Below are 111,370 nucleotides of genomic sequence, written 5' to 3' on the forward strand. Positions count from 1 at the left end.
TGCAGAAGCTGGCGCGCGACATGCACGCCGCCTTGGCCATGTTCTCGATCGACCAGTCATCGGCGGGCGCATCGAGCATGCGTTCGAGCAGCGGTGAAAATGCGGGCTGGTGCAGCAGCGACAGCAGGCCGGCCGCCACCTGCTCGCCCTGCGCCACGTGGCGTATCAGGTAAAAGAACAGCAGTTCGACCAGCCGCGAGGTCAAAGGCGACGGCTGTTCCGGATCGCCGCCGGCCTCCGCCAGGATCAGGTCGAACAGTCCGGTGGCGGCGCTGAAGGCGGGCGCGTCGCCGCGTATCAGCAGATACGGCGGGAAGGAATCGACGATCAGCGCGGCGAGGGCGCCGCGAAATTGAAAGAAGCCGCAGGCCAGCGCCGTTGCCGGGCTGTCCGTGGCTGGCTGCAACGGCTGCATGGCTTGCGCGCTCACGGCCTGCAGCGGGTCGCTGTAAGGGCTGAGAAAATGTGGCAGGTCGCGCAGCAGGAAGACGCCATCGCGCGGACCGAGGGCGATCGGCGCCGCGCCATCGAGATGCAGATAGCAATGGCCGTCGAGCACCAGGTGAAAGCTGCCCAGTTCCCGGCCCGCCGTGGAGGCGCGCCAGCGGCCGCAGTACTGGCCTACGTGCAGTACGGCGGTGTCGAGCTGCAGGCTGCCCAGCAGCCAGCGCGCCAGCCTGTCGGTATCAGGATGCATGGAGTGGAAAAGGCAAAAGCTGCATCATACGGTCCGCGCGCGCCAGGGCCAACGACCGATTTCGACTAAGCATATGCCGGCACTGCGGCAGCTTACTGCTTGCCACTGTGCTGCTGGAACGTGGGGCAGTCCACCTGCAGCAGCGAGCGGTCTTCCAGGCAGACGGCGGACAGCTTGCCACCCCAGACGCAGCCGCTATCGAGGCCGATCAGCTGCGGGCGCAATTGCAGTCCCAGCGCCGACCAGTGGCCGAAGACGACGGTGTCGCCGGCGCTGTGCCGGCCGGGCACCTCGAACCATGGCAGCAGGCCGGAGCCGGGCGGCGCGCTGCCGCTTTCCTTCATCTTGAAGTCCATCACGCCGTCGGCCGTGCAAAAGCGCAGCCGCGTCATGGCATTGATGATGCAGCGTAGGCGGTCGGCGCCCTGCAGCTCATCGCGCCAGGCGGCCGGCTCGTTGCCGTACATGGTGCGCAGGAACGCGACCCAGTCGTCGCTGCACAGCATGGCCGAGACCTCGCCGCTCAGGGCCAGTGCCTGCCGCGCGCTCCATTGCGGCAGCAGGCCCGCGTGCACGAGCAAATGGCCCTGGTGCTGCAGGGCCAGGGGGCGGCAGCGCAGCCAGGCGATGAGTTCTTCGCGGTCGGGCGCATCGAGGATCTCGGCCAGAGTGTCCGATGCATGCTGCGGGCGGATGCCATTGGCCACGGCCAGCAAGTGCAGGTCATGGTTGCCCAGCACGCTGTCAGCCAGGCCTTGCCGCGCCAGCGCGTGCACGTAGCGCAGGGTGGCCAGCGAGGCGGGGCCACGGTTGATCAGGTCGCCCGCGAACAGCAGGCGGTACGGACCGTTCGCCGTGGCCTGGATCTGTTCCACCAGTTCGACGGTTTGTGCATGGCAGCCTTGCAGATCGCCGATAAAGTAGGTTTTCATGAGCGGTATGGTTTTTTTTTTTGCAGAGGATCGGGCTGGACGGCAAACGTACCCGGATGGCGCCAGACTTTCAGTAGAATCAGAATCATGCCTGAAGTTGCACGCTTGCGTGTCGAATGGCGTGCCCGCCATGTCAAACCGCCTGCTGCATGTAGTGTTGTCAAAGTGGCTATTGTTAATGTATCAAATGGTAAAAGCTGTTAGCAAGCATGGATTTCCTTGCTAGCATTTGCGACGCTGGAACGCATTCGTGCAAGCAGGATGGAGAATATTTCCTATAAATTAATATTTTTCCCGCGCCAAAAATGCCGCAAAGTGGCAGGCAGCGCATGTGTATCATTTTGGCCAAAAACAGGGTTTTTTATTGGCGATACCTGATATATGGCATTTTTTGAGATAGTTGCAGCCGTGGCGGCGGAGACGGGCGGCTTGAAAATAGGGATTTATTCGCAAAGTCGGTACAATGTCATTTAAAGGCTGTATGGCGTAATTTCTCGTATTTTTTTACCTTATCGATGGCTTTTTAGTGGCGAGCCCGATTTTTTGTTGATAATAAAAATGTTTTCTTTTATCGTGAGCTTTGTCGCATCCGCGTTGTTGACCCTGTTGATTATTAAACAGGTGCGATTGCACAGGTCGGCACTCGATTCTGATTTTCATGGCGTGCAAAAAGTGCACTCCCATTCGGTGGCACGCATTGGCGGGCTGGCGATCTTCCTGGCAGTGGTGTTCAGCGCGCTCGTGTCGATCTGGCGCCTGCCGGTCATGACGCAATGGATGCTGTCCTTGCTGTTATGCTCAGGCATCGCGTTTGCTGGCGGCATCATTGAAGACTTTACGGGCAAAGTCAGCCCCGTGGGGCGCTTGCTGCTGACCATGGCAGGTGCGCTGCTGGCCTATTTCCTGATCGATGCGCGCATTGACCGCATCGATTTCCCCTTCTCCAGCTTGGCGATACCCTTCATCTGGCTGAGCTTGCCCATCACGGTGCTGGCCGTGGCGGGTATTGCCAATGCCATCAATATTATCGATGGCTTCAATGGCCTGGCCAGCGTGGTTTCCATCTGCATGTTCCTGTCGCTCGCCTATGTTGGCTTGCAAGTCAACGATTCCTTCATCCTGGTCTCGGCCCTGCTGGTGGCCGGTGCCGTTACTGGTTTTTTGATCTGGAATTATCCGGTCGGCTTGATTTTTCTCGGTGATGGCGGCGCCTATTTTATTGGCTTCATGCTCGGTGAGTTGACCCTGCTGCTGGTGATGCGCAATCCAGATGTATCGACCTGGTACGCCGTGCTGCTGCTGATTTATCCCGCATTTGAAACCCTTTTCTCGGCCTATCGACGCGCATTTATTCAAGGGAAGTCACCGGTGATGCCGGACGGCATACATCTGCACAGCCTGATTTTCCGCCGCATTGTGCAGTGGACCGTAGGCCGCAAGGAAGCGCGTGCGCTGATGCGCCGCAATTCGATGACATCACCTTATCTGTGGCTGTTTTCGCTGACGGCCGTGATTCCAGCGACCTTGCTTTGGCGGCATACCGGCTTATTGATTTTCTGTTCCGTTTTATTCATGGTGTCGTACGTCTGGTTATATTTCCGCATCATCCGATTCAAGTCGCCACGCTGGATGATTATGAATAAGAAGAAATAACGTGAATAGTGTATATTCATGCATTTTTTAATTCATATTAATGTTAAAGGTGGCATATGAATTTATCAATATTGACAATGCCGGAGCTGCGCAAATTGCAAGACCAGGTGCAGCACGAATTAAACAGCCGCGAACGTGAAGATTTGAACAAGGCGCGCGAACAGATCATGGCGATCGCGCAGCACGCTGGCATACCGCTGAAACAGCTGATACTCGATGGCTTGCACCCGCGCACGGGTAAAGTCGCGGTGCGTTACCGTCATCCGGACAATGCTACTGAGCAATGGACAGGCCGTGGACGCCAGCCTCTGTGGGTCAAGCGATGGGTGGAATCGGGCAAGTCGATTGATCTGCTGCGCGTATAATTCGGTATACTCTTGGCGCAGTAGCAGGCTCCCCAAAGCACGCTTTACCTGCCAGGCCCTATCCCTACTTTTATACCGTCCAAACCATGCTTCCATTGTCCCAAACGATCTTCAAAGCCTATGATATTCGCGGCATCATCGCTAAAACCCTCGATGCCAGCGTGGCCCACAAGATTGGACAGGCGTTTGGCGCGGCAGCCCTGGCAAAGGGCGAAAAGCGGGTAGTGATCGGCCGCGACGGCCGCCTGTCGGGCCCCGAATTGACGGCGGCGCTGGCACAGGGCCTGCAGGCCGCCGGCATCAACGTGATCGATTTGGGCGTGGTGGCCACGCCGATGGTGTACTTCGGCACGAACGTGCTCGACACGCGTTCCGGCATCATGGTCACGGGTAGCCACAATCCGCCCGACTATAACGGCTTCAAGATGGTGCTGGCCGGTGAAGCGATTCACGGTGAAGCGATCCAGGCGCTGTACCACAGCATCGTCGCGCACGACGGCAGCGCCAGCGCCAACCCGGGCAGCTATGCCACGCACGATATCCGCGCCGCCTACCTCGAGCGCATCCTGGGCGACGTCAAGCTGGCGCGCCCGATCAAGATCGCCGTCGATTGCGGCAATGGCGTGGCCGGCGCCTTCGCGGGCGACCTGTTCCGTGGCATGGGCTGCGAAGTCATCGAACTGTTCTGCGAAGTCGATGGCAACTTCCCGAACCACCATCCCGACCCGGCGCATCCGGAAAACCTGCAGGACCTGATCCGCTGCCTGGCCGAGACGGACGCCGAAATCGGCATCGCCTTCGACGGCGACGGCGACCGCCTGGGCGTGGTGACCAAGGATGGCCAGATCATCTACCCTGACCGCCAGATGATGCTGTTTGCCGCCGACGTGCTGACCCGACACCCTGGCGCGCAAATCCTGTACGACGTGAAATGCACGCGCCACCTGGCGCCGTGGATCAGCAAGCATGGCGGCGTACCGCTGATGTACAAGACCGGCCACTCGCTGGTGAAAGCCAAGCTGCGCGAAACGGGGGCGCCGCTGGGTGGCGAAATGAGCGGCCATATCTTCTTCAAGGACCGCTGGTACGGTTTCGATGACGGCCTGTATTCGGCCGCGCGCCTGCTGGAAATCCTCACGCGTGAAGCCGATCCATCTGCCTTGCTCAATTCCCTGCCGCAGTCCGACAGCACGCCCGAACTACACCTGGAACTGAAGGAAGGCGAGAATGTCGCGCTGATGGACGTGCTGCGCCGCGACGCCGTTTTCCCCGGCAATGAACAGATCATCACCATCGACGGCCTGCGCGTGGAATATGCGGACGGCTTCGGCCTGGCCCGCTCATCGAACACCACGCCGGTGATCGTCATGCGCTTCGAAGCGGAAACGCCAGCCGCCCTGGCGCGCATCCAAGGCCAGTTCAAGCGCGTGATCCTGGCCGCCAAGCCAGACGCCGTCCTGCCGTTCTGACAGCATGGCCGGTCAAGCTGGCGCGCAGGCGCCCCTGAAAATCCTGCTGGTGCGGGTATCCTCGCTGGGTGACGTGCTGCATAACCTGCCCATGGTGGCTGACATCGCCCGCCATTTTCCTGATGCGACCATCGACTGGGTGGTCGAGGAGGGCTATACCAGCCTGGTGCGCCTGAACCCGCGCGTGGGTACCATCTTCCCGTTTGCGCTGCGGCGCTGGCGCAAGAGCCTGGGCAAGAAAGAGACGCGCGCGGAAATCGCCGCCTTCTTCCGCCGCCTGCGCCAGACCCGCTACGATTATGTATTCGATACCCAGGGCTTGCTGAAGACGGGCATCATCATGGGCGCCGCGCGTCTGGCGCCGGGCGGGCAGAAAGTCGGCCTGGCCAATGGCAGCGAAGGCTCCGGCTACGAGGGCATCTCGCGCCTGTTCCACACGAAAAGCATACCCCTCGATCCGCGCACGCATGCGGTAGCGCGTGGCCGCCTGGTGGCCGCCGCCGCACTGGGCTACACGGTCGATACGCCGGCCGATTTCGGCTTGCCGGAAGTATCAGGCAGCGAACCGCGCCCGGACTGGATGGGCGAAGCACCCTACTGCGTGTATTTCCACGGCACCGCGCGCGACGCCAAGAAATGGGCGCCGCAGAACTGGATCGCGCTGGGCCAGGCGCTGGCGCCCATGCCGATACTGCTGCCGTGGGGTTCGCCCAAGGAAAAGGCGGAAGCGGAACAACTGGCGGCCGGCCTGCCGAACGCGCGCGTGCTGCCGAAACTGTCGATGAGCGACGCTACCTTGCTGGCGCGCCACGCGGCGCTGGTGGTAGGCGTCGATACGGGCCTCACGCATATCGCCGCCGCATTCGTGCGTCCGACGGTTGAAATCTACGCCGATTCGCCGCTGTGGAAGACGGAAGGCAACTGGTCGCCGAAGATCATCAACCTTGGCGATAAAGGCGCGCCGCCCGGCGTGCCGGAAGTGCTGGCCGCGGCGCAGCGGCTGCTGGCCGACTATCCTCCAGCCTGACCTCAACATTCAATAATCATGCGACTTCTTTATACCCTCGCCTGGTGGCTGGCCTTGCCCCTGGTGCTGGCGCGCCTGTGGCTGCGCGGACGCCAGGAACCCGGCTACCGCCAGCACTGGGGCGAGCGCCTGGGCTTTTACGCCCGCCAGTCCAGGTCCCCGATGCCGACGCTGTGGCTGCACGCCGTCTCCGTTGGCGAGACGCGCGCGGCCGAACCACTGGTCGATGCGCTGCTGGCGCAATGGCCCGATTGCCGCATCGTCCTCACGCACATGACGCCGACGGGGCGCGCCACCGGCAAGGCGCTGTTCGCCAAACACGGCGCACGCCTGGTGCAAAGCTACCTGCCTTACGACACGGGTGCCATGCCGGCCAGTTTCCTTCGCCATTTCGCGCCGCGCATCTGCATCCTGATGGAGACGGAAGTGTGGCCTAACCTGGTCCACCAGTGCAATCGCTACAAAGTGCCCGTGGTGCTGGCCAATGCGCGCCTGTCGCAGCGTTCGCTGGGCAAGGCGCAGCGCCTGGGCAAGCTGATTGCCGATGCGGCGCGCGGCATCACCCTGGTGGCGGCGCAGACGCAGGACGACGCCGATCGCGTGCGCCAGCTGGGCGTGCAGGACGTGGTGGTCACGGGCAGCATCAAGTTCGACGTCGTCGTGCCCGGGGCGGCGCTGGCGACGGGCGCCTTGCTGCGCAGCGCGATAGGCTCCCGTCCCGTGCTGCTGTGCGCCAGCACGCGCGAAGGGGAAGAGCCGCTGATCCTCGACGCCTGGCTGCGCGCCAGCCTGCCGGCCAATGCCTTGCTGCTGATCGTGCCGCGCCATCCGCAGCGTTTCGACGAGGTGGAAAAAGTGATCGCGGCGCATGGCCTGGCCGTGCAGCGCAGGTCGGGTTTAGGCCAGGATGGCGTCGTGGCGGCGGGCACGCAAGTGCTGCTGGGCGACTCGATGGGCGAGATGTTTGCGTATTACGCGGCCTGCGATTGCGCTTTTGTGGGCGGCAGCCTGCTGCCGCTGGGCGGACAGAACCTGATCGAGCCGGCCGCCCTGGGCAAACCCGTGCTGATCGGCCCGCACACCTTCAATTTCGCGCTGGTGACGGAACAGGCAATTGCCGCCGGCGGCGCCGCGCTGGTAGCGGACGCCGATGCCCTGATGGCGCAGGGGGCGGCATTGCTGCAGGATCCTGCGGAGCTGGCGTCGATGGGCCAAAAGGCGCTGGCGTTTGCCAACCAGCACCGGGGCGCCACGCCGCGCACCGTCGCGGCCATCAAGCCTTTGCTGGCGTGATGGCGCGCGGCCAACAATGGCGTCGGATTACGCGCGCTGCGCTAATCCGATCTACGTGACTGTAGGTCGGATTAGCTCGTAGAGCGTAATCCGACAAGCGCCTACGTGAACAGCACAGGCAACTCCTGCGAGCGCTTTCTGAGCGCCTGCTTGGCGCCATCGTAATCGGGATAGATCGATTCCACGGTGGCCCAGAAACGGGGGCTGTGGTTCATTTCCAGCAGGTGCGACAGCTCATGCGCCACCACGTAGTCGACCAGCGGCAGGGCGAAGTGGATCAAACGCCAGTTCAGGCGGATCTTGCGCTCGATGGTGCAGCTGCCCCAGCGCGTGCCGGCTGACGACAGCGACAGCGAATCGTAGCGCACGCCCAGCTTGTCCGCATACAGGTCCAGCCGCGCCTCGAACAGCTGGCGCGCCTCGTGTTGGAACCAGGCCTTTACTTTTTCCTTCAGCTGCTGTTCCGTGCCCGCTGGCGTGACCCACACATGCAGTTCATTCGTCTCGCGCTGGAAGCTGGCGCGATGGCGCGGCGCCTGGTGCAATCGCAAGGTGATCTCGCCTCCGAGGTAGGGCAGCATGGCGCCGTCGACCCAGGCCACGGGCGGACGCTGCTGGCGCTGCACCTTGCGCTCGCCCCGCTCCAGCAGTTTCGAGACGATCCAGCCCTGCTTGGCGCGGATGGCGTTGTCGATTTCAGCCAGGGTGACGCGCTTGGGCGCCGTCACGCGCAAGCCGTTATCGTCGATCATGAAGCCGATGGAGCGGCGCGTGGAGCGGCGCAGGGCGAATTCGACCAGGTGGCTGCCCAGCTGCAGCTGGCGCAGCGGCGGGCCATCGGCGCTGCGTGGCGGAGAGGGAAGGACAGGGGGGGCGCGAGGCGTGACAGGCGCCGGAGGCGGCGCCAGGGGAACTACAGGCTTCGCCTCCACGGGCGGCGCTGGCGGTGCCGTGGGGCGCACCGCCGGGGGCGTGCTGGTCGAGACGTCATGCGCGAACAAATCCAGTTGCTGGTCGCCGACCTTGATGGTCTTCATCTGCTGGCGCAGGGTCGGCTCCTGGATGACCGCGCTGATGCCGTCTAGCCAGCGTTGTAGGCGTGAGGCGAAATGACGCGCATTTCTGATTCTATCCAATTTTCCACCTGTTGCATCATGCTGTCCGGGGTTTGCCCTTCCGGCGAAATCGGTTTGCCGATCGAGACGGTGATCAGTCCGGGGCGTTTGAGGAATGATTGCTTGGGCCAGCACTCGCCTGAATTATGCGCGATCGGCACCACCACGGCGCCGGTAGCGATGGCCAGGCGCGTGCCGCCGCTCTTGTACTTGCCCGCCTGGCCCACGGGAATGCGGGTACCTTCAGGGAACATGATAATCCATTGGCCATCGGCCAGGCGGCGCTTGCCATGCGCCACCACGCTCTTGAACGCATGCTTGCCCTGCTTGCGGTCGATGGGGATCATGCGCAGCAGCGCCATGGCCCAGCCGAAGAACGGGATGTACAGGATCTCCTTCTTGAACACATACACGAGCGGGCGTGGCAGGCTGGGAAGCAAAAAGATGGTTTCCCATGCCGACTGGTGTTTCGATAGCACGATGGCCGGCGCATCGGGGAAGTTCTCCGCGCCCTTGACTTCATAGCGGATGCCGCAAATGACCTTGGCACACCACAGGATAAACACGTTCCAGCGGGAGGTGACCCAATAGCGCTTGTTGTAGCTCAATGGCGCGGCAAAAAAGCACACGCAGGCCCAGACGATGGTGGCCACGATCATGATGGTCATGAACAGCAGGGATCGCAGGAACAGGGAAATATTACGCAATGCGGTTCTCCGAATATTAAATACTCAATGCCACGCTGGGCGCCGGTACCGCCGGCGCCTTGAGCAGGTGGCTGACCACGGCGGCCAGGTCGGGGAAGACCTGGGTGCCGGGCGGCAGGCCGCCCGTCTCGTTGGTCTTTTCGCCCTTGCCCGTCAGGACTAGGTAGGGCACGCAGCCGCTGATGAAGCCTGCCTGCAGGTCGCGCAGCGAATCGCCGACCGTGGGCACGCCTTTCAGGCTGGTGTTGTAGCGCTGCGAAATTTCATGGAACATGCCCGGTTTCGGCTTGCGGCAGTCGCAGTTATCCGCGCCCGCGTGCGGGCAAAAGAAAATGGCATCGATGTCGGCGCCGACCTGCTGCGCCAAGGTATGCATCTTCTGGTGGATCGCGTTCAAGACCGTCATGTCGAAGTATTCGCGCGCGATGCCCGACTGGTTCGAGGCGATGACGACGCGATAGCCTGCCTGGTTCAGACGGGCGATCGCTTCGAGCGAACCGGGAATCGGCAGCCATTCCGCAGGCGACTTGATGAAATCCGGCGAGTCATGATTGATGACGCCGTCGCGGTCAAGAATTATCAGTTTCAGCGCCGGAATACCCATTACGCCGCCAGCTTGGAAATATCGGCCACGCGGTTCATCATGCCGTGCAAGGACGACAGCAAGGCCAGGCGGTTGTTGCGCAAGGCGACATCCTCGGCCATCACCATCACGTCGTTGAAGAAGCCGTCGACATCGTCGCGCAGCTGCGCCAGGGTTTGCAGCGTGCTGGTGAAGTCGCCCTTGGCAAAGGCGGCGTCGACTTCCGGCTGCACGCGCGAGACGGCGGCGGCGAGTTTTTTCTCCGCCTCGTCCTGCAGCAGCGCCACGTTGACGCCGCCGGCGGCGACCTGGCTCACGGCTTCCTCGTTCTTTTTCAGGATATTCGTGATGCGCTTGTTGGCCGCGGCCAGCGATGCGCTTTCCGGCAGGGCGGCAAACGCCTGCACGGCTTCCAGGCGCTGCACGATGTCGTCCAGGCGGTCGGGATTCTGTGCCACGACGGCTTCGATTTCATTCGGCGAGAAACCGCGCTCGCGCAGGATGCCGCGCAGGCGGTCGAGCATGAAGGTGGTCACGTCCGCCACCGGGTCCTTGAAGCCGGGCACGGCTGCGAACTGCGCGGCGGCATCCGCCAGCAAGCCCTGGATCGACAGGGGCAAGCGTTTCTCCAGCAGCATGCGCAGCACGCCTAGCGCGTGGCGGCGCAGCGCAAACGGGTCCTTGTCGCCCGTCGGCGCCAGGCCGATGGCCCAGATGCCAACCAGGGTTTCGAGCTTGTCGGCCAGCGCCACAGCGGTGCCGGTGGCGGTCGATGGCAGGCTGTCGCCGGCAAAGCGCGGCTGGTAATGTTCGGAGGCGGCCAGCGCCACTTCTTCCGCTTCGCCGTCATGGCGCGCGTAATACGTGCCCATGATGCCTTGCAGTTCTGGGAATTCACCCACCATGTCGGTCAGCAGGTCGGCCTTGGCCAGCAGGGCGCCGCGTTCGGCCAGCGCCACGTCGTACTGCAGCTTGGCGGCGATGGCGCCGGCCAGCGACTTGACGCGCTCTGTGCGGGCAGCTTGCGTGCCCAGCTTGTTGTGGTAGACCACATTGGCCAGCAGCGGCAGACGCGATGCCAGGGTTTTCTTCTTGTCTTGTTCAAAGAAGAACTTGGCGTCGGACAGGCGCGGGCGCACGACGCGCTCGTTGCCGCCGATGATGTGCTCTGGCGTGTCCGTCTCGATGTTCGAGACGATCAAAAAGCGCGAGCGCAGCTTGCCTTCGCTGTCCGTCAGCGCAAAGTATTTCTGGTTCGTCTGCATGGTCAGGATCAGGCACTCCTGCGGCACGGCCAGGAATTCTTCCTCGAAGTGGCATTCGTACACCACCGGCCATTCGACCAGGGCGGTCACTTCATCGAGCAGCGCTTCAGGCATCAGCACCTGGTCGGCACCGGCCTTGTCCAGCAGCTGGGCGCGGATGCGTTCCTTGCGTTCCTCGTTGCTGGCGATGACGCTGGCGTTGAGGATCAGCGAGGGCGCATAGTTTTCCGCGTGCGCGATGACGATCGGTTCGCCGTCCGTCAGGAAGCGGTGGCCCAGGGTGCTGCGGCCGGCCGTGAGGCCCAGCAGGGTCAAAGGCAGGATATTGATGCCGTGCAGGGCGATCAGGCTGTGGGCCGGGCGCACGAATTGCACGGTGGTGCCGTCCGGGCGCTGATAGCTCATCAGCTTTGGAATCGGCAACTTGGCGCAAGATTCCGTCAATGCGGCCTGCGCGCCGACGGCCAGCTGGCTGCCTGGCGCCGTGTAGGTGTAGAAGAAGCTTTCGGCCTTGCCGTCGGCGGTGCGTTCCAGCTCGGCCACCGTCAGGTCGGGGAAGCCCAGCGCGGCCAGTTTCTTGGCCAGCGGCGGCGTGCCGTTGCCGTTCGCGTCCAGCGCCACGGAGACGGGCAGGACTTTTTCGCGGATCGATTTGTCGGGCGAGACTTCGCGCACGTTGGTGATGGAGACGGCCAGGCGGCGCGGCGAGGCGTAGCTGGTGGCGACGCTGTCGGCTTCGAGGAAGTCGCGCGCTTTCAGGCCGTTGACGATGCCGGCCGTGAAGGCGGCGCCCAGTTTTGCCAGCGCTTTCGGCGGCAGTTCTTCGGTCAGCAGTTCGATGAGCAGTGTTTGGTTCATGGTGTTCTTGTCAGGTACGGCGGTATGGAGGCTCGAATTAGGCGGCGGTTTGCTCTGCGGCGGGCAGCATCGGGAAGCCGAGGCGCTCGCGCGAGTCGTAATACGCTTGCGCCACCAGGCGCGACAGGGTGCGTACGCGGCCGATATAGGCGGCACGTTCCGTCACCGAGATGGCGCCGCGCGCATCCAACATATTGAAGCTGTGCGACGCCTTCATGATCTTCTCGTAGGCGGGCAGGGTCAGCTGCAGTTCGATCAGGCGCTTGGCTTCCGCTTCGTAGTTGCCGAACTGTTCGAACAGCAGGTCCGTATTCGCGTGCTCGAAGTTGTAGGTCGACTGCTCCACCTCGTTCTGGTGGAAGACGTCGCCGTAGGTCAGTTTCTTCGTGGTGCCGTTCTCTTCCCACTCGGTCCACACCAGGTCATACACGTTTTCCACGCCTTGCAGATACATGGCCAGACGTTCGATGCCGTAGGTGATCTCGCCCAGCACGGGCTTGCAATCGAGGCCGCCCACTTGCTGGAAATAGGTGAACTGCGTCACTTCCATGCCGTTCAGCCAGACTTCCCAGCCCAGGCCCCAGGCGCCCAGGGTCGGGCTTTCCCAGTCGTCTTCGACGAAGCGCACGTCATTCTGTTTCAAGTCCAGGCCCAGCGCGGCCAGCGAACCCAGATACAGGTCGAGGATGTTTTCCGGCGCTGGCTTCAAGACCACCTGGTACTGGTAGTAGTGCTGCATGCGGTTCGGGTTTTCGCCATAGCGGCCATCTTTCGGGCGGCGCGACGGCTGCACATACGCGGCGCGCCAGGGTTCCGGGCCGATCGCGCGCAGGAAGGTGCCGGTGTGGAAGGTGCCGGCGCCGACTTCCATGTCGTAAGGCTGGAGCAGGGCGCAACCTTGCTTGTCCCAATAGGTTTGCAAGGTCAGGATAATTTGTTGAAATGTGAGCATCGTATGAGTTCGCCGCGCGGACAGGCTGCGCTTTGTTAAGGTTTGCTTGAAGCCCGGACGCATGCTTGGCAGCGCGTCCGGGCCGGGGTTTTGCTAATTTTAGCGGTTTTTACGGGCCCACTGTGACTCTTCGGGCAATATCGGCCGCTTATTGCTGCGCGGCGCGGCCACGGCGGGCGGCGCGCGACAGCAGGAAGGCTGTCAGCAGGGCCAGCGCGGCCAGGGCCAGCATCAGTTTGTTGCCATACAGAATGTATGGCGTCATGCCGCCCATGCCCTGCACCTTGGCCGCCAGGGTGGCTTGCTGTTCCGGCGGCAGCAGGCTTTGCACCACGCCCTTGCCGTCGATGATGGCGGTGGCGCCCGTGTTCGTCGAGCGCAGCATCGGGCGGCCCGTTTCCAGGCTGCGCATCTGCGAAATCTGCAGGTGCTGCGGGATGGCGATGGAATCGCCAAACCAGGCCAGGTTCGAGATATTCAGCAGCACCGATGCCGACTGCTTGCCATGGCGGTGGGCGCTGGCCAGCTGGCCGGCGATTTCCTCGCCAAACAAGTCTTCATAGCAGATATTCGGCAGCACCAGCTGGTCGCGCACCTGCAGCGGCGCCTGCACCGCAGCGCCACGGCCCATGTCGCCCAGCGGGATGGCCATCATGGCGACAAACCAGTGCAGGCCGGGCGGCACGAATTCGCCGAACGGCACCAGGTGCTGCTTGCGGTACTGGTAGTACGGCCCCGGCGTGCTGCCTGGCGTGATGCCCACGGCCGCATTGTAGAAGCGCTGCTGTTCGTCGAGCACGGGCATGCCGACCAGGATCGTGCTGCCCGTCTGCTGCGCATACGTCGCCAGGCTATCCAGATAGCCGGGCGGCAGCTGGTGCGGCAGCACGGTGACGGCCGTTTCCGGCGTGGCGATCAAATCGGCCGGTGCGCTGGTGATGGCGCTCTGGTACATCTGCAGGGCGCCCAGCACGAAGCCGGGATCGAATTTCTGCTGCTGCGGCACGTTCCCCTGCAGCAGGCGCACCGTGATCGGGCGGCCCACCGGGTGGGTCCAGGCCACGTACTGCAAGCCGATGCCGGCCGCGTACAGGGCGATGACGCCGCCCAGCGCGAACCAGCGCGTGCGATGTGTGAGCAGCAGCAGGGCGCCCGCCGACAGCGCCGCCAGCCAGCCCAGGCCATACGATCCGACGATGGGCGCATAGCCGGCCAGCGGGCTGGCATTGTGGGCGTAGCCGGTGGCCAGCCACGGGAAGCCCGTAAACAGCCAGCCGCGCGTCCATTCGAACAGCGTCCAGGTGGCGGGCAGCACCAGCAGGGTCATGGCAGGCAGCGAAAGTACCCAGCGCTGGCGCAGCCAGGCGGCCAGGCCCATGGCCAGGGCCACATAGATGGCCATCAGGAGGGCCAGCAAGGCCACGGCGATGGCGGCGAGCGGGGCAGCCATGTCGCCATACCGGTGCATGGAGATGTACAGCCAGTGCGTGCCGGCCGCGCACCAGCCAAAGCCATAGGCCCAGCCGATCAGCGCGCCGCCCTTGACGCTGGACGAACGCAGCACCTGGTAGAACAGCACGCCCAGGCTGAGGATTTGCAGCGGCCAGTAGCCGAAAGGGGCGAACGCCAGCACCGCGACGGCGCCGGCGATGGCGGCAGTCAGCATGCGCGCCCACGTGCTGCGGGGCGGTCTGGCGGGGGCGTTGGGGTCGGCGCGTCTGAAACGCATCTACAGCACGCGCATGTCAGAGTTCCAGTTCCGGCACGTTGGGCAGGCGCTCGACGAGCAGCACGTGCACCTGGCGCGCATCGGCGCGCAGTACCTCGAAACGCAGATTGCCCAGGTCGAAAATATCGCCCTTGTGCGCCATGCGGCCCAGGTACTTCGAAACCAGGCCGCCGATGGTGTCGACGTCGTCGTCCACCAGATGGCTGCCCACTTCTTCGTTGAACTGTTCGATCTCGGTCAGCGCCTTGACCCGCCAGCGGGGGCCGAACTGGCCTTCCTTGAGCGAGAGGATATTGTCTTCGGCTTCGTCGAAGTCGTATTCGTCCTCGATATCGCCGACGATCTGTTCCAGCACGTCTTCAATGGTGATCAGGCCGGCGACACCGCTGTATTCATCGACAACGATGGCCATGTGATTGTGGTTGGCGCGGAAATCGCGCAGCAGCACATTCAGGCGTTTCGATTCGGGGATGAAGATGGCGGGGCGCAGCATGTCGCGCACGTCGAAAGTTTCTTCGGCGTAATAACGCAGCAAGTCTTTCGCCAGCAGGATGCCGATAACCTTGTCGCGCTCGCCTTCGATCGCGGGGAAGCGCGAGTGGGCGGTGGACAGGACTTCCGGCATCCATTCCTCGATCGGCTTGCTGATGTCGATGACATCCATCTGCGAACGGGGAATCATGATGTCGCGCGCGCAGAGATCCGATACCTGGAACACGCCTTCGATCATCGACAGGGCGTCGGCGTCGATCAGCTTGCGTTCGTGCGCATCGTGTAGAACATCGAGCAATTCTGCACGGTTCTCTGGCTCGGGGGAAATGAGTGCGGTCAGGCGTTCAAACAGTGACCGGTGGGGCTTGACGTCAGTTCTGACGCCACTAGGGTGCTCGGGCATAGGAGGCGTGAGCCGTTGTTGCGAAGGCTTATAGGATACACCAAAAGTGGGGGCGCACCCGATTTCCCCGCTTTTGATGCAAATTTAATACGTTGAAGTGCGCCGTTGCACGATGTTTCAGCTGTCCTTGCCCAGCACGCGCGCGCGCAAGGCTGCCACATCGGCCTGCCAGTCGGCGAAATGCTCGCTGTCCTGCCACAGCTGGCGCAGTTCCGACGTTTCGGCCGTGATGCGCTCGAAGGCCAGGCGGGCTTTTTCCAGCAGCGGCGGCGTGACTTTCTTCTTGCAGGCGGCCACCCATTCGTCCACTTCGGCCGTGGCCGGGTCGTCTTCGCCCGGCTGGCCCTGCAGGCGCGCGATCACGTCCAGCGCAGCCAGCGCTTCGGCGGCGAACGGCGCTTCGAGTTCCGCCTCCGTGCTGTCGATGACGTTGTCGAGGGTGGTCTCGACCAGTTCCAGGGTTTTATATTCGTGCAGATCCTGCGCCCAATCCATGGCGTAGTCGTTGCCGAAGGCGTCGGTGGCCCAAGTGCCCATTGTGTGTCCTTGTTGCGATGTGTGGAATGGCAGACATTTTGGCATGCCTGCCATGGCCATGCGGATTTAATTGCGTAGCATCGGTTCGTCCAGCAGGGCTTGCTGCATCTTGAGCATTGCGTCCGTCAGCGCCCGCTTGCCCGTGATGGCGTGGTCTTTCTTGAATTCGCTGAATTCGCCTTCGCCCACGCCCACCACTTTCTTCGACACGATTTCCTTGCCGCTGGCATCGCTGATATTGCAGGTCAGGTCGACGCTGAACTGGGTGGGCGGCCAGGTGAAGGCGCTGCTTGAGGAGGAGCTGGTCGACAGCTGCGGCGTCACGATATACACGATCTGGTGACGCGCCATCGCGTCCTTGTCCGCCGGGCTTTTCAGCGTGGTGACTTCGCCAAAGACATTCGACAGCATTTTATACAGCGACAGCTCCATGTCGCGGTAGGGGAAATAGCTGACCTTGTCGCCACCGCCGCCACCGGTGGTGACTTCGGTTTGGCGCAGCGTGTCGCTGATGTAGTAGGCGACATTTTTCTTCACCGGGCGCGCGGTATCGGGGCGCTCAATGCTGGCGAGGTTGGGCGTGATGACCATGGGATGGGCGCAGCCCACCAGGGTGATGGCAACGGCGAGCGTTGCCAGGAGTTTGGAAATAGCCATGTGATGAGGACTTTTCGTAGAAAGGGGCCGGCTTATTGCAGGCTGTTGTTGAAGGCCTTGTCCTGATACAGCTGGGCGAGCAGTTTCTGCACGACGACCGTGTATTCCTGCATGGCGCGCGGCAGGGCGATGGCTCCGGCAAACGACGACGGCCATTCATGGCTGGCGGTCTTGACCTGGTCATAGCGTACCTCGCCGGCTTTCTTGACGATGAAGCGCGCTTCCAGCATGGCGGTGCCGGTGCTGAAGCCCGATGCGTCGAATTCATTTTGCAGCAGTGTGCCGGAAATTTCGATGTCGGCGTCCGGCGCCAGCTTGTTCGCCATGCTCAATTCCTGTTTCAGCGCCTCGGCCACATAGACGGAATAGGACTTCGCATAGGGTGAAGCCATGGACGAGCCACGCATGGACAGCGGGGCGTCGGCGTTCTTCTGTGCGACGAAAACGCCGACTTTAGCCTGGCTGGCGGCGCTGTTCTTGAGTGTCTGGATATTGTCCATCGACGGGGTATAGGGCGGCGCGACCGTGGAGCAGGCGGAAAGGGCGATGGCGGATAAAAAGGCAAACACAATCTTGGCGTGACGCATGCTGAAATGACTCCCTGGGTTCGAATGATGGTCGTTGATCCATTCCTCTTGCGTGAATGGCGGGTCTTTGCCTGGTGCTATCGCCGGCACTTTTTTTAAAAATATGGCGAATATGGCAAGGCCACATTATATCGTTGCGTTTTGGCAATTGAATCAAGCCGCGAAGATATATTTCAGGGGAGGGGCGTGGGTGAGGCGGGGGCAGGTGGCCAGCGTGGCAATGGCGGCAGTGGCATGGCGCGCACTGCCGCGCGGGGGCGGCGATCGCGGTGGACTCTGGCCAGGCTCAGGCCTGGTATGGATCGGCAATCCCCAACTTGGCCAGGATTTCCGTCTCCAGGCCTTCCATCTCGGCCGCTTCCTCGTCGTCCATGTGGTCGTAGCCTTGCGCATGCAGCACGCCGTGCACGATCAGATGGGCCGTGTGTTCTTCCACGCTTTTCTTTTGTTCGGCCGCTTCCTTTTCCAGCACGTCCGTGCACAGGATGATGTCGGCGCGCGTCGGCTCGTCTTCCGCCAGCTCTTCGCCTTCGTTGTAGGCAAACGTCAGCACGTTGGTGGCGTAGTCCTTTTCGCGGTAGTCGCGGTTCAGGCTGCGGCCTTCTTCCGCGTCGACGAAGCGGATGGTGAATTCTGCGGGGGCGAACAGGGCCGCCTTGACCCAGCGGCGCACTTTCGGGCGCGGGATGACGGTTTCCAGGCGGGTGTCCGGGTATTGCACGGACAGCGATAATTTATTTTTTTCGGACATTTTTGGCGGCAGCTGGTTTCAATAAGGAGGGTAACTGGGCGGCGTCGGCATTGGCCGCCTGCGCCGTTTCGTACGCGTCGACGATGCGCGCCACCAGCGGATGGCGCACCACGTCGGTGCTGTTAAATTGCGTGAAGCCGATGCCGCGCACATCTTTCAATACGTGCACGGCGTCGATCAGGCCACTCGTCTGGCTCTTGTGCAGGTCGACCTGCGTGACGTCGCCTGTCACCACGGCCTTGCTGCCGAAGCCGATGCGCGTCAAGAACATCTTCATCTGTTCGACGGTGGTGTTTTGCGCCTCGTCGAGGATGACGAACGCGTGGTTCAGGGTGCGCCCGCGCATGTAGGCCAGCGGGGCGATCTCGATCACCTGCTTTTCAAACAGCTTCTGCGTGCGGTCAAAGCCGAGTAAATCGTACAGCGCGTCGTACAGGGGACGCAGGTACGGGTCGACCTTTTGCGCCAGATCGCCAGGCAGAAAACCCAGGCGCTCGCCCGCTTCGACGGCGGGGCGCGTGAGGATGATGCGCTTGACGGCGTCCCTTTCGAGCGCGTCGACGGCGCAGGCGACGGCCAGGTAGGTTTTGCCCGTGCCGGCAGGACCGACGCCGAAGCTGATGTCGTGTTCCAGGATGTCGCGCAAATAGGCGATCTGGTGCGGCGTGCGGCCGCGCAGGTCGGAGCGCCGGGTTTTCAGCACCGGGCTGGCGATGTCCGGCTCGACGAACGTGCTGGCCGGCGTATTGGCATGGTGTTCCGAGGCGGCGGACAGGCCCGCGCGCTGTTCCACCAGCGCCAACTGGACTTCTTCCAGCGGCACGACCTTGTTGGCGATGGCGTAGAACTGTTCGAGGATTTCCACGGCGCGTTCGGCATTGCTGCCGCCGACGATGAATTTCTCGCCGCGGCGGAAAATCGTCACATCGAGGGCGGCGGAAATCTGGCGCAGGTTTTCATCGAGCGGTCCGCACAAATGCGCCAGGCGCGTGTTGTCGAGCGGCTCGGGGATGAAGTAGTGCGGCTGTATCGGGGCTTTGGTTTTCAACTGGCTCTTTTCAATGCGGGGGCGCTGGCGACCAATTCGCCGCGCAGGGTGTAGGAATGGCTTTCGGTGATGCGCACGTCGACCAGCTGGCCGACCAGGTGCAGCGCGTCCGGGCCGGCGTCGAAATTGACCACGCGGTTGTTCTCGGTGCGGCCTTGCAGTTCACGATCAATGGTGTCCTTCTTCGAGCGGCCTTCGACGAGGATGGTCTGCACCGTGCCGACCATGGCCAGGCTGTATTTGCGCGTGTTGGCGTCGATGGCCGCCTGCAGCTGCTGCAAGCGCGCCAGTTTCACTTCATGCGGCGTGTCGTCTTCCAGGCTGGCGGCCGGCGTGCCGGGGCGCTTGCTGAAGATGAAGCTGTAGCTGTTGTCGAAGCCGACGTCGGCGATTAATTTCATCATGGCGTCAAAGTCCGCCTGCGTCTCGCCAGGAAAACCGACGATGAAGTCCGAGGAAATGGCCATGTTCGGGCGCACGGCGCGGATGCGGCGGATGATGGACTTGTATTCGAGGCCCGTGTAGCCGCGTTTCATGGCGCCCAGCACCTTGTCGGAACCATGCTGCGCCGGCAGATATAAATGGTCGACCAGTTGCGGGATCTTCGCGTAGGCGTCGATCAGGCGCTGCGTGAATTCCTTCGGGTGGCTGGTGACGAAGCGCATGCGTTCGATGCCGGGAATGTCGGCCACGTACTCGAGCAGCAGGGCGAAGTCGGCGATCTCTCCGCCTTCCATCGCGCCCCGGTAGGCGTTGACGTTCTGTCCCAGCAGGGTGATTTCCCTGACGCCCTGGGCAGCCAGTCCGGCCACTTCCGTCAGCACGTCCTCGAAGCGGCGCGAGACTTCCTCGCCGCGCGTGTAGGGCACCACGCAGTAGCTGCAGTATTTGCTGCAGCCTTCCATGATGGAGACAAACGCCGAGGCGCCCTCCACCTTGGCCGGCGGCAGATGGTCGAACTTTTCGATTTCCGGGAAGCTGATGTCCACTTGCGCGTCGCCGCTGGCGCGCCGCAGCTCGATCATTTGCGGCAGGCGGTGCAGCGTCTGCGGGCCGAAGACCATGTCGACATACGGCGCGCGCTTGACGATGGCGTCGCCTTCCTGCGAGGCCACGCAGCCACCCACGCCGATCAGCAGGTGCGGCTTGGCCAGTTTCAGTTCGCGCAGGCGGCCCAGGTCGGAAAACACTTTTTCCTGCGCCTTTTCGCGCACGGAGCAGGTATTGAGCAGGATGACGTCGGCGTCTTCCGGCGAGTCGGTGCGCACCAGGCCATCGGAGGCGCCCAGCACATCGGCCATCTTGTCCGAATCGTACTCGTTCATCTGGCAGCCGAAGGTTTTAATGAATACTTTTTTCTGCATGGAGTCGGGCGCTTTAGCGGTAGTGGATGCTGGGTGGATGCTGCGATACCTGGCCGGCGGCGTCGGGCGTCGTTTGCGCGTCATGCTGGCGAAGCAGGCGCTGCGCACTCCGCGGCAGCTTGGCCATGCGGGCCTGGCTGCCTGGTGACAGGCGCGCTGCAAGTTCAAGCCATAGTTTAGCGTAAATCGCCCGGGCGGGCCACGCCGTACTTACCTTGCCGACAAGGTTGCAGCGGGCTCATGCGGCGCAGGCTGGCAATGCTGAAAAGCATTTATTGCCGTGCAGCAGCATTGATTTGTAACAAGTTGCTGCAAAGCCTTGTGCGCGCCCGCTGACGTCCTAATGTGTTGAAATGGCATCGTTGCCAAGCCAACCAGCACCTTGATTGATATTTAACAATCAGGAAGGTTGCGCCAGGCGGGGATGCTGCCTGATTGGACTAGTATATTGCCTTATATGCAATGCATTTCAGTGGATTGCAATGCTTTTTACTCACGCGGCAAGCTGCGCACGTTGGCTGGACGTGGCTGTGCGAGTCCTGTGCAGGCAGCGCGATAGGAGGGAGAGGGGCTGACGGTTTTTGAAATACTTTTAAACACTCTAAGCCAGCCTTAAGTTCGTATCGGCATTATTTTCAACATTCACTAGACGAGGAAAAATCATGGCACATCATGCATTAGCATCGCAAGAGAGTTACAACCCTAACCACCTGCTGGATATTCTGCTGAGCAAGATGCAGCTGAAAAACGATGCAGCCCTGTCGCGCCTGCTCGAAGTGGCGCCACCCGTCATCAGCAAGATTCGCCACCACCGCTTGCCGGTCGGCGCGTCCCTGCTGATCCGCATGCACGAAGTGACGGGCATGAGCATCCGCGACCTGCGCGACCTGATGGGCGACCGCCGCACCAAGTATCGTTTGTCCGACGCCCAGGGCCGTCCAAAAGCGGAAGACCGCGGCGATGCGCAAGAATCGAATTACGCGCACTGATGTGGTGGTCTCGCGCTGACTGTGCCGCTTGCGTCATTGCTGGCGGTAACAGGCTGGCGTCGACCGGGCAGGATGGCAGTAAGGCAGTACCCATAACGGCTTTCGCCTCGCGGCGAGAGCCGTTTGCGTTTGCAGCTTTAAATGTAGAGTCCGCCTAAGAGTTAGCTCAACAACGCCGAAGTGATTTCGTCGTAGCGCAGTTCCGTTTCGCGGAACAGCTGCAGATACGTCTCTTCGCCCAGGCCCAGCGCGTCCCACGCCACCGGCGAGACGAGCGGCACCATGTCATCGCCCGCCTGCGCCAGGTCGAGCGCGCAGACGATGGCATTGGCCACGTGGATCAGCGCGGCGAGAAAACCGGCGCCCGCAGCGTCCGGCTGCACATAGTTGCCGATGGCCAGACGCATGGTGTCGGAAAAATTCCAGTGTTCGGCCAGCGCCACGCCCGCCTGCACGTGGTCCACGCCCAGCACCGTTTGCTCCGCCTCGAGCAGGCTGCAGTCGTGCGCCGCCTGGTGGGCGATGGCTTGCGCGTACTGCGCGGGAAAGCTGCTGACCAGCACCAGGCGGCCGATGTTGTGCAGCAAGCCTGCCGTGAAGGCGTAATCCTGGTTGAAGCGTATCTGCCGCGCCAGTACCTTGGCGCAGCCGGCCGTGGCCACCGAATGGCGCCAGAAGGCCTTGTCGTCGAAGCCGGGACAGCGCCCTTCCGGGAAGGCGCCGGTGATGGCGGCCGAGGTGATCAGGCTGCGCGTGGTCTGGAAACCCAGGTACGTGATCGCCTGCTGGATGGTGGTGGCCTTCACTTGCAGGCCGTATTGCGACGAATTGGCCAGGCGCAAAGTTTTCGCCGTCAAGGCCTGGTCATACGAGACTTTTTTCGCCAGCACGGAAATATCCACGTCTTCCTGGTCGATGCTGTTGAGCAGTTCCATCACCACGGCGGGCAGCGAGGGCAGGTCGTCGAGGTGGGCGACGATGTCGGCTAGGGTCAGCAGGGCGCTCATGCCGCCTCTCCCGTGCCCAGGCGGTAGGCTGTCACGTAGCTGCGCAGCAAGGTGGTGGCGGCCTGCGCCGGGTCGTCGGGATCATGCTTGCGGAACAGGTAAGCGAGCCGTTCGCGGTCGGCCGCCTGCTGCGCCGCCACTTCCTCGGGCGACGGCGGCGGCGCCTGGATCGGCAGCATGTCGATGCCATGGCGCGGCATCAGGGCCAGCATGTTTTCCGTCAGCACCGCGCCTTGCGGCAACAGCACTTGTCCATGCGCATCGAGCAAGACATCCGACAGGACCATGCCAGGACGAACTTGTTCCAGGGGTAGATGTTGATGCATGACCGCCATGACGACTCCTTAGATGATTGCGGGATATTACCATTGCCATGTCGCAATGTCTCGACCTGCATCAAACCCTTGCTGACAGCGGGGCTGCTGTAAATCTTGCCAATAAGCATGTCATACCGTACATTTCATTCAGGCGAGTGTCCGCTGACAGCTGTGCGCCCGCGCCGCGGGCCGGCAACGGGCCTGGCACGGGGAGTGTTGATTGATGGTAAGTATCCAAGTCCGGCTGACTTTGCTTTTTGTCGTGATCGTCACCCTGGTGCTGGGCATTTCCGGCAGCTATACCCAATATACCCTGAGCAAGGAACTCGAATCGGGCAGCGCGCGCCTGCGCAGCGGCGTGCTCACGCGCTTGCAGACCAGCCTGCCTTCGGCCCTGTGGGACCTGGATAAATCCAAGGTCGACAGCATCGTGGCGGCCGAAATGCTGCCGCCGGAACTGGTCGGCATCCGTGTCTATGACGCCTCGGTGGGCCTGTTCGCTGGCGAGGTGCGCGATGCTTCCGGCACCCTGGTGCCGCTCGATACCGACGTGGCCATCGGCGGCACGCCCGTCGAGGCGCCGCTGGTATTCCGCGACGCCGTGGCCGCGGCCAGCGGCGGCAAGCCGGTGATCGTCGGCAAGGTCATCGTCAATTTCAGCCGCGAGCAGATCGACGCGGCCCTGCGCAGCGAAGTGCGGCGCAAGGTGGTGGAAGTGTTGCTGCTGGACATCATTCTCGTGGGCGCGCTGGCCTTGAGCCTGCGCATCGTCTTCGGTCCCCTGAAACAGTTGCGCGACGGCTTGTTCGACCTGGCCACGCGCGGCAGCGATGAGGTCGAAGAACTGCCGGAAAACCGGCGCGACGAGCTGGGCGACGTGATCCGCGGCTTCAACGCCGTGCAGCGCAAGCTCAAGTCCATCATCGAAGGCAGCCGCCAGGCCGAAGAGATGGCGCGCCGTTCGCAGCAGGAGACGGCGCAGGCCATGGACGAGCTGCGCCGCGCGCAGGAATCGCTGCTGCAGTCTGAACGGCTGGCTTCGCTGGGCAGCCTGGTGGCGGGCGTGGCGCATGAAATCAATACGCCGGTCGGCATCGCGCTGACCAGCGCCTCCGTGCTGAAGGAAGCCACGGACAGCATCAGCGCCGCGGTGGCCGGCGGCGGCGTCAAGAAGACCGATATCGTGCGCTACCTGGAGACGGCCGGCGAAAGCGCGCGCCTGATCATGAACAATGCCTACCGCGCCGCGCACCTGATCCACAGCTTCAAGCAGATCGCCGTCGACCAGGTCAGTGAGGCGCGCCGCCTGTTCGAGTTGCGCGACTACATCGGCGAGGTGATTTCCAGCCTGCAGCCAACCCTGAAGAAGACGCGCATCAGCATCGATATCGATTGCCCGCCAGACATCATCCTTGACAGCTATCCGGGCGCGCTGGCGCAGGTGCTGACCAATCTGGTGCTCAACTGCGTCGAGCACGCGTTCGACGCGGATACGGCCGGCAGCATCCACATCGGCGTGCGCGGCGAGCCGGACTGGATAGACATGCAGGTGCGCGACAATGGCCGCGGCATCGCGCCCGACATGCTCGACCGCGTGTTCGACCCGTTTGTCACCACGCGCCGGGGACAGGGCGGCACGGGACTGGGCTTGAATATCGTGTTCAACTTGATTGCCAAGCAATTTGGCGGCACTATCACGGTCAGCAGCACCCTGGGGCAAGGCGCGACGTTCCTGCTGCGCCTGCCCAAGGTGACGCCGTTGCCGGAAGGCACAGCCGGCCAGGCTTAGGCAAGGAGAAACACATGGCAGATGGTCAAGATAATCAGCAGGTGGCATTCTTGCGCGGCATCAACGTGGGCCGCGCCAAGCGCGTGGCCATGGCCGACCTGCGCAAGCTGCTGGGCGACCTGGGTTTTACGCAGGTGCGCACGGTGCTCAACAGTGGCAACGTGGTGTTCGGCGCGGGCACCGTGGCACCGGCCGAGGCGGCGGCCCGCATCGAGGAAGCGCTGGTACTCAAGCTGGGCGTGGCGGCGCGCGTGACGGTGCTGTCGGCCAGCCAGTTCGACGAACTGATCGCGCAAAACACGCTGGCGCCGCCGGCCGATGCTTCCCGTCTGCTGGCGCTGGTGCTGAATAATCCGGCCGACGTCCAGCGCCTGGCGCCGCTGCTGCAGCAGCCTTGGCAGCCGGAAGCGCTGGCGCTGGGGCAGTGGGCCGCGTATGCGTGGTGCCCTGACGGCGTGCTGGCCAGCAGGCTGGTGGCCGCGCTGGGCGTGCTGCTCGGCGATGGCGTCACGTCGCGCAACTGGGCGACCATGCAGAAATTACATGTCTTGCTGGGCGGGGCCGATGGCGCCGCCACGGCGTAACGAACACAGGAGAGCAGGGATGCCGTATATCACAGGGCAGTTTGACGTCACCATCACGCCGGAAAACTTGTCGGACACGGTGGCCCAGTCCGGACTGGGGCGCATGTCGCTGAACAAGCGCTACCACGGCGCGCTCGATGCCAGCGCGCAAGGCGAGATGCTCAGCGTGCGCGCCAGCGTGCCGGGCTCGGCCGGCTACGTGGCGCTGGAGCGGGTCGAAGGCGCGCTGGACGGGCGCCACGGCAGTTTTTACCTGCAGCACAGCGGCAGCATGACGCGCGGCGCGCCCAGCTTGTCAGTGACGGTGGTGCCCGATACGGGTACGGGCCAGTTGCTGGGGCTGACGGGCAGCCTGGCCATCCGCATCGAGGAGGGCAGGCATTATTATGATTTTACGTATGACATTGCTGAGCCGCAATGAACTGGGATATCGTCAAGGGGGTCTTGATCGTGCTCGTCGCCATCAGCGTGGTGGTGACGGCCTTCGTGCTGATTTCCGCCTCGGGACCGGACAAGGCGGGCTGCATCGCGCGGGCCCTGAAGTCGGGCATTCCGGTAGGTAATATCGAACGGGTGTGCCGCCTGCTGGACAAATGATGGCAGCATAAAAAACATTCCGCACCAGGCGGAATGTTTTGCGGCGGCGCCTTGCCAATGCTGGCGCCGTCAGTTGTCGAATTTTTCCTGTTTTTCGCCGTGCAGGCTCAAGGCCACCAGGCCCAGTCCCACCAGCAGCATCGAGTACATGCTCGCTTCTGGCACGGGGGCTGGCACGTTGGCTTGCTGTGCGGGCGCGGCCGTCACGGGCCTGGGCGGCGCCAGCGCCACCTGGCGCGCGCCGCTGGTGCTCCAGTGCGTTGCCGCGCTTGCGCTGCTGCTGGACAGCAGGCGTGCATACGGCAAGTCCGGCGTTTCCCAGCCGGGATGATTATTCAAGCTGATGCTTTCATCGATCGTCACGCGTTCAGCGGCTTCCTGCTGCTTGCCGGCCGTGGTGTCGCTGACTGCCGCCATGCTCCATGTGCTGGCCGAGAGCGCCAGCAAGGCCACGCATAGCGGCTGATTGATTCCCATCTTGATCTCCCTGTTGTTCACCGCCTGGCGCCGCCGAAACCGGCTTGCGCATGGGCGGACAATTCGCCTGTACGGGGGCGTATCATGGTTTTTCTGCTGACCTCTCATTACAGCACAGATCGTGACAATTTTGATACGCTTATTTCCTCTTTATTACGAATATTTGTCATTTTGATAGCGTAAGCATGATCGCTGCCGCACACTTCGCATGGCCACGCTATCGCTGAAAAAACACTGTTGTTTTTTTGTGCGAATCGCCAGCAGGAAAACAATATATTGATTAGTATATTGTTTATCGCACGATGTTCAACACGACCGCCTGTGGGAGGGCACGATGGAAACGCCAGCAATACAAGAGACCGATTACAACCTCGACGCCATGCGCGGCGCGGCCTATAAAGCCAGTTCGCTGCTGAAAGCCATGGGCAATGCCGACCGCCTGATGCTGCTGTGCCAGCTGTCGCAGGGCGAACATTGTGTCAGCGACCTGGAGCAGAAAGTGGGCATCGGCCAGCCGACCCTGTCGCAGCAGCTGGGCGTGCTGCGCGAAGAAATGCTGGTGGCCACGCGCCGCGACGGCAAGCAGATTTACTACCGCGTCGCCAGCGCTCCCGTGCTGGCCGTGCTGCAAGTGCTGTACGCCCAGTTCTGCGCGCCGCGCCCACTGTTCAACGACGAAGCGGACTGAACTCTGCCATGAACATAGCCTGGCAACACTTCACGCCATGGTCCGCGCTTGCCGGCGGCATGCTGATCGGCCTGGCGGCGGCGCTCTTGATCCTGTTTAACGGCCGCATCGCCGGCATCAGCGGCATCGTTGGCGGGCTGCTGCGTCCACGCCAGGGCGACCTGGGCTGGCGCATCGCCTTTCTTGCCGGCCTCATCGGCACCCCCTTGCTGTGGCAGCTGTGGCTGGCTCTGCCTGCGGTGCGTATCGATGCGGGCGCGCCCGCCCTGGTCGCCGCCGGCTTGCTGGTCGGCGTGGGCGTGCGCTACGGCGCCGGCTGCACCAGCGGCCACGGCGTATGCGGCCTGTCGCGCTGGTCGCCCCGCTCGCTGGCTGCCACCTGCGTCTTCATGGCGGCCGGTTTCCTCACCGTGTATCTGCTGCGCCACCTATGAGCAAGCTGATCCTTTCCCTGTTGAGCGGCCTCGTCTTTGGCCTGGGCCTCATCGTTTCCGGCATGAGCAATCCGGCCAAGGTGCTGGGTTTCCTCGACCTGGCCGGCGCATGGGACCCGTCGCTGGCGCTGGTGATGGGCGGCGCCATCGCCGTCGCCATGCCCGCCTTCTGGCTGGCGCGACGGCGCAGCACGGCGCTGCTGGGCGAGCCCATGCAATTGCCCGTGTCGCGGCGTATCGACCGGCGTTTGCTGCTGGGTAGCCTGGCCTTTGGCGCAGGCTGGGGCATCGCCGGTTTCTGTCCCGGCCCGGCCCTCGTTTCCCTGCTGGCGGGGCAGGGCAAGGCGTGGATTTTCGTCGCCGCCATGCTAGCCGGCATGGTCATCTTCGAATGGCTGGAATGGCAAAAGGCGCGCCGCACAGCGATGGCATCCGCCTGAGACGGTACAATCTGGCGCATTGCCAACGAGGATGCCCGACCGACCATGAAGACCGTGATTCAAGTAGCAACGGCGCGCGCAACTGCACGCGCAACTGCAGGAACAACTGCGCCAGTCATTGCACGCGCCGCCGCGCGCGCCGCCTTGCTGTGCGGCGTGCTGGCGCTGACCGCCTGTGGCAGCTGGCTGAAGAAAACGCCGCCACCGCCGCCCGCGCCCGTGGCCGACAGCTTGCCCAATCCGCAAGTGCTGCTGCTGGGCGAAGTGCATGACAATGCGCAAGGCCACCGGCTGCGCATGGCGGAACTGCAGCGCCGCGTGGCCGCCGGCTGGCGCCCCGTGATTGTCATGGAGCAGTTTGACCGCGAGAACCAGGATTTGCTGACGCGCGCGGCGCGCGACTGCGCCGACCCCGACTGCATCATCCGCGTGATGGAACAGCCGCGCTGGGACTGGAGCTTGTACCGGCCCGTGCTGGACCTGGCCATCAGCTACCAGCTGCCCCTGGTGGCCGCCGGCCTGTCGCCCGCCGACGCTTCGCGCATCGTGCGCGATGGCATCAAATGGTCGATGCCGCCGGCCATGGCCGCGACCTACCTGGCCGCGCCCGTGCCGAACGACATCCTGGAAGGGCAAAGGAAGGAAGTGCAGGCGGCGCGCTGCAACATGCTGCCCGACATGATGATCGGCGGCGTCGTCAACGCGCAAGTGGCGCGCGACATCTGGATGGCCAAGCTGATCCGCGACCAGGCGCCGCGTGCCGTGGTGCTGTTGGCCGGCAACGACCACGTGCGCAAGGATCTCGGCGTGCCGCGCTGGCTGAAGCTGGCCGACCCGCAGCTGAGCGTGCGCAGCATCGGCTACATCGAACAGGGCGGCAAAGCCTATCCGGGCGAATTCGACCTGACGCAAAGCATGCCGGCGCAGGCGCGTGCCGACGCCTGCGCCAAGTTCAAGAAATAATCACTGCTGCACCCGCACCAGGGCGCTGACCCGGCTTGCCGTCTCCAACAGTTTCGGCAAGCTGTGCTCGAGCAGCTGCGCCACCGACGGCCCCGCCGTCTGGCCGCTGACATTGATGGCCGCCACCACCTTGCCGGCCCGGTCGAACACGGGCGCGGCCAGGGCCACCAGGCCCTGTTCCAGCTCTTCCTGTACCAGGCTCCAGCCCTGGCGGCGCACTTGCGCAATTTCTTCCATCAGTGCATCGATATCGACTTTGGTGGCCGGCGTCAGCTTGAGCAGCGCCATCTGCGACAGGCGCGCGCGCAGCGCATCCGGCTCCAGGCCTGACAGCAGCACCCGGCCCATCGAGGTGCAATATGCGGGCAGGCGGCTGCCAATGCCCAGGTTGATCGACATGGTGCGGTGCGCGGACAGGCGCACCACATACACGATGTCGTCGCCGTCGAGCACGGTGGCCGAGCACGACTGGCGCAAGGTCGCCATCAATTCTTCCAGCAGCGGCTGCGCCTGCGTCCACACGGGCAGCGACGACAGATAGGCGTAGCCCAGGTCCAGCACCTTGGGCGTCAGGCGGAACAGCCGCCCATCCGCTTCCACATAACCGAGATGCAGCAAGGTGTGCAGGATGCGCCGCGCGCCCGCGCGCGTGAGCTGCGCCCGCTCCGCCACTTCGCTCAGGGTTTGCCGCGGCGCTTCGGCGCCAAAGCTGCGCAGCACGGCCAGGCCGCGCGCGAACGATTGCACATAGCTGTCGCCGGGACGCGGCGCGCCATCGTGCGCGGCAGTGGCGGCATCGGCATCGGTGGCGTCGGCGTCGGCGTCGGCGGAAAGTGGGGCGGTGCGGCGTTCGGTCATGGGGTGTCCAATGGATCAAGGTGGCAATTATAGCCATGCGGGCGGGCAAAACGGCAAATTGACAAGCGGGGCAATCAGGCCTATTCTCCTGAATATGTTCTAAATACGAATATATGTTCGTATGTAGAACAAATCAACCGGATTTTTGTGGGAGACACACAGATGATCAATAAACTCCGCTCCAGCGTCAGTGATGCGCTGGCCGATATCCACGATGGCGCCACCATCATGATTGGCGGCTTCGGCGGCGCGGGCCAGCCGGCCGAGCTGATCGACGGCCTGATCGCTCACGGCGCGCGCGACCTCGTCATCGTCAACAACAATGCGGGCAATGGCGACACGGGCCTGGCCGCCCTGCTGCACAACGGGCAAGTACGCAAGATCATCTGCTCGTTCCCGCGCCAGGCCGATTCCCACGTCTTCGACGCCCTCTACCGCGCAGGCAAGCTGGAGCTGGAGCTGGTGCCGCAGGGGAACCTGGCCGAGCGCATCCGCGCCGCCGGCGCCGGCATCGGCGGCTTTTTCACGCCCACCGGCTACGGCACGGAATTGGCCAAGGGCAAGGAAACGCGCGAGATCGACGGCCGCATGTATGTGTTCGAGTCGCCCATCCATGCCGACTTCGCCCTCATCAAGGCGGAACAGGGTGACCGCTGGGGTAACCTGACGTACCGCAAGACGGCGCGCAATTTCGGCCCGATCATGGCCATGGCCGCGAAAGTCAGCATTGCATCCGTGCATGAAGTTGCCGAACTGGGCAGCATCGATCCGGAACACGTCATCACGCCGGGCCTGTTCGTGCAGCGCATCGTGCAAGTGCCGCGCACGGCCACCGGCCCTGCCGGCTTCAAAGCCGCCTGAGGAGTATCAAATGAACAAATGGAATCGAGACCAGATGGCGGCGCGCGTGGCGGCCGACATCCATGAAGGCAGCGTCGTCAACCTGGGCATCGGCTTGCCGACCCTGGTGGCAAACCACTTGCCGGCCGGCGCGGATATCATCCTGCACAGCGAAAACGGGGTGATCGGCATGGGACCGGCCCCGGCGCCGGGCGAGGAAGACTACGACCTGATCAACGCGGGCAAGCAGCCCGTCACCCTGCTGGCCGGCGGCAGCTATTTTCACCATGCCGACAGCTTCGCCATGATGCGCGGCGGCCACCTGGACATCTGCGTGCTGGGCGCCTTTCAAGTATCAAGCACGGGCGACCTGGCCAACTGGCACACGGGCGCACCCGACGCCATTCCCGCCGTGGGCGGTGCCATGGACCTGGCCATCGGCGCGAAAAAAACCTGGGTCATGATGGAATGGCTGACCAAGGGCGGTGAGAGCAAGCTGGTGCAGGAATGCACCTACCCGCTGACGGGTATCGGCTGCGTCAGTCGCATCTACAGCGACCTGGCCGTGCTCGACCTGGGCCCTGCCGGCGCCACCGTCGTCGAACTGGTCGACGGCTTGAGTTTCGAACAGCTGCAAGCGTTGACGCCCGTGCCGCTGACGGACGGGCGCCAGCACAGCGCAGATTGACGCAAGCTGGCGCAGGTCTGCGCAGATCGGCGTAGGTCTGCGTAGGGCGGCGTAGGTCGGCTTAGCGCAAAGCGCGTAAGCCGACACCACCACCAGCACCAGCGTCACCCCACCGCCACCGCCACCGCCACCACCAGCGCCACCCCAACGCCATCGCCACCACCCAACACCACCCCTATCGGCTTGCCCGCCAGGCCGACCAACATAAATATTTCCTGGAGGAAATCAACATGACCGCAGCCTTTATCTGTGACGCCCAGCGCACCCCGTTTGGCCGGTACGGCGGCGCACTTTCCGGCGTGCGCGCCGACGACCTGGGCGCCGTGCCCATCCGCGCCTTGATGGCACGCAATCCTGACGTCGAATGGAATGCCGTCACCGACGTGCTGTACGGCTGCGCCAACCAGGCGGGCGAGGACAACCGCAACGTGGCGCGCATGGCCGCCTTGCTGGCCGGCCTGCCCGACAGCGTGCCGGGCGCCACCCTGAACCGCCTGTGCGGCTCGGGCCTGGACGCCATCGGCAGCGCCGCGCGCTTCATCAAGAGCGGCGAGGCGGGCTTGCTGATCGCCGGCGGCGTGGAAAGCATGAGCCGTGCGCCGTTTGTCATGGGCAAGGCGGACAGCGCCTTTGCGCGCGGCATGAAAATGGAAGACACGACCATCGGCTGGCGTTTCATCAATCCCCTGATGAAGGCGCAATACGGCGTTGATTCGATGCCGGAAACGGCGGAAAACGTGGCATCGGACTTCGGCATCAGCCGTGCCGACCAGGATGCGTTTGCCCTGGCCAGCCAGGTGAAGGCCCTGGCGGCGCAGCAGGCGGGCGTGTTCGACAGCGAAATCTGTCCCGTCAGCATCGCGCAAAAGAAAGGCGACCCCATCATCGTCAGCCGCGACGAGCATCCGCGTGCCACCACCCTGGACACCCTGGCAAAACTCAAACCGGTGGTGCGCGCGGACGGCACGATTACCGCCGGCAACGCTTCCGGCGTCAACGATGGCGCGGCGGCCCTGCTGCTGGCCGACGAGGCGAACGCGGCGCGCTTCGGCCTGACGCCGCGCGCCCGCGTCGTGGCCATGGCCACCGCAGGCGTCGCACCGCGCATCATGGGCATCGGCCCGGCGCCCGCCACGCTGAAAGTGCTGGCCATGACGGGTTTGAGCCTGGCCGACTTCGACGTCATCGAATTGAACGAAGCGTTTGCCGCGCAAGGCCTGGCCGTGCTGCGCCAGCTGGGCTTGCCCGACGACGATGCGCGCGTCAACCCGAACGGCGGCGCCATCGCCCTGGGCCACCCGCTGGGCGCGTCCGGCGCGCGCCTGGCCATGACGGCCGTCAACCAGTTGCACCGCACGGGCGGGCGCTATGCGCTCTGTACCATGTGCATCGGCGTGGGCCAGGGTATTGCGCTGGTGCTGGAACGGATCTGATCCTGCCCCCCCCCCCGGGCAGGCGCCATGCACTGTACTGACACAAGATGCGGCATCGGCGTGGGCCAGGGCATTGCGCTGGTGCTGGAACGGGGCTGACCGGCAGTGCCTGAGGGCGAAAAAGTTGCCGGTTATACGTATTAACCCGTATGTCGGACGGCTTTTTGACCCGGATCAAGGGCGTATGATGCAAAACCAGCCAGGGCAACCGGGCTGGCGTTGGCTTTTTCACACGAACAAGAAGACTGATATGACATCCCACGATACTCCGCATGACGTTGCGCAGCTGACTTCCCAGCAGCGCATCAAGGCCATCATTGGCGCTTCCTCCGGTAACCTGGTCGAATGGTTCGACTTCTACATTTACTCGTTCTGCGCGCTGTATTTCTCGCACGCCTTCTTCCCTTCCGGCAATCCCACCACGCAGCTGCTGCAGACGGCCGGCATCTTTGCCGCCGGCTTCCTCATGCGTCCCGTGGGCGGCTGGCTGTTTGGCCGCATCGCCGATAAATACGGCCGCCGCCAGTCGATGATGATTTCCGTGCTGATGATGTGCGGCGGTTCGCTGATGATCGCCGTCATGCCGACCTACGACACCATCGGCGCCTTCGCGCCGTTCCTGCTGCTGGTGGCGCGCCTGTTCCAGGGCCTGTCCGTGGGCGGCGAATACGGCACCAGCGCCACCTACATGAGCGAAGTGTCGGAATCGGGCAAGCGCGGTTTCTTTGCCTCGTTCCAGTATGTGACCCTGATCGGCGGCCAGCTGCTGGCGCTGCTGGTACTGGTGATCCTGCAGCAATTGCTGACCCTGGAAGAGCTGCGTGCCTGGGGCTGGCGCATTCCCTTCGTCTGCGGCGCCCTGGCGGCCCTCGTGTCGCTGAACCTGCGTAAATCGCTGACGGAAACAACCACCGCCAGCGAGCGCAAGGACAAGGACGCGGGCAGCCTGCGCGGCTTGCTCAAGCACAAGCGCGCGTTCATCACGGTGCTGGGCTTCACGGCCGGCGGCTCGCTGGTGTTCTACACGTTTACCACCTACATGCAGAAATACCTGGTCAACACGGCCGGCATGGATACCAAGACGGCCAGCGCCGTCATGACCTGCGCCCTGCTCGTCTACATGGTGCTGCAGCCCGTGTTCGGCGCCTTGTCCGACCGCATCGGCCGCCGCACCTCGATGCTGTTCTTCGGTGGCCTGGCCACCCTGTGCGTGCTGCCGATCATGCATGCGCTGAAAGACGTCAGCAGCCCGTACGCGGCGTTTGGCCTGATCATCATCGCCCTGGCCGTGATCAGTTTTTATACCTCGATCAGCGGCTTGATCAAGGCGGAAATGTTCCCCGTCGAAGTGCGCGCGCTGGGCGTGGGCCTGTCGTACGCGGTGGCCAACGCCGTCTTCGGCGGTTCGGCCGAATACGTGGCGCTGCAGTTCAAGGCCTGGCACGTGGAAGATTATTTCTACTGGTACGTCACCATCATGTGCCTGATTTCCTTCATCGTTGCCATCCGCATGCCGGACCCGAGCCGCTCGGGCCTGCTGAAATAACGTTGCCGTAAAATGGGGGACACTGCGGTGTCCCTTTTTCATCACCGCCTTTTTATCGTGCCGATCAGGAGTCCTCATGCCGTATGTTATTCCCGCACCGTTGCAAGCCAGCGTACCCGTCAGCGGTAGCGCCGACAGCTTCCCCGTCCACCGCATCTATTGCGTCGGCCGTAACTATGTCGAGCATGCCAAGGAAATGGGCCACACGGGCCGCGAGGCGCCTTTCTTTTTCATGAAACCAAACGATGCCGTGCTGCCGGTGGCTAGTGGCACGACGGGCGAGCTGCCGTATCCCGCGCAAACGCAGGATTTCCAGCACGAGATGGAACTCGTGGTGGCCATTGGCAAGGGCGGCAGCGATATCGGCGTCGATGACGCCTTGCACCACGTGTGGGGCTACGCCGTGGGCCTGGACATGACGCGCCGCGACCTGCAGGGCGACGCGAAAAAGCTGGGCCGTCCGTGGGATACGGGCAAGGCGTTTGAACACTCGGCCCCCATCGGCCCCATCACGCCGGCCGCGCAGGCGGGCGATGTCACACATGCGGCCATCACCCTGCACGTGAACGGCGAGCTGCGCCAAAGCAGCACGATCGACATGCTGATCTGGAACGTGGCCGAAACCATCGCCGACCTGTCCAGATATTTCACTTTGCAGCCAGGCGACCTGATCTACACGGGCACGCCGGCCGGCGTGGCGGCCGTGCAGCGTGGCGACGAACTGGTGGGCGCCATCGCTGGCCTGGAAACCCTGCGCGTCAAGGTCGTGTAAAAGCGGCCTGCCGCACGGCACGGCAAGCCCGCCTGGCGCAGAATCGCCTTGCGGGCTTTTTTATATTGAGGAGACAGACAATGATGACCGATACCTATTCCGTGGCGCAACCCACGCGCGCCGAGATCGATGCCTTGACGGGCCCGGCCCTGCTGGAATTTGGCACCGGCTGGTGCGGCCATTGCCGCGCCACCCAGGCGCCGCTGGCCGCCGCCTTCGCGCAGCATCCCGGCGTGCCGCACCTGCGCGTCGAAGACGGCCCCGGCCGCGCCCTGGGGCGTTCGTTCAAGGTGAAACTGTGGCCGACCCTGGTTTTCCTGAAAGACGGCCAGGAAGTGGCGCGCCTCGTGCGCCCGCTCGACAGCGCGGAGATCGGCAAGGCGTTCAGCCTGCTTCACCCAGCGGCAGATGCCGGGGTCGGACCCTGAGGGTCCGACCCCAGTCCTTGCTGTTGGGGTTTGTACTTCAAGGACATTTGCGCTGATTGCCGCATAACCCGGGGTCAGACCTGCCGGGTCTGACCCCGGCAGTTGTCCACAATTTCTTGCCGCACCGCAGCACTGCGCGTATCATAAGCCGCTTACAGCAAGATCAACAGCATCCTTCGTGATGCAGCGCGATCATCGCCGGCCCGCTCCACCCGGAGGGGCCGCAGGCAAGGATTCACCACAAATGACCGATGCCGCGATGCCGACGCGCGGGTCTGGTACGGAATGCCTGGCGATACGCCGGGCCTGATACACGTCGCCCATCCCCTGACGCCTTTCCTGCCGTGCCCCGGGTAACCGGATGGCGCACGACCGTTGTTTCTCTAATTCAGCACGGATCACGGCGCGTTGGCGCGCGTTGCCAGTAGTTCGCTACGGCAATAAAGACCGTTGTTTTTTGTTTGCAAATTTAATAGCAAATGCGCGGCAAATGCCCGCGCGCAAGGCTATGATATGCGAACGACACGGAGACAACGTGCTGTGCTGCTGCCTGAAAAAACATCCAGAGAATGGCCTTTAGACACCCTCCCCAAGGAGCGCAGTAAATGAGTAAGCCCCGGAGCACCCCCCCCAAGAAAAATTCCCCCGGCACGGTGCTGTTCGCCAGCCTGATCGGCACCACCATCGAGTTCTTTGACTTCTATATCTACGCCACCGCCGCCGTGCTGGTGTTCCCGAAACTGTTCTTCCCCGCCGGCGACCCGTCGGCCGCCGTGCTGCAGTCGCTGGCCACGTTCGCCATCGCCTTCTTCGCCCGCCCCATCGGCTCGGCCGTGTTCGGCCACTTCGGCGACCGCATCGGCCGCAAGGCCACCCTGGTGGCAGCCTTGCTGACCATGGGTATTTCCACCGTCATCATCGGCCTGCTGCCCACGTATGCCGCCATCGGCACCCTGGCGCCGCTGCTGCTGGCGCTGTGCCGTTTCGGCCAGGGCCTGGGCCTGGGCGGCGAGTGGGGCGGCGCGGTGCTGCTGGCCACCGAGAACGCGCCACCGGGCAAGCGCGCCTGGTATGGCATGTTCCCGCAGCTGGGTGCGCCGATCGGCTTCTTCCTGTCGGGCGGCATCTTCCTGCTGCTGAGCGAAACCATGACCGACGAGCAGTTCTTCAGCTATGGCTGGCGCATCCCGTTCCTGGCCAGCGCGCTGCTGGTCATCGTCGGCCTGTATGTGCGCCTGAAGATCACGGAAACGCCGGACTTCCAGAAAGTCATCGACAAGAACGAAGTCGTCAAACTGCCGGTGGCCACCGTGTTCCGCCAGCATGGCCGCATGCTGTTCCTGGGCACCATCATCGCCCTGGCCACCTTCGTGCTGTTCTACCTGATGACGGTGTTCGCACTGAGCTGGGGCACGACCAAGCTGGGCTTCACGCGCAAGGAATTCCTCATCGTGCAGCTGTTTGCCGTGCTGTTCTTTGCCCTGACGATCCCGTTTTCGGCCGTGCTGGCCGACCGCCGTGGCCGCCGCGCCACCATGATCTGGGTTTCCGTCGCCATCGCCATCTTCGGCCTGGTGCTTGCGCCCATGTTCGGCTCGGGCGTGACGTGGGAAGTGACGCTCTTCATGGCCGTCGGCCTGGGCCTGATGGGCATGACCTACGGACCGCTGGGCACCATGCTGTCCGAGCTGTTCCCACCCGAAGTGCGCTACACGGGCGCCTCGCTGACGTTCAACCTGGCGGGCATCCTGGGCGCCTCGCTGGCACCGTACATCGCCACCTGGCTGGCGACGAATTACGGCTTGCAATACGTGGGCTATTATTTGTCGCTGGCCGCCGTGCTGACCCTGGGTGCCTTGCTGATGGTGGGCAAGCCACGCGCGGGCAAGGAAGCCTGGCAGTAATTGCTGTTGCCCGATGAACGAAAGCCGCCAGCCCAGCTGGAGGTTTTTTTTTGCCTACGGCGCCGCCACGTGGCCGTAGCAGGCTTTCAGGCCCGCATAGTCGTAGTACACGCTGCCTGGCGCGATGCGCGCGCCGTCGCACGCGGCCTGGAACGGCGTTTCCCTTTCGTTGTACAGCAGGCGCACGATCAGCCGGCCCTCGCCGTTGCGGTACACATCCCATTGCATGTTGGCCGCCAGCGGCGATACCTGCGCGCCACGCCACGGATTGCTGGCGTAGCTGTAGGGCGTCGCCGCCGGCAAGGCCATCGACGTTCCCGGCAAGCCCAGGGCCGAGGCCAGCGGAATGATCATCTCGGCGTGGGTGAAGCGCAGCTTGGCCGCATGGCGTAGATCACCCTTGGCCAGCGCGTCGACCTCCTGGAAAAAATCGTCGCGCAAGGCCAGCGCGAAGCGCCACGTCACGCCTGCGCTGGCCGTGGTCGCCGGCCCCTTCTGGTAAAAATCCTCGTGGTCGGCGACCGAGGCGTAGTAGCGCGCATCCTCGATGGGCATGTAGCGGCTGAAATCGGCCGGCGCTTCATGCCGCATGCCGGCGCTGATCGCATACAGTTCATACAGTTTCGTGGCGGCCACGTTCATGCTGCGGATGACGGTCTTGCCGCTGCCCGTCAGGGTGCGCGTCAGCTTGCCGTCCGCGCTGGTGAAAGTATGGCTGCCCGTGTCCGCATAGCTGGCGCCCTGTTCGAAGCGGGCCAGGAAGGCGGGCGTAAACAGGCGTTCGAGCACATGGCGCGCATGCGCGGTGGCCGCCGGCAGCCTGGCAGGTGCGTCCATCAGCGCATGCAGGCCCTTGGTGCGGATATGGCGCTGGTATGCCTGGCTGGCGCCGTAAGGGGCGTAATACGGATCTGCCGTGTCGGTGACCAGGTCCGTCTGCGGCGCCAGCTTGTGCGCGTACAGCAGGAAGCGGTTGACGCCGTCGGGCTGCGGTATCGGCGGCACCCCGGCGGCGCGTCCCTGCGGATACGGCGCCGGTGCGGGCGGCATGGCCAGCAGCGGCGCCAGCGCCGGCGCGTGTTCCAGCAGCGATTGCGTGAAGAAGCGGGCACTGTCGCGCGCGCGGTCCACGCCCGAGTGGATGACGACGAGCTGGCGCGGCGCCGTCGCCCCCTCCACTCCCTCCTGTGCCACTTGCGCGAACAGGGCAGGCAGGCGCGCCAGCAGGCGCGCGGCCAGCTGCCGGTGTTCGCTGATGCCCGTCTGCGACAGGTTGCCGTAGCCGGGCGTCTCGATGCCGGCCACGCCATAACCGAGCAAGGCATTTGCCCGCATCAGCGCCAGGATGTCGGGGCCCAGTTCGCGCCCCAAGGGCGTGAGTCCATCCTGCGCAGCTGCTTGTTGCCACATCGCATACAGGGCCGCGTCGTTTTTCATGCTGGTCAATCCGCGTGCGCCGTGGCGCGCCACCAGCTGCGTGAAAATCGGCTGGAAACCGGCTGGCGGCGCGGCATACGTGGCCGGGTCCTGCTGCGGCGCATACGGCGTCTTGGTCTGGTAATAGCCATCGGCGGCAAGCGCGGGGCTGGCGCACAGGGCCAGGGCCAGCGCAAGGCTGGACAGGGGAAGCGGTGGAAGCATGGTTTTTTCGTGGTGATTCGTGGTGAATAATTCTCGGTTGCAAGCCTAGCACTGAACGAAAAAAAAGCGGGCACGGCTGAATGCCGTGCCCGCCCGTGCCGTCAGCGCTGCGTGTCAGCCTACCACTTCGGCGTGTACTTCAAGGTGAACTGCACGTTGCGCGGGTCGCCGTAATAGTTGTTCGACCCGGTGGTGTTGTAGGACGGAATGATGTAGCGCTTGTCGAACAGGTTGTTGACGTTGACGGACAGGGCCACTTGCGGCGTGGCTTGCCAGCCCAGGCGCGCATTCCAGATCGAGAAGCCGGCCACCTTGAAGGTGCGTTCGGTATCGACGGTATGGCTTTGCAGGCTGGCGCCGGCGCCCACGCTGAACTTGTTCCAATCCCCGGGCAGGGTATAGCTGGACCACAGGCGCAGCATGTGCTTCGGCGTCCACGTCGAAAAGACCTGGCCCTTGTTGTCAGGATCGTCGAGGTAGGTCGTCGTCGTGTAGGCGTAGCCGGCCGACAGCTGCAGGCCGCTTGCCACTTCACCCGACACTTCCGCTTCCAGGCCCTGGCTGCGCACCTTGCCCGAGGCGCGCGAGCAGTACCAGCCGTCGCAGGCGAAACCGGCGGCGTAGTCGGTGACGGCGCGGTCCTTGTGCTCATAGCGGAACACGGCCAGCGAGGTATTGACCTTGCCCTCCGCCAGTTCGCCCTTGATGCCGCCCTCGTAGCTGCTGCCCGTGATCGGCTTGAGGGTGCGGCCTGCCACATCGTGGTTGGTCTGCGGCTGGAACACGTCCGCATAGCTGGCGTAGGCCGACCATTGCGGCGTCAATGCATGGATCAGGCCCACCGATGGCGTGAACTTGGCCGAGGTGCGGGTGGCATCGCGGTAGCCGTCCGGCGTGGCATACAGGAAGTCGTACCAGCTGAAACGCCCGCCCAGCAGCACTTTCAGCTCGCTTGTAAGCTGGCCATTCCAGGTGGCGTACAGGCCTTTCTGGCGCATGTCGTAGGTGCTGTAGCTGGTCACGCCCGTCGGGCGCGCGGCGATGGTGTCGAAATCCTGCCACGGCCGATTGTGCTTGATGTTGAAGATGTCGGCGCCCGTTTCCCACGCGCGCGCATAGCGGTCGTTCGACGTGAGGCTGACATAGCTGGCGCCGACGACCACTTCCTGCGCGATGCCCAGGCCGTTGAATTTGCCGCGCACGAAGGCGTCAATGCCGCGCTTGCGGTTGTCGAAATCGGTGGAAAAGTCGCCATAGCGCGCGCCGCTGCCGTCGGGATTGATTTCAAAGGCGACGCGCTGGTGTGTCGAGCTGGTGGTTTCATTCATGCCCAGCGCCGAGGCCTTCAGGCTCCACTGCGTATTGAAGTGGTGTTCCAGGTCCAGATAGACGGTGCTCTGCTCCACCTGGCTGCGGTTCCAGTCGGCACCGGTGAAGGTCGAGCGTGGCAGTGGCAGCGCGCTGCCATCGACGTAGCGGGGCAGGCCGATGAAGGTGGGGCGGCCGTGGGCCTTGACATGGCTGGCGGCCAGGCCCACGGTGGTGGCGGGCGCCAGGTCGTAGTCGAGCGCCGCGTACAGGGTGCGGTTCTTGCTCCATACCTGGTCGATGAAGGAGTGGCTGTCGTCTTCGTCGACGATGGCGCGCCCGCGCAGGGTGCCTTGCGCATTCAGCGGCGCGCTGATGTCGACCTGGGCGCCGTAGTGGTCCCAGGAGCCGGCGCGCCCCGTCAGCGTGATCGCGCGCGTGGCCAGCGGGCGTTTGCGCACCAGGTTGACGGAGCCGCCGGGGCTGCCTGTGCCGACGAGCATGCCGGAGGCGCCGCGCAGCACTTCCAGGCGGTCGTAGATGACCATGTTTTCCTGGCCCCAGTTCCCCAGCGCATAGGTATTGCGGTCGATCGGCACGCCATCGTACTGCCATTGATCGATCTGGAAGCCGCGCGCCGTGATCACCACGCCCGGGCCCACGCCATGCACGCCGACCACGCCGGTGACGTTGTTGACGGCTTCACGCAAGTCCGTGATGCCCTGGTCGTCCAGGCGCTGGCGCGTCAGCACGCTCACCGATTGCGGAATGTCCTTCATCGCTTGCTCCCCCTTGCCGATGGTGAGCTTGCGCGCCGTGTAGGAGCCGCTGCCTTCCGTGGTGGCGCCTTGTTCCAGCTGGCCGACGACGGTGATCGACGGCATGGTGCGCTCGGCAGCCGATGCGGAGGCGGCCGCCGCCGTGGGTGCGGTGGCCGGCGCGGCCACCAGCACATAGCCGGTCGGCGTCTTGCCGATGGCGTAGCCGCTGCCGCGCAGCAGCGCGGCGAAGCCGTCGTCGATGGCATAGCTGCCTTGCAGTCCTGCGCTTTGCAAGCCTTGCACCTTGGCGGCATCGATGACGATGGATACGCCCGCCTGCTGCGCATAGCGGTTCAGGGCGCCGGCCAGCGGACCGGCGGGGATGCTGTAGCTGGTGCTGGCGGGCGCCGTTTGCGCCACTGCATGGGCGTGCATGCCGGCGCTGGCCAGCAGCAGGGCGGCCAGGGCCAGCGGGCGCAAACGCGTGCGCAAGGTGTTCGGGGACGAAACGGGAACGGCGGGAGCGTACATGGTGACAGCCTTTTTTGAATGATCTCAGCTGCCTTGACGCACGAGAAGCACAAAGTGGAACCGCGAACGCAAAAAAGATTTATTTTTTTGCTGTGCCAGGGTCTGGCGCGTCGACCATCACCAGGTAGCGCGTCAGCATGCGGATGCGCAGCTGCGGGAAATTGTCGATCAACAGCTGCAGCGCCTTGTCCGTGTCGTCCAGCGGCAGCACGGCCGCCACGCGGATGCCGGCGATCTGCGCGCGGTCGTAATGCAGCTGGCCGGGGCGGTGGCGCGCCAGTTCGTCGAGCACTTCGGCCAGCGGCAAGTCGTCGACCACCAGCTGGTGCGCGCGCCACGCTTCCTGTACGCTGGCCGCATCGATGGCGGTCAGTGTGCCCACGCCGTCGTGCGTGATGCGCGCGCGCTGGCCTGCCTGCACGATGCTGGCCGGGTGCCGCGGCACCTGCGCGGAGACCTTTGATTCCAGCATGTTCAGTATCGTGGCGTCGCCATCCCGGCGCACCGTGAAGCGCGTGCCCAGCGCGCGGATCGCCGCCTGGCCGCTGTCGACGATGAAGGGGCGCTGTGCATCCTTGGCCACATCGACGAGGATGTCGCCACGCACCAGTTCCACATGCCGCTCGCCGGCGCTGAAATGCACGTTGACGGCGCTGTGGCTGCCCAGGGTCAGGCGGCTGCCGTCGGCCAGGGTATGCGTGCGCCATGCTCCCGTCGGGCTGCGCAGGTCGGCCAGCAGATACGCGGGGCGCTCGCTGGCGACCATGGCGGTGCCCAGCACCAGCATGGCCACGACGCTGGCGGCGGCCAGCCGGCGCAGGCGCCGGCGCTGCGGCGCGATGGCGGCCAGGGCGGCGCGCGCGGGACGATGGTCGCCGCCGGCAGGTTCGCGCACGGCGTGCAACTGGCCCAGCAGGTTTTCCATGCCGGCCGCCGTCGTCGCATGCAGCGGGTCGGCCGCCTTCCATGCGGCGTAGCCGGCCCGCGCCTGTTCGCGCTCGGCCGGGTCGTCTGCACTCAGCTGCACGATCCAGTGGGCGGCCTGTTCGGCCACGATATCCGGGCGCGCGCGCATCATGCCGCCATGCCCGGGCAAGCGTGGCGGCAGGCCAGCAAGGCCTGCACCAGGTATTTCTGCACCATGCGCGTGGAGACGTTCAGCTGCGCGGCGACGGCTGCCTGCGGCAGCTCTTCCAGGTAATGCAGCAGAAAAGCGTCTCGCGCCTTGACGCAGAGGCCGGCCAGCGCACCGGCGATTTGCTCGAGCGCCTGCACGGCCATCAGCACCTCGTCCGGCGAGGGCGCGCCGGGCAGGCTGTCGGCCAGCAGCGCCAGTTCCGCCAGGTAGGCGCGTTCCAGCACTTGCCGGCGCGCGCGGTCGAGCAGCAAACGCTTGGCCGTCGTCGACAGGTAGGCGCGCGGCTCGCGCATGCCGAACAGGGCGTCGCGCGAGGTGATGATGCGCAAAAACGTGTCTTGCGCCAGGTCGGCCGCGCCATGCGGGCAGCTGAGCTTTTTGCGCAGCCAGCCCACCAGCCAGCCGTGGTGATCGCTGTAGAGCGACTGCACTTGCTGTTGCAGGCTGGGCTGGATGGTGGACATGGGCGATGAATAATATAAATGAGAATTATTCTCATTGTAAGCGGCAGGGGCCGCTTGCGACAATCCCCGATTGCATGTGGCGCGGGCAGGTGTTGCGTAGAGGCCGCAATGGGGCGGTGAAGTGGTAGCCGGAAATGAAAAAACCCGCCGCTGCGCAAGGCAAGGGCGGGTTGTTCATCCTGCAGATTCTTGGTGGTGATAGGTGGACTTGAACCACCGACCCCAGCATTATGAATGCTGTGCTCTAACCAACTGAGCTATATCACCAAACAGACCGGTCAGACCGGATGCTGGTTTTGACCAGTAAAAAAACTGATCGATGTTCTTTGGTGGTGATAGGTGGACTTGAACCACCGACCCCAGCATTATGAATGCTGTGCTCTAACCAACTGAGCTATATCACCCAACAGCCGAGCATTATCCAGTCTTCCGATTTCCTTGTCAATGCTGGCGCAAAAAAATGTGCGGATTTTTCTGCGCGCGCATCGGTGGTGGTTACTTTAGCAATGGCTGGATTTGCGCCAGCATGGTCGCGGCCGGGTCAGGGCCCAGGCAGTCGATGACGATGCGTTCAGGCATCGAGCGCAACCAGGTGAGTTGGCGCTTGGCCAGCTGGCGCGTGGCGATGATGCCCGTCTCGCGCAAGGCGGCGCGGTCGATGCGTCCGTCCAGGTAATCCCAGGCCTGGCGGTAGCCGACGCAGCGCATCGAGGGCAAGCCCGGATGCAGGTCGCCGCGCCTGCGCAACCCATCCACTTCATCGAGCAGCGCGTCGTTTTTCAGCATCACGTCGAAGCGCGTGGCGATGCGCGCGTGCAGCACGGCGCGGTCCGACGGCTCCAGTGCGAACGACTGCAGCTGGAATGGCAGCACGGTCTTTTCGCGGCGGTCCAGCAGGGCCGACATGGGCTGGCCGGACAGGGCGATGATTTCCAGCGCGCGGCCGATGCGTTGCGCGTCCTGCGGCGCCAGGCGCGCCGCCGTGATGGGATCCTGCTGGGCCAGGCGCGCATGCATGGCAGGCCAGCCGATGGCGGCCGCGTCTTCTTCCAGCCGGGCGCGCAGCACGGGATCGGCGCCCGGCAAATCGTCGAGGCCATCGGCCAGGCCCTTGAAGTACAGCATGGTGCCGCCGACCAGCAGCGGCAGCTTGCCGCGCGCGGAGATCTCGCTCACCAGGCGCAAGGTGTCGTTGCGGAACTGCGCCACGGAATACGCATCGAGCGGGTCGATGATGTCGATCAGGTGATGCGGTACCTGGGCCAGTTCTTCCTTCGACGGCTTGGCCGTGCCGATATCCATGCCACGGTAGACGAGGGCGGAATCGACGGAGATGATCTCGGACGGGATGGCCTGGGCGATGGCCAGCGCGCTGGCCGTCTTGCCGCTGGCCGTGGGACCCATGATGGCGACGGCCAGGGGGAGGTGTGGGGTGTTTAGCATATTGATTCTTTAAGGTGATGCGTAGGTCGGATTAGCACAAGCGTAATCCGACGTGATGCCGCCGCTGCAGTGTCGGATTACGCTGCGCTAATCCGACCTACTGTCCCTACTGTCTATTGGCCGCGCAGGAATAATTTGTCGAGCGCATTGATCTCGACCTGCACCCACGTGGGCCGGCCGTGGTTGCACTGGTCGGCGCGTTCCGTGCTCTCCATCTGGCGCAGCAGGGCGTTCATTTCCTGTACCGACAGGATGCGGTTGGCGCGCACGGCCGTGTGGCAGGCCAGGGTGCCCAGCAATTCGTTCTGGCGCTCGATCAGCACGCGCGAACCGCCGTATTCGCGCACGTCGCGCAGCACGTCGCGCGCCAGGGTTTGCGCGTCGGCGTTTTTCAGCAGGGTCGGCACGCTGCGCACGGCCAGCGTCGTGGGCGACAGGGCGGCGATATCGAAGCCCAGCGCTTTTAAGGTGTCCTGGTTTTCATTCGCCGTCGATACTTCAATGGCGTCTGCATAGAAAGTGACGGGGATCAGCAAGGCCTGCACCTGCATGTCCTGGCCCGAGACCTGCGCCTGCAGCGCGTTTTTCAGCTGTTCGTACAGGATGCGTTCGTGCGCCGCATGCATGTCGACCAGCACCAGGCCCTTGGTGTTTTGCGCCAATATATAGATGCCATGCAGCTGGGCCAGGGCAAAGCCCAGCGGATATTCTTCGCGCGCCATGGCTTCGGGCGAGGCGATATACGGTTCCACCTGCGTGATCGGCGAACTGGCCGCGCCGCTGCCGCCGAACAGGGCGCCATAGGCTCCCGTGTCCTGCGCCACGCCCGGTGCATCGGCAAAGAAGGGCCGCGCCGCGCCGGGGGAGGCGGGGGCGTAGGTGTTTGTAAACTGGGCGCCGAACGACGTTTGCGTCTGTTCGCGGCGCCAGATGCCGGGTCCACCCAAACCCGCACCGGCGCTGTCACCGCTCAGGGTGGCGGCGGCAGGCAAGGGCGCCGGCACGCTGCCGAAGGCCGTGGCCGAGGTTTGCGCCAGTGCGCGCTGCACCGCGTGGAAAACGAACTGGTGCACGGAGCGGCTGTCGCGGAAGCGCACTTCGATCTTCGACGGGTGCACGTTGACGTCGACCAGGGCCGGGTCGAGGTCGAGCGCCAGCACGTACGATGGAAAACGGTCGCCATGCAGCACGTCCTGGTAGGCCATGCGCACGGCGTGCACCAGCAGCTTGTCGCGCACGAAGCGCCCGTTCACATAGAAGAACTGGCCGTCGGCGCGGGCCTTGGAGGCCGTTGGCAAGCCGGCAAAGCCGTGCAGGCGCAGGCTGCCGGCCGATTCGTCCAGCGCCAGGCGTGCTTCGGCGAAGTCGTTGCCGAGGATGTGCGCGCTGCGCCTGGCCAGTTCGCTGATATTCCACTGGTCGATGGTGCGGCCGTTGTGCGACAGCGAAAACGACACGTCCGGCCGCGCCAGCGCGATGCGGCGCACGACTTCGGCGCAGTGGCCGTATTCCGTCTGCTCGGATTTGAGGAATTTGCGCCGCGCCGGCGTATTGAAATACAGGTCCTGCACGTCCACCGTGGTGCCGTGCGCGCCCGACGAAGGCGAGACGCTGCCGTTGTGCGAGCCGACGATTTCCCACGCATGGGCCGCGTCCATCGTGCGCGAGGTCAGCGTAACGGCGGCCACCGACGCGATGGAGGCCAGCGCCTCGCCACGGAAACCCAGGGTGCCGACGTTTTCCAGGTCGTGCAAGGAAGCGATTTTCGAGGTGGCATGGCGCGCCAGGGCCAGCGGCAACTGTTCCTTGTCGATGCCGCGTCCGTTGTCCGTGATGGCGATGCGTTTCACGCCGCCTTCTTCCAGGCGCACCGTGATCTGCGTGGCGCCCGAGTCGAGGGCGTTTTCCAGCAGCTCCTTGACCACGGCAGACGGCCGCTCGACCACCTCGCCGGCGGCGATTTGCGAAATCAACTGGTCAGGCAGGGCCTGGATCGGGCGGCGGGGCGTGATGGGAGCGTTCATCCCCAGATTATAGCGGGTTCGCAAGGGGAGGCGCTGCTGTGCTGATGCCTGAAACCCAAAACGAAAGGCTGGGGTCGTACCCTCAGGGTACGGCCCCGGAACTTGGACTTCGGTTCGGCTTACTTCCCCGCCTCCCGCACGGGAATCGCCGCGCTGCACACGTCGATATGTCCGGCCGCCACCTTGCTCCACGGGCCGCCGCGGTTGCGCTGCGCTTCCAGCACGGCCTGGTAGGCGGCGCTGTCCGTGCGCATCACTTCCAGCTTGGCGCGCTGCTCGGGCGGCACGTCGGCGGCCAGGCGGATGGCCTTGATCGGCACGCTTTTTTCGGGGCTGTCATAGAAGCCCATGGGCGCCGTGCCGCGCGGCAGGGTGGACAGCAGCGGCATGCCGGCGACGACCCGGCCGATGACGGTGATGTCGCGGTCCAGGTGGCGCGGCGACTGGCCGATGACGGCATACAGTTCCGTGCCGCCGCCGCTGTCGCTGGCATTGTCGCGGCCCACGCCCACGGTGGCGTAGCAATGCGTGAGCCAGGCCGTGCCGGTTTTCGGGTCGCGCGCGGAAGGGAAACCGTTCGAATGGCCCACTTGCGGCGCGTAGCCGTCCACGTCCGGCAGGCGCGTGAAGCTGCTGACGTTTTTCAGGGGCACCGTGAATTCGCCGGGCAGGGTGCGCCGGGCGTGCTGGATCGGTTTCGGGTTTTTCTCGTTCGGATCGCCCCACTGCGCCACCCAGTTATCCTGGACGCGGTTGATGGCCAGGCCGTCGTAATACTGTTCGGCCACCAGCGCCTTGATGTTGGCCACGTGTTGGGGGGCGAATTCGGGCGCCAGCTCCATCACCACGCGGCCGGCAGGGATTTCCAGGTACAGGGTGTTGTCCGGGTCCAGCGCGCGCCAGTCCGATGGTTTCGATGCCTTGATGGCGTCGGCGACGCTGGCCTTGGCGGGCAGCTCGGCGGGCGCCTTGATCCGGATGGGCGCCGCGTGGGCGGGCAGCTGGGCCAAGCCCAGTACGGCGGCCATGGTCAGGCCGTTCAGTCGATGCAGATACATGGTCTCTCCTGGTCGGCGCGGGTTGTGCCGGTCAGAAAGTGTATATCAGATTGATAATGTTTCGATGAAAAAACCTTGCGTATTGTCATGCTCCGCAGCCGGTGGCGACGAAGGCATTCCTTAACCTTTCCTTAAAACGCCACGGCCGCACGGGCGCCGCATAATTAATCACAAAATATCGGCGTGGGGACTGCCGTTGCGCTGGCCGGGTGGTGTATGATTCCGCCGCTACCTTTAGGGAAAAATATATGGATTTTGTGCAATTCCTCGACATGATCGTGCATGTCGACAAGACGCTGGGTATCTTGATCGAGCAGTACGGCACCCTCGTGTATGCGGTGCTGTTTGCCATTATTTTTTGTGAAACAGGCCTCGTGGTCCTGTTTTTCTTCCCGGGGGATACCTTGCTGTTTATCGCCGGCGCGTTTTGCGCGACGGGACAGATGCATCTGGGCTTGCTGATCTTCCTGCTGGTCACGGCCGCCATCACGGGCAATACGCTCAATTACTGGATAGGCGAAGCCATCGGACAGAGGGTGTTTACCCACGACTACCGCTGGATCAACAAGGATGCCATGCGCCGCACGCATGAATTCTTTGAAAAGCACGGCGGCAAGACCATCATCCTGGCGCGTTTCGTGCCGGTGGTGCGTACCTTCGCGCCGTTTGTTGCCGGTATTTCCGACATGACGCATGCGCGCTTCCAGATGTATAACGTGACGGGCGCCCTGCTGTGGGTGGTGGGCCTGGTGACGGCTGGCTACTTCTTCGGCAACATCCCGTGGATCCGCGACCACCTGACCCTGATCGTGCTGATCGGTGTCGGCGCCGCCGTCGTGCCGGTGGTACTGGGCGGCATGTGGAAACTCTACAAGCGCATGGTTGGCAAGTCGGCCTGAGGCCGTGCGCTGTATTGATCCAGGGCAAACACGCCGCGGCACCGCCCGCGGCAGCCCTGGACCGGTTTTTCTCTTCCGTATTGCTGTTTTCCTCCTGCTCTGATTCAAGTTTTGTTGCTTTCGAGCCGTAAACCAGAAGGTATTCTTACTTTCTGGATTTCCATGCGACATTTGAGCGCCCTGTTAGCTTGCAGCCTTGCCGTGGTCACGGCGATGGCCAGCGCCAAAGATGCCCCCGCTGCGGCAGCTGCCGCCGCATCCGTGCCGGCGAGCGCCCCCATGTCGGCGTCGGCGCGCGCGGCCGCCATGAAAACCCTGACCGAGTCTGTCAAGGGCAAGGAGGCCAAGGCGCCCGTGATCGTGGCGCCCACGGCGCGCGAGAAGGAAGAGGCGGCCGAAGTCGACCTGTCCGAGCGCATTGCCGCGCGCCTGGCGGAAATGCGCGCCACGCAGGCGGCCCGCGCCGCTGCCCGCGCCAAGCGCGCCGCCGTGGTGAAGGCGGCGCCACCGCCGCCACCGCCCGTGCCGCGCGGCACGCACTGGTCGTACGAGGGCGACAGCGGTCCTGCCAACTGGAGCAAGATCAATGTGGACTGGGCCAAGTGCGGCAACGGCAACCGCCAGTCGCCGATCGACATCCGCGACGGCATGAAGGTGGAACTGGAACAGATCAGCTTTGACTACCATCCCTCGTCGTTCAGCGTCGTCGACAACGGCCACACGGTGCAGGTGGGTGTCAGTGGCGGCAATTACATCACGGTGCAGAACCGCATGTTCGAGCTGCAGCAATTCCATTTCCACCGCCCGTCCGAAGAGCGCATCAACGGCAAGGTGTTCGAGATGGTGGTGCATCTGGTGCACCGCGACGCGCAAGGACGGCTGGCCATCCTGGCCCTGCTGCTGGAACGCGGCGCGCCGCAGGCGACCATCCAGACCGTGTGGAACAACCTGCCGCTGGAAAAATTCGAGACCATGCAGCCATCGATCCTGCTCGACCCGGCCGAAATGCTGCCGGCGCGGCGCGACTACTACACCTATATGGGATCGATGACGGAGCCGCCGTGCAGCGAAGGCGTGCTGTGGATGGTGATGAAGCAGCCGGTGCAGGCATCGGCGGCGCAGATGGCGCTGTTCAGCCGTTTGTATCCGTTGAACGCGCGCCCGATTCAGCCCACCAATGGCCGCATCATCAAAGAGTCAAACTGAAGCGGGTTCAGACCCGGCGGGACTGACCTCAATGCGCTGGCGGCCGACCCACTCGGCGCCAGCTGCCAGCGTATCGGGCTGGATCAGCGCCGGCTCGATGCAGATGAAGCGCGGCTGCTCGTCGCCTGCCAGGTCGGGCAGGGCGGCGGCGTCCTGTGCGCCTGGATTCCACACGACGGCATCCGTGAAGCCCTGCTGCTCCATGCGCAGGGTATGGCTGCCGGCCTGCAAGGCCAGCGCGCCGGGCAGCTGGTAGTAGATGCGGTCGAGCTTGTCCGCAAACTGCAGCAATTCTTCCGCTTGCAGGGCATCCTGCGGCGTCTCGTCCGAATAGCGCACGCGTTGCAGGCCTTTGATGCGCGCCTGGCCCAAATCATCGATCGCAAAATAGGTATGCAGGGCCGCCGAGAACGGGAAGGCCTGCTCGCCCGTGTTGTGTACGGACAGGCTCAGGTCCAGCGCGCATGCCTTGACGGCCACGCGCAGGTGCAGGGTAAAGGCGTATGGCCAGGCGGCGGCGATCGCCTCCGGCAAGTCGGATTGTGTCAGGCAAAATTGCGCCCATGCCGCGCCATCGGTTTCGCCGCTGGCCGACAGCTGCCATGTTGCCACGCGCGCAAAGCCGTGGCGCATGCCGCTGCCGCGTGCGCCGAACTGGGGGAAGATCACGGGCACGCCGCCACGGATGGCGCGGCTGCCATCGAGGGCGGAATCGCGGCTGCAGAACAGGCGTTCCTGGCCATCGCTGGTTTGCCACGAGACCAGGTGGCCGCCGTACAGGGTGACGGTCGCCTGCGCGCCATCGGCGGCACGGATGGTCACGGCCGGCAATTGGCCAAAAGTGCTGTTGCGCATGCGGGTGTCCATGTCAGGTCAAACGGCTTTTCGCCAGCGGCGGATTCTTCGCGAAATAATTCTTGATGCCCGTGACGATGGCATCGGCCATCTTGTCCTGGTAGCCGTTGTCGGTCAGCTTGGCTTCTTCTTCGGGATTCGAGATAAAGGCCGTCTCGATCAGGATCGAAGGAATGTCGGGCGCCTTCAGCACGGCGAAGCCGGCCTGCTCGACGGAACCCTTGTGCAGGCGGTTGATGCCGCCGATTTCGCGCAGCACGGCGGCGCCGAGCTTCATGCTGTCATTGATCTGCGCCGTCGTCGACAGGTCGAGCAGCACGCTGGCCAGCTGCTTGTCGTGGTTTTTCACGTTCACGCCGCCGATCAGGTCGGCCTGGTTTTCCTTGTTGGCCAGCCAGCGCGCAGCCGTCGAGGTAGCGCCTTTTTCCGACAGCACGAAGACGGAGGAACCGCGCGCCGTCGGCTGGATGAAGGCATCGGCATGGATCGAGACGAACAGGTCGGCCTGGACCTTGCGCGCCTTTTCCACGCGCATGCCCAGCGGGACGAAGAAGTCGGCGTCGCGCGTGAGCATCACGCGCATGTTCGGTTGCAGTTCCAGCTTGGTTTTCAGGCGCTTGGCAATGGCCAGCACCACGTCTTTTTCACGGCTGCCACGGCTGCCCATGGCGCCCGGATCTTCACCGCCGTGGCCGGGGTCGAGCGCGATGGTAATCATGCGCACCACTTTCTGGCCTGGCAGGGGGCGCGCCTCGGGACGCTGTTCCGGACGCACGTCGGGCACGGGCGGCACGACGGCCACCACCGGCGGCGCGACGGCCACGGGCGGCTTGCCGCTCTCGGGCAGCGGCAGCGCGGGCGGCGGCGTATGCGTGTCGGACATCAAAGGCTTGGCCGGGTCGCTGGACCAGTCGCCTTTTTCGATCATTTGCGCGATCAGGTCCGGCTCGTGCACTGGATACAGGTCGAAGATCAGGCGGTGATTGTAGGAGCCTGCCGGCGGCAGGGTAAACAGCTGCGGCGTGACTTCTTCCTTCAGGTCGAACACCAGGCGCACCACGTTGGGCCGGTTCTGCCCCACGCGCACCTGCTTGATATAAGGGTCGTTCGACTGGATCTTCGCCACCAGGCCTTTCAGGGTGGGATTGAGTTCCAGCCCTTCGATGTCGACCACCAGCCGTTCCGGGTCCTTGACGATGAAGTGGGTCGCCTTGAGGATGCTGTCGTTTTCCAGGGTGACGCGGGTGTAGTCCTCGGCCGGCCAGACGCGCACGGCGAGAATTTGCGCCGCCATCGCCGACATGGGCGCGAACACGGACAACAGCAGGGTGCCGCCGGCCTTGAGGACCGTGCGCCGGGTGATGGGCGAGGAAATCAAAGGTTCGGGGCGAATTTGAGACGGTGAAGGCATGACAGACCCAATTCAGAAGACGCTTGCAATTCTACATCACGGCCTGTGCCCGCAACGTTCAAATAAATATTCAGGTCGGCCGGCGGCAGCACCGGTTCGGCTTTTTCCGGCCATTCGACGATGCAGATGTTGTGGCCGTCGAAGTCTTCGCGAAAGCCCGCATCGAGAAATTCCTCGGCGCTGCCCATGCGGTACAGGTCGAAATGGATGACGTTGACGCTCTGGCCGTCGAGCTGCACCGTGTACGGTTCGGACAGGGTATACGTGGGACTCTTGACGTTTCCCGCATGGCCGGCCGCATGCAGCAGGGCGCGCGTGAGGGCCGTCTTGCCGGCGCCCAGGTCGCCGTGCAGGTAGATCGCCAGGCCGGGCGCCAGCGCGCGCGCCAGTGCGGCGCCCAGCGCGGCGGTGCCGGCTTCGTCATGGAGGTGGGCTGTGAAGTGTTCGGTCATTGTCTTCGGTATCGCATAAAATGGAGGCTCATGTCATTGTAACCGCCCGCGTCCCCGCCGTTTCGCTTAAAGTCCCCTGAAAACCCCTATGTCCGCCACTGTCACCGATCTTGAACTCCTTGCGCGCTCCATCAAGCAATGGGGGCGCGAGCTGGGATTTGCCGAGGTGCGCATCGCCGATGTCGACCTGTCACACATGGAAGCGCCCTTGCAGGCCTGGCTCGATGCAGGGTATCACGGCGAAATGGATTACATGGCCAGCCACGGCATGAAGCGTGCGCGCCCGGCCGAACTGGTGCCGGGCACGGTGCGCGCCATCAGCGCGCGCATGAACTACCTGCCGCCGGCGCTGGGACCCGAGTGGCGCGCCCACGAAGCGGCGCGCGATGCCGATCCGGGCGCCGCCGTGATCTCCGTGTATGCGCGCGGCCGCGACTATCACAAGGTGATGCGTTCGCGCCTGCAGCAGCTGGCCGAGCTTATCCGCGGCGAGATCGGCGACTTCGGCTACCGCGTCTTCAGCGATTCGGCGCCCGTGATGGAAGTCGAACTGGCGCAAAAGGGGGGCCTGGGCTGGCGCGGCAAGCACACCTTGCTGATCAACCGCCAGGGCGGCTCCTTCTTTTTCCTTGGCGAGATCCTCGTCGACGTGCCGCTGCCGGTCGATGCGCCGGAAACGCCGCGCTGCGGCCAGTGCTCGGCGTGCATCACGGTGTGCCCCACGCAAGCCATCCTGGGGCCGTACCAGCTCGACGCGCGCCGCTGCATCTCCTACCTGACGATCGAATTGAAGGGCGCCATCCCTGTCGAGATGCGCGCGCTGATCGGCAACAAGGTATACGGCTGCGACGATTGCCAGACTGTCTGCCCGTGGAACAAGTTCGCCGAGCGCGCCGTGGTGCCCGATTTCGACGAGCGCCACAGCCTGGGCAGCGCCGGCATGGTGGAGCTGTTCGCCTGGACGGAAGAGGAATTCAACCGCCGCATGGAAGGCAGCGCGATTCGGCGCATCGGCCACGAACGCTGGCTGCGCAACCTGGCCGTCGGCATGGGCAATGCGGCCGCCAAGGCCAAAGGCCAGCCCGACATCGTCGCGGCCCTGCTGTCGCGCCGCGAGCACCCGTCGGCCATCGTGCGCGAACACGTCGAATGGGCGCTGGCGCTGCACGGCATCGCCTAGCGTTTTTCAGGCCTGCTTCAGGCGCAGGGCCGACCATTCCCCGTCGATGGCGACCATCGCCACGCTGTCTAGTCCCAGCACCTGCGCATAGGAGCGGATGTCGTCGCGGCCGATATCGCTGCCCGCCTTGAGCCCGCCCTTGCGGTACGCCACCCACAGGGCGCCGCCGCTGAGCAGGCGCGCCTGCGCCATTGGCAGGTACTGTTCCAGTTGCGCGCGGCTGCGCGCAAACACCAGCAGCCAGTCGGCGCTGGCGTTGTCACCTACCCGCTTTTCCGCCGGCAGCTGCGCCAGCAATTGCCCATGGTCGCCGCCTTCATTGAGCACGGCCAGGGCTGTCGCGTTCTTTACATACATTTTTTCAGCAACGGTTTTGTCAGGCATGGCGGTGGCATGTGGATGGCGGGAAAGGCGAGCATAACAAATTTCTCCTTGACTTATCGATATATCGTTATAAAATGTCCTCACCTACTAACGATATATCTTTAAAGAGAAAACATGAGAAACTCACACCACACAGAACACGGCCACGGCGGCCATCATCACGGCCATTGCGGCCAGCACCACCATCATCACGGCGAGCATCGCCACGAACGTCACGACTACGCCATGCACGGCCGCGGCCCGCGCGGCTTTGACGAGCGTGGCGACGGCATGGGCCATGGCAGCCCCGGTGGACGGGGGCGCGGCGAACGGGCCGAGCGCGTCTTTGGCCGCGGCGACCTGCCGCTGATCGTGCTGGCGCTGATCGAGATCAGTCCCCGTCACGGCTATGAAATCATCAAGGCCATCGAAGAGCGTTGCGGCGGCGCCTATGCCCCCAGCCCGGGTGCCGTCTACCCGACCCTGACCTTGCTGGAAGAACAGGATTACGTGACGTCCAGCGAGAGCGCCAGCGGCAAGAAGCTCTACACCATCACCGACCTGGGGCGCGCCTACCTCACGGAAAACCGCGCGCAGGTCGACGGCATCCTCGAGCGTCTCGACATGTTCGCCCGCATGCAGGCGCGGCGCGCCCTGCCCGAGCGCGTGCACCAAGCCATGCATGCGCTGAAACATGCGCTGCTGCAGAACAAGAGCAACTGGAGCGACGCGGAAGCCGAACGCGTGGCCGCCGTGCTGGAGCAGGCCGCCAGCGCCATCGCCGCCGGCGACTGAGCCCACTTTACAAGGATAAGCAATGACGACTGCACCACAAACAGCATCAGCACCACCACGCCAGCACGCCATCGAGCGCGTGCGCCACGATTTGAAACTGCGCGTCCTGACCGTCGTGCGCACCGAGCAGATCACGCCGCACATGCGCCGCATCACCCTGGCGGGCGACGACCTGGAAGGCTTTGTCTCGCCCGCGTCGGACGACCACGTCAAGCTGTTGTTCCCCGCCCCGGGCGAAACAAAGCCCGTGTTCCCCGTGCTGGGCAACGGAACCAATCCCATCCAGTATGCGCAAGGGGCGCGTCCCATCGCCCGCAATTACACGCCGCGCCGCTATGACGCCGAACGGCGCGAGCTGGAAATCGACTTCGTGCTGCATGGCGATGGTCCCGCGGCCAGCTGGGCGGCGCAGGCGCAGCCGGGCCAGACCCTGGGCGTGGGCGGCCCGCGCGGCTCGATGCTGGTGCCGCTTGATTTCGACTGGTATGTGCTGGTGGGCGACCAGACAGCCTTGCCGGCCATCGCCCGCCGCCTGGAGCAGTTGCCGGCCACTGCGCGCGCGATTGCCGTGATCGAAATCGTCCAGGACGGCGAACAGATCGCGCTCGAATGCGCGGCGCAGCTGGACCTGCGCTGGGTGGCGCGCAATGGCCGCAGCGGCGCCCTGCTGCTGGACGAACTGGCCAAGGTCGCGCTGCCGTCAGGGGGCGACGGTTATGTCTGGGTGGCGTGCGAGCACGCACAGGTGCAGGGCTTGCGTGGACATTTCATCAATGCCGGCGTGCCGAAGCAGCACCTGCATGTGGCAAGCTACTGGAAGCATGGGGTGGAGGAGCACCATGAGCATCACGACGAGTGATCGTGGTGGTGTCGGCTTACGCGCGTTGCGCTAACCCGACCTACGCCGACCTACGCCGGACCTGCATTGCGCAGCATGGCGTAGGTTGGATTAGCGGCGCGCAAGCGCCGCGTAATCCAACATCACCGCTGGCGGCGCGGGGGTGAAAGGGCGCCATGGGCATGATGCTGCGTGATGCCGCGGGTGGTGTCGGCTTACGCGCGTTGCGCTAACCCGACCTACGCCGGACCTGCAACTGGGGCCGGACCCTCAGGGATTCGGCATCCCCGTCCGACCCCGGCGTCAAGAACCTGGGTTTCAGGTCTACTTCAACAACCCCGCCAGTTCCACCGCCGTCTTGACCTGCATCTTGTCGAAGATATGCGCGCGGTGGACTTCCACGGTGCGCATGCTGATGCCCAGCTTGTCGGCCACCACCTTGTTCATTTTTCCCGCCAAGATCAGGTCCAGCACTTCGCGTTCGCGCGATGACAGGGTGGCCAGGCGCGCGTGCACGGCGGCCAGTTCGCCCGCCTGGCGCGAGTTGGCCAGGCCTTGCTGCACGCGGTCCATCAGGTCGTTGTCGTTGAACGGCTTTTCAAAGAAATCAAAGGCGCCCCGTTTCAGGCTGTCGACGGCCATCGGCACGTCGCCGTGGCCGGTGAGGAAGATCACGGGCAGGCGCGCCGTCAGGTCGCGCTTGACCAGCTGGTCGAACAGGGCGATGCCGTTCATGTCGGGCATGCGCACGTCGAGCAGCACGCAGTCGCCATGGGCATCGAAGCTGCCGTCCAGGCTATCGAGAAATTGCTGGGCGCTGGCATAGCTGCGCGCCTCGATGCTGCGCGAGGCGGCCAGCCAGGACAGGGAGTCGCGTACGACTTCTTCGTCGTCGATAATATGCAGCATGGTGTCTCCGGAATGTCGTTATGCGTTATGCGTTATTGGTGAAGGCGAGTGCGGCGCGCGCGGCGCGGCCGGCACGCTGAACGTAAAAATGGTGCCGCCGGCGGGGTTGGCGCTGAAGGTCAGCGCACCGCCATGAAATTCGATGGCGGTGCGGCAGATGTTCAGTCCCATGCCCATGCCTTCGGACTTGGTCGAGAAAAATGGCGAAAACAGCCGCTCGGCCACATCCTGCGCAATGCCATGGCCATGGTCGATCACGTCCACCGTCACCATCTCCTGCTGCGCGTCGTGGCTGGCCCGCAGGCGCATGATACGCCGTCCCGGCGCCGCGTCCTGCATCGCCTCGATGGCGTTGCGCGTCAGGTTCAGCAGCACCTGCTCGATCATCACGGGATCGGCGCGCAGCAGCGGCAGGTCGGCCGGGATCTCTTCCTGGATGGTGACATAGTATTTTCGCGCCTGCAGGTCGATCAGCGCGCGGATGCCGTCGATCAGGGTGCGGATGGCGATATCCTGGCGCTGCGGTTCGCTCTTGCGCACGAAATCGTGCACGCTGCGGATGATCTGGCCGGCCCGCTGCGCCTGCGCGCTGGCCTGTTCCAGTGCCGGTTTCAAGGTGTTGGGTTCCACCGGGGCGCCGCTGTCGATGGCGCGGCGGATCAAATTCAACGCGCCCGTCGTGTAGCTGGAAATGGCTGCCAGCGGCTGATTCAGTTCATGCGCCAGCATCGATGCCAGCTCACCCATGGTGGCCAGGCGCGAACTGGTTTGCAGCTTTTCCTGCTGCTGGCGGTTCAGTTCCTCGACCCGCTTGCGGTCCGAGATATCGAGCACGGAACCCATCCAGCCCGTCTGCTGGCCATTCTTGTCCACCAAGGGCGCTTCGAAGATCAGCACGGGCACGCGCGTGCCGTCCGGGCGCTGGAAATAGGTCTCGAACTGCGGTGTGGGGTTGCCCGCCAGCGCCTTGACGAAGCGCTGCTGGTATTCCTCCAGCGCTTCCGGCACCCAGTAGGGCATGGGCGGCAAACGCCCGAGGATTTCCTCGGGCGGATAGCCGACGATCTGGCAGAACGCGGGATTCACATACGTGACCCGGCCTTCCAGGTCGCGCGCGCGCATGCCCGTCACCAGCGAATTTTCCATTGCCGTGCGAAACAGCATCTGCTGGCGCAGCGCGCTTTCGGCCGTCAGGCGGCGCGAGATGTGGCGCCACAGTGCCAGCAAGCTCCACAGCAATCCCAGCGACAGGGCGATGACGGAGCCGACCAGCAGATTGGGCAGCAGCTTGGGCTGGCTTTTCACGCTGTCGGTAAACAGGGTGATGGTGGCGCCCGGCACGTCGAGCGCGCGCTTGTGCGTGTACACGCCGTGGCCCGGGCCGGCGGCGGCGCGCCGCGCCAGCACCTTGTCGTCGCGGTCGATCAGCGAAATCTGGTTATCCTGGGCGAACCACCACGGCACCATTTCATCGAGCAGGCTACTGATCTGGTAGGTAGCCACCAGGCTGCCCACATAGCGCTGGCCATCGAACAGGGGCTGGTGGTAATCCATCAGCATGGCGCCGGGCGGCGCGTCGGGAAAGCCCGTCTGCTGCGACGGCTGGGCGTACTGGCCCCGGTGCAGGCGGCGCGCGTTGTCGGCCGCCGTCAGCGAGGCGGGCGCAAACGACAGGGTGTGCGGCAGGCTGCTGTCGCTGGTGGCCTGCACCTTGCCGCTCGTATCGAGCCACAGCACGCGCTGCAGTTCGCGGCCATTGCGCAGCATCTGCTGCAGCCGCTCATGCACTTTTTCCACGCCCAGCGAACCGCTGGCGATGTCGACGCCCAGGTTGAACAGGCTTTCCTCGTTGCGCGCCAGCTGGAAGCGGATGGTCTGCTCGACCCACAGGGTATCGGCGATCAGCTGCTCCTGACGCTCGTTGCTTTCCATCTGGCGCGCCTGCCAGGGCAGCCAGAACAGGATGGAAAGAAACAACAGCAGCAGGATGACGGGCAGCAGCCAGCGCACCGGGCTGGAGAGCTTGAAGCGGCGCGCAAGGGTGGGGGAAGTCGGCATGGCTGGCAGGGTAGCGGCTTATCGGGAAGCGGCTATTGTGGTTAACCACAATAGCCGTGGCAGTTTCTTTGGCACAATATCCAAGTAGACAAATAATAAAGTTTTTTAAAAACCACTCAGGAGACAAAAATGCAACTGCCACAAATGAAAACCCTGTTCGTCGCGCTGTGCGCAGCCATCGGCGCCACCGCCGGCGTGCACGCTTACGCGCAAGCGCCGATCGTCATCAAATTCAGCCACGTCGTGGCCACCGACACGCCGAAAGGCCAGGCCGCCGAGCGCTTCAAGCAGCTGGCCGAAAAAGCCACGAACGGCAAGGTCAAGGTCGAACTGTACCCGAACAGCCAGCTGTACAAGGACAAGGAAGAACTCGAAGCCCTGCAGCTGGGCGCCGTGCAGATGCTGGCGCCCTCGCTGGCCAAGTTCGGCCCGCTGGGCGTGAAGGAATTCGAAGCGTTCGACCTGCCTTACATTTTCCCTACCAAGACGGCGCTGTACAACGTTACCGAAGGCGAAATCGGCAAGAGCCTGCTGAAAAAACTCGAACCCAAGGGTATCACGGGCCTGGCCTACTGGGACAACGGCTTCAAGGTGATGTCGGCCAACAAGCCGCTGCACAACCCGGCCGACTTCAAGGGCCTGAAAATGCGCATCCAGTCCTCGAAAGTGCTCGACGCGCAGATGCGCGCGCTGGGCGCCAACCCGCAGGTGCTGGCCTTCTCGGAAGTGTATCAGGCGCTGCAGACGGGCGTGGTCGACGGCACGGAAAATCCGCCATCGAATATGTACACGCAAAAGATGCATGAAGTGCAAAAGCACGTGACCGTGTCTAACCACGGCTACCTGGGCTATGCCGTCATCGTCAACAAGAAATTCTGGGATGGCTTGCCGCCCGATATCCGCGGCCAGCTGGAAAAAGCCATGCGCGAGGCGACCACGTTTGAAAAAGCCATCGCCCAGCGCGACAACGACCAGGCCCTCGACGCCATCAAGAAAGCCGGCAAGACGCAGATCTATACCCTGACGGTGCAGGAACAGGCCGAATGGCGCAAGGCGCTGGCGCCCGTGCAGAAAGCCATGGAAGCGCGCATCGGCAAGGATCTGATCTCGGCCATCAACAAGGAAAGCGCGAAGTAATCGTGCTGGCCGCGCCACCCGGCGCGGCTGCCAGGGGCATCCCTGTCTTTCTGCAGCAACGGCACCTGCGCGTCCTGCGCGGGTGCCAGCGTACCCGCATTCTTTGAAAGTCCACCATGAAATTTCTGGATCACCTGGAAGAGTGGCTGATCGCGACCCTGATGGGCGCGGCCACCGTCATCATCTTCGTTGCGGTCGTGCACCGCTACCTGGCAGGCTTGCCGATACCGGGCCTGCAAGACTTCCTGATACAAATCAATACCAGCTGGGCCCAGGAACTGTGCATCTACATGTTCGTCTGGATGGCCAAGTTCGGCGCCGCGTATGGCGTGCGCACGGGCATCCACGTGGGCGTCGATGTGCTGATCAACCGCATGAACCCGCGCTGGCGCGACCGTTTCATCGTCTTCGGCCTGGCCGCCGGCGCCCTGTTTACGGGCATCGTGGGGACCTTGGGCGCCAGCTTCGTGTGGTCGATCGGCCACACGGACCAGACCTCGGCCGACATGGAAGTGCCGATGTGGCTGGTGTACCTGGCCGTGCCGCTCGGTTCCTACCTGATGTGCTTCCGCTTCCTGCAGGTGATGGTGCATTTCATCAAGACGGGCGCCTTGCCGAAACACGACCACTCGCACGTCGAGGGGCTGGAAGATGAATTGACGGCGGAAGAAAAAGGAGCCAAGGCATGAATGCGCTGATTATTTTTGTATTGCTGCTGGCGCTGATGCTGACCGGCATGCCGATTTCCATTTCGCTGGGCCTGACGGTACTCACGTTCCTGTTTACCATGACCAGCGTGCCCATCGAATCGGTGGCCCTGAAGATTTTCACGGGCATCGAAAAGTTCGAGATCATGGCCATCCCGTTCTTCATTTTGGCGGGTAACTTCCTCACGCATGGCGGGGTGGCGCGGCGCATGATCAACTTCGCCAGCTCGATGGTGGGCCACTGGCATGGCGGCCTGGCGCTGGCAGGCGTGATGGCCTGCGCGCTGTTTGCCGCCGTCTCCGGCTCCAGTCCCGCCACCGTGGTGGCGATCGGTTCCATCATCCTGCCGGCCATGGTCAAGCAGGGCTATCCGCGCGGCTTCGGTGCCGGCGTCATCACCACCTCGGGCGCGCTGGGCATTTTGATACCGCCATCGATCGTGATGGTGATGTATTCCGTCAGCACGAACACTTCCGTGGGCAAGCTGTTCATGGCGGGCGTGATTCCCGGCATGATGCTGGCCATGCTGCTGGGCCTGACGACGTGGTTTTTGGCGCGCAAGCACAACTATCCGCGCATGAAAAAGGCCAGCTGGGGCGAACGCTTCGTCACCTTCAAGAAGAGCGCCTGGGGCCTGCTGCTGATCGTCATCGTCATGGGCGGCATCTATTCGGGCGCCTTCACGCCGACGGAAGCGGCCGCCATGGCTGCCGTGTACGCCTTCATCATCGCCGTCTTCGTCTACAAGGACTTGAAGATCAAGCAGGTGGGCAAGGTCTTGCTGGACTCGGCCGCCATGTCGGCGATGCTGCTGTACATCATCACGAATGCCGTGCTGTTCTCGTTCCTGATGACCAGTGAAAACATTCCGCAGGCCATGGCCGAATGGATCACGGGCAAGGGCCTGGGCGTGATCAGTTTCTTGCTGGTGGTCAACGTGCTGCTGTTGTTGGCTGGTAACGTGATGGAACCGTCGTCCATCGTGCTGATCATGGCGCCGATTCTGTTCCCCGTTGCCATGAAGCTGGGCATCGATCCCGTGCACTTCGGCATCCTGATCGTGGTCAACATGGAGGTGGGCATGTGCCATCCGCCCGTGGGCTTGAACCTGTATGTGGCGTCCGGCATCACGAAGATGGGCATTTCCGAACTGACCGTGGCCGTGATGCCGTGGCTGCTGACGATGCTGGCCTTCCTGGGCTTGATTACCTACGTACCACAAATCTCGCTGTGGCTGCCAAATTTAATTTACAACTAAAGTAACTGTCCCCGTCATGGTGCAAAAAAAGTCGATCCGGCCGAATAAATGCGCTATGATGGGCGGCCTTACGGGGAAACACGTATAAGCATATGCGCCCTGGTAGCAAGGCCGCGGTACAGAATTGGTTATCAGGTTGGTGGGGGAGTGGTCCATAAAAACGGTATTGATACCGGGGATATATTGAGGAGACACACGTTTCACAGAAGTTGTTGAGTCATAGCTGTCTGCGGCCACAAGCCGGCACCGGCGGACCCAAACGACCGGGAACGTGAAGCAATATTTGAAGCGCACCGACTGGTGCGCTTTTTTTTCGTCCCGCGACATGGCCGCCGGTAGGGGGAAAGACGGTGCATAATCGTCACGGCATGTCCGTTTTGGTGCATCCGGTTGTATATTTGCCACACTTGACCTTTGATTAGCAGATGAAAAAACAACAAGGCAGCGAGCTGTTCACGGCCATCGTGGCCGCGCCCTTTGGCGCCATGGGCGTGCGCACGGAACATGGTCTGCTGCGCGAGCTGGTTTACCTGCCGCCGCACTTCCTGGAAAAGGACGCGCAGGATGCCGTGTCGGCACAGGCTTGCGTGCAGCTGGCACGCTATTTTGACGACCCCGATGCGCTCTTCGACCTGCCCCTGGCCGAGATCGGCAGCGTCTACCAGCAAAAGGTCTGGGCCGCCATCGCGCAGATCCCGCGCGGCCAGGTGCGCACCTACGGCGACGTGGCGCGCTTCATTGGCTCGGCGCCGCGCGCCGTGGGCCAGGCCTGCGGTGCCAACTGGTTTCCGCTGGTGATACCGTGCCACCGGGTCACGGCCGCTGGCGGCCTGGGCGGATTTTCCCACCACGACGACGCGGACGGATTTCACCTGGGCGTGAAGCGCTGGCTGCTGGCGCATGAAGGCGCGGGGGGATACGCATGATGAACAGCCTGCTGGCGCCCGACAACGCCACCCTGATCGATGAATTCTGCGACAGCCTGTGGCTGGAAGACGGCCTGTCGAAAAATTCGCTCGATGCCTACCGGCGCGACATGCGTTTGTTTTCTCGCTGGCTGGAAGTGGCGCGTCCCGGGCGCGAGGGCCTGTACGAAGTGTCCACGGCCGATATCGAAGCGTATTTCGCGGCCCGCCACGACGAAAGCAAGGCGACGTCGTCGAACCGGCGCCTGTCCGTGCTCAAGCGGTTTTACCAGCTGGCCCTGCGGCACAAGCACATTGCCGCCGACCCGTGCCTGAAGATGGTCTCGGCCAAGCAGCCGGCGCGCTTCGTGCATACCTTGAGCGAGGCGCAGGTGGAAGCCTTGCTGGCGGCGCCCGACGTCAGCACGCCGCTGGGCCTGCGCGAACGCACCATGCTTGAACTGATGTATGCGAGCGGCTTGCGCGTGTCGGAACTGGTGGACTTGCAATCGGTGGAGCTGAGCCTCAACGATGGCGTGCTGCGCATCACGGGCAAGGGCAGCAAGACGCGCCTGGTGCCGTTCGGAGAGCAGGCTCGGCTGTGGATCGAGCGCTACCTGAAGGAAGCGCGCGGCGTGATCCTCGACGGGCAGATGGACGATGCGCTATTCGTTACGCGGCGCGGTGGCGCGATGACGCGGCAGATGTTCTGGGTCATCATCAAGAAGCACGCGCTGCACGCGGGCATCACGGCGCCCTTGTCGCCGCATACCCTGCGCCACGCGTTTGCCACGCACTTGCTGAACCATGGCGCGGACTTGCGCGTCGTGCAATTGTTGCTGGGGCACTCCGATATTTCCACCACGCAGATCTACACCCACGTGGCCCGTGAGCGGCTGAAACTGCTGCATGCGCGGCACCATCCCCGTGGCTAAAAACTTTGCGTTTCGCCCAACTGCGTCATAATGTGCCTTATGCGGTTATCTGTAACAATAAAAAACTAAAGAGGTAGTAAATGGCCAAGACAAATTTCCAATACGAAAAACGGCAAAAAGAGCTGGAAAAGAAGAAGAAAGCCGAGGAAAAAGCCAGGCGCAAGCTGGAAGCGAAAAACAATCCGAAGCCGGCCGATGGCAGCGAAGGTGACGAGCCTGAAGCGGACGATGCCGACGTCGACGTCGACGTCGACGTCGACGCCGATCCGGCCGCCGAAGGCGACGCTCCCGCCCAGCCGCAGTAATTCTCCGTTCCTGATGACCGGTGCGGTATTGCCGCACCGGTATCGCCTCGTTCTCTCTTCCCCCCGCTACAAGCTTGGCCGTTGGCCGATGGCCAGTTGCAGCTGCGTGCTGGCGATGGCGGCATCGGCGCACGCCTGCAGATAGCCTTGATACGCGTCGTCGGCCGAGCGCTGCGCCGCCAGCCATTCCAGCAGCGAAGCATTGCCGTTGAAGTAGGACAGGCGCATGCCATCGACGACCTTCTGCGCGTCGAGCAGCACGCCGTCGCGGTAGCGCGCCAGCCGTTCCTGCGCCGAGCGCGATTGCCGCTGCGCCGTGCGCACCTGCGTTTCCGCCGCCAGTTCCGCCTGGCGCAAGGCCAGCATGGCCTGCGTCACGCCTGCTTCCGCCTGCACCACGTCACCGTTGTCGCGCCGCGACAGGGGGATGGGAATGGCCAGCGAGACGGACAGCGCGCGCGAACGGGGCGCACCATCGACCGCATCGCCATTGCCGTCGATGCCATCGCGGTAGCCGCGCGCCGCCGACAGGCCTACCGTTACCGTCGGATCGACGGCGCGGTTGGCGCGCACCAGCGCCGCGCCATCGCGCAAGTTGTCCAGGGCGGCGCGGGCGATGCGCACGTCGCTGCGGGCGTTGAGCGCCTGCGGCACCAGCACGCTGGCGTCCTTGTCCGAGCCTGCGTACGCGGCGAAGTCGCAGGCCAGCTGCGCCTGCGGGAACAGGCTGTCGAGTTGGCGCCCCAGGGGCGGCGACAGCTCCAGCATGGCGCTGTCGGCCTCGCTGCGCGCCTGTGCCAGCTCGGCCTGGAACTGGTCGCGCTCCACGCGCGACTGCAGCAGTTCGATGCCGCCCACGTCGCCCGCCTTCAGGCGCACGCCATTTGCTTCCACCACTTTTGACAGGGCCGCCATGGTCTGCTCCTTGCGCGCCACGACGTCGCGCGTGCGGCACGCTTCGGTGAACGCCGCCGCCGCCGCCGCATACAGATCGTTCCTGAAGCCGGCCACCGTTTCCTCTGCCAGCACGACATTGCTGTGCGCCGCCTTGATGCGCGCGGCGCGCTTGCCGCCCGTCTCGATGGCCATGCTGAGTGCCGGCGTCCACGTGACGGGACGGTGCGGCAGCGCGTGCACGGTTTCGCGCGCGGCGCCCAAGGTGAATTCCGGATCGGGGCGCAGGCCGGCCATGCCGATGCCGGCCCTGGCCGAGACGACGCCTTGCTGCTGCGCCTGCAGTTCCAGGCTGTGGCTTTCCACGGCGGACAGATAGGTGTCAAAGCTCAACGGAGTGGCAAGGGCGCCGGGCGCGATCAGCCAGGCCGCCAGCAGTACATTACAACGTGTCATGGGTTTCTCCTTCGGTATGCTTCTGGCGTTTTTGCAGGTGCGCCTCGATCAGGTAATACAGGGCCGGCAACAGCAGCAGGGTCAATGCCGTCGCCGTCACCAGGCCGCCCACCACCACGGTGGCCAGCGGGCGCTGCACGTCGCTGCCCAGGCCTGTCGCCAGCATGGCCGGCGTCAGGCCCAGGGCGGCCACGGTGGCCGTCATCAGCACGGGACGCATGCGGTCGCGCGCGCCTTCCAGCACGGCCTCGCGCAGGCCTTTCCCTTCGTCGCTGCGCAGGCGGTTGATCTGCGCCAGCATCAGCACGGCATTGAGCACGGCCACGCCGAACAGGGCGATGAAGCCGACGGCGCTCGACACGTTCAGGGTCATGCCGCGCAGGTGCAGCGCGGCCAGGCCGCCCAGCATGGCCAGCGGCACGGCCAGCAAGACCAGCGCAGGCTGGCGCAGGTTGCGGAACTGGCAAAACAGCAGCAAAAACATGGCGCCCAGCGTCATGGGCAGGATCAGGGCCAAACGGCTTTGCGCGCGCTGCAGGTTCTCGAACTGGCCGCCCCACTCGACGGTGATGCGCTGGTGTTCATCTGCCACGGCTTGCGCCACCAGCGGACGCGCCTCAGCCAGGAAACCGGCCAGGTCACGCCCACGGGCGTTCAGGCGCACGATGATGTGGCGCCGTCCCATCTCGCGCACGATCACGCTCTCGCCCGAGGTGGTGCTGATGCTGGCTACTTGCGCCAGCGGTACCTGGGCGCCATTCGCGGCGGTCAGCATCAGGCTGGCGATGGCGTCGGGGCTGGAACGCACGGCCGGCGGGAAGCGCACGGCGATGTCGTAGCTTTTCTCGCCCACGTAGACCTGGCCGATGGGCGCGCCGCCGATGCCGGTGGAAATCAGGTCGGCCACGTCGGCCGCATTGATGCCGTAACGGGCCGCCTTGGCGCGGTCCAGTTCCACCTTCAGGTTGGGCAGCGGCGGCTCGACGTCCACGGCCACGTCGGAAGCGCCCGGGACAGTCTTCAGGACATTGGCTACCTTGCCGGCGATGCGCCGCACTTCATCGAGGTCGTTGCCGAAGATTTTCACCGTCAGGTCGCTGTGCGCGCCCGACAATTTATCCTGCACGCCGTCGATCATCGGCTGCATGAAGGCCACTGTGAAACCGGGCATGCGGGCGAAGCGCTCGTTCATTTTGGCGATCAGCTGCTGCTTGCTCATGCCAGACTTCCAGCTTTTGTACGGATGCAGGCCCACGCTGGCCTCGATGTGCGACGGTGTCCAGTAATCGGTGCCATCGTCGTTGCGGCCCGTCTGCGTGACGATGGTCGACACTTCCGGAAATTCCAGCGCGGCGCGGCGCAATTCGCTGGCCATTTCGGACGCCTTGTCCAGGGTGATCCCGGGCGGCATCTGCACCTGCAGCCACAGCGAACCTTCATCGAGGTAGGGCAGGAAATCGCGGCCGATGCCGGCGCCCAGGATGGCAAGCGCTGCGAGCGATCCTGCGCACACCATCGCCACCCAGCGCTTCCTGCCCACCATGCGCTCGAGGAAGCGGCCGTACGCGCCCGCCAGCTGATCGAGCACGCGGTTGTGCGGCATGCGGCGCGGCTTGCGGAAGGCCAGCCAGGCCAGGCCAGGTATCAGTACCAGCGCCACCACCAGCGCGCCCACCAGCGCCGCGCCCACCGCATACGCCATCGGCGAAAACAGCTTGTACTCGATGCGCTGGAAGGCGAACAGGGGCAGGTAGGCGGCGATGATGACGGCCATGCCGAACATGATGGGGCGCGCCACTTGCAAGGTGGCGCCGATGGCGTCCTGCAGGGAGAGCGGCCGTTCCTGCTCGCGTTCACGGCGGCGCAGTATGTTTTCCAGCACCACCACGGAACCGTCGACAAGGATGCCGAAGTCGATCGCGCCCAGGGACAGCAGGTTGGCGGGAATCTTGAAATGGTGCATGAAGATGAAGGCGATCAGCAGGGCCAGCGGAATCGTCAGCGCGACGATGGCGGCCGCGCGCGGGCTGCCCAGGAACAGCAGCAGCACCAGGGCGACGAGCAGCATGCCTTCGCCCAAGGTATAACTGACCGTGTGCAGGGTGGCGTCGATCAGCGAACTGCGGTCCAGATAGGGCACGACCTGCACATCCTTCGGCAGCACGTTGGCATTCAGATCGTCCACGGCCGCATGGATGCCCGCCAGCGCTGCGGACGGGTTGAAATCCTTCAGCAGCAGGGTGATGCCTTCGATGGTGTCGGGATTGTTGTCCTTGCCGAGGATGCCGCGCCGCTCGACGTTGCCGTACGCGAGCTTGCCCAGGTCCTTCACCAGCACGGGCACGCCGTCCTTGCTGCTGACGACGACGTTGCCCATGTCGTCGAGCGAATGCAGCAAGCCGACGCCGCGCACCACGTACGATTGCTGGCCGCGGTCAATGACGCTGCCGCCGCCGCTGATGTTGTTGGCGTTGATGGCATCCTTGACCTGTGCCAGCGAGAAGCCGTAGCTGTCGAGTTTTGCGGGATCGAGTTCCAGCATGAATTGTGTCGTCAGGCCGCCGAAATTGCTCACGTCCGCCACGCCGCGCACCTGCTGCAGGCGGGGGATCACGGTCCAGAACTGCAACTCGGACAGTTCGCGCAGGCTGCGCGTTTTCGACTCCAGCGTGTAGCGGTAGATCTCGCCCGTCGGCGACGTATACGGATCGAGTCCCGGCTTGGCGTCGTACGGCAGATTCACGCTGGCCAGGCGCTCCTGCAGCCGCTCGCGCGTGAAGTAGCCGTCGCTGCCATCTTCGAATACCACCGTGATCAAGGACAGCGCGAACAGGCTGCGCGTGCGCAGCACATGCATGCCCGGTGTGCCCAGCAGGGCGCGTTCGAGCGGGATGGTGATCTGCTGCTCGATTTCCTCGGCGCCCAGGCCCGGCACCTGCGTGACGATCTGCGAGGTGACGTCGGCGATGTCGGGATAGGCTTCGATGGGCAGCTGTTTCCAGCTGTAGACGCCGTAGGCGGTGACGAACAGCAGGACCAGCCAGACGATGCCGCGCCGCTGGCAGCAGGTGGCGATAAAACGGTCAATCATTGAGCAGCACTCCTTCCTTGACGACGATGCGTTCACCGGCTTTCAGTCCCGCGACGATTTCCACCTGCCCGCCATGGCTGGCGCCCACTTCCACCGTGCGCGGCGCGAACAGCAGCGGGCTTTTTTCCACCATCACGCGCGTCGACAGCCCGCTTTGCAGCACGGCCGCCGCCGGCACGAGGATGGCGCGGCGCGGGGCGCCGGCAAAGCCCGCGTGGGCGAACATGCCCGGCTTGAAGGTGCCGGCCCGGTTGTCGATGGCCACTCTTACCTTCACCGTGCGCGTCTCCACATCAAGCACGGCGCCCACGTATGCCACCTTGCCGTCGAAGCTTTTGCCCGGCCAGGCATCGACCGCGATGCTGGCCTTTTGTCCCACCGCCAGCTGCGCCAGGTCGCGCTCGGCCACGTTAGCCGACAGCCACACGGTGGACAGGTCGGCCACTGTCATGACGGGGGCGTTGATATCGTTCCAGTAGCCGCCCTGGGCGCCGTCCATGGCGATTACGGTGCCGGCGATGGGCGAGCGCAGCACATAATCGCGGCGGGCGCGGCGGGTCCCGCTCACGCCGGCGCCGTACTGCGCCAGCTTGTCGGCGCTGGCTTGCGCATCGCTGTGGGCTTGCTCGAATGCCGTTTGCGCCGCCTCGTATTCCTTGCGCGCGGCGATCTGCGCCTCGAACAGGGTTTTCTGGCGCTCGAGTTCCTGGCGCGCCTGCTGCAGGGCGGACTTCGCCTTGCTGTCATCCGCGTAGGCGGCACTCAGTTCCGCCGAATCGAGCGTGAACAGCGGTTCGCCCGCTTTCACGCTGTCGCCCAGTGCGCGCTGCAAGCGCGTGATGCGCCCGGCCAGGGGCGGCGTGATTTTCACCAGCTTTTCCGGCATCGCCTCGATGCTGCCCGGCGCCTGCGTCAGCGTGGCGATGTCCTGCTCCAGCGCGGGCGCGATGTGCAGGCGCTGGCGCAGCGGCGACATCTTGTCGACGGCGATGCTGCCGTCGTCCAGGTGGCGTGCCTGGGCAGACGCTGATGGCGTGGCCGCCGCCGTCGGTTTGGCGCAGCCGGCCAGGGCCGAGCAGCTGATGGCCACGGCGAGCGCGCAGCAGGCGCCCAGGGCGTTGGGGGTGGTCGTGTTCATCCCGTGTTTCCTTGTTGTTGGTGGTGAGGAGGCATGCGTGGATGCCATGCCCAGGCGGGCGGTCAGGGGGGGCGCTGGCGGCGGCAGGAGAGCGGTGCCACTACAACGCCGGAAAAGCATAGCAAGGTGCTCCTGAAGAAGCGCCCAAGAACGCCTGAATCATTCTTCAGGTTCGGTGCGCGCACGCTGCGGCGCGGTAAAATGCCGGCATGGGAACACGGCAAAATAGATACAAATGCGAAGGGCAGGCATGAGAATCCTCCTGGTGGAAGACGACCGCAAGGCGGCGCGCCTGCTGGCCCGTGGCTTGCAGGAAGAAGGCTTTGTGGTCGACGTGGCGCACAGCGCGGAAGAGGGCGAGGAGGAAAGCTACGCCGTCGACTACGACGTGATCGTGCTGGACTGGATGTTGCCGGGCAAGCAGGGCATCGACTTTTGCCGCGACTTGCGCGCGCGCGACATCCAGACGCCGGTGCTGATGCTCACCGCGCGCGACGCCACGGCCGACAGGGTGGCGGGCCTGAACACGGGCGCCGACGATTACCTCACCAAACCGTTTGAATTCGAGGAGCTGCTGGCGCGCATCCGCGCCCTGCTGCGCCGCTCCGACATCAGCCGTCCGCTGGTGCTGGCGCTGGCCGACCTGACGCTCGATCCCGTCAGCCACCAGGTGACGCGCGGCGGCGCGCCGCTGGTGCTCACGCCCAAGGAATACGCGATTCTGTTGATCCTGCTGCGCCAGGCGGGCGAGGTGGTGAGCCGCGCGCGCCTGGCCGAGCAAATCTGGCAGGCGGACCTGATCGGCATCGATAACCTGATCGACGTCCACGTGCGCAACCTGCGCGGCAAGGTCGATGCGGCGGGCTTGCCGCAACTGATACACACGGTGCGCGGACGGGGCTTCCGCCTGGCGGAAAACAACGGTGGCTAGCTTTCGCAAGCGCTTGCTGCTGGTGCACCTGGCGGTGATCCTCGCCATCGTCGCCTGCACCGCCCTGGCCGGCTACTGGGGCCTGTCGCGCGCCGTGCATGGCCAGCTCGATGCGGCCCTGCTGGCGCTAGGCGAGACGGAAATGGCCATGCTGCCGGCCGCGCCGCGCCAGCCGGTGCAGGTGCACGAGGTGGCGCCGGGCCTGGCGCCGCCATCGCTGATGCGGCTCGACCGCCTGGTGCAGATCATCGATGGCGAAGGCCGCGTGCTGGCGCGCAGCCGCAACCTGGAAGCGGCGCAGCTGCCCGCGCCACCGGCTCTGCTGGCGCGCCTGGCAGCCGGCGAGACGGTCTTTGAAACCCTGCCGAAGTTTGGCGAGGAGCCGCTGCGCATGGTCTCGATTCCCGTGCCCTCGTCCGGCGCGGGCCTGGCGGTGCAGGTGGCCGGTTCGCTCGACGATACCAACCACGTGCTGGCCGCCGCCACCGTGCTGTTTGGCGCCATGGCGCTGGCCTTGCTGGCGGCCGTGGGCCTGGCCGGCGAGATGCTCACGCGCCGCGTGCTGGGCGCCATCGACGACGTGGTGGATCAGGCGCACTCGATCGGCGAAGCCAGCCTGCACCAGCGCCTGCCGCATCCGGGCACGCCGGACGAAATCGGCCGCCTGGTCGACACCCTGAACGCCATGCTGGACCGCCTGGAACATGGCTACGACGCGCAGCGCCGCTTCACGGCCGACGCCTCGCACGAATTGCGTTCGCCCCTGTCACGGCTGCGCACGGAAATCGAGATTACCCTGCGCCGCCCGCGCGAGTCGGCCGAGTATGTCGATGCGCTGGCGTCCTGCCTCGATGAAGTGCAGCGGCTGACGACCCTGGTGGAAGAACTCCTGATGCTCACGCGCCTGGACGTGGGCCAGGAGCGCAATGCCGTGGAAACCATCGCGCTCAATCCGCTCGTGCGGGCGGCGGCGCAGCGGCTCGACAAGGCGGCGGCGCAGCGCGGCATCCGCATCGTCTTCGATGACAGTGAGGCAGTGCACGCGCGCGTGGCGGCCGGCCCGGTGGACCTGGTGCTGGCCAATCTGCTGGATAACGCCGTGAAGTTTTCGCCGCCAGATACCGTCATCACGGTGCGCGTGGCGCGCGATGGCACGCAGGCGACCGTCGGCGTGGCCGACGCGGGGCCGGGCATCGGCGTGGAAGACTTGCCGCATCTGTTCGAGCGCTTTTACCGGGGCGCTCAGGCGCGCGCGGGCGAGGCGCCCGGCTTTGGCCTGGGCCTGGCCCTGTCGCAAGCCATCGTGCACGCGTATGGCGGCAGCATCGAGGCGCGCAACCGCCCCGACGGCGGCGCGCTGTTTACCATGCGCCTGCCCGCCTCAGAGTGACGGCGTGACGCCTTCCCAGCGCACCTGCCGCACCTGCGGCCAGGCGCCCGCGCGGTTGACGAAGCGCACCAGCACGGCGCGCTGCACCAGCTGGCACAGCACCGTGGCGATCAGGCGCACGACGCGTTTGCCTTCGTCCCAGCTGCGCACGATCTGCGACGGCGCGAGGCCAGCGCCCTGCAATTCGGCCAGCAGCAGGCGCACCACATGGTCGGCCTGCGCCGCAGGGCAGGTGACGGTCAGGCGGTAGGTGGCGACGGCAGGCGCGCGCCGGGCAAACCAGTGAAAGAATTTTTTCATCATCACACTCCCCGTTCGGCGACAAATTCCGCGTTATTGACCAGCGCCCAGCGCACGGCCGAGACGCTGCCTTCCAGGCTCACCTGGCTGACGATCTGCTCCAGCAAACCCAGGCTGGACAGGGGCGTGAGCAGGTCGGCGCGCACTTCGATGCGCCCGGCCTGCGCCGCATCTTCGCTGTGCAAGGATTGCAGCATCAAGGCCGGCATGCCGCTGATCATGCGCAGCATCAGGTTGCGCACCTGGACTTCCTGCTCCGCTTCGCACACGGCGGTGACGCGGTAGATGCTTTCCGTCTCGATGCCGGCCTCGCTGCCGTGCGTGTTGATGCGCTGGGCCAGCTGGCGCAGCACCAGGTTGGCGACCAGCACGAAGGCCGTGCCGATGGCCGCTTCCAGGGAAAACCCCAGGCCGCACAGCACGCCGATGGCGGCCGAGCACCACAGGGTGGCGGCCGTGTTCAGGCCGCGCACCGTCATGCCTTCGCGCATGATGACGCCGGCGCCAAGGAATCCAATGCCCGACACCACCTGCGCGGCGATGCGCATATGGCCGGCGCTATCGCCTTCGAGCACGGAAACCATCACGAACAGCGACGCGCCGACGGAGACCAGCGCGTTCGTGCGCAGGCCCGCCATGCGCTGGCGCAGCTGGCGTTCGGCGCCGATCACGGCGCCCAGGGTCAATGCCGCGGCAACGCGCAGCGCAAAGTCAAATACCACCATTATTTCTCCCGGCTGGGGAGGAACAGGCGAGTGCAGGGGCGAAGTCAATTCGCCCCGAAAGGGGGCAGCAGACGATAACGGTGGAACGATGAGGGGGAATTGCGGCGAATGGACATCGCCGCTGGTAAAACCGCACCTTGCCATGGGCAGGGCGGGCGGAATGCGCGCGTCTTGCCTAAGGCCGATCGCCGATGGTCAATCGACTACTGTCACTGGAACAAGCACCCACGAGTCACTCCGTATCATTGATAACGGGAACAGTCTAGCCAGTGGGGCCGCTTTGGTCAACTGAAGCTCTCTTCAGGAAGCCGCCGCGTCGTCCCCGCCAATGCGGGGACGGTGAAGGCGACCGGTCAAAAGCTTAGTGCGTGGCGCTGGCGGCATCGGCATCGGCGTGCGCATGCTCGCCGCCGCCAAAGAAGCGCGCGGCGCGTTTGCCCAGGCTGTCGAGGTAGGTGTAGGCGACGGGCACCACCACCAGGGTCAGCAGGGTCGAGGTGATGACGCCGCCGATGACGGCGCGGCCCATCGGCGCCTGCGATTCGCCGCCGTCGCCCATGCCGATGGCCATCGGCAGCATGCCGAAGACCATCGCCAGGGTCGTCATCAGGATGGGGCGCAGGCGCACCTGGCCAGCTTCCATCAGCGCTTCGAACTGCCCCAGGCCTTCGCGCTGGCGCTGGTTGGTGAAGTCGACCAGCAAAATCGCATTCTTGGTCACCAGGCCCATCAGCATGATGAAGCCGATCACGGAGAAGATGTTCAGGGTACTGCCCGTGATGAGCAGGGCGGCCAGCACGCCGATCAAGGAGAGCGGCAGCGAGACCATGATGGCGATCGGCTGCAAAAAGCTGCCGAACTGCGATGCCAGCACCAGGTAGATGAAGATCACGGCGATGCCCAGCGCCATCATGGCGCCGCCCATGGTTTCGGCCATCTGCTGCGCATTGCCGGCCACGTCGAAGCGCACGCCGGGCGGCAGGTCGATCGACTGCATGGCCTTTTGCACGTCGGCGTCGACGTCGCCGGCGGGGCGGCCCTGCGTGCCCGCATAGATGGCGACGCGGCGCTGCAAGGCCTGGCGCTTCAGCACTTGCGGGCTGGAAGACGGCACGAAGTCGACCACCTGGCGCAGCGGAATCATGACCGGCTTGCCATTCGCATCGAGTTTGCTCGACGCCAGCGACAGGTCGGCCAGGTCGGCCACCTTTTGCCGGCCGGATTTCGGCAGCTGCACGTTGACGTCGTAGTTCTGTCCGTCGGACGCCAGCCAGTGGCTGACCGTGTCGCCCGCCACGAACGGACGCAGGGCCGCGCCGATCTGCTGCACCGACAAGCCCAGGTCGCTGGCCAGTTCGTTGTTGATCTTCACGGTGGTGGAAGGATTGGCGCCTTCCTGGCTGTACTCCATGTCGGCCAGGCCCTTGATGTTGCGCATCTTGTCCATCAGCGTGTGCGCCACCGCATCGAGCTTGCCTTCATCCGTGCCCAGAATGGCGATGAAGATGGGGCGCTGGCCAACGGACAGGGTGATGCCGGCGATCGGCGCCAGGCGTTCGCGGATCAGCTTTTCCAGTTCCTGCTGCGAGCGGCGCTTGTGCTTTTTGAGGTCCGTCAGTTTCAGGTTGACCTCGGCCGTGTTGCGCCCGTCCTGCGTGCCCACGTTGGCCACCAGGCTGTCGATCTCGGGGAATTCCTTCAGGGCCGTTTCGATCTGGCGCACCTTGGTATCCGTGTAGTCGAGGCTGGAGCCGACGGGGGTCTTGAAGCGCAGGTTGACCCAGCCCTGGTCCGTTTCCGGGAACATCTCGCCGCCGATCATCGGCACGAGCATCAGGCTGGCCGCGAACAGGGCCACGGCCGTGGCCAGGGTGGTCTTGCGCCAGCGCAGGGCGACGTCCAGCACCTTGCCGTACCACACGTGCAGGCGGTCGATGCCCGTCTCGATCCAGGCCATGAAACGGCCCAGCCATGGCGCGTACTTGAAGCGGTCCTTGACTGGGTCGCGCCAGACGGACGACAGCATCGGGTCGAGCGTGAAGCTGACGAACAGCGAAACCAGCACGGCGACGGCCACGGTGATGCCGAACTGCAGGAAGAAGCGGCCGATGATGCCGTCCATGAAGGCCACCGGCACGAACACGGCAACGATGGCAAAGGTGGTGGCCATCACGGCCAGGCCGATTTCATTGGTGCCGTCGTTGGCCGCCTGGTAGTGGTTCTTGCCCATGCCCAGGTGGCGCACGATATTTTCGCGCACGACGATGGCGTCATCGATCAAGAGGCCGATGCACAAGGAGAGCGCCATCAGGGTCAGGAAGTTCAGGGTGAAGCCGAAGGCCTTCATGGCGATGAAGCTGGCCAGCACGGAGATCGGCAAGGTCAATCCCGTGATGATGGTCGAGCGCCACGAGTGCAGGAACAGGAAGACGATGACCATGGTCAGCACGGCGCCCTCGATGATGGTGCGCTTGACGTTATCGAGCTGGCTTTGCACGCGTTCCGATTCGTCGTCGAGCACGCGCAGGGTGATATCGGGCGGCAGGCTTTTCTGCAGGTCGGCCGCCACTTTCAGGATGCCGGTGCCTACCTCCACCACGTTGGCATCCTGCACCTTGGTGATTTCCATCGTCACGGCCTGCTGGCCGTTCATGCGCGAGATCGACAGCTCTTCCTGCTCGCCGTCGATGACGCTGGCCACCTGGTCCAGGTAGACGGGGCCGATGGCGCGGCGCGCCACGATGATCTTGCCAAATTCGCGCGCATCCTTGATCTTGCCTTCCACGCGCACCAGCTGTTCGGCCGCGCCATGGCTGATGGAACCGGCCGGCAAATTGGTATTCGTGGCCTGGATGGCGCGGATCACTTCATCGACGCCGATGCCCTGGGCATTGAGTTCGATGGGTTTGAGGCTGATGAGGATCTGGCGCGCGCGCAGGCCGCGCAGCTTGACCTGCCCGACGCCGGCCACGCCCTGGAAGCGCTTGCTGATGATCTGTTCCGTCATGGTCGACAGCGCGCGCAGGTCATGCCCGGTGGAGGTCAGCACGATGGTGGCGATGGGGCGCTCGTTGTCGCCTTCGGCGCGGGCGATGAACGGATCCTTGGCTTCTTTCGGGAAGCGCGGGCGCACCAGGGCCACCTTGTCGCGCAAGTCCTGCATGGCCTTGTCCATGTTGGTCGACAGCTCGAATTCCAGGTAGACGCCGGCGCGTCCTTCCCACGAGTTGGCGCGGATGGTCTTGATGCCGCTGACGGTGTTGACGGCATCCTCGATGGGGCGCGTGATGTCGTTTTCCACCGCTTCGGGCGAGGCGCCAGGGTAGTTCACTTCAATGGCTGCGAAGGGGAACTGCACGCTGGGCATGCTTTCCACGCCCAGGCCCCGGTAGGAGAAGATGCCCAGCACCACCAGCGCCACCATGACCATGGTGGCAAAGACGGGGTTTTGAATACTGACTTTGGTCATCCACATGGTTTAATCCTTCCGTGCCAGCACGGCCGCCGGCGCGGCAGGGGCGGCGGCGGGCGCGGCGAACGTCACGCCGTGGCCAGGCTTCACGCCATCGAGCTTGGCGACGATGACCCTGGCGCCCGGTACCAGGCCCGACTTGACTTCCGCATAGCCTTCATCCTCGTTGCGCAAGCCCAGGGTGACGGGCTGCTCGACCACCTTGTTGTTGACCAGCGCATACACGACGGGACCCTGCTTTTCGTTGCGCACGGCCGTCAACGGCACCAGCGGCGCCACGCTTGATCGCTCGGTGACGATGCTGCCCTTGGCGAACATGCCGCCGCGCAGCGCGCCATCGCCATTGTCGACGGCGATGTAGACCAGCATGGCGCGCGAGCCGCTCTCGGTGGTGGGGTTGATGCGCGTGACCTTGCCGCTAAAATCGCGCGCGCCGAAGCCGTCGACCTTGAAGTGCACATCCTGGCCCAGCTTGATGCGGGGAATTTCCGCGCTCGGCACGGGCGCTTCAAGTGTCAGCTGCGCCAGGTTGACGATGGTGTAGACGGGCATGTCGGGCGCCACTTTTTCGCCGGCCTGCACGTGGCGCTTGCTGACGATGCCGGCCATGGGCGCGCGGATCACCGTGTCGGCCAGGGCGATGCGGGCGATGTCGACCATGGCGGCCGCCGATTTGACGCTGGCGCGCGCCAGGTCGACGGAGTTCTGCGTCGTGTCGTACGCCGTCTGCGAAATGTACTTTTGCTTGAGCAGGGCCTGGCTGTTGGCTTCATTCTTGGCCGCCATAGACAATCGCGCCTGGGCTTCGTCGAGCATGGCTTGCTGCTGCGTCAGGCGGGCGCGCTGGTCGGCCGCGTCCAGGCGCACGAGGATTTGCCCGGCGGCCACGCTCTGGCCCTCCTGCAAGGTCGTTGCGTGGATTTCGCCCGAGACCTTGGCCTTGATGGTGGCTTGCGTCAGCGGCGCCAGCGAACCGGACAGGGGCAGGCTGATGGCCAGCGCGCGCGCATCGATGGCCGCCACGTCGCCTTGCGCCAGCTCGTGCACGGGCGTCTTTTCCTGCTCCTTCTTCTTGCTGGCCTGCTGTTCCGCGGCCTTGGCCGCTTGCTGCTTCGATTGCATGACGGTCCAGCCGCCGCCGGCCAGGCCCAGCACGACGAGGACCAGCAGGGGCGCGCGCCAGCGGCGCGGGCGGCGGGCGGTGGAAGGGGCGGGCGGGGGCAGTGTCTCGTTTTTCATAGGATTCTTGGTCTGGAGGCGGCGCAGGGCTTCGGCGCCAGGTCTCGGTTCGGCCGGCCTGCGGCGGGCCGGGAGCAATTCGGGTAGCGCACCGCCGTGGCGGCAGCAGACGGCACGCCTGCCGCTGCTGCCGTTCACGGCGATGCGCATGTTGCCACTTTATGAAGAATCAAGTCCGCCTGCCATCGCCGTGCGACAGATTGCACAAAACCGGGGATGGAATGCAAAAAACGGGCGCCAAAGGCATGGCGTGCGGCACGCGCCAGCATGCCTTCCCTGCGCGTCACGATGCTTGAGCTTCCTCAATAAGCCGATTCGCCGGCGCGCAAGAATGACTGGGATGGTTGCGCCACCGGACAGGCCATGGTCTCGCGGTTGCGGTGCGGCCGCGCCACGAGGGGGCCTGATGTCTGATCGGATTGCCGGAGCCGCCCCGTCGCCGGGCCGCCTGCTGCTTGCCGCCGACGCTGGAACCGGGCCGGCCGGCAAGGCGCTGGATTTGCTCTCCATCATTGTTGCCGCAGTGGAGCAGGCGCCCGGCATGGCCGTGCGCGGCATCGACAGCGAAGGCCTGGTGCGCTACTGGAGTCCGGGGGCGGCGCGTCTGTATGGCGTGGCGGCCGAGCTGGCACTGGGCCAGCCGTGGGCCACGGTGGCCGCCGCGCTGCCCGCTGGCGGCGCCCTGGCCGAGCAGTTGTCCGGCGAACTGGCCGCTGTGTGGCAGAGCGGCAAGGCACGCAGCGCGCGGCTGTGGAAACTGGGCAGCGATGGCGCGGCGCCCCGCTGCATCTGTTCCACCGTGTTTCCCGTTCTCCAGGCCGGGCGCGTGCGGCAGGTGGTGTGCATCGATATCGACCTGACGGCCAGCGGCCAGGAGGGAACAGGGCAGGGTGCGCTGCTGTTAATGGGAGACAATTTCCGTCAGCTGTACGAGAAATCGGCCGACGCCATCGTGCTGCTGCGCGACGAACATATCGCCGAAGCCAATCCGGCCGCCATCGCCCTGTTTCAGTGCGAGGGACGGCCACGCCTGCTGGGACGCCGTCTCAGCGATTTTTCGCCCCTGCGCCAGCCCGATGGCGAATTGTCTTCCTCGCGCGGCACGCAACTGGCGGCGCAGGCCCACGCGCAGGGCAACTGGCGCTATGACTGGCGCTATCAAACCTGCCTGGGCGAATTGTTCTGGGGCGAAGTGCTGCTGACCTCCGTCACGCTCGACCATACCTATCTGTTTTACGCCGTGATCCGCGATATCTCCCCGCGCAAACTGGCCGAGCAGGCCCTGTACCTGTCGGCGCAGGTGGTGGAACACGCGCGCGAAGCCATCGTCGTGATGAACGCGCAGCAACGGGTGGTCAGCATGAATCCCGCGTATAGCGAATTGAGCGGCTTTAGCCGGGACGACATGCTGGGCAAGACGTTCATCATGCACCGCACGGAGCCCGACGCGCTGGCGTTCTTCGCCCACGTCTGGGAAGAGGTCGATGCGAATGGCTATTGGCAGGGCGATATCCTGGGGCAGCGCAAGGATGGCCAGCGCTACCCGGCCTGGCTGTCGCTGACGGCCATCCGCGATCCGCAGGGGCAATTGAGCAATTACCTGGCCATCCTCAGCGATATCAGCGAGCGCAAGAAAAGCGAGGAGCACACGCGCCACCTGGCCGAGCACGATTTCCTCACCGACTTGCCGAACCGCGTGCTGCTGCTGGACCGGCTGTCGCTGGCGCTGGCGGCCGCGCGGCGCAAGCTGAGCATGCTGGCCATCCTGTACCTGGACCTGGATCACTTCAAGCACATCAATGACAGCATGGGCCATCACGTGGGCGATTTGCTGCTCAAGGAAGTGGCGCGGCGGCTGGTGCGCTGCGTGCGCGGCGTCGACACGGTCAGCCGCCATGGCGGCGACGAGTTCGTCATCATCCTGGCCGAGGTGGGCGGCATCGACCAGGCGGCCCACGTGGCGGCCAGCCTGCTGCATGCCGTGACCCAGGTCTACCAGCTGGGCGATTACGAGCTGCATGTGTCCACCTCGATCGGCGTGGCCATCTTTCCCAGCGATGGCGAGACCATCGACAGCCTGCTGCACAACGCCGATGTCGCCATGTACCACGCCAAGGAAGGCGGGCGCAATAATTTCCAGTTTTTTAATGCGCACATGCATGCGCAGATCGTCGAGCGGGCCAGTCTGGAGCAAGGCTTGCGCGCCGCGCTGGGCAATGATGAGTTCGAGCTGGAGTTCCAGCCCGAACTCGACGTGGCCAGCGGCGCCATCATCGGCGCGGAAGCGCTGCTGCGCTGGCGCCACCCACAGCTGGGCTTGCTGCCACCCGAGCGCTTCATCGCCGTCGCCGAGGAGTGCGGCTTGATGGTGTCGATCGGCAACTGGGTGCTGCGCCACGCCTGCCTGCGCGCACGCGCGTGGCACGACGCGGGCCACGCCTGGCAAGTCTCCGTCAACCTGTCGGCGACGCAATGCCTGCACAATAATTTGCTGCACAGCGTGCAGAAAGCGCTGGCGGTGTCGGGCTTGCCGGCCGCCTGGCTGGAACTGGAAGTGACGGAAGCGCTGCTGATGAAGGGCGGCGCGCGCCTGGCCGAAGTGCTGGCACAGCTGCGCGCGCTGGGCGCCCGCCTGGCCATCGACGACTTCGGCACCGGCTATTCGCGCCTGGCCAATTTGCGCCATTATCCCGTGGATAAACTGAAAATCGACCCGTCCTTCCTGCCGGGCGCGCCGGATGGGGCCGCTGAGGATACAGCCGTGGCCGCCACTATCATCGCCATGGCGCGCGCCTTGCAGCTGACGGTGATCGCCGAAGGGGTGGAAACGGCGCAGCAGCTGGCGTATCTGCAGGCGCAAGGCTGCCAGCAGTACCAGGGACGCTATGCCAGTGCGCAAGTCGATGGCAGCAGCCTGGCCAGGCTATTGCATTAGCGCCTGTCAGGTCAGATTGCCCAGCAGCTTGATGCGTGCCAGCACCTGGCCATGGTCGGACGCGTACGGCAGGCCCAGCAGCAAATGGTCGTTGACGTAGACCACTTCCTGCACCGCGCCGATGGCGCGCGGCGCGGCAGCGTGGAAGTGTTCGGAGACGAGGATGTGGTCGATCGTCATGTAGGCGCTGTCGTGGATATTCGTGTAGCCGGCGTGGCGCGCCGCATCCTGGCGCAGCTGGATGGCGTTGGCGTCAAACAGGCGCTCGCGCATCTCGGCTCCCGCTTCGCTTGGCGCGCCGGCGCCCATGACGATGGCCGTGGTGACGGCATTGGCGATATCGTTGAAGTCGCCCAGCACGATGCGCGGGCGGCCGCTGTGGCCCAGCTCGCTAACCAGCACGCGCAGGGCCACGGCTTCCGCGCCGCGCCGCTGCAGCGAGCGCAGGTTGGCCAGCGCATACGACAGCGCATCGCTGCCGTCGCCCTGGCGGTAATCGGGACGGCGCGATTTCAAGTGCACGACCACCACGTCCGTGAGGGTTCCCCCGGGCAAGACGACCTGCACATGCAGGGGCGCGCGGGCAAAGCGGCAGGCATCGTCATCGGCGGCATGGCTGCCGGCGGGTAAACTTATGCCGGCAGGAAAGTTCGCAAAGGCCACACCGGGGCCGGCCAGCGGCAAACGCGACACCAGCGCCACCGTGGGCAACATGCGCCCGGAGGCATCCATCGCATCGTAGCCGGCCTGCACGGCCTCGCGGTAGTGGCGCGTGCGCGACAGCACGTCGCGCAGGGCCGCTTGCGAGAAGACTTCCTGGAAACCGATGACGTCGGCATCCAGCAAGTCGATCTGCCGCGCCGTCCACTCCGCCTTGGCCGCGTATTGCGCCGGGCTCAAGGGATCCAGGTTGTCATACAATTTCGCCCCGGCGGCGGCCAGGTTGCAGGCATTGAAGGTGGCAAAGCGGATTTCTTGCTGCATAATTAGCACTCCTCACTGAACGATCAGCGTATCACGCATGGCTAAAAAAGAGCATATTTCCGAAACCCAGGCGACGCAGTTGCTGCGCAAGCACCAAGTTTCCTTTGAAGAACACCCGTATCCGTATGAAGAGCACGGCGGCACCAGCGTCTCGGCGCGCGAACTCGGCGTGCCCGAACATGCAGTGGTCAAGACCCTGGTGATGCAGGACGAGGCGGCGCGGCCGATGATCGTGCTCATGCATGGCGACTGCAAGGTGTCGACCAAGAACCTGGCCCGCTCAATCGGCTGCAAGTCCGTCGAGCCGTGCAAGCCCGAAGTGGCGCAGCGCCATTCCGGCTACATGATCGGCGGCACGTCGCCGTTCGGCACCAGGAAGGCCATGCCCGTGTATGTGGAGCAATCGATCCTGGACTTGCCGCGCATCTACATCAATGGCGGGCGGCGCGGTTTTCTCGTCTCGCTGGCGCCACAGGTACTCATTGATTTATTGAAAGCCAAGCCGGTGCAGTGCGCCCTGCAGGATTAAGAAAACCGGCCCCCGCCCTGTCCGTAGGCGGGGCGCTGGTGTATATTCTGCTGCGCCAGCCTGGATGCTGGTGCAATAAACATAACAAAGGGAAGAAATGAATCCAGTAATTACAACCGTGGCAATGACAGTGGCCGCTTACTTGCTCGGCTCGATTTCGTTCGCCGTGGTAATGAGCAAGGTCTACGGCATTGCCGATCCGCGCACCTATGGCTCGAAAAATCCCGGTGCCACTAACGTGCTGCGCAGCGGCAACAAGGGCGCCGCCATCATGACCCTGCTGGGCGACGGCGCCAAGGGCTGGCTGGCCGTGTTCCTGGCCGACCATTTTGCCAACGCGCTGGGCGTGGGCGACACGGCCGTGGCCCTGGTGGCCATCGCCGTTTTCCTCGGCCATTTGTGGCCCGTGTTCTTCCGCTTCGTCGGCGGCAAGGGCGTGGCCACTGCCCTGGGCGTGCTGCTGGGCATCAATCCATGGCTGGGCCTGGCAACCCTGGCCACCTGGCTGATCATTGCCTACGCATTCCGTTATTCCTCGCTGGCGGCCCTGGTGGCGGCATTGTTCGCGCCGTTTTACTATGGCTTGCTGTTCGGCGTCGATCCCATCTTGCTGGCCGTCATCGTCATGAGCGTGCTGCTGGCCTACCGCCACAGCCAGAACATTGCGAATTTGCTCTCTGGCAAAGAAAGCAAGATCGGCGGCAAGAAGGATGCGGCCAAGGCGCCCGTGAAGAAGAAGTAAAATACCGGAGTCGGACCCGCCGGGGGTAAGCGGCCTGATAGGGCGCATACCGATTCCGAAGGAACTGACCCCAACCTTGCGGCGCCGCGCGGTGCGGCCGCCACCGACTCGCGCAAAGGCTGCCACCATGTCTGTATCGACTACTCCCGCCACTCCCACTGCCGTCCGTATCGACTTCGTTTCCGACGTTTCCTGCCCCTGGTGCGTGGTGGGCCTGAAGTCGCTGGAGCAGGCGCTGGACAAGCTGCAAGACACCGTCCAGGCCGAGATCCATTTCCAGCCTTTCGAGCTGAACGCCAATATGCCGCCCGAAGGCGAGGATATCGGCGAACACATCGCCCGCAAGTATGGTTCCACCGAAGAACAGATGGCGCAGTCGCGCGAAGCGATCCGCGCGCGCGGCGAGCAGCTGGGCTTTACCTTTGCCATGGACAAGCGCGGCCGCATCTACAATACGTTTGACGCGCACCGTCTGCTGCACTGGGCCGCGCTGGAAGGGCGCCAGAAGGCACTCAAGATGGCGCTGTTCGACGCCTATTTCACGCAGGGACAAAATCCCTCGTCGCACGAGCTGCTGCTGAAAGTGGCGGGCGAGGTCGGTCTGGACATGGCGAAAGCGGCCGAGGTGCTGGCATCGAACGCCTACGCCGACGACGTGCGCGCGCAGGAACGCTTCTATCAGCAGAACGGCATCAACTCGGTGCCCGCCGTCATCATCAACGAGCGCCACCTGATTTCCGGCGGCCAGCCACCGGAAGTGTTTGAGCAGGCCTTGCGCCAGATCATCAGCGGCGCCTGAACGGGGCGCCAATGGCGCGCGCCATGACGCTTGATTTCGGCTACACTCCGCACAGGAGGATAGTCAAATGCCAACAGCCAGCTGGAACGGCGCCGTCATCGCGCAAGCCACCGACGAGCAGGTAGAGCTCGTCGAAAACAATGTGTATTTCCCCCCGTCGGCCGTGAAGCAGGAATACCTGCGTCCCAGCAGCCACACCACCATTTGCCCCTGGAAGGGCACGGCCAGCTATTACGACGTGGTCGTCGATGGCCAGACCAATGCCAACGCGGCCTGGTATTACCCCCAGCCCAAGGATGCCGCCAAGCAAATTACCGGCCACGTCGCCTTCTGGCGCGGCGTCAGCGTCGAGCGTTGACCTTTACTTCACCATCATAGAATCACCACGAAAGCAGACGATGGATTTACGCCTCGCCGTGTACCAGCTCGCCTCGGCCCATGCGCTCGATGCCCAACAAACCCGGCAGTTAGAGGAGGTGGCCGGCTTCCAGCGCGAACCTGCCCGCCTGGCCTACTGGCTGCCGCGCGGCGTGGCCGTGCTGGGCGCCGCGCTGCTGGGCATGGGACTGATCTTCTGGGTCGCCGCCAACTGGGAAGAACTGGGCCGCATGGGCCGCTTTGCCCTGCTGCAAGGCGTGTTTGCCGCCGCGTGCCTGGGCGCGTTTGCCGTGCCCAAGGCGAGGGTGCCCCTGCTGCTGGTAGCCATGCTGGCCATCGGCGGCCTGTTCGCGTATTTCGGCCAGACCTACCAGACGGGCGCCGATCCGTGGCAGCTGTTCGCCCTGTGGGCCGCGCTGGCGCTGCCGCTGTGCCTGGTGGCGCGCAGCGATGTGCTGTGGACGCCATGGATGCTGATCCTGGCCACGGGCGCCACCCTGTGGATGCAGGCCCATGCGCGCCACAGCTGGCACGTGGAGTCGGACGACTTGCCCGTTTATCTGACGGGCTGGCTGATCGTGCTGCTGGCCTGCGCCCTGGTCTCGCCCCTGCTGGCGCGCTGGACGGGGGCGGGCACCTGGGCCTTGCGCCTGGGACTGGTGCTGCTCACCATCCTCGTGACGGGTTCAGCCGTCAGTGCCCTGTTCGGCAATGAGATCGAATCGCCGTACTGGGCCGGTCTCGGTTTGCTGGCCGTCGCCGGCGTCCTGCTGGCCACCGGCCGTTATTTTGACGTGTTCGGCCTGAGCGCCGTCGCGCTCGGTATCAACACCTTGCTGGTGGGAGGGCTGACGCACGTGCTGTTCAACGGCCATGGCGATGGCGTCGGCGCGCTGGCCGTGCTGGGCTTGCTGGCCGCCGTGCTGCTGGCGCTGACCGTGCAAGGCATACTGTGGCGCACGCGCCGGGAGGCGGCATGAGCAATATCAATACGCAACGAGCCGATGCGCTCGCCGTCCTGATCGACGACGCCACGCGCGCCGGCCTGCTGCCGCCCAACGCCGCCCGTCCCGTGCAGGATGTACGGCCGTGGCCGCTGGTGCTGATGACGGCGTTCGGCGCCTGGCTGGCCGCCATCCCCCTGATGATTGCGCTGGGCGTGGGCCTGGAAAGCGTCGTGCGCCACGGTCCCGGCGCGTATGTCGTGGCCGCCATCGTGCTGGTGGTGGCCGTGCTGCTGATCCGTACGCGCGGCGTGGCGCTGTTTGTCGAGCAACTGGCCGTGCCCTGCCTGCTGGTGGGCGGCGGCTTGCTCGGCTATGCGCTGTACCGCGACTATTCCACGCAGACGGCGTCGCTGCTGCTGTGCCTGGCATGCCTGGTGGTGGCCGCCGCCTTGCCGCGCGACTGGCTGCGCGTGCTGCTGGGCCTGGTCGCCTGCGGCTTGCTGGGGCTGGGCATCGTCGATAGCACGCGCGACTGGATTTTCGAGAACGACCCCACGGAACTGTATTTCGCCTGGATGCTGGCCCTGGCACTGTGGCTGGCCGCCCACTGGCTGCAAAAGCAAGCCTTCAACGATGGCCGCGGCGCGCCCGTCGCCGCCTTCCTGGAATCGCTGTCGACGGGGTGGGTGCTGGCGATCCTGCTGGGACTGGTCTTCTGGTCCGGCATGACCTTCATGCTCGGCGGCGCCTTGGGCGGTGGCTTTGCCGGCGAAGTGGCACGCGAAGTGACGCGGCACCAGGGTCTTGCCTGGTATGCACAGGCCTTGAATGGCGTGTCGCTGGTGCTGGCCACGGCGGCCGCCGCCTGGACGGGCTGGCGCTGGCCCGCGTTGCGCCAGTTGCCCGCCATCGGCGTGGCGCTGGTACTGATCGTGCTGGCGTGGTTCATGCCGGCGCTGGGACCCGTGCTGCTGATCCTCGCGTATTGCGTGACGAGCGGGCGCTCGCGCGTGGCCGTGGCGGCCGCGCTGGCGGCGGCGTGGATCATCGGCAGCTTTTATTACCAGCTGGCCTGGCCGCTGGCCAGCAAGGCGGCGCTGCTGGCGATAGCGGGCGCCGTGCTGTGCGCCCTGTCGTGGCTGGCCACGCGCGGCGCCGTGCTGCACCTGGTGGAAAGCAAACCGGCGGGCATGGTCCTTGAGCGCCGCGCCGTGCGCCTGGGCGTGCTGGGCGGACTGTTGCTGGTGCTGCTGGTTGCCAATGGCGGCATCTGGCAAAAAGAGCAGCTGATTGCAAAAGGAGAAGCAATCTTCGTGGCGCTCGAACCCGTCGACCCCCGCTCGCTGATGCAGGGCGACTACATGCGCCTCAATTTCGTCAATCTGGGCGTGCTGAGCACTTTGGCCAGCGTGGAGCGGGCGCCTGGCCGGCCTTTCGTCGTGGCCAGGCGCGATGCGCGCGGCGTGGCGGAACTGCTGCGCCCCTACACCAACGAGGCGCTGGCGCCCGGCGAATTCCTGCTCGAGCTGACGCCGAAGGATGGGAACTGGGTACTGGTCAGCGATGCCTGGTTCTTCAAGGAAGGCGAGGCGGCGCGCTGGGAAAAGGCCCGCTATGGCGAATTCCGCGTCATGCCGGACGGGCGCGCCTTGCTGGTGGGCATGCGCGGGGAAGATTTGCAGGCGCTGTAGCGGCTTGATGGACTCACCGAATGGCAGAAGCCGGGGGCGTACCGTGACGCTACGCCCCCAGCCTTTGCTCCTGGGGTGGCCGCATCCTGTAAAATTGCCCGATGGATAATATTACGCATTCGGTCATCGGCCTCGGGGTCGGCGAACTGGTACACCGCAGCCTGCCGCCCGAGCCGCAGGCACCCGCACAGCGCACCCGGCGTGCGCTGTTTCTCTTTACGGCATGGTTTGCCAGCAACGCGCCCGACCTGGACCTGGTACTGACCAAGCTGTTGCCGCGTCCGTTCGGCTACATGCTGCACCACCGTGGCCACACGCACACCTTGCTGCTGGCCTTGCCGCAGGCGCTGCTCTTGCTGGCCCTGCTGTGGCTGCTGTGGCCCGGCGCGCGCCGGCTGCTGAAAGAAAGCGTGCCCGCGCGCATCGGCCTGGCGGCCTGTCTGCTGCTGGGCTTTTGCTTGCACATGGGCATGGATTTCCTCAATTCCTATGGCTTGCACCCGTTCTATCCGTTCAACAGCCGCTGGCTGTACGGCGACATGGTCTTCATTGTCGAGCCCATGTTCTGGGTCTTGCTGGGCGTGCCCGTCATCATGTCCTTGCGCTACGGCATCGTGAAAAGCGTGCTGCTGGCGGCGCTGGCGGCGGCCCTGTGTTTCTTCACGTATAAAACCTATCTGGCGCCCGCGTCCCTGGCCGTGCTGCTGGGGCTGGGCGTGATCCTGGCCGTGCTGCAAGGGCGCGCAGGCGAGCGGGGGCGCGGGCCACTGCTGCTGGCCTTTGCCCTGGCCGCCACCTTCATCGGCACGCAGGGCGTGGCCTCGGCGCTTGGCCGTACGCGCATCGAGGCGGCCGTGCAGCGGCTCGACCCCGGCACGCGCGTGTGGGATGTGGCGATGACGGCCTTCCCCAGCAATCCGCTGTGCTGGATCTATGTCTCGCTCGACAGCAAAACGGACGTGTACACCTTGCGGCGCGGCACCCTGAGCTTGCTGCCCGAGTCGCTGGCGCCCGCCGCCTGCCCGGCCGGCCTGGTCGAGACGGGCAAGCCGGGGCAGCAGCTGGCGCCCGGCATCGCCGTCTCCGCCCAGGCGACGGGCAGCCTGGCCGCCTTGCGCGCATTGCAGGAGGATAATTGCTATGCCGACGCCTGGTTCCGCTTCGCCCGCATGCCCCGGCTGAACGCGGACAAGCTGACGGACGTGCGCTTCAATCCCGGCATGCTGCCCAATTTCACCACCGTCGAGCTGCAGCAGTTCCGCAGCCGGCCATGCCCTGCCTATGTGCCGGGCTGGGACCGCCCGCGTGCCGACATGCTGGCGCCGCCGGCCGCGGAGGAAGCGCCTGTCATGGGCCAGGAGTAGTGAATATATTGCCTTGTGGCAAAAAATAACGGCGCCGGGCGTTCCCTGGCGCCGCCCTGCGTGCGACAATTGCCAATTCGGCATGCGTGCCGTCACTGACATGGATGTGGATTATTTTGGAAGAGCAGCACGCCTTACCGTATTTGCGAGAAACCCTGCTGTTTCTTGCCCTGGCCGGGATTTTCATTCCGCTATTGCAACGCCTGAAAGTCAACCAGGTGCTGGGTTTCCTTGCCGTCGGCGCCCTGTTCGGGCCGTTCGGCTTCGGCCTGTGGGCCGGCGAATTCACGTGGCTGACGCATTTCTCGTTCGTCCGCGCCGAGCAGGTCAGCGGCCTGGCCGAGCTGGGCGTGATGTTTTTGATGTTCATGATCGGCCTGGAACTGTCGACGGAACGCCTGTGGGCGCTGCGGCGCTGGGTGTTTGGCGCGGGCGTGGGGCAGGTGGCCGTCAGCGCCTGCCTGATCGGCGGCGTGGCGTATTACTTTGGCCTGTCGCTGGAAGCGTCCATCGTGCTGGGCATGGTGCTGTCGCTGTCGTCCACGGCCGTCGTGATGCAGTTGCTCACTGACCAACGTTCCTTGCAGACCCCGGCCGGGCAGGCGGGCTTTTCCATCCTGATGTTCCAGGACCTGATGGTGGTGCCGCTGTTTATCCTGATCGACGTCTTCGCCAGCGGGCGCAGCGACGACCTGGCTTACCTGCTCAGCTTTGCGGCCGTCAAATCGGCCGGCGCCATCCTGCTGATCTACCTGCTGGGACGCAGAGTGATTCGTCCGCTGTTCCAGTTTTTCGTCAAGAAACACCAGCCCGACGTCTTCATGGCCCTGACCCTGCTCAGCACCCTGGGCATCGCGGGACTGACGTATCTGGCGGGCCTGTCGATGGCGCTCGGTGCCTTGCTGGCCGGCTTGCTGCTGGCGGAAACGGAATTCCGCCACGAAGTGGAAGTGACGATCGAGCCCTTCAAGGGCTTGCTGATGGGGCTGTTCTTCATGTCGGTGGGCATGCAGATCGACGTGCGTGAAATCCTCAAGTCGCCGATCCTGATTCCGCTGGCCGTGCTGAGCCTGTTTTTCCTCAAGACCCTGGTCATCAGCGTGATCTTCCGCATCGGCGGCTTTCACTGGGGGCGGGCCGTGGAAACGGGCGTGCTGCTGGGGCAGGGCGGCGAATTTGCGTTTATCGTTGTCGCGTATGCGCTCGGTACCAAGCTGATCGCTCCGGAAGTGGCGCAGTTCGTCATGCTGGTGGTGGGCCTGAGCCTGTTTGCCACGCCGGCGCTGGCGAAAGCGGCGCGCGGTTTCGGCAACTGGTGGGAAAAGCGCCATCATCACCAGCTGGCCGACCTGGCCGAAGGCGCCCGTCCGCCGCAGGGCAGCACCGTCATCATTGCCGGTTTCGGCAGGGTGGGGCAGCTGCTGGCCAAGGTGCTGACGGAGCAGGATATCGGCTACGTGGCAATTGAAAACGATGCGCGCCTGGTGACGAGCCTGCATCCGCGCGGCTTTCCCGTGTATTTCGGCGACGCGTCGCGTGCGGAACTGCTGCAGAAGGTCAATGCCGACCGCGCCGCCGCCGTGGTGCTGACCATGGACCATGCGGCATCCGTGCTGCATGCCGTGAAATCCATCCGCCGCGAATATCCGCTGCTGCCCGTGTATGCGCGGGCACGCGACGAGGCGCATGCCGTGGCCCTGATACAGGCGGGCGCGACTTTGGTCGTGCCCGAGGCGCTGGAAGCGGCGCTGCAGCTGACGGCCACCGTGCTGCAGACGGCGGGCCTGAGCGAGGCGCGCGCGGCGGACATCGTGCAAACCGAGCGCGACAGGCGCAATGCCGTGCTGCTGGCCAAGAAGTCCTCCTAGGCAGCGCGCCGCCGTGTGCGGCAAATTATCTATACAATAATAAGTGTATGAGCAAACTACCCAACAGACTTCCCACATGAAAGCCGCGACCAAGAGTGGCGCGGCGCCCATGACGCCGCAGCAAGTTGCCGCGCAAGAAACACAGCAGCGATATGGCAAGCCCGAGCGGGGTTGGCGCGAGAAAGTGTACACCGTCATCTTCGAGGCGGAAACGCGCACGGGCCGCGCCTTCGACCTGCTGCTGATCGGCGCCATCCTGCTCAGCGTGACGGTGGTCGTGCTCAGCAGTGTCGCCTCCGTGGCCGAACGCTATGGCACCTGGCTGACGGCGCTCGAATGGTTTTTCACCTTCCTGTTTACAGCCGAATACCTGGCGCGCCTGTCCTGCCTGCAGCACCCGGTGCGCTACGCCAAGAGTTTCTTCGGCGTGATCGACTTGCTGGCCATCGTGCCGACCTATATCGGCTTGCTGCTGCCGGGCGCGCATGTGCTGATCGACGTGCGCATTTTGCGCCTGCTGCGCATGTTCCGTATCCTCAAGCTCACGTCCTACGTGCATGAGTACACCCTGCTGGGCCGCGCCTTGCTGGGCAGCCGGCGCAAGATCCTCATTTTCCTGTCCTTCGTGATGATGGTGGTGTTTCTGCTCGGCACTGTGATGTATGTCGTGGAAGGGCCCGATAACGGTTTCAGCAGTATCCCCACCTCGATATACTGGGCCATCAGTACCATGACCACGGTGGGCTTCGGCGATATCACGCCGAAGACGGATATCGGGCGCACCATCGCTTCGATGATGATGCTGCTTGGCTGGGGCATCCTGGCAGTGCCTACCGGCATTATCAGCGCCGAAATGACGGTACAGCGCAGTTCCAAGCTGGTCACCACGCGTACCTGTCCCACTTGCCTGAAAGAAGGGCTCGATGACGATGCCAATTTCTGCAAAAACTGTGGCGTGGCATTGCCGGCGCTGGCACGCGATTAGCGTATGAAGCCGGCATAGACCGTATTTACTTTGACTTTTTTTAAGGCCAACATGATTCCAGTTCGCCTGATCGCGACGGGCAAAGCCGTGCCCTCGCACAGCGTTACCTCTGCAAGCCTGGACCTGAAACTGGGCCACCCGCCCGGCTATACCCTGCGCAAGAGCGGCGTGCTGTCGCGCTTTGTCGCCGCGCCCGATGAATCGCAAAGCCAGCTGGGCGCCGCCGCCCTGCTCGACGCGCTCAAGCACGCCGGCCTGCAACCGTCCGACATCGACCTGCTGATCTGCGCCAACGGCGTGCCCGAGCAGGCCTTGCCGAACACGGCCTGTTTTGTGGCCGAACACGCCGGTCTGCCGCCCGGCACGCAAAGCTTCGACGTCAACGCCAGCTGCCTGAGTTTCATGGCCGCCTTCCGCGTCGCCGCCTCGATGCTGGCCGGTGGCGCCTACCGGCGCATCGCCATCGTTTCGTCGGACCTCGCTTCGCGCGGCGTCGACTGGAGCGAGCCGGAAGCGTCGATGATCTTTGGCGACGGCGCCGCCGCCGTCATCGTCGAGCGGGGCGACGGCAGCGCCGGCATCCGCGCCTACAAGATGGGCACGTATCCGGAAGGCCGCCGCTACTGCGAAATCCGCGGCGGCGGCACCGAGCGCAATCCGCGCAATGGCTGCGAGCCGGGCGACTACCTGTTCCGCATGGATGGCAAGGCCGTGTTCCGCCTGGCCGTCAAGGTGATGCCGGATTTCCTCACGGAATTGATGGCCGAATCGGGCGCCGGACTGGACAAAGTGGATGTGGTCGTGCCGCACCAGGCCAGCCCGCTGGGCCTCGCGCATGCGGCGCGCATCCTCGACGTGCCCGATGCTAAAATCATCAAGATCTTTGAAACGCATGGCAACCAGGTGGCCGCGTCCCTGCCCACGGCCCTGCACGAGGCGGTGATGACGGGCCGGGCCGTGGCGGGCCAGCGTTTGCTGATGATGGGCACGGCCGCCGGCCTGACCATCGGCGGCATGATTCTTGATCTGTGAAGGTGGTGCGATGAGGCGGATACTGGTCACGGGAGCGACGGGCGGGCTGGGGCGCAATGCCGTGCGCACCCTGCTGGCGCAGGGCGTGGAAGTGCGCGCCACCGGCCGCAACGTGGCCGTGGGACGCGAACTCGAACGCATGGGCGCGCAATTCGTCGCGCTCGACCTGGCGCAGGCGTCGCCGCGCCAGGTCGATGAACTGGTGCGCGGCATGGATACCGTCTGGCACTGCGCCGCGCTGTCGTCGCCCTGGGGCCCCGAGCGCGACTTCATCGCTGCCAACGTCACGGCCACGGGCCAGCTGCTGCGCGCAGCCGCCAGCATGCACGTGGCGCGCTTCGTGCACATCTCCACGCCGGCCATCTATTTCGACTACCGCAACCACCTCGAGGTGCCGGAGACCTTCCGTCCCGATGCCTTTGTCAACGCCTATGCGCGCAGCAAGGCGATGGCGGAAAAGCTGGTGCAGGACTGCGTCGACCGCCACCGCGGCATGACTTGCGTTATCCTGCGTCCGCGCGCCATCTTCGGCCCATACGACCAGGTGCTGATTCCGCGCCTGGCGCGGGTGCTGGAACAGCGCGGCGGCAAGCTGCCGCTGCCGAACGGCGGCGCGGCCACCATCGACATCACCTATGTCGACAACGTCGTGCATGCGATGTGGCTGGCCACCGTGCACAAGACCGTCGCGTCGGGCGCCGCCTTCAACATCACGAATGGCGAACCGGCGCGCCTGTGCGACATCCTGCGCACCCTGTTCTGCGATCACCTGCAGCAGCCGTTCCAGATCGTCAGCATGCCCTACCGCGTGCTGGCGCTGCTTGCCCGCCTGATGCAGTTCGCCTCGCGTTTTACCCGCCGCGAACCATCGCTGACGCCTTACAGCATCGGCGCGCTCAGTTTCGACATGACGCTCGATAACGCCAAGGCGCGCAAGGTGCTCGGTTATCGTCCCATCGTCAGCCTGCAGGAAGGCATCGCCCTGACGGCGCAGTGGATGCGCCAGGAAGCGGCGGCGCACAAGGTGGGCAAGGAGCGCAATGGCTAGCATCACCGCGTTTCGCGTCGGCCACTGTACCCACCCGTCCTGCATGGTCCTGAAAGGCAGCGGGCTGGCCAGCCGCTGCTTCCCCTCGCGCGCCTATCTGATCGAGACGCGCGCGGGCCTGTACCTGTGGGACACCGGTTACGCCGAGCACTTCCGCGCCGCCACCTCGAAAGGCGTGTACCGCATGTACGCGTGGGTGACGCCGATTTTTTTCGACGAAAACGAATCGCTGCAGGGCCAGCTGCGCGCGCATGGCGTGGCGCCCGGCGACATCCACACCTTGCTGCTGTCGCATTTCCACGCCGACCATATCGCCGGCCTGCGCGACTTTCCCGGTGCGCGGCTGATGGCCTCCAAGACGGGCTGGGACGCCGTGCGCGGCCTGTCCGGCGTGGCCGCCGTGCGCCAGGCCTTCGTGCCCGAGCTGCTGCCTGCCGACATTGCCGACCGCCTCGCCTTTGTGGAAAGCGTGCCCGAGACAGCCTTGCCGGCGGCCCTGCTGCCGTTTACACACGGGCGCGACGTCAGCGGCACGGGCGAGATTTACATCGTCGACTTGCCCGGCCACGCCATCGGCCATCTGGGCGCCTTCGTGCTGCAGGACGAAGGCTGGACCCTGCTGGCGTCCGACGCGGCCTGGGTACCGGAAAGTTTCCAGCAGCTGCGCGGACCGTCGGAACTGTCCTTCATCATCCAGCACAAGCGCGCGCCGTACTATGCCACCCTGAACCGCCTGCACCAGCTGCACCGCTCGGGCAATGCGCAGATCCGCATCACGCATGAAGACACGGTTGACTATATTGCCGTGGCGGGCCGCCCGTGAAGCGTATTTTTTGGCTGTTGCTGTCGTATTGGCGCACGCGCCGCCTGCGTTTCACGAGCCGCGCGCAGCTCGACGCCTATCAGCAGAAACAGCTGGCGCGTTTCACCGAGGAGCTGTGCGCGCGCAGCCGTTACTTCGCCCCATACCGCACGCTGCCGCTGGCGCAGTGGCCGACCATGAACAAGGCGCTGATGCTCGAGCATTTCGATGCGATGAACACGCAAGGGGTGACGCTGGCGCAGGCGATGGAGGCCGCCATGGCGGCCGAGCAGAGCCGCGATTTCACGCCGGCCGTGGGCGACATCACGGTGGGCCTGTCGTCCGGCACCTCGTCGCGGCGCGCCGTGTTTACCGTCAGCCCCCGTGAAAAGGCGCAATGGGCGGGCGTGATGCTGGCCAAGGCGCTGCCCGACGGCCTGTTCTCCGGCGAACGGGTCGCGCTGTTCCTGCGCGCGAACAGCAATCTGTACACGGCCGTGCGCTCGCCGTGGCTGACCTTTGCCTTCTACGACCTGTTCCAGCCTTTCGACAGCTTGTGCGCGCAGCTGGCGCGCTATCAGCCTTCGGTCATCGTCGCGCCAGCCCAGGTGCTGCGCCAGCTGGCCTTGCGCGTGATCGATGGCAGCCTGGCGCTGGCGCCGAAAAAAGTCATTTCGGTCGCCGAAGTGCTGGAAGCGCAGGACCGCGCGCTGATCGTGCAGGCATTCGGCGACGTGCATGAAATCTACCAGGCCACGGAAGGGTTCCTTGCCAGCAGCTGCGAGCACGGCGTGCTGCACTTGAACGAGGAATACGTGCACATCGAACCGCAGTGGCTCGACTCTGAAGAACGCCGTTTTGTGCCCGTGATTACGGACTTCACGCGCATCACGCAGCCCATCGTGCGCTACCGCCTGGACGACATCCTGATCGCGCGCGCCACGCCGTGCCCGTGCGGCCGCGCCACGCGCGCCATCGATGGCATCGAAGGACGCTGCGACGACATGCTGCTGCTGCCGTGCGCACAAGGCGGCGAACCGGTCGCCGTGTTTGCCGACGTGCTGACGCGGGCGTTTGCGCAAGCCTTGCCGCCGGATGCCGACTACCGCCTGGCGCAAACGGGCGAAGCGGCATTGCAACTGCATGCGGCGCTGGACGATGCCGGCCTGGCTGCCCTGCGCGCGCACCTGGCAACGGTGCTGCGCGGCCTGGGCGTGGCTGCCGACGGCCTGGCCTGGACGGTCAGCAGCGAACTGCCTCCTTTTGACCCCACCATGAAACGGCGCCGCATCCGGCGCCTTGCCAGCGCATGAACGACTCTCCCATGACTTTGCGCGGCCGCCTGCTGCATTTGCTGGCCGGCTGGGGCAGCGTCGGCCTCGTGTATTTTTCCAGCGACCTGCTGCAAGGGCAGGGCGTGCTGCTGCCGGAAACGGCGCTGGACCGCGCCATTCCCTACACGGACGCCGCCATCTGGCTGTACCTGTCCTTCTTCATCCTGATCCCGTACGCCTACCTGGCGGCCGATGCGGCCCGTGTGCGCTGGCTGGCGCGCGCCATGGCGCTATCGGCGCTGGCTTGCGGCGTGGTCTTCCTGCTGTACCCGACCACCCTCGCGTATCCCCCCGTGGGCGACGGCAGCGCCTGGAGCACGCAGGCGCTGCGCCTGCTGCAGGCGGCGGACTCCGCGCAAAACTGTTTGCCCTCGCTGCATGGCGCCCTGACTTTGCAATGCGTGTGGGCCTTGTGCGACAAACGCCACCTGGTCCGATCCGCGCTGGCCCTGGTGCTGGGCGTGGCCATCTGCTACGCCATCATCGCGCTGCGCCGGCACCTGAGCATCGACCTGGCGGCCGGCCTGGCTGTCGGCATCGCTGGCGGCATGCTGGCGAAAATGCAGGTATCCTTGGCTGCCCGCCGCGCCGTTTCCATCAAAACCGCACCATGATGAATCCTTTTGCCCTGTCATTCCTGATCATGCTGGCCTTCGTGCTGGCCGAACTGCTGATACTCAAATGGGTGCGCCAGACCCCTGTGCCGTGGAAAGACGTGATCTTCAACCTCAATTCCGGGCATATCCTGATGTGGGTATTCCGTGGCGTGGAAGTGGCCGCGTTTGCCCTGCTGCTGCGGCATGTAAACTTGCATATCGTCGACCAGTGGCCCGTGGCCGCGCAATGGATATTCGCCTTCTTTGCCTGGGACCTGTGCTTTTACTGGATGCACCGGCTGCACCACAAGATTCCCCTGCTGTGGGCCGTGCACGTGGTGCACCACCAGGGCGAGCATTTCAACCTGTCGCTGGGCGTGCGCAATTCCTGGTATTCGTCGCTGACGAATTTTCCCTTCATCGCCATCCTGGCCGTGCTGGGCGTGCCGCTGGAAATTTTCCTCGTTGTCTCGTCCCTGCATTACACGGTGCAGTTCTACAACCACAATGCGCTGGTGAACAAGTCCGGCATCCTGGACAAGTTCATGGTCACGCCCTCGCACCACCGCGTGCACCATGGCACGGATAAACGCTATATCAACCGCAATTTCGGCGGCACCCTGCTGTTGTGGGACAAGCTGTTCGGCAGCTTCCAGCCGGAACTCGAGGGCGTGGAAATGCGCTATGGCGTGAAGGGCATGACACCCACGCACAATCCCCTGCTGGCCAGCAACGGGAAATTGTTTGCATGGCTGCGCGCGCGTTTTCCCCACTGGCAGTCGCGCGGCACTTTCCATGTGCCCGAGCTGTTCATCGGCACCGGCGGCGTGATCCTGTTTGGCCTGGTGATCTATTACGTCAACCACGAGGCGGCGCTGGCCGGCGCGCAGCAAGCCACGCTGTTTGCGCTGATTTTCGGCGGCACCCTGGCGCTGGGCGGCCTGTCGGACGCGCGCCGCTGGGGCGCCATCGCCTGGGTGGCCATCGCCCTGGCCATGCCGGCCCTGTTCCTTGGCTGGTATGGCGCGCGCGACGTGTGGGGCGTGGTCTTCCTGGCCGCACTGCTGGCGCATGGCCTTGACGGCGCGCGCCGCCTGTGGTGGCCCGCCGCTGCGGGGACGCGCGCGTGACGCCTGTGCCCTCCCTGCCGCCGCTGCGCTTTCAGCCCGCGCGCGATTCCGCCTTCCGCCGCGAACTGCGCGAGCGCGCCGACGTCTATCTGGCGGGCGCAGGAAAACACCGCTTTGGCGACGCGCGCATGCATGCGAAGGCCGTCTTCCTCGCCGTGCTGACGGTGGCGCTGTATGTGCTGGCCCTGAACGCCGATGGCGCCTCCGGTTTTGTCGTCAGCTACGTGGCCTGCCTGGTCACGGCCATGGCGCTGGCCATGAATACCCTGCACGATGCGGCCCACAGCGCCGTCTTTCGCACCGGTTGGCTGAACCGCGTGCTGATCCGCCTGGTGAGCTTGCCCGTGGGCGTGGATACGGATTTCTGGACCATCCGCCACGTGCATTTTCACCATACGTATGCCAACGTGGAAGGCTATGACCTGGACACGGAACCGAACCCTTTCCTGCGCCAGACGCCGTACCAGCGCTGGTCGCCGCAGTACCGCTATCAATACCTGTACTGGCCCGTGGTGGCGGCCTTGTCGCTGCCGTATCTGAACTGGTATGGCGACTGGCTGGACCGCTTCGGCAAGACGCCCGTAGCCGCGCACAGCCGCCTGCAGGGCTGGCGCGGCTGGCTGTCCTTTTTGGGCTGGAAGCTGGGCCACGTGGCGCTGGTGCTGGCGCTGCCCATGTGGCTGCTGCAGCAGCATGGCATCGGCTGGGGCGTGGTGCTGGGCGCGTATTTCCTTGGCCAGATGCTGGCCTCGTGCGTGCTGGTGGCGCTGATCCTTGGCACGCACTGGGCCGAAGTGGACTTTTTCCAGCCGGGGCCTGACGGCACCTTGCCGCACGACTGGTACCAGCATACGTTTTACACGGCCTGCGACTGGACGCCGCGACCGCGCGCGCTGCGCTGGCTCGGCTACTGGCTCGGCGGCCTGAATCTGCACCTGACGCACCACCTGTTCCCCACCTGGAATCACCGCCACTATCCGGCGCTGGCGCGCATCATCGCCGAACTGGCGCCGCGCCACGGCCTCGTGTACCGCGAACTTGGTTATGGCCAGCTGCACGCTTCGCAGCAAGCATTCCTGCGCGCCATGGGCCAGCCGCCCGGCCACACCTGACGAATCGTGCTTGACGCGGTTTTCCTTCTGTCTTACATTTCTGTAACGACAGAAATAAGAGAAAACCATGGAACTGAGTCCGACCACGCAGAAGTACATTTTGCACTGGGGTGAAATGGGCACCCGCTGGGGCGTCAACCGCACGGTGGCGCAAATCCACGCGCTGCTGTTCCTGGCGAATGAACCGCTGACGGCGGAAGACATCGCGGCTAGCCTGAACGTGGCCCGTTCCAACGTCAGCAACAGCCTGAAGGAATTGCAAAGCTGGGGCCTGGTCCGCATCACGCACGTGCTGAAAGACCGGCGCGACCACTTCGTGGCCCTGCAGGATGTGTGGGAAATCTTCAGGGTCATCATGGAAGAGCGCAAGCGGCGCGAGATCGATCCCACGCTGACGGTGCTGCGCGAATGCGCGATCGAGGGCGAGCACGATGCGGCGATACCGCCGGCGACCCTGGAACGCATGGGCGAAGTGCTGGCCTTCCTGGAAATGCTCAGCAGCACCTACAGCGATTATAAAAACCTGCCGCCGGCGACCCTGCAGCGCATGCTGTCGATGGGCGGCAAGGTGGCCAAGTTCCTCAGCCCTGACGACAAGCCGGCCAAGGCGAAAAAGCCGGGCAAGCCATGAACGGGCCATCCGAAGGAGAACTGTTCAAGAAGGTAATGGGCGCGCAGTGGCTGACCCTGCACCCGGACATCCGCCGCCGCTTCGAGAAAAATCCCGCGCCGGGCCAGCCCCTGTACTACCGTGGCGAACTGACTGAGTTGCGCAGCTCGCGCCTGGGGAAGTGCCTGGGCTGGCTGACGCGCCCCTTCATCGACGGCGCCCTGATTCCGTATGACGACGCGGATTTTCCCGTCGATATCGAAGTGTATTCGCGTCCCGGCTGCCCCTTCATCTTCAAGCAGCGCACCTACCGCCTGCATGGCCGCGCGCCCATCCGCTTCACCTCCTACATGGCGGAAAGCGCGAAGGGCGAAGTGCTCGAGTACGTGGGCCTGGGCCTGGGTATGAAGCTGCTGCTGCACGTCGAGGATGGCAACCTGCACTTCACCAGCGACGGCTATTTCCTCGACCTGTTCGGCTGGCGCCTGCCGCTGCCCGGCGTACTCACGCCCGGCAAGACCTACCTGTGCCACCGCAACGAGACGCCGCAGCAATTCAACATCCGCATCGAGATCCGCCACGCCCTGTTCGGCACCACTTTTACGCAAGCGGGCGTGTTCCGCGAGTCCGCCGCGCCGGAAATCCACAAGGAGACACCATGAATACACATCTGCTGGCCCTGCAACTGATGGCGGCGCAAGGCTGCCTGGGCGCCTTTGACACCATCTACCACCATGAAATCACGGAAGCGCTGCCGCAAAAGGCCTCGGCGCGCCTCGAATTGACCATCCATGCCACGCGCGCGCTGATCTACAGCCTGCTGTTCGTCGGCCTGGCCGCGTGGGAGTGGCATGGCGCCTGGGCCTGGGTGCTGGTCATCGTGTTTGGCGTGGAAATCGTGCTGACCCTGTGGGATTTCGTCGTCGAAGACCGGACGCGCCTCCTGCCCGCCACGGAGCGGGTCACGCACACGGTGCTGGCGATTAACGCGGGCGCCTTCATCGCGCTGCTGGCCCTGAACAGCAGCGAATGGGCGACCTTGCCGACGGCCCTCGTATGGCAGCCGTATGGCTGGCTCAGCGTCTTCCTCGCCCTGTGCGGCGTGGGCGTGGGCTTGTCCGGGCTGCGCGATGCGTATGCCGTGTGGCAGCTGGGACGGCGCAAGGTGCAGGAAACGGCAGAGCAGGATGAACACCTGAGTTTTGCCGGCACGCCGCAATCCGTGCTGGTGACGGGCGCCACCGGCTTCATCGGCCAGCAGCTGGTGGCCGCCCTGCTGGCCGACGGCCATGCGGTGACGGTGCTGACGCGCCAGCCCAAGCAGGCCGCGTGGACCTTGAACGGCCAGGTGCGCTGCATCGCCTCGTTCGGCGAATTGTCGGCTGCGCAGCGCATCGACATGGTGGTCAACCTGGCCGGCGCGCGCATCGTCGGGCCGCGCTGGACGGATGCGCGCAAGGCGGCCCTGCGCCGCAGCCGCGTGGCGCTGACGCAGGAACTGGTGGCATGGATCGCCCGCGCGCAGCACAAGCCGCGCGTGCTGCTGTCGGCGTCCGCCATCGGCTACTACGGCGTGCAGCCGCAGGGCGACGCGACGGAGCTGACGGAGGAGAGCGCGCCGCAAGCCATCTTCATGTCGCAGCTGTGCCAGGAATGGGAAGCGGCAGCGCGCCAGGCGCAAGCCCATGGCGTGCAGGTGGGCTGCATGCGCTTTGGCCTCGTCTTCGGCCACCAGGGTTCGCTGCCGCAGATGCTGCTGCCGGTGCGCTTCGGCGTGGGCGGGCCGCTCGGCAGCGGCCAGCAGTGGGTCACGTGGGTGCATGTGCGCGACGTGATCCGCGGCATCGCCCACCTGGCGCGCCGCAGCGAAGCACAGGCGGTGGACGGCGCGTATAACTTCTGCGCGCCGGAAGCCATAGCGCAGCGCCGCTTCGCCCAGGTGGCGGGCCAAGTGCTGCACCGCCCCAGCGTCATGCCCACGCCGGCCTTCCTCATGCGCGCCCTGCTGGGCGAGCAGGCCGACTTGCTGGTGGAAGGCCAGCGGGTCGTCCCGCGCCGCCTGCTGGCTGACGGCTTTGTCTTCCGCTACCCGCAGCTGGAAGGGGCGCTGCGCAGCCTGTAGCCTGGCGTAGAATGGTGAATGCTCCGGGGTCAGACCCGGCGGGTCTGACCCCACAGGAGAAATCCATGCCCCGCTTCAGCCATACGATAGCCAGCCACACGCATACTTTCGCCAGCCTGAAGGAGCTGCTGGCGAAAGCCACGCCACCGCGCTCGGGCGATGTTCTGGCCGGCGTGGCCGCCGCCAGCGCGCAGGAACGGGTGGCGGCGCAGCTGGCGCTGGCGGACGTGCCGCTGTCGCTGTTCCTCAACGAAGCGCTGGTGCCGTATGAAGACGATGAAGTCACGCGCCTGATCATGGACAGCCACGCGCGCGCGGCCTTTGCACCGATCGCGCACCTGTGCGTGGGGAGTTTCCGCGACTGGCTGCTGGACGACGCGACGGATACGGTGCTGCTGGCGCAAGTGGCCGCCGGCATCACGCCGGAAATGGCGGCCGCCGTCTCGAAAATCATGCGCCTGCAGGACCTGGTGCTGGTGTCCCGCAAGTGCCGCGTCGTCACGGCCTTCCGCAATACCCTGGGCCTGGAAAACCGTTTGTCCACGCGGCTGCAGCCGAACCACCCGACGGATGACGCCACCGGCATCGCCGCGTCCATCCTCGATGGCCTGATGCTGGGCAGCGGCGACGCCGTCATCGGCATCAATCCCGCCACCGACAATGTGGCGCAAGTGGTGTCGCTGCTGCACCTGCTCGACGCCGTTATCGGCCAGTACCAGATTCCCACCCAGTCCTGCGTGCTCACGCACATCACCACCACGCTGGAAGCCATCCGCCGCGGCGCGCCCGTCGACCTGGTGTTCCAGTCGGTGGCGGGCACCGAGGCGGCCAACCGCAGCTTCGGCATCGATTTGTCCCTGCTGGCCGAAGGCCGGGCGGCGGCCCTGTCGCTGGGACGCGGCACCGTGGGCAGCAACGTCATGTATTTCGAGACGGGGCAGGGCAGCGCGCTGTCGGCCGGTGCCCACCACGGCATGGACCAGCAGACCTGCGAAGCGCGCGCGTATGCGGTGGCGCGCGCGTATCAACCGCTGCTGGTCAATTCCGTCGTCGGCTTCATCGGCCCCGAGTACCTGTACGACGGCAAGCAGATCATGCGCGCGGGGCTGGAAGACCATTTCTGCGCCAAGCTATTGGGCCTGCCCATGGGCTGCGACGTGTGCTATACCAACCACGCGGAAGCGGACCAGGACGACATGGACGCCTTGCTGACCATGCTGGGCGTGGCCGGCTGCAATTTCATCATGGGCGTGCCGGGCGCGGATGACATCATGCTCGGCTACCAGAGCACCTCGTTCCACGACGCCCTGTATGCGCGCCGCGTGCTGGGCCTGCGCGCCGCGCCGGAATTTGAAGCGTGGCTGGCGCGCATGCACATCACCGATAGCCAGGGCCGCCTGAGCGGCGCGCTGGCACCGGCCTTCCAGGCAGCCCTGGGGCGATTGCCGCTGTAAAACGGCGCAAATTACGCCCCGCGCGGGCGCGCCGGTGCGATAATCGGCGATCTTCCCCTCCGATACGATCATGCTGCCACCCGACCCCGATTCCCTCGATCCGCACGACTGGGACGCGTTCCGCGCGCAAAGCCACCGCATGCTCGACGACATGCTTGACTACGCACAGCAGATTCGCCAGCGCCCAGTGTGGCAGGCGGCGCCGGACAGCGCCCGCGCGCAATTTTCGCAGCCGTTGCCGCGCGCGCCGGGCGACCTGGCCGAGGCGCACGCCAGCTTCATGCACGACGTGCTGCCGTACGCCGTCGGCAATGTGCATCCCGGCTTCATGGGCTGGGTACATGGCGGCGGCACCCCTGTCGGCATGCTGGCCGAGATGCTGGCGGCGGGGCTGAACGCGAACGTGGGCGGGCGCAGCCAGATGCCGGTGGAAGTGGAGCGCCAGATCGCCCGCTGGATGGGGGAACTGTTCGGCTTTCCAGAGTCGGCCAGCGGCGTGTTCGTCACGGGCACCTCGATGGCCAACCTGATGGGCGTGCTGGTGGCGCGCACGCAGGCGCTGGGCGTGGCGGCCCGCCAGGATGGCTTGCAGGGCGCGCCGCTGGTGGCCTATACCTCGGCCGCCGCGCATGGCTGCATCGCGCAGGCGATGGATCTGTCGGGCCTGGGCACGGCTGCCTTGCGCCGCATCGCCGTCAATCACCGGCAGCAGATCGACGTTGCCGCGCTGGCGCAGGCGATCGCCGCCGACCGCGCGGCGGGCCTGCTTCCCTTCTTCATCGCCGGCACGGCCGGCACCGTCGACACGGGCGCCATCGATGATTTATCCGCGCTGGCGGCGCTGGCCGCGCGCGAGCAGCTGTGGTTCCACGTGGATGGCGCGTACGGCGCGCTGGGCATGCTCTCGCCCCAGATCGCCCACCTGCTGGCGGGCATCGAGCTGGCGGACTCGCTGGCGTTCGACTTTCACAAGTGGGGGCAGGTGCCGTATGACGCGGGCTTTTTGCTGGTGCGCGATGGCGCGCGCCACATGGCGGCCTTTGCCGCGCCGGCCGCGTATCTGCGGCGCGAGGCGCGGGGCCTGGCGGGCGGCTCGCCCTGGCCCTGCGATTTCAGCCCCGACCTGTCGCGCGGTTTCCGCGCCCTGAAAACCTGGTTCACCTTCAAGGTGCATGGCGCCGAGCGCATGGGCGCAGCCATCGCCCACACCTGCGCGCTGGCGCGCCATCTGGCCGAGCGCGTGCAAGCGACGCCGGAACTGGAACTGCTGGCACCCGTCACCCTGAACATCGTCTGCTTCCGCCACCGTGGCACGGCCAATGGCGACAGCGACGCCTTCAATGGCGAGATCGTCGCCGACCTGCACGAGTCGGGCATCGCCGCGCCGTCGACCACCACCATCGGCGGGCGCCTGGCCATTCGCGCCGCCATCGTCAACCACCGCACGCGCGCCGAGGATATCGACGCGCTGCTGGCGGGCGTGCTGCGCTTCGGCGCCGCGCGCCTGTCCTGAAAAGGAAGTCACCATGAACGATTTGCTGCACCATGCCGCCACGCCGTACGCGCCGCTGATCGGCCTGGCGCCCCTGATGCGCCGCGCCTTTTTGCAGGAAGATCTGGCGCCGCTGGGCGAAGCGCTGCTGGCGCGCGCGCAGGCGTATCCCGACGACGCGCACGCCTACCTGGATTTCTCCACCGTGCTGCAACTGAAAGGCGAACGCGAAATGGCGCTGGCCGTGCAGGCGCAGGCGATCGACTTGCAGCAGCTGTATGCGCTGCCGGCACAGGCGCCGCAAGCGGGACCCGGCATCCGCGTGCTGGTGCTGATGGGGCCAGGCGATTTGATGTCGAACACGCCCATCGAGTTCCTCGTCGAGCAGTCCGACGTGGCGCTCGACCTGCTGTATCTGACGGCGGACGGGCCTTTGCCGGAAGAAGTGCCGGACCACGACGTGCTGCTGGTGGGCGTGGCCGAATCGGACGCCAACCAGCCTTTGCTGGCGCTGCTGGCGCGATTCGTCGCGGACTGGCCGCGCCCTGTCGTCAACCTGCCGCAGCATATCGCGCATACCTCGCGCGATGGCCTGTGCGAAAAGCTGCACGATGTACCCGGCGTGGCCATGCCGCGCACGGCGCGCGTCAGCCGCGCGCAGCTGGCGGCGCTGGCCTCGGGCGAATTGCCGCTCGCCGCCGTGCTGCCCGGCGACACCTTTCCCCTGATCGTGCGGCCCCTCGGCTCGCACGCGGGCCACGACCTGGAAAAGATGGAACAGGCGGGCGACCTGCACGCTTATCTGCAGGCTGTCGACGCGGAACGTTTTTATATCGCCCGCTTCGTCGATTACCGCAGCGAGGATGGCCAGTTCCGCAAGTACCGCATCGTGCTGGTCGACGGCGCGCCGTACATCTGCCACTACGCTGTCTCCTCGCACTGGATGATCCATTACCTGAATGCGGGCATGGATGAAAGCGCGGCCAAGCGCGCCGAGGAAGCGCACTGCATGGCGCATTTCGAGCAGGAATTTGCGCGCCGTCATGCCGCTGCCCTGCGCGCCATCGACGCGCGCATGGGCATGCCCTACCTGGGCATCGATTGCGCCGAAACGCGCAATGGCGAGCTGCTGGTGTTCGAGGCCGACAACGCCATGATCGTGCACGCGATGGACGCCGAAGCACTGTATCCGTACAAGCGGCCTGTCATGCAAAAGGTGTTTGACGCGTTTCGCGCCATGCTGGCGCGGGCGGCCAGCGGCGGCTGATTAGCTACCGAGCAGTTGCTCCAGCAACTGGCGCTTGGCCGCGCTGCGCGGCGCGTTCCAGTAGCCGTCGAACTGCAGCAGCAGGGTGCTGCCCTGGAAAATGCGGATGCGCTGGGGCTGGCCCAGCATGACGGCGTGCACATAGCTGGCAAACGATTCGGCAAAGTCTTCATGCATGCTGGTGGCCGCATACAGGGTGGCGAAGTTCGCGCCCTGCAGCTGCGCATAGGCGTCGCGCATCTGGCAAGCCTCCAGGCGCGGCGCCTGGTAATACGCGATGTCCGCGCGCAGCGGGAAGTCGTTGTCGGGCAACGGCACCACCTGCAGCGCTGGCGTGATGCGCCAGGCCAGCGGCAGGTAGCGGTAGTCGTTGGCGCTGCGCATGGCCTCCGCCGCGTTCCACCACTCGGGCAGCAGGCCCCGGCCGGCGGCCAGTACATGACCGAATTCATGCAGCAGCAGGTATTGCAGCGCGCGCTGGCGGTTGTCGTCTGCCGGCGCGGCGATCTGCGCTTCCAGCCGATAGCCATGCTGCTGCGCGAAGGGCGTGTTTTCCTTCCACGTGGCCCAGGCGTTGGCCGTGCGCGCCTCGAACGCATCCACGTCGAGCGCCACCACCACGCCCAGGATCAGGCCTTCGCCGCTGACGACGATATCGCTGATGGCCGAGGAACCCAGCCCCCGCGCATAGCGCACGCCCAGCAGCACGCCGTCGAGCAGCGCCTGCACGGTGGCCGGCATGGCGGCCATCGCCGCACGCACGTCGGCATGAAAGCTGGCGTCCACCAGGGTGGAAGCGGGTTGCGCGGCGACGCCGGTGGCGGTGTTGACCTGCGCCACATGGGCGATGATTTCCTCCTGGGCGGGGCCCAGGCGGTCGAGCAGGGGTACATCGTATTGCTGGTCCCACTGCGCGGCATCGGCGGTAACTATCATGGCGTTCCTGGCGTGGTGAGTGGCGGTGATAAACTGGAATTTTGGCGCAGTGTAGCAAGGATACGCACGTACCGGGAGGCGGATATGGCGAAAAAGGACATCGACGCGGGCAGTGCCTGGCAAGCCTTGCGCCGGCATACGGCCGCGCGCATCGGCCTGGGGCGCAGCGGCGTGAGCGTGCGCACGGGCGCGCACCTGGCGTTCCAGCTGGCCCATGCCCAGGCGCGCGATGCCGTGCACCTGGCGCTCGATGGCATGGCGCTGTCGCGCGCATTGACGGAGCAGGGATTGGCCAGCGTGGCGCTGCACAGCGCGGCGGCCACGCGCAGCGACTACTTGCAGCGCCCGGACCTGGGGCGCCGGCTCGACGCGGCGTCGCGCGCGCTGCTGCTGGACAGCGGCGCCGGTGCCCCGGGCGTCGACCTGGCCCTGGTGGCAGCCGATGGCTTGTCGGCGCTGGCCGTGCAGCGCCACGCGGCGCCGTTCCTGGCCGCGCTGCGCGCACGGCTGGCGCTGGAAAACTGGACGCTGTCGCCGCTGCATATCGTGGCGCAGGGCCGGGTGGCCATCGGTGATGAAGTGGGAGAACTGCTGCAGGCGCGCGCCGTGCTGGTGCTGATCGGCGAGCGCCCGGGTCTCAGTTCGCCGGACAGCCTGGGACTGTATTTGACGTGGGCGCCGAAAGCGGGCTTGCTGGACGACAGCCGCAATTGCATCTCGAATGTACGCCCCGAGGGGCTGGCGTATGCGCCGGCTGCGTACCGGCTGCATTACCTGCTGTCGCAGGCATTTGCACGGCAGGTGTCGGGCGTGGCGTTGAAGGATGAGACGGTGGTGGAGGGTAGCGTGGTATTGCGACGGAATTTTTTGCTGGCGGAGCAAGACCCGATAGTAACGACCGGAGCCAGCCCCTCAGGGGCTGATCCCGGCCCTTCGCTTGAGGGTTTCTAGATTTCCCGGATTTCGTCCAGCGGCCAGCGTGGGCGCACATTGAACGAGTAGTCGTATTTTGCCGCGGCGGGATTGATCTGCAGGCGCATGGCGCCGGCAAAGGCGATCATGGCGCCGTTATCGGTGCAGAATTCCAGCTCCGGGTAATACACCTTGAAACGCTTCTTGGCGGCCGCCGCGTTGAGCGAGGCGCGCAGCTGCGCGTTGGCGCCCACGCCGCCGGCGATCACCAGGCGCTTCAGGCCCGTGTGCTTGAGGGCCGAGACGCATTTGGCCGTCAGCACTTCGACGATGGCGTCGACGAAGCCGCGCGCGATGTTCGCCTTGTCCTGTTCGCAGATATTCGCGATGACTTTTTCTTCGTGGTTTTTCACCACCGTCAACACGGCTGTCTTCAGTCCCGAAAAACTGAAGTTGAAATCCTTCGAGTGCATCATCGGGCGCGGCAGTTTATACGCCAGCGGGTCGCCGAATTCGGCCAGGCGCGAAATGGCGGGGCCGCCCGGATAGCCGAGGCCCAGCAGCTTGGCCGACTTGTCGAACGCTTCGCCGGCCGCATCATCGAGCGTTTCGCCCAGCATCGTGTACTGGCCCACGCCATCGACGCGCATCAGCTGCGTGTGGCCGCCCGAGACGAGTAGCGCGATGAAGGGGAATTCCGGCGGCTCCGACGCCAGCAGCGGCGACAGCAGATGACCTTCCAGGTGGTGGATGCCCAGCACCGGCTTGTTGATGGCCAGACCCAGGCTGCAGGCGACGGACGATCCGACCAGCAGCGCGCCGGCCAGACCAGGACCCTGCGTGTAGGCGATGGCGTCGATCTCGGGCAGGCTCACGCCGGACTTGGCCAGCGTTTCTTCCAGCAGCGGGATGGCGCGGCGGATATGGTCGCGCGACGCCAGTTCCGGCACCACGCCGCCATATTGCTCGTGCATGGCCACTTGCGAGTAGAGGGCGTGCGACAGCAGGCCGCGCTGCGTGTCGTACAAGGCCAGGCCGGTTTCGTCACAGGAGGATTCGACGCCAAGAACAATCATGAAGGTGCTAAATAGGGAGGAGTAATCCGCCATTGTAAAGGAAAGCCGGGTAGTCCACCGTGCGGCCGGCGCACCATTTCGGCGGCAGTGTGCACTTGCGCAGTGCGCCGTCGTGGCATTTTTGTCTCGATTGACTGCTTTTTATCGCCTGTTCCGGTACTGGCACCGCTCTTGCTTATGGATGCTTGTGCATTTTTCACGGGGAGCCAGCGATGCCAGAACAATGGAAAATGATTTGCCGCCTGAAGGATATGCCGCCAACGGGCGCGCGCATGGTGCAGCGGGGCCTGGCCTGGCAGGATTTGCCCGGCGTGGCGCTGTTCCGCGCCTTTGACGACACGGTGTATGCGTTGCTCGACACGGTGCCCTGCCTGGGCGGGCCGCTGGCGCACGGGGTGCTGATGGAGAAAAACCTGATGGGGCCGAAGAACAGCTGGATCATCGAGCTCGATTCGGGCCGCCTGGTGGCGCCCGTGCAAGGCCTGGCGCGCCTGTACGCCGTGCGTATCCTGGACGGACGCATTTACCTGGACATGAATGAATTGAACATCCCCGCCAGCAAGGCGGAACAGGCGCTGGCCGGCTCGTTCGCCGTGCTGCCGCATGTGCAGATGGCGTGATATGTTACGGGGCGGTGTCGGCTTACGCGCTGCGCGCTAAGCCGACCTACGCATTGACACAGCCAGTGAATTCGTAGGTCGGATTAGGCGCGCCGGGCCGTAATCCGACAACATCGTTGGCCGCGATTACGCCGGACGATTCAACAAATGCGCATGCGCATCGCGCAGCATGGTGGCCGTCGTGTCCCGGTCGATGCAGCCGTCGGTGACGCAGCAGTCGTAGGTCGGATTAGGCCCGCAGGGCCGTAATCCGACAACATCGTTGGCCGCGATTACGCCGGACGATTCAACAAATGCGCATGCGCATCGCGCAGCATCGTCGCCGTCGTGTCCCGGTCGATGCAGCCGTCGGTGACGCAGCAGCCGTAGGTCGGATTAGGCCCGCAGGGCCGTAATCCGACAACATCGTTGGCCGCGATTACGCCGGACGATTCAACAAATGCGCATGCGCATCGCGCAGCATGGTGGCCGTCGTGTCCCAGTCGATGCAGCCGTCGGTGACGGAGCAGCCGTAGGTCAGTTGCGACAGGTCTTGCGGGATCTTCTGGTTGCCGCCGACTATGTTCGATTCGATCATCACGCCCACCAGCGAGCGGTTGCCCTGGCGGATCTGGTTGACCACGTCGCCCATCACCAGCGGCTGCAGTTCCGGCTTCTTGTAGCTGTTGGCGTGCGAGCAGTCGACCACCAGGTTGGCTGGCAGCTTGGCCTTGGCCAGTGCCTGTTCGGCGATGGCGATCGAGACGGAATCGTAGTTCGGACGTCCGTCGCCGCCGCGCAGCACCACATGGCCGTACGCGTTGCCGCGCGTGCGCACGATGGCGACATTGCCTTCGCCGTTAATGCCCAGGAAGGAGTGCGGGTGCGCCGAGGACAAAATGGCGTTGACGGCGATGCTGATGTCGCCATCGGTGCCGTTCTTGAAGCCGACGGGCGTCGACAGGCCGGACGACATTTCGCGGTGCGTCTGCGATTCGGTGGTGCGCGCGCCGATGGCGGTCCAGGCGATCAGGTCGCCCAGGTATTGCGGCGAGATCGGGTCCAGCGCTTCGGTGGCGGTAGGCAGGCCCAGTTCGCACACGTCGAGCAGGAACTGGCGCGCCTTTTCCATGCCCTCGTTGACCTTGAAGGAATCATCCATGTACGGGTCGTTGATATAGCCTTTCCAGCCCGTGGTGGTCCGCGGTTTTTCGAAATACACGCGCATCACCAGCAGCATCGTGTCCTTGACTTCCTCTTGCAGCGCTTTCAGGCGGCGCGCGTAATCAAGGCCGGCGACCGGGTCGTGGATCGAGCATGGGCCGACGACGACGAACAGGCGCTGGTCCTTGCGGTCGATGATGTTGCGCAGCGCTTCGCGGCCGCGGCTGACGGTGTCGAAGGCGCTCTCCGACAGGGGCAGCTTGGCGTGCAGTTCGGCCGGTGTCGGCATGGGCGCGAAAGAGGTGACGTTGATATTTTCGATGTCTGGCGTATTCATGATTCTGGCTCGGCTTTCGCTATTGCGTTCTTTAAGAGGCAATAGTGTAGCGGAAATGCGGCCTGGCGGCGGCCGGCGCGGCAAAACGATGATGGCGCAGTGCTTTTTGCAACAGGCCCGCGCGCAGCCCGGCCTGTTGCACAGGGGGAATTTAATGACCGCTGGCGTTGCTGGCGGCAAAGGTGTAGCGGCCGATACGCTGCGGGCTGCCCAGCAGTTCCGGCGGCTTGGGCAGGCCAGGGTGGCGCCGCACATGCGCGAGGATGGCCGTTTCGTGCTGGCGGATCTGTGCGTCAAGGCAGGCGATCTGCTGGCGCAGCAGTTGGTGCAGGGCGATCTGGCCCGCATGGAAATGGCTTTCCAGGCGTGCGATTTCCTGCTTGCGCACCTGCTGCACGGCTTGCAGGCGGCGCAGCCACAGGCGCAGTTCCACGTAGGCGGGCGAGGGCGGCGTCCAGCGCGCGGGGCGCTCCGAAGCGCAATAGTGCGCCAGCACCACGGCGCCGCGCGCCGCGCCAGCGGGCAAGCCGCAGCTGTGCACATAGGCTTCCAGCGGACCGGGCTGCGCGTCGCAGACCAGCATGCCCATGCCGGCCAGCGCACGCGCGGCCGCTTCGCTGTTCGGGTCATCCAGGCGCAGGCAGACGCGCAAGCCCATCACCGGCACGTCGTTCTTTTGCAGCCAGCTGCGCAGCCAGCGGAAGCCGGCCAGGTCGTTTTCCAGCACCTTGCACAGCACGTCGCCGCTCGATATGAGCACGGCCTTGAGCAACAGCTTGCTCGTTTCGATGCCGACGAAGGCGGTTTCCTGTTTGATCGCGTGGTTCATGATGAGTCCTCCTGTGCAGTCATATACGCAGGGGCCGGCTGCCCGGATTCAGCACACCGGCACTTTTTGGCGGAAATATTTTTTGCCGCGACTGTTGCATAGTCGCCTTCCGTCGCCGCTAGCCTGGCTGCACAGGGAAAAATGCGTGTAAGCTGGCGCCATGACTACTGTTTCCATACCCCATACCGACGTGGCCGGTGAGCCATTTCCCGCCGCACGTTTCATCAAGGAAATAGGACGCGGCAAGAACGGCGCGCGCAGCATGACGCGCATGGATGCCCGCGCCCTGTACCGCGCCATGCTCGATGGCAGGGTCTCGGACCTGGAGCTGGGCGGTATTTTGTTGTCGATGCGCATCAAGGGCGAGTCGGTGGACGAGATCGCCGGTTTCCTCGACGCGGCAGAGGCCTCGTTTGCGCCGCTCGCCGCGCCGGTCGGCGCATTCGCCCCCATCATCATTCCCAGCTACAACGGCGCGCGCAAGATGGCCAACCTGACGGCCCTGCTGGCGCTGCTGCTGGCGCGCGCCGGCGCACCCGTGCTCGTGCATGGCGTTACCAGTGACCCGGGCCGCATTACCACGGCCGAGGTGCTGGCCGCGCTGGACGTATCAGCCTGCGCCGACCATACACAAGCCGAGGCCGCCATGGCGCGTGGCGAGGTGGCCTTTATGCCTATCGAGGCGCTGGCGCCGCGTCTGGCCTGGATGCTGTCGCTGCGGCGCGTGCTGGGCGTGCGCAATTCCACGCATACCCTGGTGAAAATCATGCAGCCGTTCGCTGGCCCGGCCCTGCGCCTGGTGTCGTACACGCATCCGGAATACCTGGAAATGCTCGGAGA

Annotated in this window: 104 protein-coding genes and 2 tRNA genes (2 of these 106 cut by a window edge); 60 read left to right on the forward strand and 46 right to left on the reverse strand. The window is 64.7% G+C overall.

Annotated elements, in window-relative coordinates:
* Positions 1-697, reverse strand: partial view of an AraC family transcriptional regulator gene (locus tag ACQ4WR_RS05090; protein WP_436485704.1) — the 5' portion only. The gene continues 224 nt to the left of window position 1, outside the view; 697 of the gene's 921 nt are visible here — the first part of the coding sequence; its start codon is at positions 695-697; its stop codon lies off the left edge, out of view.
* Between the two features lie 92 nt (positions 698-789).
* Positions 790-1,629, reverse strand: coding sequence for a symmetrical bis(5'-nucleosyl)-tetraphosphatase (locus ACQ4WR_RS05095; protein WP_436485706.1), 840 nt, complete (start codon positions 1,627-1,629; stop codon positions 790-792).
* A gap of 558 nt (positions 1,630-2,187) precedes the next feature.
* Between ACQ4WR_RS05095 and ACQ4WR_RS05100 the strand changes: the two genes are divergently transcribed.
* From ACQ4WR_RS05100 to waaA, 5 genes are all read left to right on the forward strand, one after another.
* Positions 2,188-3,282 carry a glycosyltransferase family 4 protein gene (locus tag ACQ4WR_RS05100; protein WP_436485708.1) on the forward strand — a complete coding sequence of 365 codons (1,095 nt, stop codon included), beginning with the start codon at positions 2,188-2,190 and terminating at the stop codon, positions 3,280-3,282.
* 56 nt (positions 3,283-3,338) lie between these two features.
* Positions 3,339-3,647 carry an H-NS histone family protein gene (locus ACQ4WR_RS05105; RefSeq protein WP_436485710.1) on the forward strand — a complete coding sequence of 103 codons (309 nt, stop codon included), beginning with the start codon at positions 3,339-3,341 and terminating at the stop codon, positions 3,645-3,647.
* 86 nt (positions 3,648-3,733) lie between these two features.
* Positions 3,734-5,116 carry a phosphomannomutase/phosphoglucomutase gene (locus ACQ4WR_RS05110; protein WP_436485712.1) on the forward strand — a complete coding sequence of 461 codons (1,383 nt, stop codon included), beginning with the start codon at positions 3,734-3,736 and terminating at the stop codon, positions 5,114-5,116.
* A 4-nt stretch (positions 5,117-5,120) separates the two neighbouring features.
* Positions 5,121-6,143 (forward strand): lipopolysaccharide heptosyltransferase I, encoded by a 1,023-nt coding sequence (waaC, locus tag ACQ4WR_RS05115; RefSeq protein WP_436485714.1) that lies wholly within the window; start codon positions 5,121-5,123, stop codon positions 6,141-6,143.
* Positions 6,144-6,161: 18 nt separating this feature from the next.
* A complete protein-coding gene (gene waaA, locus ACQ4WR_RS05120; protein ID WP_436485716.1) occupies positions 6,162-7,436 on the forward strand; it encodes a lipid IV(A) 3-deoxy-D-manno-octulosonic acid transferase in 1,275 nt (424 codons plus the stop codon).
* A gap of 101 nt (positions 7,437-7,537) precedes the next feature.
* Here waaA and ACQ4WR_RS05125 read toward each other — a convergent pair whose 3' ends face one another.
* From ACQ4WR_RS05125 to miaB, 13 genes are all read right to left on the reverse strand, one after another.
* Positions 7,538-8,473 carry a M48 family metallopeptidase gene (locus tag ACQ4WR_RS05125; protein ID WP_436486107.1) on the reverse strand — a complete coding sequence of 312 codons (936 nt, stop codon included), beginning with the start codon at positions 8,471-8,473 and terminating at the stop codon, positions 7,538-7,540.
* 44 nt (positions 8,474-8,517) lie between these two features.
* The gene (locus ACQ4WR_RS05130) at positions 8,518-9,258 is read right to left on the reverse strand and encodes a lysophospholipid acyltransferase family protein (RefSeq protein WP_100874414.1); all 741 of its coding nucleotides are present in this window, start codon (positions 9,256-9,258) and stop codon (positions 8,518-8,520) included.
* A gap of 16 nt (positions 9,259-9,274) precedes the next feature.
* A complete protein-coding gene (gene gmhB, locus ACQ4WR_RS05135) occupies positions 9,275-9,862 on the reverse strand; it encodes a D-glycero-beta-D-manno-heptose 1,7-bisphosphate 7-phosphatase (RefSeq protein ID WP_436485717.1) in 588 nt (195 codons plus the stop codon).
* The gene (gene glyS, locus ACQ4WR_RS05140; RefSeq protein WP_436485718.1) at positions 9,862-11,964 is read right to left on the reverse strand and encodes a glycine--tRNA ligase subunit beta; all 2,103 of its coding nucleotides are present in this window, start codon (positions 11,962-11,964) and stop codon (positions 9,862-9,864) included. The genes gmhB and glyS overlap by 1 nt, the downstream gene beginning before the upstream one ends.
* A 37-nt stretch (positions 11,965-12,001) precedes the next feature.
* Positions 12,002-12,916, reverse strand: coding sequence for a glycine--tRNA ligase subunit alpha (gene glyQ, locus ACQ4WR_RS05145; RefSeq protein ID WP_102293911.1), 915 nt, complete (start codon positions 12,914-12,916; stop codon positions 12,002-12,004).
* A 148-nt stretch (positions 12,917-13,064) separates the two neighbouring features.
* The gene (lnt, locus tag ACQ4WR_RS05150) at positions 13,065-14,582 is read right to left on the reverse strand and encodes an apolipoprotein N-acyltransferase (protein WP_436485720.1); all 1,518 of its coding nucleotides are present in this window, start codon (positions 14,580-14,582) and stop codon (positions 13,065-13,067) included.
* A 79-nt stretch (positions 14,583-14,661) separates the two neighbouring features.
* Positions 14,662-15,540 (reverse strand): CorC family transporter, encoded by an 879-nt coding sequence (locus ACQ4WR_RS05155; RefSeq protein ID WP_071075558.1) that lies wholly within the window; start codon positions 15,538-15,540, stop codon positions 14,662-14,664.
* A 117-nt stretch (positions 15,541-15,657) separates the two neighbouring features.
* The gene (locus ACQ4WR_RS05160; protein WP_436485721.1) at positions 15,658-16,077 is read right to left on the reverse strand and encodes a DUF4259 domain-containing protein; all 420 of its coding nucleotides are present in this window, start codon (positions 16,075-16,077) and stop codon (positions 15,658-15,660) included.
* Between the two features lie 66 nt (positions 16,078-16,143).
* Entirely contained in the window at positions 16,144-16,734 is a 591-nt protein-coding gene (locus tag ACQ4WR_RS05165; protein ID WP_436485723.1) for a hypothetical protein, read from the reverse strand.
* Positions 16,735-16,766: 32 nt separating this feature from the next.
* Entirely contained in the window at positions 16,767-17,321 is a 555-nt protein-coding gene (locus tag ACQ4WR_RS05170) for a hypothetical protein (protein ID WP_436485725.1), read from the reverse strand.
* Positions 17,322-17,607: 286 nt separating this feature from the next.
* Positions 17,608-18,072, reverse strand: coding sequence for an rRNA maturation RNase YbeY (gene ybeY / locus ACQ4WR_RS05175; protein WP_436485726.1), 465 nt, complete (start codon positions 18,070-18,072; stop codon positions 17,608-17,610).
* Positions 18,056-19,120: a PhoH family protein gene (locus ACQ4WR_RS05180; protein ID WP_102293907.1), complete on the reverse strand. Its 1,065-nt coding sequence runs from the start codon at positions 19,118-19,120 to the stop codon at positions 18,056-18,058. Before ACQ4WR_RS05180 ends, ybeY begins: the two co-directional genes overlap by 17 nt.
* Entirely contained in the window at positions 19,117-20,484 is a 1,368-nt protein-coding gene (miaB, locus tag ACQ4WR_RS05185; RefSeq protein WP_436485728.1) for a tRNA (N6-isopentenyl adenosine(37)-C2)-methylthiotransferase MiaB, read from the reverse strand. Before miaB ends, ACQ4WR_RS05180 begins: the two co-directional genes overlap by 4 nt.
* 662 nt (positions 20,485-21,146) lie before the next feature.
* Here miaB and ACQ4WR_RS05190 point away from each other — a divergent pair.
* Positions 21,147-21,473: a hypothetical protein gene (locus ACQ4WR_RS05190; protein WP_034746769.1), complete on the forward strand. Its 327-nt coding sequence runs from the start codon at positions 21,147-21,149 to the stop codon at positions 21,471-21,473.
* A 161-nt stretch (positions 21,474-21,634) separates the two neighbouring features.
* Here ACQ4WR_RS05190 and ACQ4WR_RS05195 read toward each other — a convergent pair whose 3' ends face one another.
* Positions 21,635-22,480 carry an HDOD domain-containing protein gene (locus tag ACQ4WR_RS05195; protein WP_102293905.1) on the reverse strand — a complete coding sequence of 282 codons (846 nt, stop codon included), beginning with the start codon at positions 22,478-22,480 and terminating at the stop codon, positions 21,635-21,637.
* Complete coding sequence (locus tag ACQ4WR_RS05200; RefSeq protein WP_436485731.1) at positions 22,477-22,806, reverse strand: hypothetical protein; 330 nt, start codon at positions 22,804-22,806, stop codon at positions 22,477-22,479. The genes ACQ4WR_RS05195 and ACQ4WR_RS05200 overlap by 4 nt, the downstream gene beginning before the upstream one ends.
* Before the next feature lie 214 nt (positions 22,807-23,020).
* Here ACQ4WR_RS05200 and ACQ4WR_RS05205 point away from each other — a divergent pair, with 214 nt between their 5' ends.
* From ACQ4WR_RS05205 to ACQ4WR_RS05220, 4 genes are read left to right on the forward strand one after another with little or no spacing between them, the layout of a single operon-like run.
* Positions 23,021-24,586: a sensor histidine kinase gene (locus ACQ4WR_RS05205; RefSeq protein ID WP_102293903.1), complete on the forward strand. Its 1,566-nt coding sequence runs from the start codon at positions 23,021-23,023 to the stop codon at positions 24,584-24,586.
* Between the two features lie 14 nt (positions 24,587-24,600).
* On the forward strand, positions 24,601-25,170 hold the full coding sequence (locus ACQ4WR_RS05210) for a DUF1697 domain-containing protein (RefSeq protein ID WP_436485733.1): 570 nt from the start codon (positions 24,601-24,603) through the stop codon (positions 25,168-25,170).
* Between the two features lie 19 nt (positions 25,171-25,189).
* Positions 25,190-25,591 carry a DUF3224 domain-containing protein gene (locus tag ACQ4WR_RS05215; protein WP_436485734.1) on the forward strand — a complete coding sequence of 134 codons (402 nt, stop codon included), beginning with the start codon at positions 25,190-25,192 and terminating at the stop codon, positions 25,589-25,591.
* Positions 25,588-25,767 carry a hypothetical protein gene (locus tag ACQ4WR_RS05220; RefSeq protein WP_034746783.1) on the forward strand — a complete coding sequence of 60 codons (180 nt, stop codon included), beginning with the start codon at positions 25,588-25,590 and terminating at the stop codon, positions 25,765-25,767. The genes ACQ4WR_RS05215 and ACQ4WR_RS05220 overlap by 4 nt, the downstream gene beginning before the upstream one ends.
* A 69-nt stretch (positions 25,768-25,836) precedes the next feature.
* Here ACQ4WR_RS05220 and ACQ4WR_RS05225 read toward each other — a convergent pair whose 3' ends face one another.
* Positions 25,837-26,244 (reverse strand): PEP-CTERM sorting domain-containing protein, encoded by a 408-nt coding sequence (locus ACQ4WR_RS05225; protein WP_436485736.1) that lies wholly within the window; start codon positions 26,242-26,244, stop codon positions 25,837-25,839.
* A 334-nt stretch (positions 26,245-26,578) separates the two neighbouring features.
* Here ACQ4WR_RS05225 and ACQ4WR_RS05230 point away from each other — a divergent pair, with 334 nt between their 5' ends.
* From ACQ4WR_RS05230 to ACQ4WR_RS05245, 4 genes are read left to right on the forward strand one after another with little or no spacing between them, the layout of a single operon-like run.
* A complete protein-coding gene (locus ACQ4WR_RS05230; protein ID WP_102293899.1) occupies positions 26,579-26,932 on the forward strand; it encodes an ArsR/SmtB family transcription factor in 354 nt (117 codons plus the stop codon).
* An 8-nt stretch (positions 26,933-26,940) separates the two neighbouring features.
* The gene (locus tag ACQ4WR_RS05235) at positions 26,941-27,366 is read left to right on the forward strand and encodes a YeeE/YedE family protein (RefSeq protein ID WP_436485737.1); all 426 of its coding nucleotides are present in this window, start codon (positions 26,941-26,943) and stop codon (positions 27,364-27,366) included.
* Positions 27,363-27,806 carry a DUF6691 family protein gene (locus ACQ4WR_RS05240; protein WP_436485739.1) on the forward strand — a complete coding sequence of 148 codons (444 nt, stop codon included), beginning with the start codon at positions 27,363-27,365 and terminating at the stop codon, positions 27,804-27,806. Before ACQ4WR_RS05235 ends, ACQ4WR_RS05240 begins: the two co-directional genes overlap by 4 nt.
* 45 nt (positions 27,807-27,851) lie before the next feature.
* A complete protein-coding gene (locus ACQ4WR_RS05245) occupies positions 27,852-28,769 on the forward strand; it encodes a ChaN family lipoprotein (RefSeq protein ID WP_102293896.1) in 918 nt (305 codons plus the stop codon).
* Here the strand turns inward: ACQ4WR_RS05245 and ACQ4WR_RS05250 are convergent, their stop codons facing one another.
* Positions 28,770-29,627 (reverse strand): IclR family transcriptional regulator domain-containing protein, encoded by an 858-nt coding sequence (locus ACQ4WR_RS05250; protein WP_436485740.1) that lies wholly within the window; start codon positions 29,625-29,627, stop codon positions 28,770-28,772.
* 162 nt (positions 29,628-29,789) lie between these two features.
* On the opposite strand from ACQ4WR_RS05250, the gene ACQ4WR_RS05255 reads away from it, so the two are divergent.
* From ACQ4WR_RS05255 to ACQ4WR_RS05285, 7 genes are all read left to right on the forward strand, one after another.
* A complete protein-coding gene (locus ACQ4WR_RS05255; RefSeq protein ID WP_436485742.1) occupies positions 29,790-30,488 on the forward strand; it encodes a 3-oxoacid CoA-transferase subunit A in 699 nt (232 codons plus the stop codon).
* Positions 30,489-30,498: 10 nt separating this feature from the next.
* Entirely contained in the window at positions 30,499-31,155 is a 657-nt protein-coding gene (locus ACQ4WR_RS05260) for a 3-oxoacid CoA-transferase subunit B (RefSeq protein ID WP_436485744.1), read from the forward strand.
* A 230-nt stretch (positions 31,156-31,385) separates the two neighbouring features.
* Positions 31,386-32,588 (forward strand): 3-oxoadipyl-CoA thiolase, encoded by a 1,203-nt coding sequence (gene pcaF / locus ACQ4WR_RS05265; protein ID WP_436485746.1) that lies wholly within the window; start codon positions 31,386-31,388, stop codon positions 32,586-32,588.
* 250 nt (positions 32,589-32,838) lie between these two features.
* Positions 32,839-34,134, forward strand: coding sequence for an MFS family transporter (locus ACQ4WR_RS05270; RefSeq protein WP_102293892.1), 1,296 nt, complete (start codon positions 32,839-32,841; stop codon positions 34,132-34,134).
* 76 nt (positions 34,135-34,210) lie between these two features.
* Positions 34,211-34,906, forward strand: a complete 696-nt coding sequence (locus ACQ4WR_RS05275; protein ID WP_436485748.1) for a fumarylacetoacetate hydrolase family protein — start codon at positions 34,211-34,213, stop codon at positions 34,904-34,906.
* An 83-nt stretch (positions 34,907-34,989) separates the two neighbouring features.
* A complete protein-coding gene (locus ACQ4WR_RS05280) occupies positions 34,990-35,334 on the forward strand; it encodes a thioredoxin family protein (RefSeq protein WP_374755235.1) in 345 nt (114 codons plus the stop codon).
* A gap of 605 nt (positions 35,335-35,939) precedes the next feature.
* Positions 35,940-37,238: an MFS transporter gene (locus ACQ4WR_RS05285; protein WP_436485750.1), complete on the forward strand. Its 1,299-nt coding sequence runs from the start codon at positions 35,940-35,942 to the stop codon at positions 37,236-37,238.
* Positions 37,239-37,292: 54 nt separating this feature from the next.
* Here ACQ4WR_RS05285 and ACQ4WR_RS05290 read toward each other — a convergent pair whose 3' ends face one another.
* From ACQ4WR_RS05290 to ACQ4WR_RS05330, 9 genes are all read right to left on the reverse strand, one after another.
* Complete coding sequence (locus ACQ4WR_RS05290; RefSeq protein WP_436485752.1) at positions 37,293-38,879, reverse strand: histidine phosphatase family protein; 1,587 nt, start codon at positions 38,877-38,879, stop codon at positions 37,293-37,295.
* Positions 38,880-38,998: 119 nt separating this feature from the next.
* Positions 38,999-41,479, reverse strand: a complete 2,481-nt coding sequence (locus tag ACQ4WR_RS05295) for a TonB-dependent siderophore receptor (protein WP_436485754.1) — start codon at positions 41,477-41,479, stop codon at positions 38,999-39,001.
* Positions 41,480-41,558: 79 nt separating this feature from the next.
* Positions 41,559-42,557, reverse strand: a complete 999-nt coding sequence (locus ACQ4WR_RS05300) for a FecR family protein (protein ID WP_436485756.1) — start codon at positions 42,555-42,557, stop codon at positions 41,559-41,561.
* Entirely contained in the window at positions 42,554-43,081 is a 528-nt protein-coding gene (locus ACQ4WR_RS05305; protein ID WP_102298804.1) for a sigma-70 family RNA polymerase sigma factor, read from the reverse strand. The genes ACQ4WR_RS05300 and ACQ4WR_RS05305 overlap by 4 nt, the downstream gene beginning before the upstream one ends.
* A gap of 190 nt (positions 43,082-43,271) precedes the next feature.
* Positions 43,272-43,348 (reverse strand) — tRNA-Met (locus ACQ4WR_RS05310).
* A 60-nt stretch (positions 43,349-43,408) separates the two neighbouring features.
* Positions 43,409-43,485: transfer RNA gene (locus ACQ4WR_RS05315), tRNA-Met, on the reverse strand.
* A 91-nt stretch (positions 43,486-43,576) separates the two neighbouring features.
* Positions 43,577-44,524, reverse strand: coding sequence for a tRNA (adenosine(37)-N6)-dimethylallyltransferase MiaA (gene miaA, locus ACQ4WR_RS05320; protein ID WP_102298803.1), 948 nt, complete (start codon positions 44,522-44,524; stop codon positions 43,577-43,579).
* Between the two features lie 113 nt (positions 44,525-44,637).
* The gene (mutL, locus tag ACQ4WR_RS05325; RefSeq protein WP_436485759.1) at positions 44,638-46,548 is read right to left on the reverse strand and encodes a DNA mismatch repair endonuclease MutL; all 1,911 of its coding nucleotides are present in this window, start codon (positions 46,546-46,548) and stop codon (positions 44,638-44,640) included.
* Between the two features lie 119 nt (positions 46,549-46,667).
* Positions 46,668-47,606, reverse strand: a complete 939-nt coding sequence (locus ACQ4WR_RS05330; protein WP_102298800.1) for a peptidylprolyl isomerase — start codon at positions 47,604-47,606, stop codon at positions 46,668-46,670.
* Positions 47,607-47,854: 248 nt separating this feature from the next.
* Here ACQ4WR_RS05330 and ACQ4WR_RS05335 point away from each other — a divergent pair, with 248 nt between their 5' ends.
* Both ACQ4WR_RS05335 and ACQ4WR_RS05340 read left to right on the forward strand, forming a co-directional pair.
* A complete protein-coding gene (locus tag ACQ4WR_RS05335; RefSeq protein ID WP_071322095.1) occupies positions 47,855-48,505 on the forward strand; it encodes a VTT domain-containing protein in 651 nt (216 codons plus the stop codon).
* Between the two features lie 162 nt (positions 48,506-48,667).
* Complete coding sequence (locus tag ACQ4WR_RS05340; RefSeq protein WP_436485762.1) at positions 48,668-49,711, forward strand: carbonic anhydrase; 1,044 nt, start codon at positions 48,668-48,670, stop codon at positions 49,709-49,711.
* Here ACQ4WR_RS05340 and ACQ4WR_RS05345 read toward each other — a convergent pair.
* From ACQ4WR_RS05345 to tsaE, 3 genes are read right to left on the reverse strand one after another with little or no spacing between them, the layout of a single operon-like run.
* A complete protein-coding gene (locus ACQ4WR_RS05345) occupies positions 49,703-50,566 on the reverse strand; it encodes a D-hexose-6-phosphate mutarotase (protein WP_436485764.1) in 864 nt (287 codons plus the stop codon). The two genes, ACQ4WR_RS05340 and ACQ4WR_RS05345, sit on opposite strands and share 9 nt — an antisense overlap.
* A 13-nt stretch (positions 50,567-50,579) precedes the next feature.
* The gene (locus ACQ4WR_RS05350; RefSeq protein ID WP_436485766.1) at positions 50,580-51,977 is read right to left on the reverse strand and encodes an N-acetylmuramoyl-L-alanine amidase; all 1,398 of its coding nucleotides are present in this window, start codon (positions 51,975-51,977) and stop codon (positions 50,580-50,582) included.
* Positions 51,941-52,429 (reverse strand): tRNA (adenosine(37)-N6)-threonylcarbamoyltransferase complex ATPase subunit type 1 TsaE, encoded by a 489-nt coding sequence (gene tsaE, locus ACQ4WR_RS05355; RefSeq protein ID WP_102299329.1) that lies wholly within the window; start codon positions 52,427-52,429, stop codon positions 51,941-51,943. Before tsaE ends, ACQ4WR_RS05350 begins: the two co-directional genes overlap by 37 nt.
* Positions 52,430-52,517: 88 nt before the next feature.
* On the opposite strand from tsaE, the gene queG reads away from it, so the two are divergent.
* Positions 52,518-53,609, forward strand: a complete 1,092-nt coding sequence (gene queG, locus ACQ4WR_RS05360; protein ID WP_436485768.1) for a tRNA epoxyqueuosine(34) reductase QueG — start codon at positions 52,518-52,520, stop codon at positions 53,607-53,609.
* Positions 53,610-53,615: 6 nt separating this feature from the next.
* Here the strand turns inward: queG and ACQ4WR_RS05365 are convergent, their stop codons facing one another.
* Positions 53,616-53,993, reverse strand: a complete 378-nt coding sequence (locus tag ACQ4WR_RS05365; protein ID WP_436485770.1) for a DUF3052 family protein — start codon at positions 53,991-53,993, stop codon at positions 53,616-53,618.
* Positions 53,994-54,107: 114 nt separating this feature from the next.
* Between ACQ4WR_RS05365 and ACQ4WR_RS05370 the strand changes: the two genes are divergently transcribed.
* Both ACQ4WR_RS05370 and ACQ4WR_RS05375 read left to right on the forward strand, forming a co-directional pair.
* A complete protein-coding gene (locus ACQ4WR_RS05370) occupies positions 54,108-54,767 on the forward strand; it encodes a PadR family transcriptional regulator (protein ID WP_436485771.1) in 660 nt (219 codons plus the stop codon).
* Positions 54,768-54,789: 22 nt separating this feature from the next.
* Complete coding sequence (locus ACQ4WR_RS05375) at positions 54,790-55,626, forward strand: siderophore-interacting protein (protein WP_436485773.1); 837 nt, start codon at positions 54,790-54,792, stop codon at positions 55,624-55,626.
* Between the two features lie 303 nt (positions 55,627-55,929).
* On the opposite strand, the gene ACQ4WR_RS05380 is transcribed toward ACQ4WR_RS05375, so the two are convergent.
* Together ACQ4WR_RS05380 and ACQ4WR_RS05385 are read right to left on the reverse strand one after the other, a co-directional pair.
* On the reverse strand, positions 55,930-56,514 hold the full coding sequence (locus ACQ4WR_RS05380; RefSeq protein ID WP_102296709.1) for a response regulator transcription factor: 585 nt from the start codon (positions 56,512-56,514) through the stop codon (positions 55,930-55,932).
* A gap of 18 nt (positions 56,515-56,532) precedes the next feature.
* On the reverse strand, positions 56,533-58,572 hold the full coding sequence (locus tag ACQ4WR_RS05385; RefSeq protein WP_436485775.1) for a PAS domain S-box protein: 2,040 nt from the start codon (positions 58,570-58,572) through the stop codon (positions 56,533-56,535).
* Between the two features lie 144 nt (positions 58,573-58,716).
* Here ACQ4WR_RS05385 and ACQ4WR_RS05390 point away from each other — a divergent pair, with 144 nt between their 5' ends.
* The 6 genes from ACQ4WR_RS05390 to ACQ4WR_RS05415 all read left to right on the forward strand — a co-directional run bounded on the left by ACQ4WR_RS05390 (position 58,717) and on the right by ACQ4WR_RS05415 (position 63,820).
* A complete protein-coding gene (locus ACQ4WR_RS05390) occupies positions 58,717-59,709 on the forward strand; it encodes a TRAP transporter substrate-binding protein (protein WP_102296718.1) in 993 nt (330 codons plus the stop codon).
* A gap of 116 nt (positions 59,710-59,825) precedes the next feature.
* Positions 59,826-60,398, forward strand: a complete 573-nt coding sequence (locus tag ACQ4WR_RS05395) for a TRAP transporter small permease (protein ID WP_436485777.1) — start codon at positions 59,826-59,828, stop codon at positions 60,396-60,398.
* Positions 60,395-61,675 (forward strand): TRAP transporter large permease, encoded by a 1,281-nt coding sequence (locus tag ACQ4WR_RS05400; RefSeq protein WP_034746868.1) that lies wholly within the window; start codon positions 60,395-60,397, stop codon positions 61,673-61,675. Before ACQ4WR_RS05395 ends, ACQ4WR_RS05400 begins: the two co-directional genes overlap by 4 nt.
* Positions 61,676-62,100: 425 nt before the next feature.
* Positions 62,101-62,601 carry a methylated-DNA--[protein]-cysteine S-methyltransferase gene (locus tag ACQ4WR_RS05405; RefSeq protein WP_436485779.1) on the forward strand — a complete coding sequence of 167 codons (501 nt, stop codon included), beginning with the start codon at positions 62,101-62,103 and terminating at the stop codon, positions 62,599-62,601.
* Positions 62,598-63,515, forward strand: coding sequence for a site-specific tyrosine recombinase XerD (xerD, locus tag ACQ4WR_RS05410; protein ID WP_436485781.1), 918 nt, complete (start codon positions 62,598-62,600; stop codon positions 63,513-63,515). The genes ACQ4WR_RS05405 and xerD overlap by 4 nt, the downstream gene beginning before the upstream one ends.
* Positions 63,516-63,595: 80 nt before the next feature.
* Complete coding sequence (locus tag ACQ4WR_RS05415; RefSeq protein WP_436485783.1) at positions 63,596-63,820, forward strand: hypothetical protein; 225 nt, start codon at positions 63,596-63,598, stop codon at positions 63,818-63,820.
* 66 nt (positions 63,821-63,886) lie between these two features.
* Here ACQ4WR_RS05415 and ACQ4WR_RS05420 read toward each other — a convergent pair whose 3' ends face one another.
* Genes ACQ4WR_RS05420 through ACQ4WR_RS05430 form a run of 3 tightly spaced genes read right to left on the reverse strand, consistent with a single transcriptional unit; the run spans position 63,887 to position 69,399 of the window.
* Positions 63,887-65,170, reverse strand: a complete 1,284-nt coding sequence (locus ACQ4WR_RS05420; RefSeq protein ID WP_436485785.1) for a TolC family protein — start codon at positions 65,168-65,170, stop codon at positions 63,887-63,889.
* Complete coding sequence (locus ACQ4WR_RS05425) at positions 65,157-68,261, reverse strand: efflux RND transporter permease subunit (protein WP_436485787.1); 3,105 nt, start codon at positions 68,259-68,261, stop codon at positions 65,157-65,159. The genes ACQ4WR_RS05420 and ACQ4WR_RS05425 overlap by 14 nt, the downstream gene beginning before the upstream one ends.
* On the reverse strand, positions 68,254-69,399 hold the full coding sequence (locus tag ACQ4WR_RS05430) for an efflux RND transporter periplasmic adaptor subunit (protein WP_436485789.1): 1,146 nt from the start codon (positions 69,397-69,399) through the stop codon (positions 68,254-68,256). Before ACQ4WR_RS05430 ends, ACQ4WR_RS05425 begins: the two co-directional genes overlap by 8 nt.
* A gap of 250 nt (positions 69,400-69,649) precedes the next feature.
* Between ACQ4WR_RS05430 and ACQ4WR_RS05435 the strand changes: the two genes are divergently transcribed.
* Together ACQ4WR_RS05435 and ACQ4WR_RS05440 are read left to right on the forward strand one after the other, a co-directional pair.
* Complete coding sequence (locus ACQ4WR_RS05435) at positions 69,650-70,330, forward strand: response regulator transcription factor (protein WP_436485791.1); 681 nt, start codon at positions 69,650-69,652, stop codon at positions 70,328-70,330.
* Entirely contained in the window at positions 70,323-71,720 is a 1,398-nt protein-coding gene (locus tag ACQ4WR_RS05440; RefSeq protein WP_436485792.1) for a sensor histidine kinase, read from the forward strand. The genes ACQ4WR_RS05435 and ACQ4WR_RS05440 overlap by 8 nt, the downstream gene beginning before the upstream one ends.
* Here the strand turns inward: ACQ4WR_RS05440 and ACQ4WR_RS05445 are convergent.
* The 4 genes from ACQ4WR_RS05445 to ACQ4WR_RS05460 all read right to left on the reverse strand — a co-directional run bounded on the left by ACQ4WR_RS05445 (position 71,712) and on the right by ACQ4WR_RS05460 (position 77,456).
* The gene (locus ACQ4WR_RS05445) at positions 71,712-72,023 is read right to left on the reverse strand and encodes a hypothetical protein (RefSeq protein ID WP_436485794.1); all 312 of its coding nucleotides are present in this window, start codon (positions 72,021-72,023) and stop codon (positions 71,712-71,714) included. The two genes, ACQ4WR_RS05440 and ACQ4WR_RS05445, sit on opposite strands and share 9 nt — an antisense overlap.
* Entirely contained in the window at positions 72,023-72,742 is a 720-nt protein-coding gene (locus tag ACQ4WR_RS05450; RefSeq protein ID WP_436486110.1) for an MgtC/SapB family protein, read from the reverse strand. Before ACQ4WR_RS05450 ends, ACQ4WR_RS05445 begins: the two co-directional genes overlap by 1 nt.
* Before the next feature lie 364 nt (positions 72,743-73,106).
* Positions 73,107-76,220, reverse strand: a complete 3,114-nt coding sequence (locus ACQ4WR_RS05455) for an efflux RND transporter permease subunit (RefSeq protein WP_436485795.1) — start codon at positions 76,218-76,220, stop codon at positions 73,107-73,109.
* A gap of 3 nt (positions 76,221-76,223) precedes the next feature.
* Entirely contained in the window at positions 76,224-77,456 is a 1,233-nt protein-coding gene (locus ACQ4WR_RS05460; protein ID WP_102293606.1) for an efflux RND transporter periplasmic adaptor subunit, read from the reverse strand.
* Positions 77,457-77,862: 406 nt separating this feature from the next.
* On the opposite strand from ACQ4WR_RS05460, the gene ACQ4WR_RS05465 reads away from it, so the two are divergent.
* Positions 77,863-80,391, forward strand: coding sequence for a sensor domain-containing protein (locus ACQ4WR_RS05465; protein WP_436485797.1), 2,529 nt, complete (start codon positions 77,863-77,865; stop codon positions 80,389-80,391).
* 6 nt (positions 80,392-80,397) lie between these two features.
* Here the strand turns inward: ACQ4WR_RS05465 and ACQ4WR_RS05470 are convergent, their stop codons facing one another.
* A complete protein-coding gene (locus tag ACQ4WR_RS05470; RefSeq protein WP_436485799.1) occupies positions 80,398-81,375 on the reverse strand; it encodes an endonuclease/exonuclease/phosphatase family protein in 978 nt (325 codons plus the stop codon).
* A gap of 37 nt (positions 81,376-81,412) precedes the next feature.
* Between ACQ4WR_RS05470 and ybaK the strand changes: the two genes are divergently transcribed.
* The 22 genes from ybaK (at position 81,413) to ACQ4WR_RS05580 (ending at position 104,677) form a co-directional block, all read left to right on the forward strand.
* Positions 81,413-81,904, forward strand: a complete 492-nt coding sequence (ybaK, locus tag ACQ4WR_RS05475; protein ID WP_436485800.1) for a Cys-tRNA(Pro) deacylase — start codon at positions 81,413-81,415, stop codon at positions 81,902-81,904.
* Positions 81,905-82,001: 97 nt separating this feature from the next.
* Positions 82,002-82,646 (forward strand): glycerol-3-phosphate 1-O-acyltransferase PlsY, encoded by a 645-nt coding sequence (plsY, locus tag ACQ4WR_RS05480; RefSeq protein ID WP_436485802.1) that lies wholly within the window; start codon positions 82,002-82,004, stop codon positions 82,644-82,646.
* 127 nt (positions 82,647-82,773) lie between these two features.
* The gene (locus tag ACQ4WR_RS05485) at positions 82,774-83,445 is read left to right on the forward strand and encodes a DsbA family oxidoreductase (protein ID WP_436485804.1); all 672 of its coding nucleotides are present in this window, start codon (positions 82,774-82,776) and stop codon (positions 83,443-83,445) included.
* A gap of 67 nt (positions 83,446-83,512) precedes the next feature.
* A complete protein-coding gene (locus tag ACQ4WR_RS05490; protein ID WP_436485806.1) occupies positions 83,513-83,803 on the forward strand; it encodes a DUF427 domain-containing protein in 291 nt (96 codons plus the stop codon).
* 40 nt (positions 83,804-83,843) lie between these two features.
* Positions 83,844-84,803, forward strand: coding sequence for a DUF2157 domain-containing protein (locus tag ACQ4WR_RS05495; protein WP_436485808.1), 960 nt, complete (start codon positions 83,844-83,846; stop codon positions 84,801-84,803).
* The gene (locus ACQ4WR_RS05500; protein ID WP_436485810.1) at positions 84,800-86,461 is read left to right on the forward strand and encodes a GDYXXLXY domain-containing protein; all 1,662 of its coding nucleotides are present in this window, start codon (positions 84,800-84,802) and stop codon (positions 86,459-86,461) included. The genes ACQ4WR_RS05495 and ACQ4WR_RS05500 overlap by 4 nt, the downstream gene beginning before the upstream one ends.
* A gap of 101 nt (positions 86,462-86,562) precedes the next feature.
* Positions 86,563-87,825, forward strand: a complete 1,263-nt coding sequence (locus ACQ4WR_RS05505) for a metal-dependent hydrolase (RefSeq protein WP_436485812.1) — start codon at positions 86,563-86,565, stop codon at positions 87,823-87,825.
* A gap of 104 nt (positions 87,826-87,929) precedes the next feature.
* The gene (locus tag ACQ4WR_RS05510; RefSeq protein WP_436485813.1) at positions 87,930-89,693 is read left to right on the forward strand and encodes a cation:proton antiporter domain-containing protein; all 1,764 of its coding nucleotides are present in this window, start codon (positions 87,930-87,932) and stop codon (positions 89,691-89,693) included.
* A gap of 76 nt (positions 89,694-89,769) precedes the next feature.
* Positions 89,770-90,678 carry an ion transporter gene (locus tag ACQ4WR_RS05515; RefSeq protein WP_436485815.1) on the forward strand — a complete coding sequence of 303 codons (909 nt, stop codon included), beginning with the start codon at positions 89,770-89,772 and terminating at the stop codon, positions 90,676-90,678.
* A gap of 51 nt (positions 90,679-90,729) precedes the next feature.
* Entirely contained in the window at positions 90,730-91,710 is a 981-nt protein-coding gene (locus tag ACQ4WR_RS05520; protein WP_436485816.1) for a 3-oxoacyl-[acyl-carrier-protein] synthase III C-terminal domain-containing protein, read from the forward strand.
* A gap of 10 nt (positions 91,711-91,720) precedes the next feature.
* Positions 91,721-92,758 carry an NAD-dependent epimerase/dehydratase family protein gene (locus ACQ4WR_RS05525; protein ID WP_436485818.1) on the forward strand — a complete coding sequence of 346 codons (1,038 nt, stop codon included), beginning with the start codon at positions 91,721-91,723 and terminating at the stop codon, positions 92,756-92,758.
* The gene (locus ACQ4WR_RS05530) at positions 92,751-93,581 is read left to right on the forward strand and encodes an MBL fold metallo-hydrolase (protein ID WP_102293595.1); all 831 of its coding nucleotides are present in this window, start codon (positions 92,751-92,753) and stop codon (positions 93,579-93,581) included. The genes ACQ4WR_RS05525 and ACQ4WR_RS05530 overlap by 8 nt, the downstream gene beginning before the upstream one ends.
* On the forward strand, positions 93,578-94,873 hold the full coding sequence (locus ACQ4WR_RS05535; RefSeq protein ID WP_436485820.1) for a F390 synthetase-related protein: 1,296 nt from the start codon (positions 93,578-93,580) through the stop codon (positions 94,871-94,873). Before ACQ4WR_RS05530 ends, ACQ4WR_RS05535 begins: the two co-directional genes overlap by 4 nt.
* A complete protein-coding gene (locus tag ACQ4WR_RS05540) occupies positions 94,870-95,508 on the forward strand; it encodes a phosphatase PAP2 family protein (RefSeq protein WP_436485822.1) in 639 nt (212 codons plus the stop codon). Before ACQ4WR_RS05535 ends, ACQ4WR_RS05540 begins: the two co-directional genes overlap by 4 nt.
* Positions 95,505-96,620 (forward strand): sterol desaturase family protein, encoded by a 1,116-nt coding sequence (locus ACQ4WR_RS05545; RefSeq protein ID WP_436485824.1) that lies wholly within the window; start codon positions 95,505-95,507, stop codon positions 96,618-96,620. Before ACQ4WR_RS05540 ends, ACQ4WR_RS05545 begins: the two co-directional genes overlap by 4 nt.
* Positions 96,617-97,732: a fatty acid desaturase family protein gene (locus ACQ4WR_RS05550; protein WP_436485826.1), complete on the forward strand. Its 1,116-nt coding sequence runs from the start codon at positions 96,617-96,619 to the stop codon at positions 97,730-97,732. The genes ACQ4WR_RS05545 and ACQ4WR_RS05550 overlap by 4 nt, the downstream gene beginning before the upstream one ends.
* Positions 97,733-97,799: 67 nt before the next feature.
* The gene (locus ACQ4WR_RS05555; RefSeq protein WP_102293599.1) at positions 97,800-98,363 is read left to right on the forward strand and encodes a GbsR/MarR family transcriptional regulator; all 564 of its coding nucleotides are present in this window, start codon (positions 97,800-97,802) and stop codon (positions 98,361-98,363) included.
* A complete protein-coding gene (locus tag ACQ4WR_RS05560; protein ID WP_436485828.1) occupies positions 98,360-99,004 on the forward strand; it encodes a DUF4166 domain-containing protein in 645 nt (214 codons plus the stop codon). The genes ACQ4WR_RS05555 and ACQ4WR_RS05560 overlap by 4 nt, the downstream gene beginning before the upstream one ends.
* Complete coding sequence (locus ACQ4WR_RS05565; protein WP_436485829.1) at positions 99,001-100,464, forward strand: TIGR01777 family oxidoreductase; 1,464 nt, start codon at positions 99,001-99,003, stop codon at positions 100,462-100,464. The genes ACQ4WR_RS05560 and ACQ4WR_RS05565 overlap by 4 nt, the downstream gene beginning before the upstream one ends.
* Before the next feature lie 65 nt (positions 100,465-100,529).
* Positions 100,530-101,918 (forward strand): ethanolamine ammonia-lyase subunit EutB, encoded by a 1,389-nt coding sequence (locus tag ACQ4WR_RS05570; protein WP_436485831.1) that lies wholly within the window; start codon positions 100,530-100,532, stop codon positions 101,916-101,918.
* 70 nt (positions 101,919-101,988) lie between these two features.
* Positions 101,989-103,431, forward strand: a complete 1,443-nt coding sequence (locus ACQ4WR_RS05575; RefSeq protein ID WP_436485833.1) for a pyridoxal phosphate-dependent decarboxylase family protein — start codon at positions 101,989-101,991, stop codon at positions 103,429-103,431.
* Positions 103,432-103,444: 13 nt separating this feature from the next.
* The gene (locus tag ACQ4WR_RS05580; protein ID WP_436485835.1) at positions 103,445-104,677 is read left to right on the forward strand and encodes an ATP-grasp domain-containing protein; all 1,233 of its coding nucleotides are present in this window, start codon (positions 103,445-103,447) and stop codon (positions 104,675-104,677) included.
* Here the strand turns inward: ACQ4WR_RS05580 and ACQ4WR_RS05585 are convergent, their stop codons facing one another.
* Positions 104,678-105,613: a hypothetical protein gene (locus ACQ4WR_RS05585; protein WP_436485837.1), complete on the reverse strand. Its 936-nt coding sequence runs from the start codon at positions 105,611-105,613 to the stop codon at positions 104,678-104,680.
* An 84-nt stretch (positions 105,614-105,697) separates the two neighbouring features.
* Between ACQ4WR_RS05585 and eutC the strand changes: the two genes are divergently transcribed.
* Positions 105,698-106,564: an ethanolamine ammonia-lyase subunit EutC gene (eutC, locus tag ACQ4WR_RS05590; protein ID WP_436485838.1), complete on the forward strand. Its 867-nt coding sequence runs from the start codon at positions 105,698-105,700 to the stop codon at positions 106,562-106,564.
* Here eutC and tsaD read toward each other — a convergent pair.
* Positions 106,561-107,601 carry a tRNA (adenosine(37)-N6)-threonylcarbamoyltransferase complex transferase subunit TsaD gene (tsaD, locus tag ACQ4WR_RS05595; protein WP_436485840.1) on the reverse strand — a complete coding sequence of 347 codons (1,041 nt, stop codon included), beginning with the start codon at positions 107,599-107,601 and terminating at the stop codon, positions 106,561-106,563. The genes eutC and tsaD overlap by 4 nt on opposite strands.
* A gap of 212 nt (positions 107,602-107,813) precedes the next feature.
* On the opposite strand from tsaD, the gene ACQ4WR_RS05600 reads away from it, so the two are divergent.
* Complete coding sequence (locus ACQ4WR_RS05600; protein WP_146012346.1) at positions 107,814-108,221, forward strand: nitrite reductase (NAD(P)H) small subunit; 408 nt, start codon at positions 107,814-107,816, stop codon at positions 108,219-108,221.
* Between the two features lie 418 nt (positions 108,222-108,639).
* On the opposite strand, the gene ACQ4WR_RS05605 is transcribed toward ACQ4WR_RS05600, so the two are convergent.
* Together ACQ4WR_RS05605 and ACQ4WR_RS05610 are read right to left on the reverse strand one after the other, a co-directional pair.
* A complete protein-coding gene (locus ACQ4WR_RS05605) occupies positions 108,640-109,701 on the reverse strand; it encodes a 3-deoxy-7-phosphoheptulonate synthase (RefSeq protein WP_102294162.1) in 1,062 nt (353 codons plus the stop codon).
* Between the two features lie 151 nt (positions 109,702-109,852).
* Positions 109,853-110,530 (reverse strand): hypothetical protein, encoded by a 678-nt coding sequence (locus ACQ4WR_RS05610; protein WP_102294163.1) that lies wholly within the window; start codon positions 110,528-110,530, stop codon positions 109,853-109,855.
* Between the two features lie 160 nt (positions 110,531-110,690).
* Here ACQ4WR_RS05610 and ybiB point away from each other — a divergent pair, with 160 nt between their 5' ends.
* On the forward strand, positions 110,691-111,370 hold the 5' portion of the coding sequence (ybiB, locus tag ACQ4WR_RS05615; RefSeq protein WP_436485842.1) for a DNA-binding protein YbiB. 313 nt of this gene lie beyond the right edge of the window; the window shows 680 of its 993 coding nt (coding positions 1-680); it begins with the start codon at positions 110,691-110,693; its stop codon lies beyond the right edge, outside the window.

The sequence above is a fragment of the Janthinobacterium amylolyticum genome (assembly GCF_051380655.1).
GTDB lineage: Bacteria > Pseudomonadota > Gammaproteobacteria > Burkholderiales > Burkholderiaceae_D > Janthinobacterium.

Excerpts from the sequence above, each read along its gene's own strand:
- ACQ4WR_RS05095 (WP_436485706.1), bottom strand. The coding sequence starts at position 1,629 with ATGAAAACCTACTTTATCGGCGATCTGCAAGGCTGCCATGCACAAACC.
- ACQ4WR_RS05100 (WP_436485708.1), top strand. The coding sequence starts at position 2,188 with ATGTTTTCTTTTATCGTGAGCTTTGTCGCATCCGCGTTGTTGACCCTG.
- ACQ4WR_RS05105 (WP_436485710.1), top strand. The coding sequence starts at position 3,339 with ATGAATTTATCAATATTGACAATGCCGGAGCTGCGCAAATTGCAAGAC.
- ACQ4WR_RS05110 (WP_436485712.1), top strand. The coding sequence starts at position 3,734 with ATGCTTCCATTGTCCCAAACGATCTTCAAAGCCTATGATATTCGCGGC.
- waaC (WP_436485714.1), top strand. The coding sequence starts at position 5,121 with ATGGCCGGTCAAGCTGGCGCGCAGGCGCCCCTGAAAATCCTGCTGGTG.
- waaA (WP_436485716.1), top strand. The coding sequence starts at position 6,162 with ATGCGACTTCTTTATACCCTCGCCTGGTGGCTGGCCTTGCCCCTGGTG.
- ACQ4WR_RS05125 (WP_436486107.1), bottom strand. The coding sequence starts at position 8,473 with ATGAAGACCATCAAGGTCGGCGACCAGCAACTGGATTTGTTCGCGCAT.
- gmhB (WP_436485717.1), bottom strand. The coding sequence starts at position 9,862 with ATGGGTATTCCGGCGCTGAAACTGATAATTCTTGACCGCGACGGCGTC.
- glyS (WP_436485718.1), bottom strand. The coding sequence starts at position 11,964 with ATGAACCAAACACTGCTCATCGAACTGCTGACCGAAGAACTGCCGCCG.
- glyQ (WP_102293911.1), bottom strand. The coding sequence starts at position 12,916 with ATGCTCACATTTCAACAAATTATCCTGACCTTGCAAACCTATTGGGAC.
- lnt (WP_436485720.1), bottom strand. The coding sequence starts at position 14,582 with ATGCTGACTGCCGCCATCGCCGGCGCCGTCGCGGTGCTGGCGTTCGCC.
- ACQ4WR_RS05155 (WP_071075558.1), bottom strand. The coding sequence starts at position 15,540 with ATGCCCGAGCACCCTAGTGGCGTCAGAACTGACGTCAAGCCCCACCGG.
- ACQ4WR_RS05160 (WP_436485721.1), bottom strand. The coding sequence starts at position 16,077 with ATGGGCACTTGGGCCACCGACGCCTTCGGCAACGACTACGCCATGGAT.
- ACQ4WR_RS05165 (WP_436485723.1), bottom strand. The coding sequence starts at position 16,734 with ATGGCTATTTCCAAACTCCTGGCAACGCTCGCCGTTGCCATCACCCTG.
- ACQ4WR_RS05170 (WP_436485725.1), bottom strand. The coding sequence starts at position 17,321 with ATGCGTCACGCCAAGATTGTGTTTGCCTTTTTATCCGCCATCGCCCTT.
- ybeY (WP_436485726.1), bottom strand. The coding sequence starts at position 18,072 with ATGTCCGAAAAAAATAAATTATCGCTGTCCGTGCAATACCCGGACACC.
- miaB (WP_436485728.1), bottom strand. The coding sequence starts at position 20,484 with ATGCAGAAAAAAGTATTCATTAAAACCTTCGGCTGCCAGATGAACGAG.
- ACQ4WR_RS05190 (WP_034746769.1), top strand. The coding sequence starts at position 21,147 with ATGGCACATCATGCATTAGCATCGCAAGAGAGTTACAACCCTAACCAC.
- ACQ4WR_RS05195 (WP_102293905.1), bottom strand. The coding sequence starts at position 22,480 with ATGAGCGCCCTGCTGACCCTAGCCGACATCGTCGCCCACCTCGACGAC.
- ACQ4WR_RS05200 (WP_436485731.1), bottom strand. The coding sequence starts at position 22,806 with ATGCATCAACATCTACCCCTGGAACAAGTTCGTCCTGGCATGGTCCTG.
- ACQ4WR_RS05205 (WP_102293903.1), top strand. The coding sequence starts at position 23,021 with ATGGTAAGTATCCAAGTCCGGCTGACTTTGCTTTTTGTCGTGATCGTC.
- ACQ4WR_RS05210 (WP_436485733.1), top strand. The coding sequence starts at position 24,601 with ATGGCAGATGGTCAAGATAATCAGCAGGTGGCATTCTTGCGCGGCATC.
- ACQ4WR_RS05215 (WP_436485734.1), top strand. The coding sequence starts at position 25,190 with ATGCCGTATATCACAGGGCAGTTTGACGTCACCATCACGCCGGAAAAC.
- ACQ4WR_RS05220 (WP_034746783.1), top strand. The coding sequence starts at position 25,588 with ATGAACTGGGATATCGTCAAGGGGGTCTTGATCGTGCTCGTCGCCATC.
- ACQ4WR_RS05225 (WP_436485736.1), bottom strand. The coding sequence starts at position 26,244 with ATGGGAATCAATCAGCCGCTATGCGTGGCCTTGCTGGCGCTCTCGGCC.
- ACQ4WR_RS05230 (WP_102293899.1), top strand. The coding sequence starts at position 26,579 with ATGGAAACGCCAGCAATACAAGAGACCGATTACAACCTCGACGCCATG.
- ACQ4WR_RS05235 (WP_436485737.1), top strand. The coding sequence starts at position 26,941 with ATGAACATAGCCTGGCAACACTTCACGCCATGGTCCGCGCTTGCCGGC.
- ACQ4WR_RS05240 (WP_436485739.1), top strand. The coding sequence starts at position 27,363 with ATGAGCAAGCTGATCCTTTCCCTGTTGAGCGGCCTCGTCTTTGGCCTG.
- ACQ4WR_RS05245 (WP_102293896.1), top strand. The coding sequence starts at position 27,852 with ATGAAGACCGTGATTCAAGTAGCAACGGCGCGCGCAACTGCACGCGCA.
- ACQ4WR_RS05250 (WP_436485740.1), bottom strand. The coding sequence starts at position 29,627 with ATGACCGAACGCCGCACCGCCCCACTTTCCGCCGACGCCGACGCCGAC.
- ACQ4WR_RS05255 (WP_436485742.1), top strand. The coding sequence starts at position 29,790 with ATGATCAATAAACTCCGCTCCAGCGTCAGTGATGCGCTGGCCGATATC.
- ACQ4WR_RS05260 (WP_436485744.1), top strand. The coding sequence starts at position 30,499 with ATGAACAAATGGAATCGAGACCAGATGGCGGCGCGCGTGGCGGCCGAC.
- pcaF (WP_436485746.1), top strand. The coding sequence starts at position 31,386 with ATGACCGCAGCCTTTATCTGTGACGCCCAGCGCACCCCGTTTGGCCGG.
- ACQ4WR_RS05270 (WP_102293892.1), top strand. The coding sequence starts at position 32,839 with ATGACATCCCACGATACTCCGCATGACGTTGCGCAGCTGACTTCCCAG.
- ACQ4WR_RS05275 (WP_436485748.1), top strand. The coding sequence starts at position 34,211 with ATGCCGTATGTTATTCCCGCACCGTTGCAAGCCAGCGTACCCGTCAGC.
- ACQ4WR_RS05280 (WP_374755235.1), top strand. The coding sequence starts at position 34,990 with ATGACCGATACCTATTCCGTGGCGCAACCCACGCGCGCCGAGATCGAT.
- ACQ4WR_RS05285 (WP_436485750.1), top strand. The coding sequence starts at position 35,940 with ATGAGTAAGCCCCGGAGCACCCCCCCCAAGAAAAATTCCCCCGGCACG.
- ACQ4WR_RS05290 (WP_436485752.1), bottom strand. The coding sequence starts at position 38,879 with ATGCTTCCACCGCTTCCCCTGTCCAGCCTTGCGCTGGCCCTGGCCCTG.
- ACQ4WR_RS05295 (WP_436485754.1), bottom strand. The coding sequence starts at position 41,479 with ATGTACGCTCCCGCCGTTCCCGTTTCGTCCCCGAACACCTTGCGCACG.
- ACQ4WR_RS05300 (WP_436485756.1), bottom strand. The coding sequence starts at position 42,557 with ATGATGCGCGCGCGCCCGGATATCGTGGCCGAACAGGCCGCCCACTGG.
- ACQ4WR_RS05305 (WP_102298804.1), bottom strand. The coding sequence starts at position 43,081 with ATGTCCACCATCCAGCCCAGCCTGCAACAGCAAGTGCAGTCGCTCTAC.
- miaA (WP_102298803.1), bottom strand. The coding sequence starts at position 44,524 with ATGCTAAACACCCCACACCTCCCCCTGGCCGTCGCCATCATGGGTCCC.
- mutL (WP_436485759.1), bottom strand. The coding sequence starts at position 46,548 with ATGAACGCTCCCATCACGCCCCGCCGCCCGATCCAGGCCCTGCCTGAC.
- ACQ4WR_RS05330 (WP_102298800.1), bottom strand. The coding sequence starts at position 47,606 with ATGTATCTGCATCGACTGAACGGCCTGACCATGGCCGCCGTACTGGGC.
- ACQ4WR_RS05335 (WP_071322095.1), top strand. The coding sequence starts at position 47,855 with ATGGATTTTGTGCAATTCCTCGACATGATCGTGCATGTCGACAAGACG.
- ACQ4WR_RS05340 (WP_436485762.1), top strand. The coding sequence starts at position 48,668 with ATGCGACATTTGAGCGCCCTGTTAGCTTGCAGCCTTGCCGTGGTCACG.
- ACQ4WR_RS05345 (WP_436485764.1), bottom strand. The coding sequence starts at position 50,566 with ATGCGCAACAGCACTTTTGGCCAATTGCCGGCCGTGACCATCCGTGCC.
- ACQ4WR_RS05350 (WP_436485766.1), bottom strand. The coding sequence starts at position 51,977 with ATGCCTTCACCGTCTCAAATTCGCCCCGAACCTTTGATTTCCTCGCCC.
- tsaE (WP_102299329.1), bottom strand. The coding sequence starts at position 52,429 with ATGACCGAACACTTCACAGCCCACCTCCATGACGAAGCCGGCACCGCC.
- queG (WP_436485768.1), top strand. The coding sequence starts at position 52,518 with ATGTCCGCCACTGTCACCGATCTTGAACTCCTTGCGCGCTCCATCAAG.
- ACQ4WR_RS05365 (WP_436485770.1), bottom strand. The coding sequence starts at position 53,993 with ATGCCTGACAAAACCGTTGCTGAAAAAATGTATGTAAAGAACGCGACA.
- ACQ4WR_RS05370 (WP_436485771.1), top strand. The coding sequence starts at position 54,108 with ATGAGAAACTCACACCACACAGAACACGGCCACGGCGGCCATCATCAC.
- ACQ4WR_RS05375 (WP_436485773.1), top strand. The coding sequence starts at position 54,790 with ATGACGACTGCACCACAAACAGCATCAGCACCACCACGCCAGCACGCC.
- ACQ4WR_RS05380 (WP_102296709.1), bottom strand. The coding sequence starts at position 56,514 with ATGCTGCATATTATCGACGACGAAGAAGTCGTACGCGACTCCCTGTCC.
- ACQ4WR_RS05385 (WP_436485775.1), bottom strand. The coding sequence starts at position 58,572 with ATGCCGACTTCCCCCACCCTTGCGCGCCGCTTCAAGCTCTCCAGCCCG.
- ACQ4WR_RS05390 (WP_102296718.1), top strand. The coding sequence starts at position 58,717 with ATGAAAACCCTGTTCGTCGCGCTGTGCGCAGCCATCGGCGCCACCGCC.
- ACQ4WR_RS05395 (WP_436485777.1), top strand. The coding sequence starts at position 59,826 with ATGAAATTTCTGGATCACCTGGAAGAGTGGCTGATCGCGACCCTGATG.
- ACQ4WR_RS05400 (WP_034746868.1), top strand. The coding sequence starts at position 60,395 with ATGAATGCGCTGATTATTTTTGTATTGCTGCTGGCGCTGATGCTGACC.
- ACQ4WR_RS05405 (WP_436485779.1), top strand. The coding sequence starts at position 62,101 with ATGAAAAAACAACAAGGCAGCGAGCTGTTCACGGCCATCGTGGCCGCG.
- xerD (WP_436485781.1), top strand. The coding sequence starts at position 62,598 with ATGATGAACAGCCTGCTGGCGCCCGACAACGCCACCCTGATCGATGAA.
- ACQ4WR_RS05415 (WP_436485783.1), top strand. The coding sequence starts at position 63,596 with ATGGCCAAGACAAATTTCCAATACGAAAAACGGCAAAAAGAGCTGGAA.
- ACQ4WR_RS05420 (WP_436485785.1), bottom strand. The coding sequence starts at position 65,170 with ATGACACGTTGTAATGTACTGCTGGCGGCCTGGCTGATCGCGCCCGGC.
- ACQ4WR_RS05425 (WP_436485787.1), bottom strand. The coding sequence starts at position 68,261 with ATGATTGACCGTTTTATCGCCACCTGCTGCCAGCGGCGCGGCATCGTC.
- ACQ4WR_RS05430 (WP_436485789.1), bottom strand. The coding sequence starts at position 69,399 with ATGAACACGACCACCCCCAACGCCCTGGGCGCCTGCTGCGCGCTCGCC.
- ACQ4WR_RS05435 (WP_436485791.1), top strand. The coding sequence starts at position 69,650 with ATGAGAATCCTCCTGGTGGAAGACGACCGCAAGGCGGCGCGCCTGCTG.
- ACQ4WR_RS05445 (WP_436485794.1), bottom strand. The coding sequence starts at position 72,023 with ATGATGAAAAAATTCTTTCACTGGTTTGCCCGGCGCGCGCCTGCCGTC.
- ACQ4WR_RS05455 (WP_436485795.1), bottom strand. The coding sequence starts at position 76,220 with ATGTGGATGACCAAAGTCAGTATTCAAAACCCCGTCTTTGCCACCATG.
- ACQ4WR_RS05460 (WP_102293606.1), bottom strand. The coding sequence starts at position 77,456 with ATGAAAAACGAGACACTGCCCCCGCCCGCCCCTTCCACCGCCCGCCGC.
- ACQ4WR_RS05465 (WP_436485797.1), top strand. The coding sequence starts at position 77,863 with ATGTCTGATCGGATTGCCGGAGCCGCCCCGTCGCCGGGCCGCCTGCTG.
- ACQ4WR_RS05470 (WP_436485799.1), bottom strand. The coding sequence starts at position 81,375 with ATGCAGCAAGAAATCCGCTTTGCCACCTTCAATGCCTGCAACCTGGCC.
- ybaK (WP_436485800.1), top strand. The coding sequence starts at position 81,413 with ATGGCTAAAAAAGAGCATATTTCCGAAACCCAGGCGACGCAGTTGCTG.
- plsY (WP_436485802.1), top strand. The coding sequence starts at position 82,002 with ATGAATCCAGTAATTACAACCGTGGCAATGACAGTGGCCGCTTACTTG.
- ACQ4WR_RS05485 (WP_436485804.1), top strand. The coding sequence starts at position 82,774 with ATGTCTGTATCGACTACTCCCGCCACTCCCACTGCCGTCCGTATCGAC.
- ACQ4WR_RS05490 (WP_436485806.1), top strand. The coding sequence starts at position 83,513 with ATGCCAACAGCCAGCTGGAACGGCGCCGTCATCGCGCAAGCCACCGAC.
- ACQ4WR_RS05495 (WP_436485808.1), top strand. The coding sequence starts at position 83,844 with ATGGATTTACGCCTCGCCGTGTACCAGCTCGCCTCGGCCCATGCGCTC.
- ACQ4WR_RS05500 (WP_436485810.1), top strand. The coding sequence starts at position 84,800 with ATGAGCAATATCAATACGCAACGAGCCGATGCGCTCGCCGTCCTGATC.
- ACQ4WR_RS05505 (WP_436485812.1), top strand. The coding sequence starts at position 86,563 with ATGGATAATATTACGCATTCGGTCATCGGCCTCGGGGTCGGCGAACTG.
- ACQ4WR_RS05510 (WP_436485813.1), top strand. The coding sequence starts at position 87,930 with ATGTGGATTATTTTGGAAGAGCAGCACGCCTTACCGTATTTGCGAGAA.
- ACQ4WR_RS05515 (WP_436485815.1), top strand. The coding sequence starts at position 89,770 with ATGAAAGCCGCGACCAAGAGTGGCGCGGCGCCCATGACGCCGCAGCAA.
- ACQ4WR_RS05520 (WP_436485816.1), top strand. The coding sequence starts at position 90,730 with ATGATTCCAGTTCGCCTGATCGCGACGGGCAAAGCCGTGCCCTCGCAC.
- ACQ4WR_RS05525 (WP_436485818.1), top strand. The coding sequence starts at position 91,721 with ATGAGGCGGATACTGGTCACGGGAGCGACGGGCGGGCTGGGGCGCAAT.
- ACQ4WR_RS05530 (WP_102293595.1), top strand. The coding sequence starts at position 92,751 with ATGGCTAGCATCACCGCGTTTCGCGTCGGCCACTGTACCCACCCGTCC.
- ACQ4WR_RS05540 (WP_436485822.1), top strand. The coding sequence starts at position 94,870 with ATGAACGACTCTCCCATGACTTTGCGCGGCCGCCTGCTGCATTTGCTG.
- ACQ4WR_RS05545 (WP_436485824.1), top strand. The coding sequence starts at position 95,505 with ATGATGAATCCTTTTGCCCTGTCATTCCTGATCATGCTGGCCTTCGTG.
- ACQ4WR_RS05555 (WP_102293599.1), top strand. The coding sequence starts at position 97,800 with ATGGAACTGAGTCCGACCACGCAGAAGTACATTTTGCACTGGGGTGAA.
- ACQ4WR_RS05560 (WP_436485828.1), top strand. The coding sequence starts at position 98,360 with ATGAACGGGCCATCCGAAGGAGAACTGTTCAAGAAGGTAATGGGCGCG.
- ACQ4WR_RS05565 (WP_436485829.1), top strand. The coding sequence starts at position 99,001 with ATGAATACACATCTGCTGGCCCTGCAACTGATGGCGGCGCAAGGCTGC.
- ACQ4WR_RS05570 (WP_436485831.1), top strand. The coding sequence starts at position 100,530 with ATGCCCCGCTTCAGCCATACGATAGCCAGCCACACGCATACTTTCGCC.
- ACQ4WR_RS05575 (WP_436485833.1), top strand. The coding sequence starts at position 101,989 with ATGCTGCCACCCGACCCCGATTCCCTCGATCCGCACGACTGGGACGCG.
- ACQ4WR_RS05580 (WP_436485835.1), top strand. The coding sequence starts at position 103,445 with ATGAACGATTTGCTGCACCATGCCGCCACGCCGTACGCGCCGCTGATC.
- ACQ4WR_RS05585 (WP_436485837.1), bottom strand. The coding sequence starts at position 105,613 with ATGATAGTTACCGCCGATGCCGCGCAGTGGGACCAGCAATACGATGTA.
- eutC (WP_436485838.1), top strand. The coding sequence starts at position 105,698 with ATGGCGAAAAAGGACATCGACGCGGGCAGTGCCTGGCAAGCCTTGCGC.
- tsaD (WP_436485840.1), bottom strand. The coding sequence starts at position 107,601 with ATGATTGTTCTTGGCGTCGAATCCTCCTGTGACGAAACCGGCCTGGCC.
- ACQ4WR_RS05600 (WP_146012346.1), top strand. The coding sequence starts at position 107,814 with ATGCCAGAACAATGGAAAATGATTTGCCGCCTGAAGGATATGCCGCCA.
- ACQ4WR_RS05605 (WP_102294162.1), bottom strand. The coding sequence starts at position 109,701 with ATGAATACGCCAGACATCGAAAATATCAACGTCACCTCTTTCGCGCCC.
- ACQ4WR_RS05610 (WP_102294163.1), bottom strand. The coding sequence starts at position 110,530 with ATGAACCACGCGATCAAACAGGAAACCGCCTTCGTCGGCATCGAAACG.